The sequence below is a fragment of the Leeuwenhoekiella polynyae genome (genome assembly GCF_004104075.1).
Classification (GTDB): Bacteria; Bacteroidota; Bacteroidia; order Flavobacteriales; family Flavobacteriaceae; genus Leeuwenhoekiella; species Leeuwenhoekiella polynyae.
This window is the reverse complement of the sequence record NZ_QOVK01000015.1, coordinates 1-101,921: the sequence shown is the minus strand read 5'-3', so window position 1 is coordinate 101,921 and position 101,921 is coordinate 1. Positions and strand designations below refer to the sequence as shown.

The 101,921-nt window shown below is 37.6% G+C and carries 93 protein-coding genes, 2 pseudogenes and 1 riboswitch; of the genes and pseudogenes, 36 read left to right on the top strand and 59 right to left on the bottom strand.

From position 1 onward, the window contains the following. Positions 1-635: 635 nt before the first annotated feature. Entirely contained in the window at positions 636-788 is a 153-nt protein-coding gene (locus DSM02_RS14555; protein ID WP_128766297.1) for an SsrA-binding protein, read from the top strand. Here the strand turns inward: DSM02_RS14555 and DSM02_RS14550 are convergent. Further along, positions 785-1,297: an adenine phosphoribosyltransferase gene (locus tag DSM02_RS14550; protein WP_128766296.1), complete on the bottom strand. Its 513-nt coding sequence runs from the start codon at positions 1,295-1,297 to the stop codon at positions 785-787. The genes DSM02_RS14555 and DSM02_RS14550 overlap by 4 nt on opposite strands. A gap of 155 nt (positions 1,298-1,452) precedes the next feature. Here DSM02_RS14550 and DSM02_RS14545 point away from each other — a divergent pair, with 155 nt between their 5' ends. Beyond that, positions 1,453-1,845, top strand: coding sequence for a DUF423 domain-containing protein (locus DSM02_RS14545; protein ID WP_128766295.1), 393 nt, complete (start codon positions 1,453-1,455; stop codon positions 1,843-1,845). Positions 1,846-1,893: 48 nt separating this feature from the next. On the opposite strand, the gene DSM02_RS14540 is transcribed toward DSM02_RS14545, so the two are convergent. From DSM02_RS14540 to DSM02_RS14515, 6 genes are all read right to left on the bottom strand, one after another. Continuing rightward, entirely contained in the window at positions 1,894-3,894 is a 2,001-nt protein-coding gene (locus DSM02_RS14540; RefSeq protein ID WP_128766294.1) for an autotransporter outer membrane beta-barrel domain-containing protein, read from the bottom strand. A 337-nt stretch (positions 3,895-4,231) separates the two neighbouring features. Beyond that, positions 4,232-4,885: a thiaminase II gene (tenA, locus tag DSM02_RS14535; RefSeq protein ID WP_128766293.1), complete on the bottom strand. Its 654-nt coding sequence runs from the start codon at positions 4,883-4,885 to the stop codon at positions 4,232-4,234. Beyond that, the gene (gene thiD, locus DSM02_RS14530) at positions 4,872-5,705 is read right to left on the bottom strand and encodes a bifunctional hydroxymethylpyrimidine kinase/phosphomethylpyrimidine kinase (RefSeq protein WP_128766292.1); all 834 of its coding nucleotides are present in this window, start codon (positions 5,703-5,705) and stop codon (positions 4,872-4,874) included. Before thiD ends, tenA begins: the two co-directional genes overlap by 14 nt. A 3-nt stretch (positions 5,706-5,708) precedes the next feature. Continuing rightward, the gene (gene thiE / locus DSM02_RS14525; protein WP_128766291.1) at positions 5,709-6,374 is read right to left on the bottom strand and encodes a thiamine phosphate synthase; all 666 of its coding nucleotides are present in this window, start codon (positions 6,372-6,374) and stop codon (positions 5,709-5,711) included. Next, positions 6,375-7,169, bottom strand: coding sequence for a hydroxyethylthiazole kinase (gene thiM / locus DSM02_RS14520; protein WP_128766290.1), 795 nt, complete (start codon positions 7,167-7,169; stop codon positions 6,375-6,377). 51 nt (positions 7,170-7,220) lie between these two features. Next, positions 7,221-7,316, bottom strand: a riboswitch (TPP riboswitch). 50 nt (positions 7,317-7,366) lie between these two features. Next, a complete protein-coding gene (locus DSM02_RS14515) occupies positions 7,367-7,825 on the bottom strand; it encodes a Na(+)-translocating NADH-quinone reductase subunit F (protein ID WP_128766289.1) in 459 nt (152 codons plus the stop codon). Between the two features lie 132 nt (positions 7,826-7,957). Here DSM02_RS14515 and DSM02_RS14510 point away from each other — a divergent pair, with 132 nt between their 5' ends. Next, the gene (locus DSM02_RS14510) at positions 7,958-9,841 is read left to right on the top strand and encodes a tetratricopeptide repeat-containing sensor histidine kinase (RefSeq protein ID WP_128766288.1); all 1,884 of its coding nucleotides are present in this window, start codon (positions 7,958-7,960) and stop codon (positions 9,839-9,841) included. A 141-nt stretch (positions 9,842-9,982) separates the two neighbouring features. On the opposite strand, the gene DSM02_RS14505 is transcribed toward DSM02_RS14510, so the two are convergent. After that, positions 9,983-10,210, bottom strand: a complete 228-nt coding sequence (locus tag DSM02_RS14505; RefSeq protein ID WP_128766287.1) for a hypothetical protein — start codon at positions 10,208-10,210, stop codon at positions 9,983-9,985. 158 nt (positions 10,211-10,368) lie between these two features. Here DSM02_RS14505 and DSM02_RS14500 point away from each other — a divergent pair, with 158 nt between their 5' ends. After that, positions 10,369-11,361 (top strand): family 43 glycosylhydrolase, encoded by a 993-nt coding sequence (locus tag DSM02_RS14500; RefSeq protein WP_128766286.1) that lies wholly within the window; start codon positions 10,369-10,371, stop codon positions 11,359-11,361. Here the strand turns inward: DSM02_RS14500 and DSM02_RS14495 are convergent. From DSM02_RS14495 to DSM02_RS14450, 10 genes are all read right to left on the bottom strand, one after another. Continuing rightward, positions 11,358-12,206, bottom strand: a complete 849-nt coding sequence (locus DSM02_RS14495) for a BadF/BadG/BcrA/BcrD ATPase family protein (protein WP_128766285.1) — start codon at positions 12,204-12,206, stop codon at positions 11,358-11,360. The two genes, DSM02_RS14500 and DSM02_RS14495, sit on opposite strands and share 4 nt — an antisense overlap. 80 nt (positions 12,207-12,286) lie before the next feature. Continuing rightward, entirely contained in the window at positions 12,287-14,107 is a 1,821-nt protein-coding gene (locus tag DSM02_RS14490; protein WP_128766284.1) for a sodium:solute symporter family protein, read from the bottom strand. A gap of 70 nt (positions 14,108-14,177) precedes the next feature. Further along, positions 14,178-16,109, bottom strand: a complete 1,932-nt coding sequence (gene nagB, locus DSM02_RS14485; RefSeq protein ID WP_128766283.1) for a glucosamine-6-phosphate deaminase — start codon at positions 16,107-16,109, stop codon at positions 14,178-14,180. Between the two features lie 190 nt (positions 16,110-16,299). Next, positions 16,300-18,534 carry a GH92 family glycosyl hydrolase gene (locus DSM02_RS14480; RefSeq protein WP_128766282.1) on the bottom strand — a complete coding sequence of 745 codons (2,235 nt, stop codon included), beginning with the start codon at positions 18,532-18,534 and terminating at the stop codon, positions 16,300-16,302. A gap of 15 nt (positions 18,535-18,549) precedes the next feature. Next, positions 18,550-20,874, bottom strand: coding sequence for a glycoside hydrolase family 20 protein (locus DSM02_RS14475; protein WP_128766281.1), 2,325 nt, complete (start codon positions 20,872-20,874; stop codon positions 18,550-18,552). Positions 20,875-20,984: 110 nt separating this feature from the next. After that, on the bottom strand, positions 20,985-22,094 hold the full coding sequence (locus tag DSM02_RS14470) for a glycoside hydrolase family 10 protein (protein WP_128766280.1): 1,110 nt from the start codon (positions 22,092-22,094) through the stop codon (positions 20,985-20,987). 4 nt (positions 22,095-22,098) lie between these two features. Further along, the gene (locus DSM02_RS14465) at positions 22,099-23,160 is read right to left on the bottom strand and encodes a carbohydrate-binding family 9-like protein (RefSeq protein WP_128766279.1); all 1,062 of its coding nucleotides are present in this window, start codon (positions 23,158-23,160) and stop codon (positions 22,099-22,101) included. Next, the gene (locus DSM02_RS14460; protein ID WP_128766278.1) at positions 23,161-24,132 is read right to left on the bottom strand and encodes a glycoside hydrolase family 130 protein; all 972 of its coding nucleotides are present in this window, start codon (positions 24,130-24,132) and stop codon (positions 23,161-23,163) included. A 48-nt stretch (positions 24,133-24,180) separates the two neighbouring features. Next, complete coding sequence (locus tag DSM02_RS14455; RefSeq protein ID WP_128766277.1) at positions 24,181-26,055, bottom strand: sodium:solute symporter family protein; 1,875 nt, start codon at positions 26,053-26,055, stop codon at positions 24,181-24,183. Position 26,056: 1 nt separating this feature from the next. Continuing rightward, on the bottom strand, positions 26,057-28,312 hold the full coding sequence (locus tag DSM02_RS14450; RefSeq protein ID WP_128766276.1) for a GH92 family glycosyl hydrolase: 2,256 nt from the start codon (positions 28,310-28,312) through the stop codon (positions 26,057-26,059). Between the two features lie 141 nt (positions 28,313-28,453). On the opposite strand from DSM02_RS14450, the gene DSM02_RS14445 reads away from it, so the two are divergent. The 7 genes and pseudogenes from DSM02_RS14445 to DSM02_RS20810 form a co-directional block, all read left to right on the top strand. Then, positions 28,454-29,539, top strand: coding sequence for a sensor histidine kinase (locus tag DSM02_RS14445; protein ID WP_128766275.1), 1,086 nt, complete (start codon positions 28,454-28,456; stop codon positions 29,537-29,539). Next, positions 29,536-30,243: a LytR/AlgR family response regulator transcription factor gene (locus DSM02_RS14440; RefSeq protein WP_128766274.1), complete on the top strand. Its 708-nt coding sequence runs from the start codon at positions 29,536-29,538 to the stop codon at positions 30,241-30,243. Before DSM02_RS14445 ends, DSM02_RS14440 begins: the two co-directional genes overlap by 4 nt. Positions 30,244-30,357: 114 nt before the next feature. Beyond that, complete coding sequence (locus DSM02_RS14435; RefSeq protein WP_128766273.1) at positions 30,358-31,539, top strand: protein kinase family protein; 1,182 nt, start codon at positions 30,358-30,360, stop codon at positions 31,537-31,539. A gap of 17 nt (positions 31,540-31,556) precedes the next feature. After that, positions 31,557-32,441, top strand: a complete 885-nt coding sequence (locus tag DSM02_RS14430) for a dienelactone hydrolase family protein (RefSeq protein WP_128766272.1) — start codon at positions 31,557-31,559, stop codon at positions 32,439-32,441. A 159-nt stretch (positions 32,442-32,600) separates the two neighbouring features. Then, positions 32,601-35,237 carry a glycoside hydrolase family 2 protein gene (locus DSM02_RS14425; RefSeq protein WP_128766271.1) on the top strand — a complete coding sequence of 879 codons (2,637 nt, stop codon included), beginning with the start codon at positions 32,601-32,603 and terminating at the stop codon, positions 35,235-35,237. Between the two features lie 123 nt (positions 35,238-35,360). Then, the gene (locus DSM02_RS14420; protein WP_128766270.1) at positions 35,361-36,383 is read left to right on the top strand and encodes an aldo/keto reductase; all 1,023 of its coding nucleotides are present in this window, start codon (positions 35,361-35,363) and stop codon (positions 36,381-36,383) included. Positions 36,384-37,435: 1,052 nt separating this feature from the next. Next, positions 37,436-37,588: pseudogene (locus DSM02_RS20810) on the top strand (hypothetical protein); the annotation flags it as partial. A gap of 3 nt (positions 37,589-37,591) precedes the next feature. Here DSM02_RS20810 and DSM02_RS20805 read toward each other — a convergent pair. Beyond that, a pseudogene (locus DSM02_RS20805) lies at positions 37,592-37,657 on the bottom strand (transcriptional regulator); the annotation flags it as partial. A 157-nt stretch (positions 37,658-37,814) separates the two neighbouring features. On the opposite strand from DSM02_RS20805, the gene DSM02_RS20415 reads away from it, so the two are divergent. After that, a complete protein-coding gene (locus DSM02_RS20415) occupies positions 37,815-37,967 on the top strand; it encodes a hypothetical protein (protein WP_164918322.1) in 153 nt (50 codons plus the stop codon). Positions 37,968-38,419: 452 nt separating this feature from the next. After that, positions 38,420-39,634 carry a site-specific integrase gene (locus DSM02_RS14405; protein WP_031427482.1) on the top strand — a complete coding sequence of 405 codons (1,215 nt, stop codon included), beginning with the start codon at positions 38,420-38,422 and terminating at the stop codon, positions 39,632-39,634. A gap of 112 nt (positions 39,635-39,746) precedes the next feature. Here DSM02_RS14405 and DSM02_RS14400 read toward each other — a convergent pair whose 3' ends face one another. The 31 genes from DSM02_RS14400 to DSM02_RS14260 form a co-directional block, all read right to left on the bottom strand. Beyond that, a complete protein-coding gene (locus DSM02_RS14400) occupies positions 39,747-40,532 on the bottom strand; it encodes a M90 family metallopeptidase (RefSeq protein WP_031427481.1) in 786 nt (261 codons plus the stop codon). Between the two features lie 14 nt (positions 40,533-40,546). Next, positions 40,547-40,759, bottom strand: coding sequence for a heavy-metal-associated domain-containing protein (locus DSM02_RS14395; RefSeq protein WP_028376586.1), 213 nt, complete (start codon positions 40,757-40,759; stop codon positions 40,547-40,549). 23 nt (positions 40,760-40,782) lie between these two features. Continuing rightward, positions 40,783-43,041 (bottom strand): heavy metal translocating P-type ATPase, encoded by a 2,259-nt coding sequence (locus tag DSM02_RS14390; protein ID WP_031427480.1) that lies wholly within the window; start codon positions 43,039-43,041, stop codon positions 40,783-40,785. A gap of 246 nt (positions 43,042-43,287) precedes the next feature. Further along, a complete protein-coding gene (locus DSM02_RS14385; protein ID WP_028376588.1) occupies positions 43,288-43,608 on the bottom strand; it encodes a four-helix bundle copper-binding protein in 321 nt (106 codons plus the stop codon). Between the two features lie 143 nt (positions 43,609-43,751). Next, entirely contained in the window at positions 43,752-44,318 is a 567-nt protein-coding gene (locus tag DSM02_RS14380; protein ID WP_013073615.1) for a helix-turn-helix domain-containing protein, read from the bottom strand. A gap of 12 nt (positions 44,319-44,330) precedes the next feature. Further along, on the bottom strand, positions 44,331-44,507 hold the full coding sequence (locus tag DSM02_RS20410) for a hypothetical protein (protein ID WP_013073616.1): 177 nt from the start codon (positions 44,505-44,507) through the stop codon (positions 44,331-44,333). Between the two features lie 64 nt (positions 44,508-44,571). Next, positions 44,572-46,356 carry an efflux RND transporter periplasmic adaptor subunit gene (locus tag DSM02_RS14375; RefSeq protein WP_013073617.1) on the bottom strand — a complete coding sequence of 595 codons (1,785 nt, stop codon included), beginning with the start codon at positions 46,354-46,356 and terminating at the stop codon, positions 44,572-44,574. 68 nt (positions 46,357-46,424) lie between these two features. After that, positions 46,425-46,904 carry a DUF305 domain-containing protein gene (locus DSM02_RS14370; protein ID WP_013073618.1) on the bottom strand — a complete coding sequence of 160 codons (480 nt, stop codon included), beginning with the start codon at positions 46,902-46,904 and terminating at the stop codon, positions 46,425-46,427. 17 nt (positions 46,905-46,921) lie between these two features. Further along, complete coding sequence (locus DSM02_RS14365) at positions 46,922-47,635, bottom strand: PepSY domain-containing protein (protein WP_028376590.1); 714 nt, start codon at positions 47,633-47,635, stop codon at positions 46,922-46,924. Between the two features lie 2 nt (positions 47,636-47,637). Next, positions 47,638-50,175, bottom strand: coding sequence for a heavy metal translocating P-type ATPase (locus DSM02_RS14360; protein ID WP_028376591.1), 2,538 nt, complete (start codon positions 50,173-50,175; stop codon positions 47,638-47,640). A gap of 14 nt (positions 50,176-50,189) precedes the next feature. Further along, positions 50,190-51,545: an APC family permease gene (locus tag DSM02_RS14355; protein ID WP_013073621.1), complete on the bottom strand. Its 1,356-nt coding sequence runs from the start codon at positions 51,543-51,545 to the stop codon at positions 50,190-50,192. Between the two features lie 74 nt (positions 51,546-51,619). Further along, the gene (locus DSM02_RS14350; protein WP_013073622.1) at positions 51,620-51,913 is read right to left on the bottom strand and encodes a hypothetical protein; all 294 of its coding nucleotides are present in this window, start codon (positions 51,911-51,913) and stop codon (positions 51,620-51,622) included. 157 nt (positions 51,914-52,070) lie between these two features. Further along, positions 52,071-52,613, bottom strand: a complete 543-nt coding sequence (locus DSM02_RS14345; protein ID WP_013073623.1) for a hypothetical protein — start codon at positions 52,611-52,613, stop codon at positions 52,071-52,073. A 71-nt stretch (positions 52,614-52,684) separates the two neighbouring features. After that, entirely contained in the window at positions 52,685-53,983 is a 1,299-nt protein-coding gene (locus DSM02_RS14340; RefSeq protein ID WP_231556137.1) for a hypothetical protein, read from the bottom strand. Further along, positions 53,938-54,420, bottom strand: a complete 483-nt coding sequence (locus tag DSM02_RS14335) for a YybH family protein (protein WP_013073625.1) — start codon at positions 54,418-54,420, stop codon at positions 53,938-53,940. The genes DSM02_RS14340 and DSM02_RS14335 overlap by 46 nt, the downstream gene beginning before the upstream one ends. 18 nt (positions 54,421-54,438) lie before the next feature. Then, positions 54,439-54,996 (bottom strand): potassium channel family protein, encoded by a 558-nt coding sequence (locus DSM02_RS14330; RefSeq protein WP_013073626.1) that lies wholly within the window; start codon positions 54,994-54,996, stop codon positions 54,439-54,441. Positions 54,997-55,253: 257 nt separating this feature from the next. After that, on the bottom strand, positions 55,254-55,850 hold the full coding sequence (locus tag DSM02_RS14325) for a DUF4136 domain-containing protein (RefSeq protein WP_013073627.1): 597 nt from the start codon (positions 55,848-55,850) through the stop codon (positions 55,254-55,256). Positions 55,851-55,879: 29 nt separating this feature from the next. Then, complete coding sequence (locus tag DSM02_RS14320) at positions 55,880-56,428, bottom strand: YceI family protein (RefSeq protein WP_013073628.1); 549 nt, start codon at positions 56,426-56,428, stop codon at positions 55,880-55,882. Next, the gene (locus DSM02_RS14315; protein ID WP_028376592.1) at positions 56,421-57,947 is read right to left on the bottom strand and encodes an FMN-binding glutamate synthase family protein; all 1,527 of its coding nucleotides are present in this window, start codon (positions 57,945-57,947) and stop codon (positions 56,421-56,423) included. The genes DSM02_RS14320 and DSM02_RS14315 overlap by 8 nt, the downstream gene beginning before the upstream one ends. Before the next feature lie 9 nt (positions 57,948-57,956). Continuing rightward, positions 57,957-58,631 (bottom strand): DUF2231 domain-containing protein, encoded by a 675-nt coding sequence (locus DSM02_RS14310; protein WP_013073630.1) that lies wholly within the window; start codon positions 58,629-58,631, stop codon positions 57,957-57,959. 16 nt (positions 58,632-58,647) lie between these two features. Beyond that, positions 58,648-58,785: a hypothetical protein gene (locus tag DSM02_RS20405; RefSeq protein ID WP_008610782.1), complete on the bottom strand. Its 138-nt coding sequence runs from the start codon at positions 58,783-58,785 to the stop codon at positions 58,648-58,650. Positions 58,786-59,195: 410 nt separating this feature from the next. Continuing rightward, on the bottom strand, positions 59,196-59,627 hold the full coding sequence (locus DSM02_RS14305) for a hypothetical protein (RefSeq protein WP_008610780.1): 432 nt from the start codon (positions 59,625-59,627) through the stop codon (positions 59,196-59,198). 56 nt (positions 59,628-59,683) lie between these two features. Continuing rightward, positions 59,684-60,244, bottom strand: a complete 561-nt coding sequence (locus tag DSM02_RS14300; protein WP_008610779.1) for a DUF3347 domain-containing protein — start codon at positions 60,242-60,244, stop codon at positions 59,684-59,686. 23 nt (positions 60,245-60,267) lie between these two features. Continuing rightward, the gene (locus tag DSM02_RS14295; protein WP_013073632.1) at positions 60,268-60,720 is read right to left on the bottom strand and encodes a heme-binding domain-containing protein; all 453 of its coding nucleotides are present in this window, start codon (positions 60,718-60,720) and stop codon (positions 60,268-60,270) included. Beyond that, positions 60,721-61,308 (bottom strand): DUF3347 domain-containing protein, encoded by a 588-nt coding sequence (locus DSM02_RS14290; RefSeq protein ID WP_013073633.1) that lies wholly within the window; start codon positions 61,306-61,308, stop codon positions 60,721-60,723. A gap of 119 nt (positions 61,309-61,427) precedes the next feature. Beyond that, positions 61,428-61,622 (bottom strand): SHOCT domain-containing protein, encoded by a 195-nt coding sequence (locus DSM02_RS14285; RefSeq protein ID WP_013073634.1) that lies wholly within the window; start codon positions 61,620-61,622, stop codon positions 61,428-61,430. An 18-nt stretch (positions 61,623-61,640) separates the two neighbouring features. Then, positions 61,641-64,028 (bottom strand): multicopper oxidase domain-containing protein, encoded by a 2,388-nt coding sequence (locus DSM02_RS14280; RefSeq protein WP_031427478.1) that lies wholly within the window; start codon positions 64,026-64,028, stop codon positions 61,641-61,643. Positions 64,029-64,092: 64 nt separating this feature from the next. Beyond that, positions 64,093-64,659, bottom strand: coding sequence for a helix-turn-helix domain-containing protein (locus DSM02_RS14275; RefSeq protein WP_008610774.1), 567 nt, complete (start codon positions 64,657-64,659; stop codon positions 64,093-64,095). A gap of 4 nt (positions 64,660-64,663) precedes the next feature. Then, positions 64,664-65,881 carry a TolC family protein gene (locus tag DSM02_RS14270; protein WP_013073636.1) on the bottom strand — a complete coding sequence of 406 codons (1,218 nt, stop codon included), beginning with the start codon at positions 65,879-65,881 and terminating at the stop codon, positions 64,664-64,666. Continuing rightward, complete coding sequence (locus tag DSM02_RS14265) at positions 65,878-69,630, bottom strand: efflux RND transporter permease subunit (RefSeq protein ID WP_013073637.1); 3,753 nt, start codon at positions 69,628-69,630, stop codon at positions 65,878-65,880. Before DSM02_RS14265 ends, DSM02_RS14270 begins: the two co-directional genes overlap by 4 nt. Positions 69,631-69,733: 103 nt before the next feature. Then, positions 69,734-70,150: an HYC_CC_PP family protein gene (locus DSM02_RS14260; protein WP_013073638.1), complete on the bottom strand. Its 417-nt coding sequence runs from the start codon at positions 70,148-70,150 to the stop codon at positions 69,734-69,736. Between the two features lie 248 nt (positions 70,151-70,398). Here DSM02_RS14260 and DSM02_RS14255 point away from each other — a divergent pair, with 248 nt between their 5' ends. The 12 genes from DSM02_RS14255 (at position 70,399) to DSM02_RS14200 (ending at position 84,278) form a co-directional block, all read left to right on the top strand. Next, a complete protein-coding gene (locus DSM02_RS14255) occupies positions 70,399-71,619 on the top strand; it encodes a DUF4856 domain-containing protein (RefSeq protein WP_031427476.1) in 1,221 nt (406 codons plus the stop codon). Between the two features lie 72 nt (positions 71,620-71,691). Next, positions 71,692-72,816, top strand: coding sequence for an imelysin family protein (locus tag DSM02_RS14250; RefSeq protein WP_031427475.1), 1,125 nt, complete (start codon positions 71,692-71,694; stop codon positions 72,814-72,816). 3 nt (positions 72,817-72,819) lie between these two features. Beyond that, positions 72,820-74,184 (top strand): HTTM domain-containing protein, encoded by a 1,365-nt coding sequence (locus tag DSM02_RS14245; protein ID WP_031427474.1) that lies wholly within the window; start codon positions 72,820-72,822, stop codon positions 74,182-74,184. A gap of 8 nt (positions 74,185-74,192) precedes the next feature. Then, positions 74,193-76,640, top strand: coding sequence for a TonB-dependent receptor (locus tag DSM02_RS14240; RefSeq protein ID WP_031427473.1), 2,448 nt, complete (start codon positions 74,193-74,195; stop codon positions 76,638-76,640). Positions 76,641-76,805: 165 nt separating this feature from the next. Beyond that, complete coding sequence (locus tag DSM02_RS14235; RefSeq protein ID WP_128766269.1) at positions 76,806-77,228, top strand: HYC_CC_PP family protein; 423 nt, start codon at positions 76,806-76,808, stop codon at positions 77,226-77,228. A gap of 515 nt (positions 77,229-77,743) precedes the next feature. Further along, a complete protein-coding gene (locus tag DSM02_RS14230; protein ID WP_031427471.1) occupies positions 77,744-78,037 on the top strand; it encodes a hypothetical protein in 294 nt (97 codons plus the stop codon). An 18-nt stretch (positions 78,038-78,055) separates the two neighbouring features. After that, positions 78,056-80,173: a copper-translocating P-type ATPase gene (locus DSM02_RS14225; RefSeq protein ID WP_031427470.1), complete on the top strand. Its 2,118-nt coding sequence runs from the start codon at positions 78,056-78,058 to the stop codon at positions 80,171-80,173. Between the two features lie 164 nt (positions 80,174-80,337). Further along, positions 80,338-81,390, top strand: a complete 1,053-nt coding sequence (locus DSM02_RS14220) for an MFS transporter (protein WP_240674067.1) — start codon at positions 80,338-80,340, stop codon at positions 81,388-81,390. Between the two features lie 56 nt (positions 81,391-81,446). After that, entirely contained in the window at positions 81,447-82,298 is an 852-nt protein-coding gene (locus DSM02_RS14215) for an RteC domain-containing protein (RefSeq protein ID WP_031427469.1), read from the top strand. Between the two features lie 293 nt (positions 82,299-82,591). Continuing rightward, positions 82,592-82,876 carry a helix-turn-helix domain-containing protein gene (locus DSM02_RS14210; protein ID WP_031427468.1) on the top strand — a complete coding sequence of 95 codons (285 nt, stop codon included), beginning with the start codon at positions 82,592-82,594 and terminating at the stop codon, positions 82,874-82,876. A 3-nt stretch (positions 82,877-82,879) separates the two neighbouring features. After that, positions 82,880-83,632 (top strand): hypothetical protein, encoded by a 753-nt coding sequence (locus tag DSM02_RS14205; RefSeq protein WP_031427467.1) that lies wholly within the window; start codon positions 82,880-82,882, stop codon positions 83,630-83,632. Further along, positions 83,616-84,278: a P-loop NTPase family protein gene (locus DSM02_RS14200; RefSeq protein ID WP_034886801.1), complete on the top strand. Its 663-nt coding sequence runs from the start codon at positions 83,616-83,618 to the stop codon at positions 84,276-84,278. The genes DSM02_RS14205 and DSM02_RS14200 overlap by 17 nt, the downstream gene beginning before the upstream one ends. Positions 84,279-84,499: 221 nt before the next feature. Here DSM02_RS14200 and DSM02_RS14195 read toward each other — a convergent pair whose 3' ends face one another. Then, the gene (locus DSM02_RS14195) at positions 84,500-85,132 is read right to left on the bottom strand and encodes an N-acetylmuramoyl-L-alanine amidase family protein (RefSeq protein ID WP_034886799.1); all 633 of its coding nucleotides are present in this window, start codon (positions 85,130-85,132) and stop codon (positions 84,500-84,502) included. Positions 85,133-85,321: 189 nt separating this feature from the next. Between DSM02_RS14195 and DSM02_RS14190 the strand changes: the two genes are divergently transcribed. From DSM02_RS14190 to DSM02_RS14140, 11 genes are all read left to right on the top strand, one after another. Beyond that, positions 85,322-85,609 carry a hypothetical protein gene (locus tag DSM02_RS14190; RefSeq protein WP_034886797.1) on the top strand — a complete coding sequence of 96 codons (288 nt, stop codon included), beginning with the start codon at positions 85,322-85,324 and terminating at the stop codon, positions 85,607-85,609. A gap of 2 nt (positions 85,610-85,611) precedes the next feature. Continuing rightward, positions 85,612-85,896 carry a hypothetical protein gene (locus DSM02_RS14185; protein ID WP_073100513.1) on the top strand — a complete coding sequence of 95 codons (285 nt, stop codon included), beginning with the start codon at positions 85,612-85,614 and terminating at the stop codon, positions 85,894-85,896. Next, positions 85,883-88,285, top strand: coding sequence for a TraG family conjugative transposon ATPase (locus tag DSM02_RS14180; protein ID WP_128766268.1), 2,403 nt, complete (start codon positions 85,883-85,885; stop codon positions 88,283-88,285). The genes DSM02_RS14185 and DSM02_RS14180 overlap by 14 nt, the downstream gene beginning before the upstream one ends. Positions 88,286-88,289: 4 nt before the next feature. Continuing rightward, positions 88,290-88,871, top strand: a complete 582-nt coding sequence (locus DSM02_RS14175) for a conjugal transfer protein (protein ID WP_128766267.1) — start codon at positions 88,290-88,292, stop codon at positions 88,869-88,871. A 1-nt stretch (position 88,872) separates the two neighbouring features. Further along, the gene (locus DSM02_RS14170) at positions 88,873-89,715 is read left to right on the top strand and encodes a hypothetical protein (protein WP_031427459.1); all 843 of its coding nucleotides are present in this window, start codon (positions 88,873-88,875) and stop codon (positions 89,713-89,715) included. Positions 89,716-89,725: 10 nt separating this feature from the next. Continuing rightward, entirely contained in the window at positions 89,726-90,340 is a 615-nt protein-coding gene (locus DSM02_RS14165; protein WP_031427458.1) for a conjugal transfer protein TraK, read from the top strand. A 119-nt stretch (positions 90,341-90,459) separates the two neighbouring features. Beyond that, positions 90,460-91,389 carry a conjugative transposon protein TraM gene (gene traM, locus DSM02_RS14160; protein WP_031427457.1) on the top strand — a complete coding sequence of 310 codons (930 nt, stop codon included), beginning with the start codon at positions 90,460-90,462 and terminating at the stop codon, positions 91,387-91,389. A 31-nt stretch (positions 91,390-91,420) separates the two neighbouring features. Continuing rightward, positions 91,421-92,254 (top strand): DUF4138 domain-containing protein, encoded by an 834-nt coding sequence (locus DSM02_RS14155; protein ID WP_034886790.1) that lies wholly within the window; start codon positions 91,421-91,423, stop codon positions 92,252-92,254. A gap of 7 nt (positions 92,255-92,261) precedes the next feature. Further along, positions 92,262-92,627, top strand: a complete 366-nt coding sequence (locus DSM02_RS14150; RefSeq protein ID WP_031427455.1) for a hypothetical protein — start codon at positions 92,262-92,264, stop codon at positions 92,625-92,627. A gap of 200 nt (positions 92,628-92,827) precedes the next feature. Further along, positions 92,828-95,848, top strand: a complete 3,021-nt coding sequence (locus DSM02_RS14145) for an Eco57I restriction-modification methylase domain-containing protein (protein WP_081868416.1) — start codon at positions 92,828-92,830, stop codon at positions 95,846-95,848. Beyond that, entirely contained in the window at positions 95,838-96,584 is a 747-nt protein-coding gene (locus DSM02_RS14140) for a hypothetical protein (RefSeq protein WP_008610926.1), read from the top strand. Before DSM02_RS14145 ends, DSM02_RS14140 begins: the two co-directional genes overlap by 11 nt. Positions 96,585-96,716: 132 nt before the next feature. Here the strand turns inward: DSM02_RS14140 and DSM02_RS14135 are convergent, their stop codons facing one another. The 8 genes from DSM02_RS14135 to DSM02_RS14100 form a co-directional block, all read right to left on the bottom strand. Next, positions 96,717-98,297, bottom strand: coding sequence for a type IV secretory system conjugative DNA transfer family protein (locus DSM02_RS14135; RefSeq protein WP_034886787.1), 1,581 nt, complete (start codon positions 98,295-98,297; stop codon positions 96,717-96,719). A gap of 9 nt (positions 98,298-98,306) precedes the next feature. After that, complete coding sequence (mobB, locus tag DSM02_RS14130) at positions 98,307-99,338, bottom strand: MobB family relaxase (RefSeq protein ID WP_128766266.1); 1,032 nt, start codon at positions 99,336-99,338, stop codon at positions 98,307-98,309. An 11-nt stretch (positions 99,339-99,349) separates the two neighbouring features. Beyond that, entirely contained in the window at positions 99,350-99,730 is a 381-nt protein-coding gene (locus tag DSM02_RS14125; RefSeq protein ID WP_034886781.1) for a BfmA/BtgA family mobilization protein, read from the bottom strand. 443 nt (positions 99,731-100,173) lie between these two features. Further along, a complete protein-coding gene (locus tag DSM02_RS14120; RefSeq protein WP_031427449.1) occupies positions 100,174-100,371 on the bottom strand; it encodes a hypothetical protein in 198 nt (65 codons plus the stop codon). 11 nt (positions 100,372-100,382) lie between these two features. Next, positions 100,383-100,763, bottom strand: coding sequence for a DUF6876 family protein (locus DSM02_RS14115; RefSeq protein WP_031427448.1), 381 nt, complete (start codon positions 100,761-100,763; stop codon positions 100,383-100,385). 83 nt (positions 100,764-100,846) lie between these two features. Further along, positions 100,847-101,191, bottom strand: a complete 345-nt coding sequence (locus tag DSM02_RS14110; RefSeq protein ID WP_031427447.1) for a single-stranded DNA-binding protein — start codon at positions 101,189-101,191, stop codon at positions 100,847-100,849. Between the two features lie 74 nt (positions 101,192-101,265). Then, a complete protein-coding gene (locus tag DSM02_RS14105) occupies positions 101,266-101,610 on the bottom strand; it encodes a single-stranded DNA-binding protein (RefSeq protein ID WP_031427446.1) in 345 nt (114 codons plus the stop codon). A 10-nt stretch (positions 101,611-101,620) separates the two neighbouring features. Next, positions 101,621-101,921: hypothetical protein (locus tag DSM02_RS14100; protein ID WP_128766265.1), on the bottom strand; the 301-nt coding region annotated here is incomplete at its 5' end.

The following is a 101,921-nucleotide window of genomic DNA, read 5'->3' as shown; positions in this document are numbered from 1 at the left end:
AAATAATTCCTCTTTCTTCATAATGGTGTAAAATTTAAAGTTAAAAAAATAGCGGGGGCATGCCCCCGCTATTTTTAGTTACACATTTTATGAGATAGTGCTAAAATCCGCTATAATCTTTTTTACAGCGGATTTTTTGTATTGGATAATCTTTATCAAAATACTCAAAAGCTTCCATCAGACCTGGTCTAAAAAAGATGAAAATTGAAATTTGGTTCTATTTTCATTCAAAATTCCTCTACGATTTTATAAAAGTATCTAAAATCCATCTATAAAAGTTACAGTTATAAGGTTTTTAGTGATAAATTAGTTTTATTTATAAACAAGGCTTAAGAGTTTGAGGTTTCAGTATTTGTGATAAATCATTTTTTTACTTACAATACTGTATTCAATTGCATTAATAACTAACTAAAACCTTGTAGAACTAATTTTTACTCCCGTAATTGTGATCAAATCAATTATTAACAATCAAAAATCACAGTTATGGTCACATTAATTTTAACAATCATCGAGACAATTTTTGGATAATCACAAATTAGTCTTAACACCTTCTGTAAGCGCGCGCAGAATCGTGTTAAAACATTAAATTTGAGAGAATACCAGAATTAATGTAGAAATTAAAAGACTCTTAAATTATGAAGAAAAGTTTTTTTAAGGCATTAGCTAAAGTCAATAAAAAGATACTTCCCAGCTTGACTAAAAAAGAAGTTGATCTGGCAAAAGCCAGCAAATTACAATTGGCACTTTTTGGCTATAAACTTTGGGTTACTAAAAATGCTTTAGACTAGTAATGAAGAAGACTGTGTAATGCATAGTTTTCAAGTTTTTTACGTCCTTCTAGAAATCCCAATTCCATTAAAAAATTACACTGAACGACAGTTCCTCCACACTTTTCAATCAATTCACAAGCAGCAGCAGCAGTACCACCGGTAGCTAATACATCATCATGTACAATTACCAGATCACCTTCAGAAATACTGTTCTGTTGAATTTCTATTGAATCATCACCGTATTCTAGGGCATAGGTTTGTTTTTCAATTTTTCCCGGTAGTTTTCCCGGTTTCCTAATAGGAACAAATCCCAAACCCATTTTTTGAGCCAATAGGATACCCAGTAAAAAACCACGACTTTCTATTCCTACAATTTTTGTAGCATTAAAACCGTACAGACCTTTAGCTAATAGATTTATCGCTTGGGCAGTTGCCTCGGGATTAGCAAGTAGCGGATTGATATCTTTAAAGATTACTCCAGGTTTTGGGAAGTCTGGAATGTCTTGAATATATTTTTTTAAATTCATTTTTTGAAGATATAGTATTTAAGCTGAAAATAAATATAAATACGCAGTATTAGAAAAATTATAACTTCTCTTTAGGTTAGAAATGCTAATAAACTTAGTAAAGGTTTTAGCATTTCGAGTTGTAGTTTTGTGTCACATTATAATTAAGAAAATTTATGCAGGTTATATTACTAAGTCAAATATTCGCGGCATTTTATGGTTTTTTAGGAATCGTTTTGGGTGCTTTTGGAGCTCACGCGCTAAAGAAAAAATTTACACCTGAGCAGATGGCCAGCTTTGAAACCGGAGTAAAATACCAGATGTATCACGCAATTGTACTTTTGGTTCTAAGTTTCAATTTAGGCTTTAGTAGCACATTAGATCAGACTATTATTATTTGTTTTATAGTCGGCACTTTTTTGTTTTCATTCTCTATTTATGGGTTGTGTTTAACCGGAGCGTTTGGTAATAAGTTGAGGTTGCTTGGGCCTGTAACCCCTTTGGGCGGTTTGTTTTTGGCTACCGGCTGGTTATTACTGCTTTATTCATTTCTAGAAAATTTTATATAAAAAAAGACCTCACGAGGAGGTCTTTTTAAAATGATTTGGGATCAAGGCTTAATTATTATAAAGATATAATGAAGATGCATTCACTAGTATATTATTCACACTTGGAGCAACATTACCACTTGTAGTAAGCGCATTGTTAAAACCTAAAACAGCTCCTGTTGCAATATCTGCAACAAATACTGTTTTTGTTTTATGATCATAAGCTACATCAATTGGGTTGTTCATTAGAGTGCTTATCCCTTCAATGATATTCTGATCAGCAAGACCTATAGTTCCACCATCTGTTGTAGCTGTAATTACAGTACTAAAATCTTGAATTACATTAATACCACCATCTATAGCTCCACCGGCTGCAAGACCTATATCTGTCATTACTAAAACATCATCAGACGCACTATATGTGATACCGTGAGTTCTGGTTATACCTGCTATGCTCACTCGTTTAGTTGGAGTAAGGCTTCCATCCATAGTATTTGTAAAGAAGTCTTCAAATATTGCTAAATCACTTGTTGTATCAACAACGGCTAAAAGATCATCACCTTTAAATGTGATTCCCCAAACCGGGAAACCAGGGTCAAAAGTGTTCTCTAATGTGAATGAACTTCCTGTATAAGAGTATACATAGAACATATTTGCAGGATTATCTGCGACAACTACTTTGTTTCCGTATACAGCAATTTCTCGAGGACTAGAAGTTGCTAAATCGCCTGTAAAAGCTGAAGTAGCACTTGCTCCACTCATTATAGACATAAAGTCGCTGTAATATTGAATTTCACCTTCAGATCTTGAACCTTGTAATAACGCATCATTTAATGCATTATAATAAATCCCCTCTGTAGAGGATGAAGCAGTAGTTACTGTTTTAAGCATTGAACCAGTACCGTCATAAACAGTTACATCACCATTTAAAGTTGATGTAGTATACAATCTTGTAGTTTGATTCATAGAAGCCATACCCGTATTACCGTCAGTTTCTTCACTAGAGAAATAAATAGAAGAAGCAGTAGGAAGATCCATGTTAAAAGACGGTGTTAAATCTCCACCGTCGCCTATATCAGTAAAACCAAGAACTTTCCCGTTTCCTACTTCAGCGATATAAATTGCACCAGTTTCTGAATCGTAAGCTACGTCAATAGGATTCCCCATCAATGTGGAAGAACCTGCCACGCGAGTTTGCATATCCACTGGCAAAACACCACCATCAGAAAGCGCATCAAATTTTGTTGAAAAGTCATTGATCACGTGAAAACCACCATCATCTGTTGCATTAGATGCAGCACCTATATCTGTCATTATCATAACGTCATCAGAGCCGTTGTATGTTAAACCGTGAGTTCTCACGATACCTTCAATGGTAACACGTTTAGAAGGTCTCATAGTTCCGTCCATAGCATTAGCTATAAAGTTAGAGAATACCGCTAGATCACTAGATTCATCAACCACTGCATAAAGATCATTTCCTTTAAAAGTGATTCCCCATACTGGAAATGGTATATCGATTGTGTAGTAAAGAGAAAAACTGTTTCCTGCTTTGTAATAAACAAAGAACTTGTTTTCACCATTATCAGAAACCACATAATAATCTCCACTTACGGCTAATTCACGAGGACTATTTAAGTCTGTAAATGTGCTGAAAGAACTATTAATAGTGGCGTTTCCTAGTGTACTTGTGCCTGCGTATGCGTCTAGCATTAAACCCGAGCGTGAAGCTTGTACCAAAAGATCAGACTCCGCGTCATAATGAATACCTTCTGCAGCAGTTGATGCCGTAGTGTAATTAACTAAAGAATCTCCAGAAATACTATATTTAAAAATATTGCCATCTGTATTATTAGTCACATATAGATCTGCCCTTCTGCCAGGGTTAGAGATTACCTCGCAAGGACCACAAAAGCCACCGCAATCAACACCAGTTTCATCTCCGTTCATAATACCGTCATTACATGTAGGTTCTATAACTACCACGGTGTTGTCATCATCATTGTTACAAGCTGTAAAAGCCACAAGTAACATTGTGAGAATACTAAATTTTGTAAAAATTGTTTTCATAAATGGTTAATTTGGATTTTAATGAGACAGTTTATCTGTCAGATTTATAAGTATTTACGAAAAGAGTAAGGAGGATGGTTTTTATGATTTTGCCAAATATTCGTTAAAGTAATTTTTAACGTTTGACACAGAAGATTTTTTAATCAAAAAAAAAGTCCTAAACAATTTGCTTAGGACTTTAGTATATAATTAACGTTGAATTTTTCACTATTGAAGGCGGCTAATCCAAATAAATAAATGAAAACATTTTTTCAAACGCTACTATTATAATAGACGATAGTATTTTTGAAGTGTTACAAGTATTTTTGAATTAATGTAAAATTAACGTTTAAAAAGTTTAGAAAGGCCATTTCCTTAAGTTTGTAGCACTATCCCAAAACATAAATTCAAGTTTAGTTGCTTCTAAAAAAGCTTCGTGCATGCGTTCTTGTTGCGCAGTGGTACAGGTTGCAGCTACACGGTCACAAGTGTTGATTGCTTGATTGACTAGGATTTCAAATTCTTCTCCAGAATATGTTTCAATCCATTTTTTATACGGGTTTTCTAGGTCATTCTGATTGTTAAAAATCACGTCGCCAACAGCTTTATAGATCCAAAAGCAGGGGAGGACGGCTGCCATTGCTACTTCTACCTGATCAAGAGCAGCGGTACTTTTTAAGTAATGCGTGTAATGATGCGTTACCGGACTTGTTTCAGTATTCTTCTCAATATTATATGCTTTAAAAAACGATTCGTGCAATGCATTTTCTACCACAATTGCGCCTTCTGCAAAACGGCTAAAGCTCAGTATGTCTTCGACTTCGTGAGCTCTTGCAGCGATAAGAGATAAAGCTCTTCCGAAGTTTTCGAGATAGGCAGAATCTTGTCTGATATAATATTGAAATTGCTCCAAAGGGAGACTGCCGTCAGTCAATTGTTTGATAAACGGCATTTCTAAAATTTTAGAATATATGGGTTGAATGCGGTGCCAGGTGGTTTCACTCCATTTCATTTTTAATAAGCTTTTGAGGATTAAAAAAGTGATTTAACGGTCCGTTGCCTTTACCTATTTTCACATCTTTTGAATGAAAAATAGCCTGATGCACATAATCTTGACCAAGCGTTACGGCTTCTAATAAAGATTTTCCTTGAGCAATATAAGAAGCAATTGCTGAAGAAAGTGTACATCCTGAACCATGCATATTTTGGGTTTCAAATTTTTCAAACTCAAACTCGTGAATGTTTCCGGAAGTGTCAAAATACAGAGAAGTGAGAACATTAGTTTTTAAATGCCCACCTTTTAATAGAACAGATTTACAACCTAACTCCATGATCTTTTGGCCGGCCTCGCGCATATCCTTTAGATTTTCAACATTCATTTCAGCCAGAATAGCAGCTTCATCCATATTAGGAGTAATGATCGATGCTAAAGGAAATAAATCGTCAACCAACTTTTTAATAGTAGGGTTTTCAATAAGTTTATGACCACTTGTAGCCACCATTACCGGGTCAAAAACAACCGGAATATTTTGATGTTTCTTTAATTTTTCGGCAATAGTAGTTGCCAATTGTGGAGTATGAACCATTCCTATTTTTACTGCGGAAGGGATAATATCGTCAAAAATAGAATCCAGCTGTTCTTTAACGACATCATTAGGAATTGAGAAAATAGATTGTACGCCTTGTGTATTTTGAATCGGAAGAGCTGTGAGTACCGTAGTTGCATAGCAACCTAATGCGGATATGGTTTTAAGATCTGCCTGTATACCAGCACCACCGCTTCCATCAAAACCTGCAATACTTAAAACAGATGGATATTTATAAATACTCATAAACTAAATTTTATGAGCTGTAGCTCTATTATTAATTCCTTGATCAATTTCCTGCTTGAGTAGTTGTGCAGCTTTAAGCGGATTTGAATTGCTACAAATAGCCGAAACCACCGCGATACAATCTGCGCCAGCTTCAACTACTTTTTTAGCATTTGAAGCTTTCATATTTCCTATTGCTACCAGCGGTTTTTCTGTTTTTGAACGTATACTTTGAACTCCATCGATACCCCAAGTTGTTACGGTGTCGGTTTTAGTATCAGTATTGTAAACAGGACTAATTCCTAAATAATCTGAAGAATAGGTTTGCTCATTATATAGTTGTTCCAGATATTCAATAGAATATCCTAAAATTTCACATTGAGGCCATTGCTTTCTAATTTCGGTAGGAGGTAGGTCTGTATTTCCTACGTGAATTCCTGCTGCACCACTTTTTATAGCAACCTCAAGATTATCATTAATTATTAATGGAACCTGATAGCGATCTAAAACCTTTTTAAGCGCTACCGCTTTCTTTAGAAACTGAGGTGTAGCGTCCTTTTTTTCGCGGAGCTGAATAATATCAACACCACCTTTTATAGCTTCTTCAGCTACTTTTATAAAGTCATAATGGTTACAAGCTTCTTCAGAAATCACAAGATATAACCGGTAAGGAAAAGACTTTGCTTTCATTTAAATTGAAATTTTTAAGGTTTCCTCAAATTCTTGTTCTTTTATAGAATGCAATTTATCTAGAATATTCACTTGAAGACTACCTGGCCCGTTACTGTATCTAGCAGCTAATTCTCCAGAAATACTCATCAAAGCTGTAGCAGCAACAGCAGCTTCAGTTTTGTTAGGTATAACCGCTATAAAAGCTGCAAGGATTGCGGTTGCTGAGCAACCCATTCCTGTAATTTTTGTCATTAAGGCATTTCCATTATGAATTTTAACCTGTTGATCCCCATCAATAATGATATCAGTTTCTCCAGAAATCACAATAATGGCTCCGTAAGTTTTATTTAGAATTTGCCCTGCCTGCACAGCTTCAGTACTGACCGATGTACTGTCTACACCTTTTGTTTGAGTTTTATTCAGCTTAGCTAAAGCCTGTATTTCAGAGGCATTTCCGCGAATTGCAGTCGGTTTTAGTTCAATAAGTCTGCTTAAAACTTCATCGCGGTAAGGAGTTGCTCCTGCACCTACAGGATCCAGAATCCAAGGTTTGTTATTATGGTTTGCTTCAGTAGCAGCGATGAGCATAGATTCTACCCAGTATTCATCTAGTGTACCGATATTGATAACCAGTGCATTGCATATTTTTTGCATTGCAGCCATTTCAGGATGCGCGTGCGCCATAATGGGTGATGCGCCAATAGCTAATAAAGCATTAGCAGTATTATTCATCACTACATAATTAGTAATGTTTTGTACTAATGGTGCTTGTTTTCTAACTGTTGATATGTGGGAATAGAGTGACTCTTTCATTAAGTATAATTTTTAAAATGATACGGCTAAAGAGTTCCTCTAAAAAAGGAAGTGAAATAAAATACTTTTCCCTACGCCGGTGTTAACCATACAGGTTCAAAGGGACTGTCTCAATTCTAAAAATTTAGAATACCCCTAAAGCCAAATCAAAGATAAAAGTTCTTTGCAGAACTTAAGTAAATGAATTCTTGTTATTTTTAATATGTGTAAGCTAATTCATTGACGGGTTGGTTGTCTTCAAAATCAAATAATCTAGAATAATCCATCACATTAGATATTCCGTCTAACTTGCACAATACAGCAACCGCTTCGCACATTCCATTAAACATAACTTCTTTAGAATTGCGGTCAACAAGCTTATTTGTTTTGTGAGATAAGGGGAGTTTATAGCCACAGCCTTTTAAAAATGCAGATTCAATTTGAAGCAACTCAAATGGAGTGTAGCCATTTAATTTTTTGCCAAGCGCTTCGTTTACTTTCCCTACGTAGGAGAGTTTTAAAGAGCCATGACCATCTGTGAGATGCTTCCAGATATCTGTGTTATTTAGAATGTTACCAACAGCACAAGTCTTGCAGCATTCAGGATTGAGTGAATCGCTGTGAAAAGCTGAGTAAAGCTTACTTATAGCCTGTTCCAGGCGCGGGGGAGTTTTCATAACAAACATTTTATTTAAAATTACAAAATAAGCGGCTAGTGGTTTAATATAAAATCAATAGAATTTTTTGTAAAGTAATTTATTTTTCTAGCTTTAACATAAATATAACAAATACAGTTTAGAGTGACTAAAATGAAGTACACCTTAGTTTTTTTCTTTCTTACATTCAGTATTTCTACTTCTCTTTCCGCAAACATTTTTCGGCAAAATATTGATAGAGATCTTGTTTATAAACAAATAGAAGAATCAAAAGAACTTGTATACAAAGACTATTCTGGTGCTCTGGGATTATTAAGTAAAGCTTATAAGGAATCTCTTGAACTAAAAGACTCTTCGCTAACTGCGGAAGTTTTATACGCTGCTGGATGGATTTATTATATCAAAGGTGAGTACGATGATTCTCTTACACATTTTTTAGATGCTTTAGACTTATACAGAAAGTCAAAAAATGGTGAAGGAATTGCTAAATCATTGAAGGGGCAGGGATTAGTAATTCAAGCGATAGATAGACATACTGAGGCGCTAAAGATATTCGAGCAAGTTTTACGCATTTATGAAAAAATAGAGAAACCTCAATTGACAGGCTCTGCGTATATAAATCAGGGAATTTCTTATTTGGAATTGAATGATTATGCGAATGCAGAGAAAGTACTCAATAAGGCTTTTGTAGTCGCAGAGCGTTATGATCTAACCGGGATTAAACATCACTATTACAATAAATCAGGAGAAGTTGCATTTCAGCAAAAAAAATATTCTAAAGCTTTAAACTATCATCAGGAGGTTATAAAAGATAGTATGAATGCTAATGATTGGGAGAAATCTTATGCTTATGCCGGGGTAGCTCAAGCTTATCTAGAACTTGGTGAAATAAATCTTGCAGAAAAATATGCTCTGCGAGCTGTAGCCTTTGCTAAAGGATCAGAATCAATATGGGATTTAGAAAGAAATACCGCAATATTATCAAATATCTACAAAGCTCAAAATAATCTGGAAGCGGCATTTGAATCGCTCAGTATAAACCAAAAATACCGGGATTCGCTATATAGCATAAAAACTGCACAGCAGGTTAATATTATGCATCTTGAAGAAAAAGAGTTAGAAAATAAGCGACTAAACGATGAGGTCATTTTAAAAGAAAAAGAACTTGCACTTACACGATTACAGCTTTTTGGAGTTATACTATTGGCGATTCTACTTGTGGTAATCCTTTTTCTAATTTGGAAAAATTCAAGGCAAAAGGAAGTTTTTTCAGAAGAATTACGTCAAAAGAATGAAGTTATTGAACGAAATCACGAGATCATTCTCAAGCGCAACATAGCTTTAGATAGTCTTAACGCAAATAAGGATAAACTTTTTGCGATAATATCTCACGATTTAAGATCGCCCATACTCTCCATTCAGCAATTACTAGCTATGAATGAATCTGAGATGATAAGTCCGGAGGATTTTAAAATTCTTAACAGTAAGTTGAAAGAACAGGTCAATGCGACTTTAGTGATGATAGACAATTTATTACAGTGGTCTCATTCGCAATTAGACGGAGTTTTGGTAAATCCCGTTGTGGTAGATTTACCCTCTAACGTGTTGACCGTTATAGAAATTTATAAAGCAGGAGCAAACTTTAAAGACATAAAGATTAAGGTTGAAGAACCAGAGTTTATACCTAAAATAAAAGTTGATAAGGGACATTTATCTGTGATTTTACACAATTTGATCTCAAATGCCCTGAAATTCTCTTACAGCGGTAAGGATATTTTTATAAAATATCTGGTAGATGAAAATTTTGTTACCCTTATCATTATAGATCAAGGTACCGGTATCTCAAAAGAAAAGATCGAAGAATTAAAGTTGTCGCAAGAGCAGATTCTATCTAATTTAGGTACAGGTATGGAAACTGGAACTGGGCTGGGGCTTATGATGGTTAAGCAATTTTTAGAGCTGAATGAAGCTAAATTAGATATCAAGAGTAATCCGGGAAAAGGAACAGAATTTAGAATATCATTCAAAAAAGATTGAGTTTTAGCTTGCTTGAGTTTGTTATTGAATAGCTCGCGGTTGTTCATCGTTTTGAACCAAAATTACTAAGCGAAAGGAAGAGTATAGTTCGAGTAGATTTATTAGGGCTTTAGCGTAAAAAATAAGTTTTAACTGTCTTCCTTATGGAAACATATCGCAACGACAGGCGTACCATTGTTTTGTGAATTTCTCGAGCTCGTCAAGATATTTATTAATAGCTTCTAAGCCTTCCGTGATATGTTTATCGTCCTGTAATTTAGGGTATAGTAGTGTTGAAACAACGCTGATTTCAGAAGGAATGAGCATGCTTTTGACACGCTCTTCTAAAATATTAAACTCATTATGATTGGGTAATTGTAGCTGAAGCATTTTTTTAATTCTGAGTGAAGCTTAAAGGTAATTAATCAAAAGCGTTTCAAGAAAGGATACATATCGTGATTAAAAATCTTAACAAGATCATTTTTAAATTATGTACTACATATTAATTTCTTTTATTTATTTTTATAGAAAATATCATTTCAATTCTTATGAAGCAGATTATTACCGCTTTACTGATCACAAATATATTAGCTGGTTGTAAAACTGAAAAAAAGGAAGCACAAGAGTCACAAGTTGTCACTGACACAATAATTGCGAACCCCATCCTTGATGGCTATTATGCAGATCCTTCAATAGTTCAGGAAGATGGCAAATTTTACATATACGCTACTAAAGATCCTTGGGGAAAAGATGATTTAGCTTTTTTAGAATCTTCAGATTTTAAGAGTTGGGAATTAAAAGAATTAAACTGGCCTACTAAAGAAGCTTGTACCAGTCCTACTTCAAACGGGTCTATGGTCTGGGCTCCTTCGGTTGTTAAAGCTAAAAATGGGAATTACTATATGTATGTTTCTGTAGGTAGTGAAGTCTGGGCAGGAGTGGCTAAAAGCCCTGAAGGACCTTGGCAAAATGCAAAGGAAGATAATACACCTTTGATTACACGAGATCTATTTCCGGAGTATCATATGATAGATGCGGAAGCATTTATTGATGATGACGGGCAAGCTTATTTATACTGGGGCTCTGGGCTGAATTGGGTGAACGGTCATTGTTTTGTGGTTAAGCTCAAAGAAGATATGATCACATTTGATGGAGAAATTAAGGATGTTACACCAGAAAATTATTTTGAAGCTCCAGTAATGATAAAAAGAAATGGTATCTACTATTTAATGTATTCTGACGGAAAAGTTATCGAAGACACCTACAAAGTGCGTTATGCAATGGGGGATAATCCGTTTGGCCCATTTAAGGAGGCTGAAACAAGCCCTATCTTAAGTACTGCTTCAGATTCTATAACCTATAGTCCTGGGCATCATACGGTATTTTCAAAAGAAGGACAGGATTATATCCTTTACCACAGGCATTCTGCAAACTCACCAGAATCTACAGATTTGCTTCGCGAATTGTGTGTTGATAGTTTGAACTTTACTAAAGACGGACTTATTGAAAAAGTAAAACCATCAGGGATAGCACCGTTTTAATCCTGAATAATGGACTGGGTTAATTGGTCTATAGGACTTTTAATAAATGTACCTATCTGATAATCCCTATTTTTAAACTCCTCGATAATAAGATCTTGAGTGTAATACGCTATAGATCCTATAAAGTGTGTAGGGTATTTTTTAAGCTCTTCCTGATAGGCATACAATTGCTTATCTATAAATTTTTTAAGTTCTTGGTTTAACATCAAGTTTATAAAAGGCTTATTCCTGTTTTCTATAGCAAATCTCGCAAATCCTGCCAGATATTTATTAGGAAACGGTCTCTGATATAATTGTATCAAAACCTCTTCCAATTGCGGAGTAAAAGTGGTTTCAAATTTAGCTTGAAGTGTTACAGGCATCAACTGGTTAAAATAGGCTTTAAGTAAAGCTTTACCGATTGCGTTCCCGCTACCTTCGTCTCCTAGCATATATCCTAAAGAAGGGTTTTTCTGAATTATTTTGGTTCCATCAAAAAAGCAGCAGTTAGATCCCGTTCCTAAAATACAAACGATACCGGATTGGGTAGTAGCTGCTTCTACAGCAGCATCGAGATCACCTTTTATCTGAATTTGGATATCAGGACTGAAAAAATCTTGAAGAATCTTTTTTAGTTTTTCGTCGGTCTCCGGCGTTCCGCAACCGGCACCAAAAAAATAGATTTTTTCAATTTGCTCCTTATTATTAGCTAATGCTTTTTCGTTTTCTAAGACCTTTTTAAGTTCTCTAGAACCCAATACCATAGGGTTAATGCCCAAAGTCTGAAATTGATGCAGGACTGATTTAGTTTTATCAATTATCCGCCAGTCACATTTGGTAGATCCACTTTCGGCAATTAAAATCATTAAAGAAAAATTAGATTAATAATAAAAGGGCGCCATTTTTTGCAGACGCCCTCTTTTCACCAGAAACAATTTAAAAAAACTCAAAAAACTCTCGTTTTAATGCGCTGCCATAGTTTCACCAGAACTACAGTTGCAATCAGCGTGAGTAGCGTTAGGATGCTGGCCTTGGTATAATAACCATAGATCCAGTATCCGGTGCTGAACAGTGCACCATATATTGTAACACAACCTACAAGGGTAGCCAATATTCCTGCCGGTACAGACCATTTTTGATTGGTCGTTACTAAAGCAGCTCCCGCACTACGCGCTTTTGTAAGAATGCGCGCCCAACCGGGACCACCGGGCTGTGTCTGTTTGTAAAAATCAAATAGAGTCTTGTCTTTCTCAGGTTTGGTCAAAAAGGTAACCGAAAGCCAAACAACAGAAGTAAGCAATACAATAACAGGATAGGTAGACCAATTAGGCAACACACCATCTGCTTCTGCTGTACCGAAAAGAACGACACCTAGAGAAGTAAAGTTGAACAGGATGGAGATAATCCCTGAAGAGAACATCGCTGAAATCTCACTCCAGGCATTGATGCGCCACCAGAACCAGCGTAAAATAAAAATGAGACCGGTACCTGCCCCGAACATCAAAATTATATTGAACAACTGATAAGCATTAGTAAGCACCAGTGCCAAGGCAGAACTTACTACCATCAACAGTACCGTTGAAATTCGTCCTACATTAACCAGTTCTTTTTGGGAAGCTTTAGGCTTTACATAACGGGCATAAAAATCATTGACCACATACGATGACCCCCAGTTTAAATGGGTGGATATTGTAGACATATAAGCCGCAATAAGCGAGGCCATAACCAGACCTAAAAGTCCGGTTGGTAGCTTCGTCAGCATTGCTGAATAGGCTAAATCATCTCCCAGTTTACTTTCTACAATATTGGGAAAAGCTTCGTGAATACTGGCTATATCCGGATAAACCACCAGCGAAGCCAGAGCTACCAGAATCCACGGCCATGGGCGCAAAGCGTAATGCAATGCGTTAAAGAAAAAGGTGGCGCCTATGGCGTGATTCTCATCCTTTGCAGCCAGCATACGCTGGGCGATATACCCACCGCCACCGGGCTCAGCTCCCGGATACCAGGCGCTCCACCATTGTACGGCAAGCGGAATAATCAGCAGGGTTATCAACGTACTGGTATCATCAAAATCAGGCAAAATATTGATCTTATCTATCACCTGCGGACTATTCATCAGTCCGGTCATACCGCCTACTTCCGGCAGGTTGACACAATAATACGCTGCACCGATACCCCCGGCCATCGCTGCAAAAAACAGTATGAAATCGGTATACACCACGCCTTTAAATCCACCAATGGTACTGAATATCACGGTTACCAATCCGGCATAACCTATGGTTTCCAGGGGTGTTAATCCCAGCATAATCTGCCCGATCTTGATCGCAGCTAAAGTCACGGCACTCATCGCAAGCACGTTAAAAATCACACCTAAATACACAGCCCGAAAACCACGTAAAAACTTCGCAGGTTTTCCGCCGTAACGCAATTCGTAAAATTCAATATCGGTATTGACTTCAGACTTCCTCCAGAGTTTAGCGTATACAAAAACGGTAAGTAAACCGGTGATCAAAAACGCCCACCACACCCAGTTACCGCTTACGCCCTGATTCCGTACAATATCGGTTACCAGGTTTGGAGTATCGGTTGAAAAGGTGGTAGCTACCATAGAAATACCTAAAAGCCACCACGGCATATTTCTACCCGAAAGAAAATATTCTGAGGAGCTCTTACCCGATTTTTTTGCAACCAAAAGCCCAATAATCAAGGTTATTGCAAAAAAGCCAATGATAATGGCATAATCAAGTGTTTCTAGAGCTACCATACTTTACTTATTATTTCTATTATTATTGTTATTACTATTACTATCTGGGGCAGTAAGGTACTTTTAATTTTTAGAAATGATAGCGCATAAAGGCTTCCATCGCGGCATACTCTGCAAGACCTAACGCCCGATACTTCTGTGCGGTTTCTTTATTTCTATCTTCAGCACGTACCCAGAATTCTCGTAAATCTTCCCCCTGAAACATCACCCCGTCTTTTTGGGACTGGTGGTAAAAAATGGCCTGACGTTTTTTAAGTACCTGATCCGGACTCATCGGCACAGCCATTTCGATCTCGTGCATCTCAAACTCATGCCACGCGCCGCGGTATAACCACACCCAGCAATCGTTCATATACTTTTCCTGTTTGAGTTGCTCCAGCGATTCAAAAATGATATTGAGGCATACTTTATGCGTCCCGTGTGGATCAGCGAGGTCGCCGGCAGCATAAATCTGATGGGGTTTTACCGTTGAAATAAGTTCGTTTACAATATTTACATCTTCCTGAGACATCGGGTTCTTCTTGATTCCACCGGTTTCGTAAAACGGAAGGTCTAAAAAGTGTACCTGCTCATCAGGAACGCCTTCAAAACGCGTGGCACCCAGTGATTCGCAACGTCTGATCAGGCCTTTTAACTGACGTACTTCAACCGGATCGATCTCGTTACGTTGTTTGTTCTTAATCTGTTCTGCAATTTTACTGAAACGCTCGCAGTCGTTATTACCCATTAGCGCGGAAACTTCAGCAAATTTTAGGGCCTCAGTATCGCTTACGGCTATATTTCCTGAAGTCTGGTAGGCGATATGTACTTCGTGGCCCTGCTCTACCAGGCGGTCAAAGGTACCTCCCATAGAGATCACATCATCATCAGGGTGCGGACTGAAGATAATCACCCGTTTCTTTGCCGGTTCGGCACGCTCCGGTCTATTGGTGTCATCAGCCCCGGGTTTACCGCCGGGCCATCCGGTGATGGTATGCTGCAGCTTATTGAACATCTCAATGTTCAGGTTGTATGCAGAACCTTGCAAGGCAAGCAGATCAGACATTCCGTGGTCGTTATAATCTTTGTCGGTAAGGCTTAAAATTGTTTTGTTGGTCTTTTGACACAACCAGAAAACAGCCTTTGCTGTCAATTCTTTGGTCCAGTCACAAGTACCTACCAACCACGGGGTTTTAACACGGGTCAATTCTGAAGCAGCTGCATCATCGAGTACAAAAGTGGTATTCTCGTGTTCCTGCAAATAGGTTGCCGGAACAATTGAAGATATCTCACCTTCTATAGTTTCTTTTAAAATTTCGGCTTTATTCTGACCCCATCCCAATAGCACAATGCGTTTGGCATTCAATACGGTATTGATCCCCATTGTAATCGCCTTTTTAGGAACGTTGGAAATTCCTCTAAACGATCCCGCCGCATCGGCACGGGTTAAGTAATCCAAAGTAATCATTCGGGTACCCGAGTTGAAATGCGAACCCGGTTCATTAAAACCAATATGCCCCGTACGACCAATTCCCAAAAGTTGAAAATCCAGTCCGCCGGCTGCTTTTATTTTAGCTTCGTAAGCAATGCAAAACGGCTTAACCTCTTCCTGAGCGATAGTTCCGTCCGGAATGTTTACCTGATCGGCAGGAATATCCACGTGGTTGAATAAATGCTCGTGCATAAAATACTGGTAACTCTGCACATCAGACTTATCCATCGGCCAGTATTCATCCAGATTGAAGGTGATCACATTCTTAAAACTCAACCCTTCTTCTTTATGCATACGCACCAGTTCGGCATACACATTTATTGGGGACGATCCCGTAGCAAGACCCAATACGCATTTCTCACCGGCAGCTTCTTTGCTGCGGATCAAATCAGCGATCTCCTGAGCTACAATAGCCGAAGCCTGTGTTGATTGTTCAAAACTGATGTTGTGTATCTTCTCAAAACGAGTCTCCTCAAACTTACCAGCGGGTTCATATTTAATCAACGTCGAATCTTTAACCTTTAGTTCCATATCTATTGAATAACTTTTCAATCTTTAACTACCCAGAAAACCCACTATTTTTCAAAATTTTACATCTTCTAACGACACTATCAGGCTTTCTGAAGATGAAATTCCCAATTTTATTAACTATTTCAAAAAAGATTCGATAGACAACGGCTTTAAGAAGCTAAATAACACCTTAAAGTTGTACTAGTAGGAGTTACTCAAAAATAATCTCCCCGGCTTCTACCCAGTTTTTATGCATCACCTGACTATTGTTCAGCGCTTTACCGTTTACTTTAAAAGTCGCTGTTTTATAGTTATTTCTTGTAGATTGGTTTTTAATAGTTAGCGTTTTGTTACTGTAAAAATCAGGGTTTAAATGAATTCTCACCGTATCAAATTGCGGTTCAGACAAAGTATAAGTCGCTTCTCCCGGAGTCATTGGATAAAAGCCCATCATCGCATAAACAAGCCAAGCACTCATAGTCCCCGTATCATCATTACCAGGAAGACCTGCAGGTTTATTGGTGAAATACGTATCGATTAGTTCTGCTACTTTCTCACGAGTCTTATAACTTTTACCCGGTAGATAATTATACAAAAACGGGTATGAAATATCAGGTTCGTTTGCCATATCAAACTGATCTTCGGCGAAAAGAGCGTCTAGTTTTTCTTCAAACTTCTTTTCACCACTCATTAACTTAATCATCCCCTTAATATCGTGAGGTTGCATAAATAAATATTGCCACGCATTCCCTTCTATAAAACCAGGATTTTCTGTAAAGTTTGCACCGGCTAATGGGTCAAAAGGTTCGTACCAACTGCCATCACTCATTTTAGGCTGTAAAAAGCGGGAGTCCTTATTGTACATTTTCTTATAAGAAAGTGCGCGTTTTGTAAACCGCTTTGCATCCTGTTTCTTGCCTAATATTTCCGCTAATTGAGCTATCGCATAATCTGCAATATTGTATTCCTGCGTCGTAGAAACGGGGCCTGCAACATCAGAATCAACACTTACATATCCATTATCAATGTATTCTCCCAATCCCGGTCTCAACGGATTTCCTTCGCGAGTATCGGCACTTTTCAGCATTGCTTTATAGGCTTTATCAACATCAAAATCTGTGATTCCGCGTGCATAGGTATCTGCTAAAACCACTGCAGCCGGGTCACCCACCATTGTGAACGTTTCGGTGGCATTAAGTTCCCACTTGGGCAACCAAGCATTCTGATCGTAAATATCCAACATTGAATTTACCATATCTAATTGCTCCTGTGGATACAATAAACTCATCAACTGATGATAATTGCGGTACGTGTCCCAAAGAGAAAAAACGGTGTAGCGCGTTCCTTCAGTATGTTTTACTGCGCGGGTTTTCATCGCGGGGTATTCGCCATTGCTATCATTTAAGATACTAGGAGCAATCTGAGTGTGATACAAACCCGTGTAGAAAATAGTTTTATCATCTACACTTCCGCCTTCAACTTCAACAACGCTTAATTTATCATTCCAGGCCTGTTTTGTTTGCTTATAAACCGCATCAAAAGAAGCGTCACCCACTTCTTCATCCAGGTTTTCACGTGCATTAGCAACACTCACATACGAGATACCAATCTTCATAACAACCTGTGTAGGCTTATCAAAATCATACTTAAAATAAGCTCCTATACTATCACCTACCACCTCGCGCATAAATTGCTCTTTAAGACGTGTTTTGCCGTTGTAGCCCATCCATTGTGCTTCTACCCCGTCGTATTTTGCAGGTTTATCCCAAATCCCGTAATTAGCCGGTGTTTCAGAAATGCGGGCTACAAAATAAATAGGATATGCACTCTCGACATTGTTGTAACAAAATGAACCTACCATGCGATAACCTTCTACTTCCGTAGGTGAATTAAATTTAAGCACAGCGCCTTGCTCGTTAGTTAAACCCAGCCCAAGATTGAGTAGTAGATTTGCTTTCCCGGCAGGAAAACTATAACGACTTACACCTACGCGGGTGCTGGCCGTTAATTCGGTTTTTACGTTGTACTTATCCAATTCAACCGAATAATAACCGGGCTTTGCAACTTCATTGGTATAAGTGGTTCCGTATTCTAAATGATCTGTTTGAAGTTCTCCGGTAGTAGGTATACTTAGGATCACCCCAAGATCTGGGCAACCAACTCCACTCATATTTACGTGACTAAAACCGGTTAAAAAGGTATTTTCATTCACATAGGGGTTAGACAACCAGCGACTGTCTTTTTCTAAAACATTTTGCCTTCCTGCCACATTAAATGGCGAAACACTCGCCATACCTCGTGGAGCAATCGCTCCAGGATTAGTCGCTCCAAAATTTGAAGTCCCGATAAATGGATTCACGTAGTGTGTAAAATCTTGTGTTTGCGCTTTCGCGAAAAAGCCAATCAACAATCCTATAAAAAGAGTTGCTTTTTTATGTAAAATCATACTGTTGTATTTCTCTTAGTTAACTAGAATTTCATCTAAAAATAACCAGGCTCCACCTCCATTTGGGGTCTTTGCCAGGGGCTCTACAGTCACCCGAATAAATTGAATGCCTTTTCTGGTCTCAAATTTCAGTTTAAAATTCTCAATCTTTGCTTCTGAATTGGATTCAAAAGCGCGTTCCATTTTCGCTACATCTTCAAAGGTTTTACCATCCTGAGAAACTTCAACCTGTATTTGTTGTGGAAAATAAATTCCCGTTCCTTGTTCCTCAAGGCTTCCTATAGTTATCTCGCGTACTTTTTTTGCTTTCTCAAGATCTATGGTAATTACCGCAGGATCACCAATCCACCCCTGCCAGCGACCGTCTTTAAAATATTTGCTTCCGCGCAGCACATCTACAAGTGCGGTTTTACCAGTTGACGGATAACTCGCATTGTATTCAAATTTATAGGTAACTGGCTTTGCAACCGCTTCATGAAAGTCAAAATATTTTTGCATTTTAGCACCCATAAGCTTCCCGTCTTCAAAAACTGCTGCACTAACCGAAGTCGTACTATCAAAAGATATAGGGTTGCTGTAAACTTCTGAGTCAGCATTCAACTCTGAATCTCCCAAAGCGAATCTAATTTGAGTATTCGGAAATTCAGATTGCAACGCGATTGTAATTTTACCGGTCTCTAAATTAATCTCTGATTCTGGCTGAACCGCAAAGGCACTTTTTGCATAATTGATCCCCATCACATCAAACCGTTGCATCAGTTTACGAACGCGTTGAGAAAAAGCATTCCAATCCAATTTTTCTTCAGGACTCCACAAGGTTTCAGACAAAGCAAATAGCCGAGGAAACAACATATATTCTGAATGCGATTCTGTAGTAACATATTCTGACCAAAGATTGGCCTGACCGCCTAAAACGTGCTTCTTCTGCTCCACGCTCATAGAATCTATCGTCGGGCGAAATTCATACACTTTTTCTAACGGAAGAAAGGCATTAAACGCCACCGGCTCGTTATCAGGATTACCCTGATAATAATCAAAATACATATAACTCACCGGTGTCATGATCACATCGTGCCCAGCTTTTGTAGCTTCCCATCCGCCTTGAAACCCCCTCCAACTCATCACGGTTGCTTTTTCAGGTAAACCACCTTCTAAGATCTCGTCCCAACCAATTAAGGTTTTGTTGTGCTCGCTTAGAAAGCCCTCCATACGTTTCATAAAATAGCTTTGCAACTCGCCGGTATCAGCAAGATCTTCTTCTCGCATACGCTGCTGACAATGCGGACAAGTTTCCCAATTTGTTTTTGTCGCTTCGTCACCTCCCACATGAATATATTCATCAGGAAAAAGTTCCATTACTTCAGTCAAAACATCTTCTAGAAATTCAAAAGTAGATTCTTTTCCTGCGCAATAAATATCGGTTATAGGCCACACGCCGCCAGACGGAACCGCAATAGGCTCGTCTTTACAAGACAACCACGGGTAAGCAGCAATCGCGCTCATCACGTGGGCAGGCATTTCAATCTCCGGGATCACGCGAATACCTTTATCGCTGGCATAAGAAACAATCTCTTTAATATCTTCTTGGGTATAAAATCCCCCGTAAGTCGCTTCGTTTTCCGGATCATTTTGAGTACGCGCGTTCCAAGGTTTATTTTCCTGATCTACCCGAAAACCGCCAACTTCAGTAAGCTTTGGGTATTTTTTAATTTCGATTCTCCAACCTTGATCATCTACCAGATGAAAATGGAAGGTATTCAGTTTTAAAAAAGCCATTCGATCTAAATGCTTTTTGATGTATTCTTTCCCAAAGAAATGACGGGAAACATCTAAGTGACTTCCACGATAGGGGTATAGCGGAGTATCGGCAATACTCACATTAGGAATATAAAGTTTAAGATCTGAAACTTTAGAACTGCTTTCAATCGCTGCAGGAAGCAACTGACGAATGGTCTCTAGCCCATAAACAAAACCCAGTCTAGAATTGGCTTCCAGAATTACTTTTTCACGCGTAACATCAAGTTTGTAAGCTTCTTCTTCAAGCTCAGTATTTTGCAACAATTGAATGGTATTTTCATCACCGGTGTTTGATATATCTAATTTGAAACCTGCAGACTTCTCAAACAAATCATTTAAAATCCCGGTTACCACCTGCAAACTATCATCAGCAATTACAAATTGTGTGTGAGCATCTATTTTAAAACTACCGGAATTTAACGTTAAAGATTTAGGCTGCGGAATCAAAACCAGATCATTTTGTGTAAACGACGGATTCTCTTTTTCGGCACAGCTAATTAAGACTGAAGCTACAACGACAACTACTAGTTTAATCCATTTCATATATTTTGAATTCTATTTTTACCCTTCAATTTTTAAGAACTCGGCTCTCTCAATTAAGATAAAAAGCCCGGACATTTGCCCAGGCTTAAAAGCAAAGCCAATCGGCTTTTTTAGTTTGCTGCTTTGATCACTGCAAGTTGCGCATCTGTAAGCGCGTTTCCGTCAAAGAATGCCGCTCCTTTTGCACCGTTATCTTTTGCGAGTTGAATTGCTTTCTCCAAATCTTCCGGACTCATTTCCGGAACATAAATACCGGTGTGTAACTCGGTATCGGTTCCTTCAAGGTCCTTTACACCTTGACCGGTTGCAAACCCAATCCAGTCTATTTCTTCATTATAAAAGTTGTGGTAGATCATAGGTAAAACCACATCTATATTCCATTTATCCCAACGCTGACGCACCATATGGTCTGCCATTTCTGGATACGGAAAAACCGCTCCTGTTAACAACTTTCCGTTTTTATGCGCCACTTCATAAGCCTCATCAACCACCGCTTTGATCTGATTTAAACGGAATTGCTTCCACTCCATATCAATCGCTGTATTGTGTGACTCTAATGGGTTTTTGTGATGCTCTTCTTCAAATTTAGCAATACACGCATCGCAATAACAGAAATCAAATTCAGGAAGCTCAGTATCTTGTACCAAATCATATTTAGGCAATAAACCTATGGGCAAATAAACATCAGGATAGCGAATGTAATCCAGGTGAAAACTAGTAATCCCTTCTACCTTACTCATTTTGTCGACCAGGCTCAAGACGTGCTCACGTGATTCTTTACGTGTAGGACATAAAAACTGATAATAGTCTACATAAGGGCGCTTTTCAAAACTCGATTCACCGTTGCGATTAACCACATACCATTCGGGATGCTTCATAGCGATACTATCTCCCGGGCGGTTCATCGTAAACATCCAGGCGTGTACTTCGAGACCTTCGGCAGTTGCTAAAGGTGTCATACGCGCCAGCAAATCTGCATCTGCATTGGTGTTGATCAACACCGCATCAAGACCGTTAGCTGCATATTTTTTAAACTCTTCAGTATACGATTCATCAGTTCTTGAAGCATCGGCGGTCATCCACGTCCACAATTTAAAATCCTCAGAGACTTCAGCTGTTTTTTCGTTCTCTTTTTTGCTACCTGCAGGATGTATATTATCTATGCAAGAAGTTGTAGCCACTACTGCTACAAGTATTAAAAATAAGTGTTTAAATTTCATAGTATTATTGATTTATTTCTGAATATTTCCCGTCTTCTCTAATGCTATACAGCTTACCCGAAAATGGACTTTTTACGGTTATCACCCAACCTTGACTGTAGTTTTCTAGAGATGGGATAAGTTCTTTTCCTTCAAGGTCAAAACGGGTTGTACCAATTGCTTTTAAATCTGTTGCCCAAGATTTATGAGTTGACCAATACGCTTTTTGAGCGCGGTAGGATTCGTATAATTTCCAACGGATTTGCTCATCCTGCGGAATACTAAAGCTTACTTTTTCTGAAACTGGTTTTGATGAGAAATACACATACCCCCAATGCTCAGGCTCATGCATATTGATGACTCCTTGTGGAGACCAAACCCAGTTGTATTCTGGTAAAAAATTACTCGATTCATCTTTTTTACGGCTGTAAACTCCGTTATCCAACTCATGATCCCAGTTAACCCGAGAGAAGTTAATACGCCAAAACTTCTCTACCGGCAATTCATTACTACCACTAGCTTCTTTTAAAACTTCCCACGGCATCGCGATCTCTACACTCCAGCTTTTATCTATATCAGAAGCATCATTCAACGTTCCATTTATAGAAACCGCTGTTTTTAACCCCTGTATATCCCAGCTGTCTAGAACCGGAGCTGATTCCCGATAGGGTTTCACCAACAGTAAATCCCATACCGTGTTGAGCGCATTCATCTCAAACTCATAGTAATTATGGGTATCGCCATCAGGATCTATAAAGATCTCAAAGTCATTATTGTAAAAAATAACGGTGTCGCGTTGCTTTAAAGTCGCCCAGATATGCGGCTCTTTCAGCTCTGCATAGAAATACAGATTCTCATCATCCCAAAGTATTTTTACTTGCGTTTGATACTTTGGGATTTTGACGCCTTCTATGTCTATAAATGATTCTGAAAAAGGTGCCTCTTTCCAAACTTCCTCATTAGCCTTACCATCTATCTGAAGCGGCATATCTATGTGATGCGCTACATAAGAACGTGGTGGCGTTTGCTGGGCAAAGCCAAAAAATCCTATCAAAAGAAGCAGAAGAGCAATCCTGTTTTCCATCATTTATAAACTATTATTTTTTACGAAATCTAATATTTCGCTCAATTTACCAAAAGCCACCGAAGTTACCGTATCTGCAGCCCCATAGTATAAAGCAACTTTATCTTCTTCTACTGAATGTAAGGTCGCACAAGGAAACAAAACATTAGGTACATCTCCCACCAACTCATAGGGTGCTGCCGGTCCCAATAAATAAGGTTGACTTCGGTATAATACGTTGTCCGGACTGTCTTTATCTAAAATTGCAGCTCCTACTGAATATCTGAAACCGTTACAGGTATTGATCACCCCGTGATAAAATAACAACCAACCTTCGTCAGTCAAAATAGGTACCGGCCCTGCGCCGATCTTTGTACACTGCCAGGCACTTTCTGTAAACGGAGCTACCTTCATCACACAACGGTGCTCGCCCCAATATTTCATATCTGGACTGTAGCTGATGTAAATATCTCCAAAAGGTGTATGCCCATTATCACTTGGGCGGCTCAACATGGCGTATTTTCCGTCTATTTTCTGCGGAAGCAAAACACCATTACGGTTAAAGGGAAGAAAGGCGTTCTCACACTGAAAGAATTCTTTAAAATCAAACGTGTAACCAATTCCTATAGTTGGCCCGTGATAGCCATTACACCAGGTAATCCAGTACCGGTCTTCAATAAAACAAACCCGGGGATCGTATTTGTAATCAGACTCGAGCATTTCTGTATTTCCGGCTCCAAACTCAATAGGATCGTGATTGATATCCCAGTTGATTCCGTCTTTACTAAAACCGGCAAAGATATTCATCTGCACCGCCTTGTTATCGCATCTAAAGACTCCGGCAAATCCATCTTCAAAAGGAACTACAGCAGAGTTAAAAATACTGTTAGAACTCGGGATCGCGTAACGATCTATAATAGGATTTGCATCATAACGCCACATCACATCTGTGCTGTTTGCAGGTCTCTCTTGCCAAGGAATTTGCGTTGTACTCATAAAAAAGGATTCTATTTTTTAGCCTAAAAAGGCGTCTATTTGTTTTATTTAATTTTCTAGTTTTTTGACTCTATCAAGCCATGTAAATTTTAGAATAAGGCTGGTTAATCCAAAAGCCAATAAACTAATTGCTGTTTTTTCATAATCACGAACTATCAGGAAAATAGGCAGTAAGATCATACTAGATTGCCAGACGATTCCCACCAGACAGTTAAACATATCCAGCCCAAAATCTTTGTTCTTCCCTACTTGCTCTTCTGCTGTTAATTGCTCACGCACCGGTTTCCACCACCCCCACGGATGCACCGAAGTGTAAAAACTCTTCAAAGTCGCTAAAGCTGTAGGCGGAGTTAACCAAGTTCCTAAAAACGAACCTACAAGTGAGAATATTAAGATCACCGGAAATAAATAAATTGCCGGAATATGTGAATACCAGTACAAGAAACTCCCTTCTGCATAACTCGATGCGCCCTGATCTATCAAAAACTGAAGCGTGGCAATGATCAACCCGCTCAACATTCCCCAGAAATATCCCCAGCCGTTAAAACGCCACCAGATCCATTTTAAAAAGTTAGCAGCCACATAACCCCCGTAAAGCGAACTTGTGATCCATAAGGTAATCGAGTTGATTGAATCTGCAAAAAAGCCCATTATCACACCTAAAATAACCACGGCAAAAGAAGCGACGTGGCTTGCTTTAACATAGTGCTTATCAGTTGCTGCCGGTTTGAAATATTTTTTATAAATATCGTTAACAATATATGCAGGTCCTGCATTTACAAAGGCCGAGAAGGTAGACATAAAGGCTGCAAGAAGCCCCGCTAACAAAAGTCCTTTTATTCCTACGGGTACGTGATTATTAATAACCTGCGGAAGAATCACCTCTAAGTCGTTACTGCTAATTCCTCCTGCTTTTACTAGTTCTGGAGCGATATAGACCAACCCTAAAATCACGATTGCCGCAATCATTAAATATCTTGGAATGAACAAAACCAAATTTGTAAAACCACTCATATAAGCAGCATCTTTTGCCGTTTTGGTCGATAAAATACGTTGCATATCATAACTAGGTGTAGGACCGGCGATACTTGCAAAAAACCCTTTAAAAAGGCTCATCCCCACAAAAGCGCCAAACATCTTATAGCCTTGGGTATCTATCAGTTTATTAAAGCTTTCAAAGTCACCCTTCCAGAAGGCAGGAAGTTCTGCACCAAAACCTATATTAGTCCATTCATTAGGAATCAATGCCGTGATCTCTGCATCGGTAAACTTAAAAAAGGTATAGCCTGCAACGAGTATTCCCGCGAGCACCATAATACCAAACTGTAAGACTTCGGTAGAAACCACAGAGAACATCCCACCCTTAATGGTATAAATCGTAGTTAATACGATAATTATAAGCGCATATACCTGTTCAGAATTTAACAACATAAAATCATTGATGACAAGGCTCACATCCCAAGGAAGAATAACCGTCATAAATTTACCTACTCCTTCAAAGAAATACGCTATAAATCCTACCGAGGCAACAACTGCAAAAATGGCAACAATCAGGTGAGAAGCACGCCCGGCTTTATCATCTCCAAAACGAGATAAAATCCACTCAGAACCAGTCATTACATTAGATCTTCTGATCCAGACGGCAAGAAACATCATCACAAAGACCTGATTAAAAATGGGCCACATCCACATAAACATAAAACTCTTTACGCCGTAGAGAAAGAGAATCCCCACCATCCAGGCAGTCCCAGACACATCAAACATCCCAGAACCATTACTCAGCCCCAAGTAATACCACTTGATACTTTTACCACCTAAAAAGTAAGAATCTAAACCCTTTGAAGCTTTTTTAGCCACATATACACCAATCGCAATGGTAAGCAGCAGATAAAGCGCAATAATTATAACATCAATACTATCCATATTATTCTGCCTGCGTGACTACACCCCAACTTTTGTTAGGCCTCGCTCCCATTACTAATTTAAGTTCACCACCGGCGATAATTTGCTTGTGGGTGATACTGGTTTGGTTAAAATCTTTCCCGTTAAGAGTTGCTGATTGTATGTAAAAATTCTCTTGAGAAACCCCCTCAGCAACTATGGTAAAGGTTTTTCCGGAAGGAAGGTTAATTGTTGATTTCTCATAAACCGGACTCCCTATTTCATATGCCGCACTTGCCGGATTAAACGGGTAAAGCCCCATAGAACTCCATACATACCAGGCAGACATCTGTCCCGCATCTTCATTACCACTCAAGCCATTAGGCGTTGTGTTGTATTGTGTTTTTAAAATCTGATTTATCCAGTACTGTGTTCTCCAGGGCTTGCCTGCACGGTTAAATAAATAAGCGATATGATGACTAGGCTCATTGCCATGAGCATATTGACCAATTAAGCCAGAAATATCATTAGAAATATGATCCCCGGTGATCTCAGAACTCTCTGTAAACAATTGCTCAAGCATTGCTGTAAATGGTTCTGAACCGCCGTGAAGCTTTATAAAATTATCAGTATCGTGAAGTACAAACCAACTGTGTTGCCACGCATTCCCTTCGGTATAATCTGTATTCTCGCGGTGTCTTGAAAACTTAGGATCAAAAGGCTCATGCCAGGCTCCTGCAGAAGATTTACCACGCATAAAACCGGTCTCAGGATCGTATAATTTTTCATAAGATCTGGAGCGCTCAGCGAAATACTCATAATCTTTATCGTGACCCAGTGCTTTAGCCATTTGTGCCACACACCAGTCGTTGTAAGCGTATTCCAGGTTAAAAGTGACGCTTTCGTCAATTTTATCATAAGGAATATAACCGTACTCTTTTAAGAATTTAAGCCCGCGCTCATCACGCATTTGCGTGTTTTTCATCGCTTCAAATGCTTGCTCCGCATCAAAACCTTTTATTCCCTTAAAATAGGCTTCAGCAATCACAGGTATTGCGTGATTACCCGTCATGGTGTTGGTTTCATTTCCGTAGAGTGTCCATACCGGTAAACTCTTATGTACTTGGTAATACATCAACATCGAATTTACAATGTCACTTACTTTTTCGGGCTCTAAAAGAGTTAGTAGCGGATTTTCGGCACGGAAAGTATCCCAAAGAGAAAGTGTGGAGTATGCTGTAAAATCTGCTTTTATAATACTGTCATTCTCCTGACGAAACTCTCCATTCACATCACTAAACGTTACCGGAGCAATCTGTGTGTGATACAATGCCGAATAAAAAATGGTTTTTAAAGAATCTGTAGGTGTCTCTACAACAACATGCTCTAATTGATCTTCCCAAAGTTTCTTTGCATCCGTTTTTGCAGTTTCAAAATCTGTAGTTTCAGAAACCGCAAAATTTTCTTTAGCATTTGCTAAACTTACCGAAGAAACCGAAACTTTCACGATCACATCGCGGCTTCCGTCAATATTGAAAAAGAATTGCGCTGCGGTAGTTTTTCCGGCAACGCTATCTGCAGCAACAACTTTTTTATCTTGAATCAAATTGTGACGAGCAATAGGTTTAGAGAACTCTGCAACAAAAAACACTTTTTGATTTTTTGCCCAGCCGGTACTGTGGCGGTATCCGCTTATTGTGGTTTCATTTTCTATTTTGATAGCGGTTTCTGTAGGCGCATCCCAATTAATCGCAAAGCCCAGATCAAGTACTACTGATGCTTCACCTGCACCCTCATAATTGTATTGCTGATAACCGGTTCTCTTTGTAGCGGTAAGTCCTACTTTAATCTGTGGATCTTCTAAATAAACCGAATAATAACCGGGTTCTGCGCGCTCGCGCTTATGGGAATATGTTGATGCGTAGGGACGATCCTGAGGATTTTCATAGGTTCCGGTAAGGTCTAATTCTTCTGCTACCGGCATAAATAAGATATCAGCAAGATCACCAATACCTGTGCCGCTCAAATGTAAATTGCTAAAACCGGACACTATAGAATCCGAGTAGTGATAACCTGAGCACCAGTCCCACCCGTTTCTCCCATTATCAGGACTTACCTGTACCATCCCAAAAGGTACTGTTGCACCAGGATAAGTATGCCCGTGACCACCGGTACCGATAAAAGGATCTACAAAAGCTGTAAGATTTAAGTCTTCTTTTTCGTTAGAAGAAGGTTCCTGATTTTCTTTACACGAAAAAAGTGTAATTAAACCCAGTAAAAAAATTGTTTTAGTTAACATTTGTACGCTTATTTTAGCCCCTAACGGCATAATATGTTAAGATTTTTAATAAATATGTGATATATTATCGCGGTCTTTGTCTTTTATTAGACAAACAACAGTTCTGAAAAGCTAAACGGCTCAAAACCCATCTTTAGATCTATGCCTATAAGTGCTTCATTTAAAAATAATTTTCTGCTTAATGCTAATACCGGCTACAAAGTAAACGTGACGCATCACGCTATTTTCTGGTTGGTTTATTTCCTGTTCAACTTTTTACGTTGGGGCAGTTATTACAACGACTACCTCTACTCGTTTAAAGCAAACCTACTGGGTTTTCCCATACACATGTCTCTCACCTATTTTACGGTGTATGTGCTCATTCCCACTTTTATTTATAAGCGGAAATACATCCTTTTTTCACTGAGCCTTATCGCTACTATTTTTGTTATGGTGATCATAAAATATGAGCTCACCTATTTTTTAATAAGCAATAATGTGTGGCCCGAAGGACCCGAGGAAACCACTAGCTTAAACACCAATTATGTGATCGTTATGATGCTTGGGGAATTGTATGTAATCTCATTTGGAGCAGCCATTAAGATCACGATAGACTGGCTTAGAGAACGACAACTTGCCGCAAATTTGGCTAAGTCAAATCTGGAGACTGAATTACGCTTTTTACGCTCTCAGATCTCTCCTCATTTTTTCTTTAACACCTTAAATAACATTTATTCTCTAAGCTTAGAAAAGTCTGAAAACACACCGGAAACGATCTTAAAGCTTTCTGACCTGATGCGGTATTTACTTTATGAAACTAAAGAAAAACGACAATCACTCAATAAGGAAATTAAGTTCATCAAGAACTATCTGGACCTGGAACGCATCAGATATAACAAAAAGCTGGATCTTAATTTTGATGTAGAAGGAAACACGAAAGGAAAGAAAATCGCTCCCATGCTCCTGATTCATTTTATTGAAAACGGGTTTAAACACGGAGCAAGTAAAAATATTGGTGATGTAAACATCTCTATACATCTTAAGATTGATGAAGATTTTCTCTATTTTAAAATGAGTAACACCCTGCCTCAAAAGGACTTAAAAAACAACCTAAATGAAGCCGGAGGGATAGGTCTTGAGAATGTTGAAAAACGACTTAAATTGGGCTATAAACCCGAAGAATATGACCTCAGGATTTTTGAAGCCGACGGCGCATATAATGTACATTTAAAATTAAAATTATTATGAACCTAAGATGTGTAATCATAGACGATGAACCCCTAGCCATCAATGTGATTAAAAATCATATTGCACAGCTAAAAGGTCTCGAAATCATTCAAACTTTTGATAATGCCATAGACAGTCTTGAATTCATCAGAACTACTGAAGTAGACTTACTTTTTTTGGATATCAACATGCCTGTTTTAGACGGATTGAGCTTTTTAAAAAGCCTTGATCAAAAACCTATGGTTATTCTCACCACTGCCCATGAGGAATATGCCGTACAAGGTTTTGACCTTGAAGTATTAGATTATTTGGTTAAGCCCATCCCACTGCCTCGTTTCTTAAAAGCAACAAACAAGGCCCTGGCTAAAATACAGGAAGCTCCTAAACCAATTGTTGAAAATAACAGCATATTTGTAAAAGTTGATAAGAAAAAAATGAAGAAAATATATCTGGATGACATTCTTCTTGTGGAAAGCCTCAAAGATTATATCAAAATCATCACCACGACCGTCAACTATGTTGTGCACCAGACTTTAGGTAGTTTCACAGATGAATTACCAAGCTCTCAGTTTGTGCGTATTCACCGCTCTTACACTGCAAACATAAAACGGGTTGATGCTGTTGAAGGCAATAGTGTTGAGATTGCAAACAAGCGATATACCATAGGGCGTAACTATCTCGAAGATGCTAAAAACGCAATTCTTAAAAACCAATCCAATAATTAAAATGATTAATTACACGCACATTTAAAAAGACTCATTTTAAGAAATAGAGTAGACCTAAAGAGTTAACAGTTTTCCAAAACTTATTTTGCTATTTTTGGTTAAAACTATAATTGTATGAATTACATTCAACGCATATACTTGTTTATATGCTGCTCGCTACTAGCACTTAGTGTACAAGCTCAGGATCAGGTTTCAGCACAAATCATAAAGGAGCGGGACTCTCTTTTACTCAACCTCAACAAACAACTTGAGGATAATGCTGTAAAACTAAAATCACTTCAGGGAGAGTTCTCAGATCTCAACCCCAACCGCACAAGTCAGCGACTGGGAAGTTTAGACAGTATCATTTCTAAACAAGAAAACCGAATCACACTACTTGAGAATTCCAGAAAAATTCAGCTTAAATTAAACGGTCAACTTGCTTTTACCGAGTTGATGAGTATTCACCGCGATATCAAACCCAGCAACCTGCTTCTTTCATCTCAAGAGTTCTTCAGCAAAATTGCTGCGATTAATAATCCTATGAATTACCCGGCTTACGAAAGTTGGTTTAAAGAATATCAAGACTGGTACGAACGCAAAAAAGGTAAAGACAACTGGATGGACCTCATCAATAAAAGCATCACATTATTGAATGAGCCCGCAAGCAACGTACCGCTTTACGGTTCGTTATATCAAACCTTTTCTACCGGAATTACTTCGGCATTAGAGATCGTAGGTGGGGCTGGCAGAGACTTACGAGATAAAACGCCTCAAATGCTCAATGTTCTAAACACAGCGAGTCAATTTAGTCAACAACAGAGCATTATAGATAATGAATGGAAAAGCATCAACGAAGAACTCAATAAGCTAGAAAACGAATATAACAGACTACTTGAAGAGCAAGCTAATTATTACGGACTTTCCCTGAGTGCTGTAAAGCAATATCAAAATGCCACCTTAGACAGTGAGCGAGAGCTCATAAAAAACAAGTTTAGAAAAGCAATTAATGATAAAATTGCCGCCTGGGAGGCGCAGCATAACAAAAACTGGCTTACCGAAGTAGAACGTTTTATGGTAAAAACGCAATCGTTACGTCAACGTTTTGGACAGCTCACCTTACGTATGAAAAGTAATATTGCCAAATACAAAGAGTTGATTACTCAGTTTTCTAAAAATGACAATTTTGCTGATGAATTCCGAACCAAACTTAAAGAATTACAAAGCAGCATAGATCAGGTTGACGCCAATTTTGATGCGGTTTTTAACCCTTCGAAGTATATAGAAGACTCTGCTGTGATGTATATTACACAATAATTTAAAAAACTTCAGTTATGAGAACGCTTAAAAAAGAAGATATCAAGCAGGAAGTTTTTGATTTATATGACGCTTATGCTCACAACAAGCTGGAGCGCCGGGAGTTTGTAGAAAAGCTGTCTCTATTTGCCGCAGGAAGTGTGACCGTACCAGCCTTAATGAGTTTTCTGATGCCCGATTATAAAAACACGATGCTGGTAGATCCTCAGGATCCCAATCTGGATTCTAAGTTCATCACCTACGATTCTCCAAAAGGAGGCGGTGAGATCAAAGCCTTACTTTCAAAACCCAAAGACGCCACCCGAAAACTGGGAGGTATTGTGGTGGTTCACGAAAACCGCGGACTCAACCCATACATAGAAGACACTGCACGAAGAGCAGCACTTGATGGTTTTATTACCCTTGCGCCAGACGCTTTGAGTCCGTTAGGAGGTTATCCCGGCAATGATGATGAAGGTCGTGCGATGCAACGCAAACGGGATGGTGCAGAAATGCTGGAAGATTTTATTGCAGGATACGAATTACTTAAAAGCCATCCTGAGTGTAACGGAAAAGTAGGTGTGGTTGGTTTTTGCTTTGGCGGTTCCATCTCCAATATGATGGCAGTCAAAGTTCCTGACCTTTCGGCTTCAGTACCTTTTTATGGTGGGCAACCCACTGAAGATATTGATCAGATTCAAGCTCCGCTTTTATTACAATATGCCGGTCTTGACGAGCGCATTAACAGCGGCTGGCCGGCTTATGAAGCCAAGCTAAAAGAATTCAACAAAGAGTATGGGATGTTTATGTATCCCGGCATAAACCATGGGTTTCACAATACCACGACTCCTCGTTACGACGCAGAAGCCGCAGAACTTGCCTGGGAACGTACCATAGCGTTTTTCAAGGAGCACTTGGGGTAATTTACTTAGCATATCTCATACTTAACATTCAATTTAAAAATCGCAATACACCGAGCGATTCACTTTCATTTATTAGTCAGAAAGCGCTATTAGTCGAATTAGTTCTCATGTTTTAAGATGCTTTATCATATTTATAGAACGCTATAAAACAACCATCTCATGAGTCTAAAATTTCTAGTTGTAAAAACCTGTGTCTTTCTGCTTTTTAGTATTCACATTGCACAAGCTCAAAACCGGTATGAATTGAATTCAGATTGGTTTTGTAACCCTATAAAAGAAACCAAAGCAAACGGCTATCAACTTTCTAAAACTTCCTATAAACTAAAAAAGTGGATGCCGGCTACCGTACCCGGAACAGTGCTAACAACACTTTTAAATAACGAAGAGATACCCGATCCTTTTTATGGGATGAATAATGAGAAAATCAAAGATATCTATGATACCGGTCGGGAATATTACACCTACTGGTTTGTTAAGGACTTTAAAGAAAGTGCTAAATCTGGAGAACAGGTTTGGCTGAATTTTAGAGGAATTAATTATAGCGTTGATGTTTTTATAAACGGAGAAAAAGTAAACAAAGAGCTTTTTAAAGGAATGTACCTACGGAAGCAGTTCAACATCACAAAATTATTGGCTGCTAATGGGGAGAACCGTTTAGCTGTTTTGGTACATCCGGCGGACGCCGTGGGTAATCCTAACGGCGGTCAGGGTGGTGACGGCACTATCGCCAAGGGTGTAGCCTTACAATATACCGCAGGCTGGGATTGGATACAGCCTGTACGCGATCGCAATACTGGTATTTGGGATAAAGTTTTTATTGAAAAAACACAGGCTGTTAATTTAAAAAATCCACATATAGTGACATTGGTCCCTGGAAAACGTACTCCCGGAACAGAACAAAAACCCGCTACTATTCAAGTGTCAGCAGAATTGCAAAACACACAGGCAACCCCCATTAGCGGAACTCTTCAATATGAATTAGACGGAAAAACTATAAGCAGCCCGGTTACACTTTCCGCAAATGAGATCAAAGAAATTTCCTTACCTGATTTTACTTTAGAGAATCCTAAATTATGGTGGCCAAATGGCTATGGAGAACAAAACCTGTATGACCTTGACCTGAAATTTTCTATAAACGGAACGGTTTCCGATAGTGAAAAATTGAGCATTGGTGTGCGTGAAATACAAACCAGTTGGAACGAACATACCCGAAGCAAGCAAATAGCTGTAAACGGTCAAAAATTATTTATAAAAGGCGGAAACTGGATTATTTCTGACGCTATGCTTCGATTCTCTCAAGCACGTTACGATGCAGAGATTCGTTTTCATAGAGATATGAACCTGAATCTAATCCGTATTTGGGGCGGTGCCTTACCCGAGCGACCTGAGTTTTATGAATCTTGCGACAAATACGGGTTGCTCGTTATTCAGGATTTCTGGATGTCTGGTGATTGCAACGGGCGCTGGGTAGACCCGATGAAAAAAGAAGATCAGTGGACGCGCAGGCAATATCCTGATGATCATGAGCTCTTTATACAATCTGCAACAGACGCCGTTAAAATGTTACGCAACTATGCATCTCTTGCCATCTGGTGCGGTGGTAACGAGATCACTCCACCGGCAGATATTCTAAGCGCTTTAAAAGATTCTATTCTGCCTAAATACGACAATACCCGCTGGTTTATAGACTATTCTAATTCAGACGAAATGTCATATAATTTTAAAGGCGGAAACGGTGACGGCCCTTACGGAATACAAAACATACACAACTTTTGGGAAGAGCGTACTTGGCCTTTTAATTCTGAAATTGGCTCGATAGGAACCGGTGATGCAGTTTCTTTAAAACGCTTTTTACCGAAAGAAAATCAGGTAATCCCGCAAGAATTAGAAGGCACTGAAAAAGTAGAAGACAAGGTATGGAGCTACCATAAATATATTGACTACGCCAATTTTTTAGAACCCTATGGCACTCCTACAGATATGGAAGATTTCGCGACCAAAGCACAATTAGTAAACTACAACCAATACCGCGGTTTGATAGAAGGTTTTTCTTCACACATGTGGGACTGGTACACCGGTGTGATCATCTGGAAAACACAAAATCCTTGGACTGCATTACGCGGGCAGATGTATGATTATTATCTAGATCCTAATGCGTGTTTATACGGTTTACGCAGTGGCAGCGAACCGATACATGCAATGTACGACCCTGTAAAACACAACATTATGATCGCCAACAACTCGTTTGAACAACAACACGATCTGATGTTACGCCTTACCGCTTATGATATGGAAGGTAATAGTAAACTGATCACTCAGGTTTTTAATTATATCGAACCTTCAAGTGTGCGCCAGATTATGTCTGTTGAAAGATATATTGAAGAATTAGGCACAGAAAACGGGATATTTTTATCGGTACAATTACTCGATGTTAATCAGGAATTAGTGAGTGATAATTTTTACTGGTTACCCGATGCTACCGGAAACTATTCGGGTTTGCAGAGCCTAAAAAAAACAAGCCTCACGGCTGAGGCAAAAAAGACTTCTGCTACGCAAATTGAACTTATACTTACTGTTCCTGAAGAAAATACAGTTGCCTTTTTTAACAGAATATCATTGATTGACACTAAAACCGGTGAGCGGTTGTTGCCTACATTTTTCAGTGACAATTATGTTTCAGTAACACCGGGTGGTAAAAAGAAAATCACGCTGAGTTATGATAAACTAAAAACTACAAGCGCACAAATAGAGATTGAAGGTTGGAATGTGCCGAAGCAGATGCTAGACATAAACTGATTTTAAAAACAATACTAACTTTTAAAAGCCGGCAGAACGTCGGTTTTTTTTACACCCAAATTTTAACCTCAATTTAAAACAGAAAAAACCCACGCTGCCTAACTTTAAGAAAAAACAAACATCATGAAATTTAATTATGTAGGCGATACCGGACTCATGGTATCTGAGTTGTGTTTTGGCACCATGACCTTTGGCGGTGAAGATGCCGGAATGTGGGGCAAGATCGCATCTGTAGATCAGAAAGGAGTTAATGAAATGTTGAAAGCCGTGCTGGATAGCGGAATCAATTTTATAGATACCGCAAACGTGTATTCTTTCGGGCAGTCTGAACAACTTTTGGGTCAGGGACTCAAAGATTTAGGAACCAAAAGAGACGATGTCGTCATTGCGACTAAAGTGTTGGGACCCATGAGTGAAAAACCAAATGATGTAGGTCTTTCACGCTATCATATCTTCAATTCGGTAGATGCCAGTTTAAAGCGTTTGCAAGTAGATCATATTGATATTTTATACGTCCACGGGGTAGACCCTAAAGTTCCGGTAGAAGAAATTTTACGCAGCTTAAATGACATTGTTGCAACCGGTAAAGTACGTTACATTGCGATTTGCAACTGGCCGGCCTGGATGGTTGCAAAAGCACAGGCCATCGCAAAGCACAACAACTGGCAAAAGTTTATAGGTCTGCAATATTTTTATTCTGCGGTCACCCGCGATATAGAAACCGAATTGGTGCCTATGGCAGCAGATCATAACCTGAGCATTTTCCCGTGGAGTCCGCTTGCGGGTGGTTTCCTTACCGGAAAGTATTCCCGAGAAGGAAGTAGTGAAAAAGGATCGCGCCGGGCAGATTTTGACTTTCCGCCCATAGACAAGGGCAAGGCTTTTGACCTGGTCGATGTGATGCAGGATTTAGCTAAAAAACATAATGTTTCTGTAGCAGAAATCGCGCTGGCGTGGGTGCGTCACCAAAAAGGAGTGACCAGCACCATTATAGGAGCAAAAACGCTCAAACAATTGCATTCGAATATAAAATCGACGGAGATTGATTTAAGTAAAGAAGATCTTGATAAGATAGATGCTGTTAGCAGCAAACCACATTTTTACCCGGGCTGGATGGTAGAACGTCAATCTGAATATCGAAAGTAAAAAAGGATCACAAACACAAAACCTCTGATGTGAGTCAGAGGTTTTTCGTTGTATAAAATGAAAGCGCAAAGTATCCGGACTTCCTTTTGAAAATGAAAATTTAAAATAAGGAAGATCTGTTTTTTCTAAAATGACAGGTTATTTTTTTACACTGTAAATTTATATACCATATTGGGTGTTCTATAGTCTAAAAGATAAGTATAATCGCAATATATTATGTAGATTACTGCATTGTTGTAGCTCTCTTAGCGTATTGCAGGCTATTAAAGGTCCTCTAGAGATAGAACTCGTCTTTTGCATGCCATTTTCGCGTTTTTGTAGCAATGGCTCTTCTGTGTGATACTGCTTTTTATGTTATTTCAAACTTTATCATATTCGTTTCTATCTTCTTTTAGTTGTAACAAAATATTCTGCAAATCTGACCCCCTTATTTCTTCTTTTCAATCTGATTTAAATATTTTTTTTATTGACTACTGTATCAGGATTTTCATTAATTAGTATGTAATTATATTTTGGTTCATTATTAAAAGAAGCTAATAAAATCAAAAAGAGGAATTGGATTATTTTTTTCATTGGTGTTTGTTTTGGTTCTGACTGTTCCCAAATTACTGGCAACTCGTTATATCAACACTTTAAAGTTTCGCTTTGAAAATCTTAGAAGCAGCCTACAGAATATAGTAATCCATTAAAAATACAGCTACTTCAGTATTTAGATTTTAAAGGGTAGAACTATACCCGGATTAAGACCTTCACAATAGAGCAAAAGACGGCAAAACTGGGGCTCAGGCAGGGCAACTCCCAGGCAAAGCCTAGGCATCCCCTAGGATAGTGTATGAAGAGTGTATGAAAACGGTATTTCAAAAGAGTAAATTTAAGATTTCCTTAACAGGATGATGAATGCTCTCTTTTGTGGCAAATGTCTTTCAAACTCGTGACTAAAAAAACTGATTCTTTTTAAGTCATTCTTTTAAATATACCACTTTATCTTTCTCCGCCTGAACCAAACGCTCGTAAAGCTCTACAGCTTTACCTAATGGATTCAAGTTATAGGTATGTTATGCTCCTATAAGACCTTGATTAACACTATTATCACTAAAACTATTGAAATAATTAAATACAGCTTCATCAGAAAAATTAACAATAGCCTCCTTCGTTACGTCAAGTACTTTTGCCACTTCTTCCAACTTCGCATCGTTCAGGGTTTCACTTTGTTCAATATGCAAAACGCTCTGCTCACTGTTACCCAATTCGTGAGCCAGAGCTTCCTGCTTCATCCCGCACAGTTCGCGTATTCGGAGATTTTCACTGCCATAGTTGTAATATTTTCATGCTCATAATCCGTTGTAAAACACTAGGCCAAATGGGTCTTGTACTATACAGTCAGTCTAGTCCGGAACTGCCGGTAACTTTCTAAAAATCAAAACTTAAACAATGACAACCTATTTAAATATTCCGTGTGATTTTGACCATAAAGAACGCTTAGCACAGCTTTCGCACACAATTTCAAATGCAGGAGATTTAAGTTATTATTTTCTTACAAGTTTTATCGATCTGAATATAGATCCAATCCTAATGAAATCTTAGCTCTTCCGAGGACAAAAAATTTATAATTAACCGGGTCTCTGTAGATATCTTATTCATAACAATCTAAAATAAAGAGTGGTCTTAATTCAAATGAATAAAAAGATGAAAAAAAGTTTAAAACAAAAAAACCTCTGATTTTCATCAGAGGTTTCTTGTTGTACAGGCGGAGAGACTCGAACTCTCACACCTTGCGGCACTAGATCCTAAGTCTAGCGTACATTTGCCCAAACAGCACCAAAGCCACTCATTTTCAATTGATTATATAATATGTCATTTTCTTTGATATCATCTAATATCAATTGATTTCAACATTTGTTGTACCTATGTTGTACCCAGAGAAACTAATAAATTTGTATCTTTAGGGAAACTTTTTGGTAAACTAAACATTCAAAATTGAATGTTGTACCTATGTTGTACCTGATTTGGCTTTCGTACGCAAAACTAGGTCAATTATGTCATCAAACGCTAAAATAGTTCTTCGCAAAAAGCCTAATAAAGAAGGCTTGTATCCTCTTGCCATACGTATTACAAAAAATCGTCGCTCAACATACCAATATATAGGTCACTACATTGAATTGGAAGATTGGGATGAAAAGAATATTCGGGTTAAGAAATCACACATAAATTTCAAAACCTTGAACAATTTGTTATCCTTGAAACTTTCTGAATTAAACAATGCTCTTATTACGCTTCAATCCGAACAAAAAGATGCTTCTGCCAATCAAATTAAGAAGGAAATATATTCCTCCGGTATCAATGCTTCATTCTTTGAATTAGCACAAGAACATCTTGACGATTTAGAAAGTACAGAAAAGCTAAATCGTTTATCTACTGATAAAGCGTGGTTGAGCTTTATTATAAAATATCACAATTCGAAACAATTGTCTTTTCAAGAAATTGATGAACGTTTTCTTAAAAAACTGATGTTAACTTTAAAAGTTAAGTACTCCCTGTCTGAAACCTCAATAATGAACATTTTGGTATTTGTAAGGCTATTATTTAACAGAGCAATTAAATACAAAATTGTAAGCAGAGAATTATATCCCTTCGGTGGCGATAAAATAAAAATCAAATTTCCTGAAACTACCAAAGTCGGACTAAATATTTTAGAGATTCAACAAATTGAAAATTTGATAAATCTCAAACCTTCTGAAATACATACTAGAAATGTTTGGCTTTTTAGTTTCAATTTTGCTGGTATGAGGGTTTCTGATGTTCTACGAACCAAATGGTCAGATATTTATGATAACAGGCTGCATTATAGAATGCATAAAAACGCAAAACTTCTATCATTAAAAATTCCTGAAAAAGTACTAAAGATTTTAGACCAATATAAAGATGATAAAAGAAGTGATGATGATTTTGTTTTCCCTGAATTGAAAAAGGCAGACCCTGAAAATGCGAAAGATTTATATAACAAGAGAAAAACTGCTACAAAGAGGTTTAATGACAATCTAAAATCAATCTCTAAAAAGGCTAAAATAAATAAGAAAATAACGATGCACATAGCACGGCATAGTTTTGGAAATATTGCTGGGGATGCCATTCATCCGTTGATGCTACAGAAATTATATCGCCATAGTGATTTGAAAACCACCTTGAACTATCAAGCCAATTTCATCCATAAAGAGGCAGATGATGCATTGGATAGTGTTATAAACTTTTGAGGAAATAAATAATTGAAGAGCGGATATTTTATTGCTATAAGTAGTTTAGCATATTCAAAATATCCGCTCTTTACGATTTTCAATTACAGATTTAATCTCTCCTAAATAGAAACTAATTTTTAATTGGATTTGCTAATTTTTGATTGAAGCATTTAACTAACATTTTATAAAGTTCTGGATGTTTCTTTTTGAGCAAATCTGGGCGCTCGAAGAAATATTCTGAAGCTACTGCAAAGAATTCTGCTTGGTTTGTACCACCATATTTTCTGATATCAGAATGGTTGTCGTTTATGGCTTCTATTTCCTTATGAATTAAATTCAGCCAAGGTATTGCATATTGATGTTCTAATAATCGCTCTGGAACGCCATCTGTTCTATCATCCAGCTTATCAATAAGGTGTACAAATTCGTGTATGCCTGTATTGCTTTTATCTGTTGTGTTTCTAAAACCGTGATACAATGCTTTTTTAGATAAAATCATTTGTTTCTCAAAACGTCCGTTCCCGACTATCCCACCAATATTGCGCGAGTTATCCTTACTGCTAAATTGCATATCTTCATTAAAATTATCTGGGTATAAGAGGATTCCACTTAAATTAGTGTAATGCCATTCTTTAAAGCCGAAAACAGGAATTACCGCACTTGCTGCAATTAAAATTTTGTCTAATTCTTCCAATTCAAACTGCACGCCATCTATATAAACCTCACTTAAAAACTGCATCATTTTTTGTTGAAAAACAAGTTGCCTGCCTTTTGAAAGATTTTTATAATAAAGAACATTCTCCATTAATAATTTGTGCCAATGCTCTGGAAATGGCTTTACGCTATGCCGTTTCTCTTTTCGATAAAAATGAATAGCAAACAGAAGAATCACAACCAAAATTAAAATATAAACCATATTATAGCGAGGTATTAATCTACAGGTTCCGCTTTAAAGCCTACCTTTTGCAAGGTAGCCTTTACATCTTCTTCTGAAGCACCATCGCTTTCTATGGTTAAAATTTTATCAGGATTAGCGGTATCCACTTCCCAACTTTCGACACCTTCTTGCTTGTTTAAAAAAGGGGTCACTTTTGATACACAACCACCACAATTGATATTTGTTTTAAATTTTAAAGTTTTCATTGTATTTGAATTTATAATTAATATTAAAGTTTTACTCCTTTAAGCCTTAAACTATTTAGAACTACAGATACGCTACTGAAAGCCATTGCCATTCCCGCAATCATTGGGTCCAATAAAAATCCATTTACGGGATACAAAACGCCTGCTGCAATTGGAATACCAATAAGATTATAAATGAATGCCCAAAATAGATTCTGACGTATGCCCAACACGGTTCTTTTCGATAGTTCCAAAGCTTTGGGAATAGATTGCAAATCTGACGTTATCAATGTCATTTTCGCGACGTCCATTGCTATATCAGACCCTTTACCCATTGCTATACTTACATTGGCCTGTGCCAAAGCGTGCGAATCGTTGATACCATCGCCCACCATTGCGACTATCTTTCCATCAGCTTGCAATTTTTCAACAAAAGCTGCTTTCTGTGAAGGCATCACTTCTCCTTGGTAATTTGTTATTCCTACTTGTTTTGCGACAGCAGATGCGGTTTTATTGTTATCTCCAGTAAGCATATAGACTTCGATGCCTCTGTCTTGAAGTGTTTCTATAGCTTTTTTTGAAGTTTCTTTAATCTTGTCAGCAATGGCGAGTATCGCCAGCACTTGTTTTTCATTGCCAAAGAAAATGACCGTTTTAGCCTGCTCTTCGAGACTTTCTGCCGTTTGCATTAAGGAAGCGTCGATTTGAATATTCTTTTCAACCATTAGCTTATGGTTTCCAACATAGTATTTTGAACCATTTTCTGTTTGAGCTTTTACCCCCTTTCCTGTGATACTTTCGAAGGAAGCCATTTCAGTTTGTTCAACATTTTCATCTTTTAAGTGGTTGACTACAGCCCCTGCCAAGGGATGTTCTGACTGTGCTTCGATAGCCAAAAGAATTTCCTTGTAATCGTTCTGATTTTCAAGCTTGTCCTTCCAAAGTATGTCGGTTACCAAAGGTTTTCCTTCAGTAATCGTACCCGTTTTATCAAGGATTACTGCATTCACTTTATGGCCAAGCTCTAAACTTTCGGCATCCTTTATCAAAATATTATTTTCAGCGCCTTTACCGATACCCACCATAATGGCAGTAGGTGTGGCCAATCCCAATGCGCAAGGACAAGCGATAACCAACACGGCTACAGAAGTTAATAAGGCTTGTGAAAAACCATTATCGCCTCCAATTGATATCCATACAATAAAGGTAATAATGGAAATAGCCAACACAACGGGAACAAATATTCCAGCAATTTTATCGACCAGTTTCTGAACAGGCGCCTTGCTTCCTTGAGCTTCCTGAACCATTTTAATGATTTGTGATAGTAAGGTTTCTCCACCTACTTTTTCGGCAGTAAATTGAAAGCTCCCTTTTTGATTTACCGTGCCTGCAAATACTTTTTCATCAGTTGATTTTTCTACTGGAACAGGTTCTCCCGTAATCATACTTTCATCTACATACGAGCTTCCCTTGGAAACTTCTCCATCCACAGGAATCTTTTCTCCGGGACGCACCAAAATGGTCTGGCCAACTTGCACGGATGAAATAGGAATTTCCTTTTCTTCTCCATTCTCAATGATTTTAAGGGTTTTAGGCTGAAGACCCATTAATTTTTTGATGGCTGAAGACGTATTGGATTTTGCCTTTTCTTCCAATAGTTTCCCCAAGGAAATAAAGGTTATAATTACCGTAGCCGCTTCATAATAAACGTGAGGTTCAATACCACGACTCAACCAAGATTCTGGAAAAAAGGTATTGAATACACTAAAGATAAAAGCGATTCCTGTGCTCAAAGCTACCAAGGTATCCATATTTGCTTTACCGTGTTTGGCTTGCTTGAAAGCATTGATGAAAAAGCTACGACCGAACCAAAAAAGAATTGGAAAAGTTAACACCAAAGAAATCCACTTACCTGGTTCCCATTGCATAAAAAACATTCCTAATACAAAAATGGGTAGCGTAAGTATAGCCGACCAGATAGTACGGCTTTTTATGTCCTGATAATGTTTTTGCTGAAGTTCTTGTTGTACTTCCGAAGGATTTTCTGTATCTATAATAATATCATAGCCTACCTCGCGAAGTGCATTTTGAAGTTGATTAGGACTCAACGCTTTGTCGTATTCCACAAGAACAGAACTATTAGCGAAATTGACGCTGGCATCAAACACTCCTTCTGTGTGTTTTAAAACAGATTCAACGCTCGCTGCACACGATGCGCAGGTCATTCCCGTAACAGGAAATGATTCTTTTATTCCCTGTTTTTGCTTCTTTTCTTTGGTTTCAAATATGTTGATTGTCTCCATAATCGTATTCATCTTAATACATCACAAATTTTAGGATTTAAAGTTTTTAATATATTACGTTATATGCTGAATGAATTGTAGAATTTGCTTGTTAAGGGTCACCAATATGTAATTTTCCCAAGTTTCCGATACAAACAAGATAACTTATACCCGATTTTTTATAAAACAAAAGACTACAATGTGAGTTGTAGCCTTTCGGAATTTGAGGTTGTTGCACCTCACTATAATGAATTGAGATAAGTTGTATTATTTTAAATATTCGTTACAAGCTTCCTCACATTTTCTACAGGCATCTGCACATTCTTGACAGTGTTTGTGGTCGTGCTTGGCACATACATCAGCGCATTTTTTACAGATATCACGGCATTGTTCTACCATACCTCTAACATCTTTATAATTTGACGCAAGCAAATTTGCTGTTGCACTACAGATTGCAGCACAAGCCCTATCAGTTCTTATACAATCTACCATCATCTTGACGTTTTCTTCGCCAAGACAAGCATCTGCACAGTAATTACAATGTGCTACACAATTGTTTAAAGCTTCGATTAATTTTGAATTTTTCATAAATATATTAGAATTTAAATTGTTAAAAATAGTCCACTACTATAGCGGATATTACTAAAGACAATTTAATGTATGTAATATCGTTTTTTGTTATAAAATATGCCGAATGATTTGTAAAATTTTCGGATTAACAGAATTTAACATCATATTTTATCCAAATATTTACGATTCTGATTTGTGCTTTTTTTAAACTGTGTAGGTGTCATTCCTGTAACCTTTTTAAATTGATTGCTTAAGTATGCAACACTACTATAATGAAGTTTAAATGCTATTTCACTCAAGGTTAATTCATCGTAAACTATAAGTTCTTTAACACGTTCAATTTTCTGGTTTATGATGTACTGCTCGAACGTAATATTTTCTACCGACGAAAAAAGTGAACTTAAATATTTGTAGTCCAAGTGAAGTTCGCCTGTAACAATATCTGCCCATTTGAAATCGAGCTCCTCGGAAGAATGATGGATTTTATCTACAACCAATGTTTTCATTTGTTCAATAAGTTGACTTTTACGGTCGTCAATCAAACTAAAACCTGAATTTTGAAGCGCTTTGGAAAGACTATTTTTTGTGTTGGGACTTAACGATGAAACTAATTTAACCTCCCCCAATTTTATAGAAACATACAGTATTTTAAGTTGTTCCAAAATATTGGAAACTGCTGAGATACATCTTGGGCAGACCATATTTTTAATATGGATAGTCTCATTCATATAGTACTTGTTTCAAAATAATTTTAATCCAGATTTGTATAGAGAATAATAAACGGCAGCTGTTGCAGCAACTACAAAAATCAATACTATCACAACTAAAGCTATAATTTTATCTTTTTTTGGAATATCACTTTTAGGCTGATGTTTCTTTCTGTCATTTTTTCTTCTATTTCTTCTACTCTCACTCATCCTCGTTCTCCTTCAAAAAATCAAGATGACTAATTTAAACTACCCAATTAAGTATAGTTTTAAACTATTGTACGGTTTCTGTTACTTCACCACAGTTTAGCATTGCTTGTCCGTAGTAGGGATTTTGTATTTCTTTTTCCGTGCTCAACCAATATGCGCCTTCATTATTATTTGCCATTGGACAAAAATCTATGTAAATTTCTTGGTTGATGCCAAACGCTTTCATTGCATTTATGAGGTGTGCTGAAAGACTGATAAAATGATTTCTCTGGGTTTTAATATCGGATGTCTGGGCAATTTCATTTGAGGAAGCCTTCAATTCTTTTTCAAGTTGCGCCCAGTGGTTATTCGCATTTTTATCCTTTAGCAAAGCAAGGTCAACTTGTGTTAAACTTTTCTGTAAGGTCTGTGCGGCCGTTTTTGCTTTTTCACTTTGGTCGTTTGTCAATGCTGTTTTAAGCATAATATAATCATCAAAAACTGTTTTGAGCTGCTCTTGGAATTTGGAAGCTACATCCATACGTTTGGCGGCATCAACTGTGTTGTTTAAATTTTCCATTCCCAAATGCCCTTCGTGACCTGTCATTGTTTTACCACCTGATGCATTCATCATAGATTTTTTTCCTTGTAACTGTGCAGCGGCATCTACGGTAAATGTTCCGTTGGTTACCACTTCATCGCCGTTAGAAAGCCCTTCGATAATGGTATAGTTCTCACCATTTTTCGTTCCCAAAGTCACTTCTTGCATTTCAAAAACGGGTTCATTGGGATTGGTCTTTACGTACACCAATGAGCGCTCGCCTGTCCACATTACTGCCGTTGCAGGTATGCTTATCGCAATTTCCATAGTATTGCCTTTTGTCATTGCCACTTTTGCGGTTACGAACATTCCTGGTTTTAATAGATTTTCCTTATTGTTCAATGTGGCGCGCACTGAAACAGTTCTGGACTTTGTATTCAAAGTAGGGTCGATAAATGAAACTGATGCTTCAAATTCTTTATTGGGATAAGCGTTACTAGTGATTGTTACCTTTTGACCTTCCTTTAGTTGCGAGATTTGTCTTTCGTAGGCGTCAAACATTGCCCAAACAGTACCCAAATCACTTACTTTAACAATGGGCTGGCCTTGTTTTACATAGTCGCCTTCTTCTGCCATTTTTTGGGAAACGGTGCCTGAAACAGTTGCATAAATCGGAAAATTTTCCCGCACCTTGCCAGAACTTTCTATTTGGTCTATTTGGCTTTCAGAAAGTTTCCACAATTTTAATTTGTTTCGAACTGCTTTGTATAAACCTGGTTGTGATTCTTTCAGGTCAGAAGCAGTTAAAAGTTCTTGTTGGGCAGCAACGAGCGTTGGTGCATAAATCGTTGCCAACAACTGTCCTTTTCGTACTTCTTCGCCCGTGAAATTGACATTCAACTTTTCAATACGTCCTTCAAAATAGCTTGCCTGTACCGCATTGGCTTCTTCGTTGGCCATTATTTTTCCGGAAAGTGTTATTTTGTTATCGTCGGTTCCTGAAATATTTCCTACAATTGTAGTTTGGATATTCGCCAGTGCCATTGCATTGTCGCTCATTTTTATTTCGTTCATTGCAAGCCCTTCCGCACCAGTTTCGGCGGGAATTAAATCCATACCGCATATTGGGCAGTCGCCAGGTTCTGGTTGCATAATCTGTGGGTGCATTGAACAGGTCCACATTTGATGTTCTTCGGAGTGGTTAACGTCTTCGCTCAAATCTGTTACTTTCTTGCTGTTTACGGAACCTTCCGCAGAAGGGCCAAAAAAGACATAGCCCAAGACCAATCCTATGGCTAAAATTGCGGTATAAATGATGTATTTTTTCATAGTATATTTTTTTATTTCTTTATAAAACCCAACAGATTTTAAGACCAGTTAGGTTTTGGTAATTATTATTATTCTGCTTGCAAACGCTTTATCATTGCTTTCATTTCTCCAATTTCTTTACGTTGTGCTTTGATAATATCATCAGCCAGTTTGCGCACTTCAGGGTCTTTGATATCGGCTCTTTCACTTGTTAAAATTGCAATTGAGTGATGGGGAATCATTGCTTTCATCCACAGAATATCGCCAATGATTGGGCTTTGTGCCCTAACCAAACCAAGTGCGCCTAAAAATAGCACCAAGCTACCTAATAAAATAGCGATGTTCTTTTTCTTGTTTTGATACATTTTCCGCATAAAAAACCACATTATTACTGCCATTGCTGCAATACCCAAACAACTCATATAGAATCTGGTTAAACTAAAATATACGTGGTCTAACGCATAACTATTTAGATACATCGTGATGTACATTGCAATAAAAGATGCGACAAGCATCAAAATAAATTTTGTGTAATTGCCTTTGTTTGTGTGTTGATTTGAATTTTTCATTGTTTTAGAGTTTTTGGTTATGATTTAATTATTTTCTTTTTTAATTTTCTAATGGTTGGCGAGGAGGTGTACCACAGCAGGAATCCGCTTAACACCGTAATCAATCCCAAGAGCGAAAACGCCCTTAATACAATGGTATTGAAATTGTCGCGCGTGTCATAATCCATTGTGTGGGTCATCCATAAAAAGTCGAACCAACGCCACGCTCGATGCCTTACAGTCTGGAATTTTCCGTCTGTTACCGAAACATAAGCATTAAGAGCTTCATCGGTATCATATGAAATAACATAGGCTGGCAATAGCTTTTCCCGATATTCGTGATAGTCGTCCACTTCGGTTATTTTTTCGATGTTGGCGACTTTCAAACCATCTTTCATATAGTTTTTGGCAACAGACAAGGCCTCTTCTTCCGTAATATTTTTTTTTGCTTTCCCAGTTTTTGCACTGTACAATTTTTGATTGTTTATCCAGTAATAAGGCTCGTTGTTGATGTCCCTAATTTCGATACTTCCAATGCCTTCAGGATTGTTTATTTGTGAAGGACTTATTAAATCATCAAAGGCTTTGGGCACGTAATCTAAATTACAGAATTGGTCACCGTGAATGTCGTCTATGTTTGTCCAACTGAAATACATTCCGCTAATGGTCCAAAACAGGAACTGTACCCCCAAAAAGAGCCCCAAATATCTGTGGGTCTTTCGTATTTTTAGTGCGGTTTTCCTTTTCACCATCTTTAAAGTTTTAACGAACGTAACCGCAAAGCGTTCATAATAACGGAAACTGAACTAAAGCTCATTGCCAAAGCCGCTATCATTGGTGATAATAACAACCCGAAAATAGGGAACAAAACACCTGCTGCGATTGGGATTCCTAAAATGTTATATCCTAAAGCCCAAAATAGGTTTTGCTTGATGTTACGCATTACACCGTCGCTCAATTCCCGTGCCTTGACAATACCGTGCAAATCGCCTTTTACCAAGGTTATCATTGCACTTTCAATGGCAACATCTGTTCCTGTTCCCATTGCGATACCAACATCACTTTTTGCCAAGGCTGGCGCATCATTGATGCCGTCGCCTGCCATTGCTACAACTTTTCCGCTGTTCTGTAATTTTTCTACTTCCTGAAGTTTGTTTTCGGGCAACATTCCTGCTTTAAAATCAGCAAGATTTAATTCTTTTGCGACCGCTTGGGCAGTATCGTGATTGTCGCCAGTAAGCATTATTACTGCGATACCTTTGTCTTGAAGTGCTTTGATCGCTTTGGCGCTGGTCGCCTTTATTTTGTCGCCAATGACAACATATCCCACAACTTTTGAATCGATGGATAGGTATGAAACTGTTTTTCCTTGCTTTTGAAAACTTTGTGCTTCGGTTTCCATTTCCGAAGTTAATTCAGCCTTGGCGTATGCCATCATTTTGGAATTCCCTAAATCCACTTTTTTCCCGTTGATGTTTCCTTCAACACCTTTTCCGGTAACTGCGCTAAACTTTTCAGCGCTCAAAAACTCAACATTCTTTTCTTTACCATATTTTACAGTTGCTTCGGCAAGCGGATGCTCGCTTTTGCTGTTTAGGGAAACGATGTATTGAAGCACTTCTTTTTCTGAAAAATTAGTTCCGAAGGCTCCGACTTTTTCAACCGTTGGTTTGCCTTCTGTTATGGTTCCTGTTTTATCGATAATAAGTGTATCCACCTTGTCCATTTTTTCCAAAGCTTCGGCATTTTTTATGAGCACACCATTTTGTGCGCCCTTACCAACACCGACCATAATGGACATTGGTGTTGCCAAGCCCAAGGCACAGGGACAGGCGATAATCAATACTGCAATTGCATTTACAAAGGCATAAACATAGACGGGTTCCGGACCAAAAATAGCCCAAACCACAAATGTGATAATGGAAATAAGGACAACTATGGGTACAAAATATCCCGAGACGGTATCCGCCAATTTTTGGATTGGTGCACGACTGCGACTGGCATTATTGACCATTTGGATAATTTGGGACAGTAGGGTATCTGCACCCACCTTTTCGGCTTTCATCAAAAAAGATTGGTTGCCGTTGATGGTGCCACTGGTAACTTTGTCATTTGCCGCTTTGTTTACGGGAATAGGTTCGCCTGTAATCATAGATTCATCGACCGTTGTACTACCTTCGGAAATCACGCCATCAACTGGAATTTTTTCGCCTGGTTTCACCCGTAGGATATCGCCCAATTTAATGCTATCAATCGTAACCTCTTCTTCCTTGCCATCTTTGACTAGTATGGCCTTGTTTGGCGCGAGCTTTAGCAATTCCTTTATTGCTGAATTGGTTTTGCCGTGGGCACGTGCTTCCAAAACCTGACCCAAGAGCACCAAGGTCAAAATAATAGTGGATACTTCATAATATACGTGAACGGCACCAGATTCTGTTTTGAACTGTGCCGGGAAAAAATCGGGAAAAAGCATACCGAATACGCTGAATAACCACGCTGCGCCAGCACCAATGCCGATTAGGGTAAACATATTGAGGTTCCAGGTTTTGATGCTTTTATAGGCACGTTCAAAGAACATCCACGTAGCATAAAACACCACAGGAATTGAAAGTGCAAGCTGAATCCAGTTCCAGTTTTTTTGCTTCATTACCGTATATAACGGATTATTCGGAATCATATCGCTCATTGCGATTAAGAAAATAGGTAAGGTAAAGGCGACTGCAATCCAGAATTTCTTGAGTAATTTGTTATAGGTCTTTTCTTCGGCTGAACTATCTGCTTCCATTGGGACTAAGTCCATCCCACAGATTGGGCAGGCTCCAGGTTCATCTTTTACAATTTCCGGGTGCATTGGGCAAGTCCATTGTTCAGAAGTTTTTGCAGATAAATTTTGCTCTTCAACTAAATCCATTCCGCAGACAGGACAGTCTCCAGTTTTTTCATATGTTTTGTCTCCCTCACAATGCATCGGACAGTAAAAAGTGCCAGTTCCTTTACCTTTAGGTTTTTCATTTTTTGCTTTCGTACTTCGACTACGCTCAGCATCAACTCCGGCGGTATCGTTTTGATGATGTCGCTCTCCAGATTTGTGGATAGAATAAGTACCACCTTCTTTTTTAAGGGCATCTTGGAATTTCTCAATAGGAATATGTGATTCCATTTCAATGGTAGCTTCAGCTTTTGCTAAATTCACAGTAGCCTTTGAGACACCTTTCACTTTGGAAAGTGTTCCTTCTACGTGATTTCGACAACCATTGCAGGTCATTCCGTGTATTTTATAGGTGTGTTTCATAGTATCTGTTATTTTTACATTTTCATTTGTTCTTTTTCACTGTTTTCCATTCCCATATTCATATTTCCGTCTTTATCTGTATGCGATTTCATAAAAATAAATTGAGAAAGAAAAATGAGGGCAATACCAATTGCAGCAACTATTAGTACAAATGGGTCGTTTACATATTTTAAATAGATAAATGCTGCCAAAATAACAACATCCAACAGTATGGCAATTATTGGAATAATCGGGTTGAATTTTACTTCCTTTTTCAAATATTTAAAAAGTCCCCAATGAATAGCAATGTCCATTATCAAATAGAAAATAGCACCAATGGAAGCTATGCGAGTTAAATCGAACAAAACAGTCAAAAGTATCGCTAAAGAAACAGTAAAAATCAGCGAAGGATTTTTAAGTTGCTTCATTCTGTTCATATCAGGAACTTGTTTCATATTGCTTAACATACCCAACATTCGCGAGGCAGAATATACGCTGGCAATTACACCGGAAACTGTTGCAACAATGGCTAGTAAAATAGTTAGCGTTGAACCCCATTCGCCAAATAGAGGTTTTGCTGCTGCTGCGAGAGCATAATCTTTTGCTATTATAATTTCTTCAATACTCAATCCGCCAGCAACCGATAATGCCAAAACAACATAGATAACCGTACAAACGATTATTGATATAATTATGGAACGCCCTACATTTTTATGAGGATTTTTTATATCGCCACCTTGATTGGTAATGGTCGTAAATCCTTTGTATGCAAGGATAGACAAGGCCAATGCGGCAATAAATCCAAAACCTTCAGGCAGGGATTGGCCATTGGCAGCACTATAAGTACCTGTGATTGTGGGTAAACCAGAAATAACCAATCCTGATATAGCAAGAACTGCAATACCCACTACTTTAATAATTGCAGTAATGGTAGCGGTAGTCTCAATAATCTTGTTACCCGAAATATTGATGATATATGCAGCAACAATAAGCAATACACCCAATGCAGATGCATAACCTTCATATCCTTGCGGAAACAGTCGTAACGCATACGCCCCAAAAGTACCTGCCACTAAACTTTCTGAGACAACCATTGATACATACATCAGCAAAGAAAATGAACCAGCAAGTGTACCTGGTAAATAGGCCTTTGTCAAAAATTTAGCAACACCTCCAGAAGAAGGATAGGCGTTTGAAAATTTAACATACGAATAGGAGCTAAAGCCTACTACAACTGCGCCTGCGATAAAAGCAATAGGAAATAAATCGCCGACTAATTCGGCTATCTGCCCCATTAAAACAAAAATACCTGCACCAATCATTACGCCTGTACCTAAAGATACAGAGCCTAATAATGAGAGCTTTTGGGTATTTATTTTTAATGGTTTCATCTCGAAATTTCTATTTAATCTGATTACAATATTGGTTGCGGGTCACTTTTTATATGTTATATATATGTTTCAAATTACCTTAATTTTTTTCGGATTGCCTCAGAAATATTTTCAGAGTAAACCCCATAAGCATCCACCAATAAGCCTTTTATTCCATTTTTGGAAGAAATGGCATATAGTACACTATTGTCATCTGTGCTACTCATTCCTTCAAAACGATGCATCTCGTCCACCTCAAAATCTTCTGGATGGAATTTCAACTTTAGAGCATTACATTCCAGATGTTTCTCTTTCAAATTGAAATCAACAGTGTAGCCTTTAGCCTGTAAATGAGCCATAGTTTCAGAAAGTGTATCGTAGCTTTTCATATTATAATAGTGCCCGACTTGGGAAGGAGTTTTAACTAATCAACAATGAAAAATTTTCCATTCCCTTCCCACATCAGGACTTATTTTATGTTCTCTTGGCCTGTTTTAAATATCATAAATACTCTTATCATTCTTTTTGAATATAGAAAACACATAGTTATTCCAATTTCAGCACCAATTGTGCAAATTGCACATTTATTGTTTTATCCAAACCTTGCATTAAAGAATCTAACCCCGTATCTGAAACCAAAACCTGTCCCGTTGCACTTATCAGACAAGACATATTTATGCCCTGTTCTATATGGGTAATGGTTGCTTTAAACTGTGATTTATAGGTTTCCCCTTGATATAAAACATCAACCAGCCAATTAAAATTGATAGGGTCGTGCCGTTTTGATAAAAAATCAACGGATGGAATAGTACCTGTAAACCGAAGAATTGCAGGTGCTTCCCCTTCTTGTATAATGGCATTTAATTCAGGAAGGTCTGTTACTAAAGTTTTAAGGTCTAGAACACCATTTACTACTTTAGAATTGTAATCAAGATATAGTGCCAGACTATGGCTTTCTGCCTTGATAGTCTTACCGTCCACCAAAGTCATCATCTCAATATGGCCATCATCGGTTCTATATATTTTTTGAGCCGAAACCTCGAAATATGTTATTAAAAGAACTGCGAACATCAATAGTTTAGTTTTCATAATGTTTATTGTTGCTAATTGTTTTCTATATAAAGTAAGTATAACCATAATCCGCAATTGCCAATTTCAAATCAAACTGATTTTGCTATTTTTTCCATAATTGTAAGGTCTGTACCAAATTTGCAAATCGCATCGCAATGCATCCTCAATTCAGAAAACAAAATATACTTTATATGCATCTTGGAATTTTTGATTACAGGTCGATTCAATTGATGTATGACGTCTTTTTCACGATGGTTTGGAATGATGATATAAAAAACCTCATCGCCATCGGAAATGCTGAAATATAAATCGGACAGTCTTAAAATTCCTGAATAGATACTGGTGCTTTTTTCAACCTCAAAAGCGGCTACTATATTATTGGTTCCCTTTTCAAACCAAAGCACATCAATGAGTTTAATGGTGGTTTGGGTTTCCTTATCGCAAGGAAGCGCTGGAAATGTTTTCATTGAAATGAACGAAAAACTTTGACCGCCAAAAGATTTACTTTTATCGTTGCTGGCAGGTGTAACGTCAAAACCAAGTGAAATGCCGATTTTCAATAAATGGTATTGCATTTCGTCGTGAAGTTTCTCTTCCTGCTTTTCTTCCTGAATTTCCCTTTGCCGTTTTACGATGTTTTTTTCAAATTTGACCCGTTCGGCCTCACTTAAATATTCGTCGTTACCTATGAGCATTTTTTGGGTGCCAATCTCGAAACACAATCCTGCAATTGCGCCTAAATCGTTTGACAGTTCCGTTTTGTTTTTAGTATTGGTTTCTATCAAGATTTCCCTGATTTTCAGATACTCCGTCCAACTTCCCAATTTCTTTTTATCCTTGAACAGAAAATTAAACCCATTTAGTATGGCCGTATTAAATGGTGGAAACCAAGTGGGATGCAAAAAATATAAAATACTTGCTACCGCTGGGCCGAGGCCTTTTACTTTGAGTGCATCCAACTTTACGATTTCCCTTACGACCTGTTCTTCCGTTTTGGCATTAATACAGTTTTCCAAAAATTGACCAAAAGCTATTTTATTGTCCTGATTTTCATAGATATCAGGAATGCGCAGTTTCGGCTTCCAATAAAAAGGATGCGCCACACCCGCAAAAACTTGCTTTTGCTCTGCAATGCTGCCCAACACAAATTCCAGACTGCTTTCCTTAAAATCGTTTGGGAAGGTTTTGTTTTTAATGTCCTCAATCACCTGCAAAACGCCTCTACGGATGGTTCTAAACGCCTTCAATCTCTGGTCATTGTCAACAAACCAAGTATTGTAAACACTTTCCGAGTCGGTTTTATATTGATGGATTATTTGAGGAAAATTGCTCATTGTTGCTGTTATTTCGTGTTTCTTGAAGAGGTATGTGTTTTGATGATTTTCCATTCGCCACCCATCTTTTTTAGGATAGACGTTGCCACGCCTTTTTTGCGAATCGTTCGTGTTTCACCTTTTTCATTTGGGTTAAGCACTATGGTATAAATGTAGGTTTCAGTAGTAAAAGCATAGGGCGCATCTACTTTGGCATCGATTTCATAATCAGAAAAGGTAAAACTTTTAAATTCGCCTAATTCTGGTCCAAGATGATGCTCAATGTAATGTGCATACGTGCCTTCGACTCCACCGGATTCAAATACTTCAGAATCTTCTGCAAATAAATTGAACGTGCCTTCAGTTGTCAAATTTTGAATGGCATCCTTGTAGGTTTTCATCACAGCAATAACCGCTTCCGTATCCGTCTTTGCTTTTGTTTCCTGTGCGTTGGATAAGCTGAAAGTAGCAATGAGAATTGTTACGAGTGCAATTGTTTTAATTGTTTTCATAATTTTAGTTTTTAAAGGTTATTTATTATCAACGTGTATTCTATTAATATTTGCAATGCCAAAGACAAGTACCAAAAAGCTCAAGAAAATTTCCATCATTACCAGCGTTTTTCCCGCAATTGAAATTGGTACAATATCGCCATATCCAACCGAGGAAAAAGTTATCAAGCTGAAATAGATAAATTCAAAAAATTGCAAGAAGAATGAACCATTGAGCGAAGTACTCTCTTTGAAATTTTCAGAATTCAAAATATATAACGCGTGATAATCAGTCGTGAATGAAAAAACAATCAAAACAATCAACACCGCAAATAAAGTTAGGACGTGCGCAAGCTGATGGCTTTCGCCTATTATTTTAGCCAATTGTATGAACGTAAGCCGAACGATAAAAATGGTCTTGATTAGAGCCAAAGCCACAATTAAAATAGGTCGCCATAGGCCATTATCATCTGCTTGTGCCCAAAATATATAACTCAGTGATATAGCGATAACCGCCGTTGCGGTAAGCAATACTTTTTTAAAGAGCTGTCCATAAAACCCATTGCCGTTTGATATATCATTTATAGTTTCTTTCACTATTGATTTTTTTAATACATTAATATTAGTTATATCATTGCAACACCAATAAATAAGTATTGATGCCTTGAAAGGATAGATGAAACTCTAGTGGCCACTCCATAAAAATATACATCCTGAAAATCCAGTATTTACAATAAGATTTTCTTTCACAAAATTTCTAGTGCCTAACAAGGGGGGACTAAAACCAACCATCAACATTGACCCTTCCCTAATTAGGGCTTTTTTTCTTGATATCTTTTTATATCATTTTAAGCTCAGTTTTTTACAGTATTCCCATATTGATATTTTGCAAATATTTTTGCCACCGCCTCCTTAATTTCCTTTTGCTTGTCGGTGGTATTTGCGTGCAGCACATCTGGCGCAAATCCTTGCCAGACTAATTGACGGCGTTTCATATCTATAAGTTCTATGACAACGCCACCTTCTTTGTGTTCTTGAGATGATTGGTAACCGCCATAATATCCATAACCGTAAGACCCGAAATGACCATAACCGTGACCATAAGAAGGAAAATAAGGGTAGCCACCACCTGTGTTTATATCTCTTGTCTGTACAACGATACGGGAATCTACCAATAAATCAGGATTGCTCTTATTCAAGACGTAGCCTTTATTTTCCATTTGTTCCTGAATGGCGCCTTTTAACCGTTTCTTTATCAATGTGTTGAAAAATAACGGTTCGTTTTCCTTGTCGCTGTCCATTTGAAAATCATCGGACCAGTAAAAGGTTTTGTAGGTTCCAAACTGTGCTTCTTGGTCATAATCGGTAACGATGGCCGAAGAAGTGACCGAACAACTTACTGCGGTAATGCTTATTAAAAGGCAGACTGCCAATTTTATTAATGTTCTCATAATCCATTTATTTAATTCAACAATCTATTTTATTTCTTCGTAAGTATTGCATCCACACTCAAGTCGTGCTTGTCATTAACTTTTATAAATACCAAACTTGGGCGTTCCAAATTATAATCGGTAATCAATAAAGACCAAGAAGCTGTTAATTGAATTGTATCTTCTGAAACAAGTTTCAACTCAATAGGAATGGTTATTTCCCGAGTAACTCCGGCAAGGGTGAAATCTCCCTTTGCGTTGAGCGTTTGTGTCGCTTTTTCTTCAAAATTAAAATCGTCCATAAATTTTCCTTCAAAAACAACATTGGGTTTTTTTTCCGCTTTTACCAGATCATACATATGTCCATCCCGTTTTTCATTATCTGTCTTTATGGATTTTACAGGAACCGAAAAGGTCAACGTGCCGTCCTTAAAACCTATGGTGCCCTGTAAATCATCAGATTTGCCGATATAGGAATTAAGTGGCATTTTTGCCTTAAAGGATGCGGTTCCTTCCTTTACTATATAATTTTGGGCCTTTATAGATACATTGCTTGAAAACAACAGTATTATTAACAAATAAATTAAGTTTTTACCCATTACTTTTTATTTTTCGACCATTCAATCCATTTGAGTATAACTCTTGATATGTCTTGGTCTCATTCTCATTGATTCGGCGGACAATATACTTTTTGTCGATACCCTTTCTATTTTCAATACCCATTGATTTTAGCAGTTCCTTAAAACCTTCGATGGTATTTTTATGATAGTTGGCAACTTTGGTTTTTTTATCTTTTACAACAATGGATGCAACTCGGGAAGGCACCATTGTGGTAATTCCCGTAGGGCAGGTATCCAAATTGCATTTTAGCGATTGCACACAGCCCAAGGCAAACATCATCCCTCTTGCGCTATAACAGGCATCTGCGCCGAGCGCCATCATTCTATAGATATCAAAAGCGGATATAATTTTACCAGCTGCCATTACTTTAATTTCATCTCGCAACCCATACTTTTTAAGAATGCCGTTTGCGAAATGGATGGCTTCAATTATTGGCATACCGGCCCAATGTAAGGATTCCATATGGGCAGCACCAGAGCCACCTTCGGCACCGTCAATGGCTATAAAGTCTGGGCAATTTTGCTTTTCGGCAAAGGTTTGAACCATTCTTTCAAACTCATCTTGTTGACCAATGCACAGCTTTATTCCCACAGGTTTTCCTTTAGAGAGTTTTCTCAATTTTCTAATGAAGCGTAGCATTTCAACGTCATTGTCGAATGCCGAATGAAAGGCTGGGGAATGAATTTCCGTTCCCTGCTCCACATCCCTGAATTTGGCAATTTCCTTTGTGTTCTTCTTTGCCGGCAAAATTGCCCCAAAGCCAGGTTTGGCACCTTGCGATATTTTTATTTCAATCATTTTCACTACATCGTTGGTTGCGATATCGGCGAATTTTTTGGCGTCAAAATTTCCTTCTGCATCACGACATCCAAAATAGCCTGTTCCAAACTGAAAGATAATATCTGCACCGTATTCTTGATGATAGGGTGTAAAGCCACCTTCGCCGGTGTTTTGAGCAAAACCTGCTATTTTCGCACCACCGTTAAAAGCAAGGGTAGCATTTTTGCTTATGGAACCAAAACTCATTCCCGCAAGGTTGAGAATGCTGGCAGAGTAAGGTTTTAAGCAGTGGGAACTTCCTATAAGAACTCTAAAGTCGTCATTGATTTGTTTTGCAGGATATGTGGAATGGGTAAACCACTCGCGCCCCACTTTGTCATACGGAATCTGTGTTCCAAAAGGTTGATTTATAAGCGCATCGGCAGCTCTTTTATAGACAATTTCCTTTTGAATTAAAGTAAAGGGTTGCCCTTCGGTACGGTTGAGCAATAATGTTTCCTGAATAACGTGGCGTTGCTCCTCAAGAAGATTTGTGATTCTACCAAGCAAAGGGTAGGTTCTCCTAATATTATTTGATTCTTGAAAATAGTCCACAAGACCGAGAACGAGTAAAGGAAGGATAATCAATCCAATCCACCACAAATGGGGATGCCAAAATACCATAACGATATATGCAGCAACTAAAAATATAGCGGTTATAATAAATCCTTTTCTCATTTTTCAGTATTAATGTGAATGTTCATCACTTTCTCCGTGACCTTCTTCGTTTTCGTTACCAAGATATTTCCCCTGTGGGCCAACTCCTTCAATATGCACGAGCTGTGAACCATAGTGTCCTGCCTGTGCTACTGAATATCCTGCAAAAGCCATAACTACAAATACCCCAATTTCAAAACCTCGCTTTAATTTGTACCAGAAGAGGCTTACTATTTTTAATAGGGCTGCCAAAGCACTTGCCCATAAAGTCCAATCTGCATATTTGTCGTGCAGTTCCAAGACCTTTTTTGCGGTTTCTGTAAGTCCTTCGGTATGTGGGTGCACCAGTGTACCTGCTACGTAAGCTCCGATAAATCCGAATCCTACTGTTAGTAAAATGACCCAATCCAGTGTGCGATTTAAAACGAACAGCTGGATGAGCTGTAACAAAACTGCCAATAAAAGCAGTACAATCGGGAAGTGTACAACTAATGGATGCAGATTAGGGAAATCGTCCAAACCGGCTTCAGTATGGTCTTGTGAGACAGAAATTGGACTGCTTGTTTCAAAAATAGAAAGTGATTTCTCATCCTTGATGTCGGTTTTAGTTTCAGAAACAATAAAATTACTATCAGCAAATACCGTCGAAAAACCTCCAAACAAGGCTAACATCAATACGGTGAAAATTATTTTTTTAGATTTCATTTTATATAGTTTTAAATTAATCACCTGTTAATTGCAAGATCAATACACCTATCACAATAATGGCTATAATGGCATAAATGGTATAATTGAACCATTTTTTGAAGCCACTTCTCTTTTGTTTGGTTTCGCTACCGGTTTTACAACAATCTTTCATCTGTTGATATTTATTTATTTTTAATTATCAGATGTAATTGGCCAATCAACATTTCGCTTGTTATCAACTTTTTTGTATGGCTCATTTCATACTATTTTATTTGTGCCTAATTAAGAGAAAGGGCTTCACTAACCAACCAAAAGTATGTGCCCTCTCTCTTATTAGGACTTAAATTTTTGCCTGACCTGGGAAGGAATTAACACTAACCATCAACATTGTTTTCCTTCCCACGACAGGACTTAATGACTACCCAAGATATCCCAGACATCTTATTTACTTCTGTTAACTAATAAACCAGAGCAACAAAAGATGCTTAGGGAAGGGATTACCTATTGAATAGTCTTTTGTATTTTGCCATATTTAAACTTCCTACTACCATATTATCGGTTTCTTACTTTGTTTATTTACACTCAATTATTTCCTTTTGCAATTAGGCTGTCCAATTCCATATACTTTTCTTTCATTAGGCTTAACGCAAAAGCTCCAGCAGAAGCTGTAAAGACTGAAAAGTCTAATGCTCCTTTTATTCCAGTGGAAAATGTCATTGAAAGCGCAAATAGTAGCAGTAAAAATCCACTCCATTTTGCGAACAATTCTGTTTTAAATCCAATTATCAAGAAGAATGCAAAAATAATTTCAGCTGCGGTTGCAATAATTCCGATTGTTGAAATTAATGAGTCCGGAATCCAAGGATTTATCTGTTGTGTGTAGTTAAGAAAATTATCCCAATTCCCCCACACAGAAACATCTTTGTTCCACAATCCAAATCTATCAGCTACTGCCGATAAAAATCCGATTGATATTGCAAGTCGCAAAAAGAGTTTGATTATTTTAGTCCTCATCTTTGATTATTGTTGGTTGCTTAATTCTCTTGATTTTGGTCAAAAGGATTACAACTTTACTGAATTGTCTTTTGAACTTTCCCACATTTAAGCATTTTGCTGCCATAGTAGGGGTTTTTTACTTCATTACTTGTACTTAACCAAGCACTTCCTTTATCGTACATTGGGCAAAATTGTTCATATAACGTGCTTTTTGTACCCGTAATAGCTACCATATCAGTAATATCCTTACTTAACGTTTTAAAGTGCTCGCGTTGGTGGTCTATCGCACTTTCAGAAATATGTTCTGCGTGCTCGGTAGCATCTTCTATGATATCGGCCAGCTCTTTTTGTTGTTCTTTTGAGTAACTACTCTTATCGAATTTTTTAAGAGAGGCTACCAATTTAGAACCTGATTGTGCCGCTTTCTTGGTGTCATCGCCTACCAAAGCATCTTTCAACATAAAATAATCGGCAAGAACCGTTTCTGCCGCTGGATTCATTTTGTCCATTTTCATTTTACTATGATCCATTTCCATTTCACCGTGCTTGTGGTTCATTTTTTCTTTTTCCTGGGCGTTGGTAAAAGAAACTGCTAACAATAGCATTACTGCTATACTCATTTTTAAATTTTTCATTTTTATTATTTTTAAATTATTGTTTATAAACTATCTTTTAATTGTGTGATAAAATTGATTAATTCTTCTGCCTCCGCTTCAGAAAACTTAGCATCTTTATGTATCAAAGTGTAAGAATCCAAAGGCATTTCTCCGCTTTCTATCTGTTTGATAATTGATCGAAGTTTACTTGATTTTCTTCGGCTTGAAAGCGAATCCCATTCGTTAAAATTAAGTTCGGCCTTGCCTTCTTTAATGTGGTCTTCCAAAAACCAAGCAGCGGGTTGAATCTTATTATACCAAGGATATTGCGTATTGTTACTGTGACAATCATAGCAGGATACCTGTAATTTTTTCTGAATAGTTTCAGGAACATTATGTACCAACATAAAATCAGTTTCGGGAACCGTATAACTTTGATTGCGTTCCGTGGGAATAAATTGAATCCCCACAAACCCTACCAGTGCTATTATTGCTATGATTTTTAAAATTTTCATTTAATTGATTTCCTTTTGCATTTCACCACAGGTCAACATTTTACTTCCATAATAAGGATTCTTAACGTCCTTGCTCATACTTAACCAATTACTACCTCCATCATACATTGGGCAGAATAGTTGATACAAGGTGTTTTCTGTACCGGTTATAGCAACCATATCTGTTACATCCTTACTTATGATTTTAAAATGTTCTCGCTGGTGTGCTATATCACTTTCTGAAATATGTTCTGCGTGTTCTGTGGCATCTTCCATAATATCCTTGAGTTCCTGTTGCTCACTATCTGAATAGCTGGATGCATCAAAATTTCCAAAAGTACTTGCAAGCGTTGCTCCCAATTCTTTTGCCTTATCATTGTCATCGCCTACAAGTGCATCTTTCAAGTTGAAATAATCTTTCAGGATTGCTTCTGCTTTTGCGTCTTGGTTGTCACTCATTGCCATATCATCTTTGTCATCCATAGACTCTTGGTACATCTCATTGCTCATAGGTGCAGCTGGTTCATCTTTTTTTCCGTCCTTACAGGATATAGCCGTAAGGGTTAAGGTCATTACTAAAATACCGACGGTCATTTTTAATTTTTTCATTTTAATTTCGATTTTAATAGTTAATATTTGATTTTAATTTATTGTTATACCTGTTTACACAGCTTAATTTTTTTTTACATAGTGCTATGTCTAACAGATTTTTGGATTGCTTCTTTTTTTTATTTCTTTGAGCCTATAGCCTGCTTAATTTCTTCATACTCCTCTTTGGTTATCTCTCCTTTAGCGTACCTTTCATCAAGGACATCCATAGCCTTTGAACTTTTAGTCCGCTTTATTTTCTTTCCTCCTGCATAGATGAAAACACCTAGAATAATAACACCGAAAATGGTTAAGAAATCCCAATTGTAGTCCATCGTTTTATTTTTTAGTCATTAAAATCTTAGTGATAATCCTCCACCTGCACCAAAACGGTTATCATAACTTCCCATCAATGAGAAATTTTTGGATAAAAGATATTCAACACCCGTACTCCAAGTAATCTCTTTTTTGAAATTATCTCCTTGAGGCAGGTCATCTACCCACCCAAAATCTGCTTGGTACTCGTACATCCCAAAAACAATAGTTCTAGGGAAAATGGTAATAGCACGGCTTAAGCTAATCTGCGGGCGTAGCTTACTATCCATCCTCACATCCAACGTAAATAAGTAGGGCGTAAGGTATCGTATCCCTGCTATAGCTGTTGTTGTTATTTCTTCAAGGCTATCCTCCATTTCGTTCTCGACATTTACACCGCCAAAAACGGTTAGATAATCATAGAGGTATCTATCGTAGGCAGCTTCAACCTCCATATTCCTGTTCCAACCATATTCGCCCCTCAAACTGAATTGGTTTCGGATATTTGAAGATATAAGGTTCAAAGTGGTCATATGTGATGCGGCATCTATCATTCCGTAGGAATAGAACTGGTCGGTCTCGTCAATAAGTTTAGATACGGGATATTCCTTCAACCTTGGATCCCTAGGGGTATCATAACTTACAATACGCGCCATACCTCCCATCATATGGTATAGAATATGACAATGGAAAAACCAATCGCCATATTCATCACCATAAAATTCAATGGTAACTTGTTTCATTGGTGGAACATTGACTGTGTGTTTTAAGGGTGAGTATTCCCCATTTTCGTTAATGACCCTAAAAAAATGACCGTGTAGGTGCATTGGGTGGTGCATCATAGTCAGGTTATTGAAGGTAATCCTAGTTACTTCGTCTCCCTTGATTTTTATTTTATCTGCTTCAGATAGAGGAACCCCATTCAAACTCCAGATATAGCGCTGCATATTCCCGGTAAGGTTTAATAGGATATCCGTTACAGGAACATCTGGGTCATAATTGGTCTTCTCCGGCGATTTCAAGTAGTCATAGTTATACTCTGAAAACATATTCATTCCCTGCATTCCATCTGCTTCGTCCATTTTCATATCATCCATTTGAGAGGCCTTTTTCATTTTGGTATCCATTTTTGTGTCCATCCCTGCCATTTTGGAATGGTCCATCTGCATTGAATCCTTTTTCATATCCATTTGCATTTCGTCCATTTTATGCTTCTTCATTTCCATACCCTTCATATTGGACTTGTCCATATTCATTGTACCCATATCCATATCTTTCATTCCTTCCATCTGCATTCCCCATTTTTCTTTCATCTCGTAACGCTCATCTTTGCCTGGTCGGAACTTTAAAGCGGGTGCACCCATTTTCATTTTCATTTTGGCCATTTGTTGCATCATCCCTATTTTATCAGGTTTGGATACATCGGGTGCAGCAACAATAGGTCCTTGGCCTAGGTATGCCGTTGCGGTACCAGAGCCGTCTTGGGCCATAATTTTATATTCCAGTTTGCCGTTCTCCGGTATGGTTACGATAAAATCATAGGTTTCAGCGACCCCTATAAATGTCTTGTTATGCTTAACCGGTACTACATCTTTACCGTCTGCCGAGACAAGCAAAGGGTCAGGGCCGCCAAAGGCCATCCAGAACGAAGTAGAAGCAGAGCCGTCTATAATGCGAAGGCGCACTTTTTCGCCAGGTTTAAACTCGGGGTACTCCACTTTTTCTTCTCCATTAATTAAGAACGCTGGGTAATACACATCTGCCACATCTGCACTTTCCATACGCTGTCTCCAAAAATTTAATTGCGCCCCAAATGCGCCCCTTGCAATTACTTGGTTAAGCGGCGTAGCTGTTCCTTTTCTTATATTGTACCATTCTGTACCTCGCTTTAAAAACCGAAGTACATCCCGCGGTTTTTCGTTGGTCCAGTCAGATAGTACCAAAACCTGCTCTTTATCATACTCCAAGGTTTTTTCTTTGGGCTGTATTACAATTGAGCCGTAAACACCGCTCTGTTCCTGCAACATTGTATGGGAATGGTACCAATAGGTGCCGTTTTGCTTTATTGCGAATTCATATTTTAGTGTTTTACCGGGTTCTATGGGCGGTGTAGAAAGGTAGGGTACCCCATCATAAAAATTGGGCAACAACAAGCCGTGCCAATGGATGGATGTCTCCACGCTCATTTCATTTTTTACATAGATTACTGCGTACTCCCCTTCGGTAAATTCGAGCGTTGGCCCTGGAATACCTCCGTTGACGGTCATCCCTTTTACTTCTTTACCGGCTTTATTAACCATTTCTTCCTTTAGGGTCAACGTGTATTCGTGAACGGGTAGATTATCGACATTACCTTCCACGGACTGTGCAGATGCTGTATAGGTACACAGTAACAAAAGAATAAATGCATAGCTTATTTTTTTCATAAGATTACTTTTTTTAAAATTAATATTGATTATGAGAAGTTTGTGTCATAATTATGGTTGTTATCTACCTTATTTGATCTAAAGGGTTTCTAATACTTTTTTGATTATTCTTATAATTAGTCAGACTCATACCAGTTTCACTTTTAAACAGCCTACTTAAATGATTTACATTACTGTAATCAAGCAGCTGACTTATCTCCGTAAAATTACCCTCTTGTAATTGAATCAGCTCTTTCACTCTTTCTATCTTGAGTTTTATAAAGTATTTTTCTATGGTAATATGCTCCGTAACAGAAAATATTTTACTGATTTTTGAGTACTCAAGGTTTAATTTACTTTCCAAATGCTTGGACAGCGTTTTATTTAATTGAAGTGGTAATTTTTGTAATAATTTAATAAGTTCAATTTTAACTTGCTCTACTAATTGCTGGTCTTGCGCCAGTAAAATTTCGAAACCATTGTTTTCTAAAACATTTTTTATATTTTCAAAATCATCTATAGATTTCTCTTCGTAAATAATAGAACCCAATTCAATATGCTTTAAGTGAATCCCTAATGTTTCAACATCACTCTGGATTGTTTTAATACAGCGATTACACACCATATTTTTTATAAATAATTTCTTTTCCATCCGGTTAGTTGATTAGGTAATTAACAATTGCAGATTGTGTGTAATACTTCTGTATCGATTCCACTTGATTTAACTGAAATTTGAGCTGTAACTCTTGGATATCCAGCACATCATTAAAATCAATGGTGCCCGTTTCATAGTTTTTAATGAGAATTTCTTCAGCATCTTCTGCTTGTTTCAGATTGTTCTCTTGTGTATTATATGCTATTCGTGCTTGGTTGCGTTGCGATATTGCTTTTGCGAAAGCGGATTCCAAAACATTCAATCGTTGTGCTTTTTGAGTCTCGATTTCTTGTTGGCGCAAGTCATTTTGCCTTGAAATAGATTTATACCGATTATTAAAAATGGGAATGGAAACTGAAACCATAGGCATTAGTATATCCTTTCCATTGTCTATTGGATTCATATCCGCTCGCTCGCTCACTGGTAGATAATCAACCCCAAAACCAAACATAGGTAATGCCTCACGCTGGTTGAGCAATTCAGATTGTGCTATAGATTCGTAGAGTTTATCATATTTAAGCAGTTCAGGATTAAGTGATAGTGCATCTCTACCAGATACGGCGTTTTCACTTGGAATTTCCATTAATGTGACCACATCAACCATCATAGTTCCATCACGATTGAGTAGCTTATTGAAGGTGATTTGTTCTGACCCAAATTCCTCTTCGAGCACCTCTTTTTGCTGTTGCAATTCATTTTGACGAATCTGTAATCTCAAAACGTCAACAGAAGATGCCTTGCCTACTTCAACCGATGTAAGGGCAAGACGCTCATAGGTTTCTAATAATTTAATGTTCTTATCGAGCACCCTTTGCTTTGCTTGTATTTCATACAAACGATAATAGGATTGAGCTACAGAAAGTGCCAGTTTTCTTTTGGCAATTATGATTTCCACATATTCAGCTTCAGCCATTGAGGCTGCATAATTTTCTCTTGCCGTTATGGTCCCGAACCAAGGCAACATTTGCTTAAAGCCAATACGTGCTCTCTGCGCCCCAACACGGGTCTCGGGCTCACTGACAAAGTACCCAGCACTCACTTCAGTATTAGGCAGCCAGTTTGCTTCGTTCACTTTTTCTTCGGCGATGTTATAGCGCAGTTCAAAGGCTTGAATCTCGGGGTTGTTAGATTGTGCCTCTTCAATGTATGATTGTAGTTGTTGCGCTTTCGCGAAAGCGGAAACAAACAAAAGACAGGTAATAATTTTTATATTTTTCATTTGTTTGCTCGTTTAAGTTGGTACTCTTTTTTCCAGCTATATAATACTGGTACTAAAAAGTAGGATGTAATATCTATAATCATCCCACCGAAAATGGGGATTGCCATAGGTATCATAATATCGCTTCCTTTTCCCGTAGAAGTAAGTACAGGTAAGAGTGCAAGCACGGTGGTAACAGTAGTCATCAAACACGGACGAATTCGCTTTCCAGCAGCTTCTAATGTGGCAAGTCGGATTCCTTTTTTATCATTGGGATTCTCTCTGTCAAAAGTTTGTGTGAGGTAGGTAGCCATAACTACACCATCATCTGTTGCGATACCAAAAAGCGCAATAAAGCCAACCCAGACAGCAACACTTAGATTGATGGTTTTCATATTGAACAAATCCCGCATATTCTCACCAAAAAAGCTGAAATTGAAGAACCAATCCTGACCGTAAAGCCAAATCATTATAAAGCCACCTGCAAAGGCAACTGCGATTCCTGTAAATACCATCAACGAGGTGGAAACAGAACGGAACTGGAAATACAGAATCAAGAAAATAATAAGCAATGCCAAAGGCACAACTACGGAAAGTGTTTTTTCTGCGCGCAGCTGATTTTCATACGTACCCGTAAAACGGTAATTAATACCTTGTGGCACAATCAAATCACCATTGTCTATTTTTTGTTGAATGAGCGCTTGGGCATTTTCGACCACATCAACTTCGGCAAAACCATCGAGTTTATCAAACAGTACATACCCTATCAAGAAGGTGTCCTCACTTTTTATGACCTGTGGACCTTGTTCATAACGTATGTCTACCAATTCGCTCAGTGGAACCGGACTTCCTTTCTCAACCGGAACATAAATATCTTTTAAATCTTCTGGGTTTGCACGCAACTCACGCGGATAGCGCACTCTTACTCCATACCGCTCACGACCTTCTACCGTTTGAGTAAGCGGCATACCGCCCACAGCTACCTGAAGTACTTCCTGAACATCCATTATGGAAATTCCATAGCGTGCCAATTGGTCTCGTTTTATATCAATTAGTAAATAGGGCTTGCCCACAATACGGTCTGCAAAGACAGCTTGTTCTTTTACACCTTCAGCTTGTTTTAAAATGTCTTCGAGCTGTAGACCAAAAGCTTCTATTGTTTTCAAGTCTGGCCCTTTAACTTTTATACCCATAGGCGCACGCATACCTGTTTGAAGCATTACGAGCCTTGTCTCGATAGGTTGTAGTTTTGGTGCAGAAGTCACCCCTGGAAATTTGGTCACTTTCACAATCTCATTCCAGATATCGTCTGGGCTGTCGATTTCTGGCCGCCAGTTTCGGTAATATTCACCGCTGCCGTCTTCAATTAAATCGTTATGGGTTGCATTTGTTTTTAGTTGCGAGGCCTCATAATTAGCGTCATCATCGATTTCATTATTTGGATTAATAATGAATTTATCATTTTTCAGAACAAATAAACCATCATCGTTTACGCGGTAGCGTTGTCTCTCGCCATTCTTGTTTCGCATATATTCAGACTTATACTGAATCACATTTTCATACATCGAGAGCGGCGCAGGGTCAAGAGCAGATTCTGTTCTACCCGATTTACCTACTACCGTTTCGATTTCAGGAATACTGGCTACGGCCATATCAAGCTGCTGTAACACACGCTTGTTTTCTTCAACACCTGCGTGTGGCAAGGATGTTGGCATTAACAGGAATGAGCCTTCGTTGAGCGATGGCATAAATTCTTTACCCGTGTTGCGCATTATTATGGCCCCTAAAATCAACACTGTGGTCGGAATTATTAAAAACAGTAATCGGTTTTGAAGTGCCCAACGTAATATAGTGTCGTAATATTTTTGGAAAATTGAAAACGCCCCCAGTAATCCGAAACAGATAATCGCAACAAAAATCAAGTTCATTATAATACCGCGGTCAAAACCTAGTGGTCGCCAGTATTCGGCTAGAAGGAAAACAATAGCAATACAAGAAATAACGATATGTATTAGATTGGCTCTTTTTGCCGTGATAATATCGCGTACACTCAAAATTGCAACGATTCCATAGGCAATTAATATAATACCCAACCAATAACCATAGAAGATGGCTGTGATACCAAGGACGATGAGAACAGCATTAATAATATATTTAGCGTGCTCCCTAATAGTACTCTTTTTGAAAAGGAATGCGGCAAATGGTGGTATCAAGAAAAGGGCGATAACCAAAGACGCCGTGAGCGCCATTGTCTTTGTAAATGCGAGTGGACGAAACAACTTTCCTTCAGCACCTATCATAGTGAATACAGGAATAAAACTGATAATGGTTGTTAATACTGCCGTTAAAATTGCACCAGAAACTTCAGCAGTTGCATTGTAGATGATTTCATTTGTGGTGTACTCGATTCCGCTTTCGCGAAAGCGTAATTTTTCATCTTCCAAATGCCGAATCATATTTTCGGCCAGTATAACGCCCACATCCACCATTGTACCTATAGCAATGGCAATCCCTGACAATGCTACAATATTTGCATCTACATCAAAAAGTTTCATTGCAATGAAAACCATTAATACTGCAACGGGTAACAAACCTGAAATTAAGATGGATGCGCGTAGGTTGAACACCATTACGATAATGACCAGAATGGTTATTAAGATTTCAAGCGTGAGTGCTTCATTAAGCGTGTGTAGGGTCTCTTGAATAAGCTGGGTACGGTCGTAAAAGGGGACAATGGTCACTTGTGAGGTGCGGCCATCTGCCAGAACTTTTGTTGGAAGCCCAGATGACAGTTCAGCGATTTGCTCTTTTACATTATTGATAACTTCCATAGGGTTGGCGCCATATCGCGCTACCACAACACCACCAACAACTTCGGCACCTTCTTTATCTAAAATACCACGACGAGTTTGCGGTCCCAAATGAACAGTTGCGATGTCTTTTATTCGGATAGACGTAAAATTCTCTGAAGTGACCACGGCATTTTCAATATCTGCAACGGATTTTACATAGCCCAAACCACGAACCAGATATTCGGCCTGATTGATTTCCAATGTTTGTGCACCAATATCTTGGTTGCTCTGCTTAACGGCTTTGACAATGGCACTTAATCCAATATTGTATTGGCGCATTTTCTCCGGGTCCACATCTACTTGATATTCCTGAACATAACCGCCGATAGACGCTACTTCGGAAACACCACTTGCCGATGACAATCCGTATTTCACATAATAATCCTGTATACTACGCAGTTCCTGTAAATCCCAACCACCGGTTACATTACCATCCTTGTCACGACCTTCTAGGGTGTACCAGAATATTTGTCCTAAACCTGTGGCATCAGGGCCCAAAGCTGGGTTAACGCCATCTGGCAGCAAGTTGGAAGGAAGCGAATTGAGTTTTTCGAGAATGCGACTACGTGACCAGTAAAACTCCACATCTTCTTCAAAAATGATATAGATACTGGAAAACCCAAACATAGAGGAACTACGAATAGTTTTCACGCCTGGAATACCTAGAAGCGAAGTTGTAAGTGGATACGTAATTTGGTCTTCAATATCCTGTGGCGAGCGCCCTTGCCATTTGGTAAAAACAATTTGTTGGTTTTCACCAATATCGGGAATGGCATCCACAGCTACAGGGTCAGTAGGCAAAATACCGGTCTCCCAATTAAAAGGTGCGTTTACAACGCCCCAACCGACGAACAAAGCTAATAGTAAAACAGCTACTAATTTATTTTCTATTAGAAATTTGATGCTTTTATTCAGCATAGAAATGATTATTAAGTAATTATAAATCTTGTTTAAAAGTGACAAACAAGCAGAAATGTCCAAAACAAATTAATGCAGGACTACAGTTCTAATTACTTAAAAATCAAATAAGGAAAGTCTGGTCTAAAACTTGAATATCCCTGACCAAGGGAGGAGGCGTATAATCTCTGTATGAATTTAAATCTTCTTGAGATTCGAAAAATAAGTGTATATAGGTATGGATAAAAGCAGCAACAAATAGTTGTTGGTCTTTATCTAATTTGTCGAACGATGTTTTTAAAGTATCTTGCCCTTCAACAATCACTTGTTCATCACTACAGCAATCTTTTTTAGAAATATCACACTCTGATGACTGCGATTGCTGTTGAACATCCATACCGCAAGTTTGAGCGTGACCAAATAATGAAGAGTCCACAAAAATATCTCCACAATAATGACTATCTACCGTAAATGATACGGTTGACAACAACACTAACAGTGCCATAGAGAATGTTGATATTTTAAAAAAGATTTTCTTCATTAATTTTACAAAAATACAAAATTTCAAGTAAATTTTCTTTATTTAACAAATAATTTTGATTTCATATGCAACATATTCTCCTAAATCTATATGAAAGATTATCTAATTTCTAGAAAAATGCCGAATACAAACCTGTTTTAAATTTATTATTAAGAATTGTTCTAAATAAGTTTGTTTTTTTAAATTTCATTTCTATTTTTGTCGCTGAAATAATCACTTACTTATATTAAGTCTAAATAAATTTAATGATGAAAAAAATGTTTTTTACCGCAATTATAGGAAGCCTTATTTTTGCTTCGTGTTCTTCTGATGATGAGCCGATTACTGAAACCTCAAACATTGAGGTGCCTTCAAACTACACCTTCGAAAGAGATGGACAATCCACAGTGGATTTTAGTGGCCAGACCACCCGAATTTTAATGGCTGAAGAAATCCTTAATTCCTTTACAGATTTCGAAAACACGACTGTGATATCCTTGCAGGCAATGTATGCACATCAGGAAGGGGACCTAGATTTTTCAGACGCTGCCTTAAATGCGTCAGATAAAAACGTACGCAGTAAAACGGCTGCGTCCCAAGATTATTTTAGCGCAAACACCACAGAAGCGGCAGCTATAAGAAACCTATTCGATAGCTATATTTCCGGTCAGGTCAATGAGGTATTCCCTAACAAGGATGTCCTAGCAGTCGCTGGCAGTGCCGGTCAACTTGCCGATGGGACAAAAACCCGGTATGTTAACGCTAAAGGACTTGTGTACAACCAAATGTTTGCAAAAAGCCTTATTGGGGCGCTGATGGCAGATCAGATGCTTAACAACTATCTCAGCATAGCTGTTCTTGATGCTGATAATAAAGTTGCGGACAACGACAATGGGATTACAGAGGATGGAGAGACCTTTACCACGATGGAACATAATTGGGACGAGGCCTATGGATACCTCTACGGAACATCCGTTGATGCAGCCAACCCGAATGTAACCATTGGGGGCGATGATAGTTTTTTGAATGATTATTTGGGCACAGTAAACGCAGACCCGGATTTTTCTACCATTGCTGCCGATATTTTTGATGCATTCAAATTGGGTCGTGCCGCGATAGTGGCAAAAGATTATACAGTACGGGATACCCAGGCTGCCATTATACGTCAAAAAATATCCGAGGTAATTGCCATACGTGCGGTATACTATTTACAACAAGGAAAAAATTTGCTTGCAAACGGTGATTTTGGCGCCGCATTCCAAAACCTTTCTGAGGGTTATGGGTTTGTTTTTAGCTTGCGTTTTACTAGAAACCAGAGTACAGATACTTCCTTCTTTAGCACAAGCGAAGTTGATGGTTTTACATCTGCTCTCTTGGCGGATGGACTCAATGGTTTTTGGGACCTTGAACCTTCAACACTGGACAGTATTACTGAAGCTATTGCCGCTAAATTTGACTTCACGGTCGAGCAAGCTGCCAGCGCAAATTAAATAAAAATTGAATTAGCCACATCAACCGATTTACCGCCGATGGAAAAATCGGTTGATTTAAAAAAAATAGTTATGAAACACTGGAAACTTTGGAGTTTTATTAGTATCGGACTGCTGATTGTAGCGTGTTCAAAAGATAATGGGAACGAAAACTTGCCACCGGCTAACAATAATTTTGATCGTGGCGCAATGCTTTTAAATTGGGCAGATAATATCATTGTCCCTGCATATACTTCTTTTAAAACAGAGGCCGAAAACCTGAACAATGCCGCAACGGTCTATTCAAATGAGCCTACAGAGGCAAGCCTACAGAGTTTGCGCGCCTCGTGGACAGCGGCCTACATTTCCTTTCAAAAGGTCTCTATGTTCGAAATAGGCAAGGCCGAAGAGTTACGGTACAGAAACCGACTGAATATTTATCCATCAAACACCCAAAAAATTGAAGATTTTGTAGCCACCGGTTCTTACGATCTGGCCTTGCCATCTACAATGGATGTACAGGGTTTCCCTGCTATAGATTATCTGATCAACGGTCTTGGAGCAACAGATACCGAAATTGTAAGTTTCTATACTACCAACGGCAATGCCCTGGGATATAAAAATTATCTCGGCACCCTTACGGAAACTATCCTGCAATTGACCACAACAGTACTCGATGATTGGAATGCCAACTTTAGGGATGTTTTTGTTGCAAATACTAGTTCTTCGGCTACTGGATCTGTTGACAAACTAACGAACGACTATATATTCTATTTTGAAAAATCGTTGCGGGCGGGTAAAGTAGGGATACCCGCAGGTGTTTTCTCCCAACAACCATTACCCGAAAATGTAGAGGCGCGCTATAAAAAAGATTTTTCCAAACAATTGATGCTAACAGCAGTTAAGGCAAGCCAGGATTTTTTCAACGGAAAATACTTTAACAACAATACTACCGGGGAAAGCTTCAAGACCTATCTTGATTTTTTGAACAGTATTAAAAATGGGGAGGATCTAGGTGGCCTTATCAATGCGCAGTTCAATGCTGCAGAAACCCAGGCAAATGAACTGAACAATAATTTTGCTCTACAGATTGAAACTGACAATACCAAAATGCTAAGTACTTATGATGAGCTACAACGCAACGTTATCCTCTTAAAAGTGGATATGTTGCAGGCACTGAGCATAAATGTGGATTATGTAGATGCCGATGGCGATTAGTCAATGGCCTCACGTTTAAATGCATACCGAAATATAACTACAGAGGCTGCCCCGTTGGCGGTCTTTCGTATTTTTTTTGGACTGATGATGTTTTTTGGCATCGTCCGTTTTTGGAGCTATGGCTGGATCGATAAACTTTATATTCAACCCAAATTCTTTTTTTCATATTATGGGTTTGAATGGGTACGGCCTTTGGGTGTTTACACCTATTTATTGTTCTTTATCTGCGGTATCTCCGCAATCTGCATTGCGTTGGGGTATCGATACAGAATGGCGATCATCCTTTTCTTTTTAAGCTTTACCTACATCGAGTTGATGGATAAGACGACCTATCTTAACCATTACTATTTTATTAGTTGTCTTAGTTTTTTAATGATCTTCCTTCCCGCAAATGCCTATTATTCAATGGATGCACAAAGGAATAAGGATAAGGCCTATAAACAGATTCCCAAATGGACCGTTGATGCCATAAAATTATTGATTGCACTAGTCTATTTCTACGCCGGTCTGGCAAAACTGAACAGCGACTGGCTCGTTGGGGCAATGCCGCTTAAGATATGGTTGCCGGCCCAATATGACCTGCCATTGTTGGGAAATTTAATGCAGCAACAATGGCTTCACTATGCCTTTAGCTGGGGCGGTGCCGCCTATGATCTGGCGATACCGTTTTTGTTGTTTTATAGACCCACCCGTTGGGCAGCTTTCGGTCTGGTGGTAATTTTTCATTTGATGACCCGCATCCTCTTTCCCATAGGTATGTTCCCTTATGTGATGATAGTGAGCGCACTCGTTTTTTTCGATGCGGGAGTCCACCATAAAATATTGAAAACGCTTTCGACTATTTTTAGGATTAAAAAGGAAAAGGCAGATGCAGGGATACGCAATAAAACCTATCGCAATAAAACCATGGCCCCAATGCTTATCGTGGGTTTGTTTATTGCCTTTCAGTTACTTTTTCCTTGGCGTTATCTGCTCTACAAAAACGAGCTTTTTTGGACCGAGGAGGGATACCGTTTTTCTTGGCGGGTAATGCTAATGGAAAAAGCTGGATATGCACAATTTAAGATTGTGGATAAAAAAAAGGGAACAGCTTTCCTTGTTGACAATACCGATTTTCTGTCAACATTTCAGGAAAAACAGATGAGCACCCAACCCGACTTTATCCTTCAGTACGCCCAGTTCCTCGGAAAACATTTTACAGCACAAGGCCATAAAAATGTAGCGGTCTATGTAGAGAGCTATGTAGCACTGAATGGCAGGCTTAGCCAACCTTATATTGACCCAAAAGTAAATTTACTGGAGCAAGAAGAGTCGTTTGGGCCTAAGGACTGGATATTGGAATTTAAGGATGAAATCAAAGGTTTTTAAACAAAAAAATGTATTTAAAAAAAGAACATATAATCGCAACCCTATTTTTTGCCTTCACAAGTTCTGCAATGTTTGCACAATATGTGGTTCAGGGAAAAGTAGTTTCTGCAGCTTCCAACGAACCTGTCCCAAATGCCGAAGTGTTTCTCACTACTCTAAGAAAATCAACCATCACGAATGATTTTGGGGATTTCAAATTTCAGGACATTCCAAAAGGGACCTATAATTTTACCGTATTTGCCTACGAGTATGCTATACTGGATCACGAGGTTAGCATTTCCGATGATACGTCACTGAACTTAGAACTTGAATCTTTGGGCATAGAACTTTCTGAAGTAGTGGTCACCCAAAGAAAAGAACGCCTTTTCGCCCTAAAACGATTAAGGGACGTTGAGGGAACTGCCATTTATGCGGGCAAGAAGAGCGAAGTGGTATTGGTAAGCAACCTTACCGCTAACCTTGCCGGCGGTAATGCCAGGCAGATATACTCCCAAGTGGTCGGGCTCAATATCTACGAAAACAACGATGCGGGACTGCAATTGAATATTGGTGGGCGTGGCCTCAATCCCAACCGCAGTGCAAACTTCAATACAAGACAAAATGGTTATGACATCTCTGCAGATGTACTGGGATATCCCGAAAGTTACTATACACCGCCGGCTGAATCCATTTCAGAGATCGAAGTGGTACGCGGTGCGGCATCTTTGCAGTATGGGACACAATTTGGAGGCCTTATCAATTTTAAACTGAAACAACCCGATCCCAACAAGAAAATAGAGTGGATATCCCGGCAATCCTTGGGTTCTTACAACTTGTTCACCAGTTTTAACAGTTTAGGCGGGACCTTGGGCAAGGTAGGTTATTATACTTTTTTCAACTATAAAAAAGGAAATAGTTTTCGTCCCAACTCCCAGTTTGAATCCTTCAATGGCTACGTACATTTGGATTATTCGCCTACAGAAAGGACCAAAATTTCCTTTGAGGTAAGCTATTTAAACTATTTGGCACAGCAACCGGGCGGTCTTACCGATGAACAGTTTGAGGAAGACCCCACGTTTAGCAACCGAACCCGAAACTGGTTTAATGTGGATTGGAAATTATATGCTATGCGATTGGAACACGCTTTGAGCAATAAAACCGATTTTAGCCTCAACCTCTTTGCCTTGGACGCCTATAGGAAATCGGTTGGTTTTCGCGAAAACAGGGTTTCACAGGAGGATGATGTGGAGGCTCCAAGGGAATTGATAGTAGGTAATTTTAACAATTGGGGGGCAGAGGCCCGTTTGTTGACGCGGTATAATTTCTTCGGAAAAGAGAATACGGTGCTTTTTGGTGGAAAGTACTATCAATCCAATAATACAGAGCGGCAGGGGCCCGGCAGCAACGGCAGCAACGCCAATTTTAATTTTGAAGAACAGACCTACCCCAACTACCCAAGGCAAAGCGATTTTAGGTTTCCGAACTTGAACCTTGCCCTGTTTTCCGAAAATGTCTTTAAGTTCTCCGAAAAAATTTCGGTAACTCCTGGGCTACGGTTTGAATATATAAAGACTAGAAGTAGGGGCGAATTTAAACGGATCAACTTTGATATTGCAGGTAACCCCATCTTAAACGAAGATGTGGCGGATAACCGTGATCTTGAACGTTCTTTTATTTTATTGGGTGTTGGGCTAAGTTATAAACCCCATAAAACGGTTGAACTATATGGGAATATAAGCCAGAATTACCGCTCGGTTACTTTTAATGATATTAGAATTACCAATCCGTCATTGACCGTAGATCCCAACATCAAAGATGAGCAAGGATATACTTTTGATATAGGGGCTCGCGGGCGAATAAAGAAATACCTTTCCTATGATGTGGGAGCATTTTTTTTAAATTACAAAGATCGTTTGGGTGTGATATTACGGGAAGTAAGTGATATCCAACAGGAGCGGTTTAGAGGGAACATAGGGGATGCCATTACCTATGGCATTGAAAGTTTTGTGGACTGGAATATATGGGAAACCCTGTCCACAGAAAAAAACGATATCAAACTCGGTACTTTTGTCAACCTGGCCCTTACAGATTCAAAATACACCTCTTCCCAAGAAAACAATGTGAAGGGCAAAAAAGTGGAGTTCATTCCCGGTATTAACCTAAAAACAGGATTAAATTTTGGGTATAAAGACTTTTTGGGTAGTTTGCAATATACTTATTTGGGCCAACAGTTTACCGATGCCACCAATTCGCCCAGGGATTTTCAAAGCCAGAGTGGTATTGTAGGTGAAATACCTGCCTATAATATTATGGATCTTTCTTTTTCCTATACCTATAATCGGTTTAAACTGGAAGCGGGGGTCAACAATGTTTTGAACGAAAGTTATTTTACACGCCGTGCGACGGGCTATCCGGGCCCAGGGATCATACCAAGTTTACCACGAACCATATATGTGCTCTTACAACTTAAATTTTGAGTTAATCTGCATTAATGACAAAAATCATATTTCTGTTGAACCTTTAAAATTATCTTCGCATTAATTAATTTTGCTGTTAATTCATAAAAATTTGATAACAAGCTTGTTAAACAGCAGCATTTAATTTACGAAAACATTTAATGTTAGACAAAATTTATTAATACTGTGAAATCTTTTTTTACCAAAATACTATCTTTTTTTTTAGCAGTTTTTATACTGTTTTCTACTTCTTCTTTCACGGTGGATATGCACTTTTGCTGTAATAAATTGGTGGATATGGCTTTTTTTAGTAAGGCAGAATCCTGTATGGAGATTGTACAAAAAAAAGATAATAATTCCAAGCAATGTACTTCCATACAAGAGAAAAGTTGTTGCGATAATCAAACCATTGTAAAAGAAGGAGATGACACCTTTAAGAAGTCCAATACAATTTTAGAGATTGATACTTTAGTTTTCATAAATACTTTTTTTAATACTTATATTAATCTGTTCGAGGGGCTAGAAGAAAACGTCATTTCTTTTAAAACCTACAGGCCGCCTTTATTATCTACAGATATTATAATTCTCAACGAGACCTTCTTAATTTGATTTTCTACATCGCAGATTGACTTTAATCTGCATTCCCTCTATAGCCAAAGTTTCACTTCTGGCTAACATTTGTTGTACTCTATTTTCAGCATCACAAAATATTATTAACCCTGTAAGATATAGACTTTTCAAACCATTAACTTAAAACTCAATGATAATTTTATTTACTATAAGCAATTAAAAAGCATTTTGGATTATGAGTATGGTACGTAATCGCTGCCTAAAAGTAATTAAGCAGAAGTCACAGGAGCATCAAAGTGACTGTTCTTCCTTAATATTAGGAAGATCATTGGTTGAGCACTTATAAAACCCGTGAATAAAATTGTAGGTATCTTGAAAAAAGTACCTGACCTACGGTAGCAAAAATCAACATTAAGGCCTATGCCTTGGGAATTCGCATTAAGCAACTCAATTATACTGTTAACGAGAAATTAAATGCACAAGGTCTATTGACCTTTCAAAAATTTACCGAAGAAGACAACAGTTATTTTACAATGACTTATAAATAAAAATAAATGAAAAATTATGACACCCTTTCAGAAGCTATTAACGATTTACAGGCAAACGAATACCCTTATGATTTCAACTTAAAACCTGAATGTCTGGAATGTGCTTCCCTGAAAATTGAGATTCGACCAGAAGATTTTAATGTGGATAAAATATATCGCTTTGAAGGAATGAGCAGTACCGATGATAACAGCATTTTATATGCAATATCTTCCAAAAAAGGGCTTAAAGGTCTTTTAGTTGATGCTTATGGCGTCTATGCCGAAAACATATCGGAAGCAATGAGAAAAAAATTACGATAACACTTAAACAATACTATAATGGAAAATCACGAGCAGCACAAAAACAACGAAATGGACCATTCGAAAATGGATCATTCTAAAATGAACCACGAAAAAGAAGATCATTCCAAAATGGATCATTCCAAAATGAAAAATGGAGATGGAGACCATTCGGGTCATAATCCGGGTCACGGACAAATGGGTCACGACCATCATAAAATGATGATTGCAGACTTTAGAAAACGGTTTTGGGTAACGCTAGTACTTACTATTCCAATATTGTTCTTCTCGCCAATGATTCAAGATTTTTTTGGGTATGAATTTTTACTTCCCGGAAATTCTTATATTCTTTTTGCGCTTTCTACCATTGTATATTTCTATGGCGGATGGCCTTTTCTTAAAGGATTTGTTTCCGAAATAAAGAATGGTGCACCTGGGATGATGACACTTATATCTATGGCAATAAGTGTCGCCTATTTCTACAGTTCTGCAACTGTCTTTGGTTTACGAGGAGTTGACTTTTTCTGGGAGCTGTCAACCCTAATTGCTATTATGCTTGTTGGTCATTGGATAGAAATGAAAAGTGTATTAGGCGCTTCAAAAGCATTACAACTTTTAGTTAGTATGATGCCTGCCGAAGCTCACAGGGTAAAAGGCGACACTATTGAAGATATACCACTTGAAGATTTGTTAAAAAATGACGTGATTTTGGTAAAGCCTGGAGAGAAAGTTCCAGCTGATGGTATCATAGTAGAAGGTTCAAGTTATTTAAACGAATCAATGCTTACAGGGGAGTCCAAGCCTGTGAAAAAAGAAGAAAAGGATAAGGTAATAGGTGGTTCAGTAAATGGCAATAGCACTTTGAAGGTAAAGGTGGAACATACAGGAAAAGACAGCTATCTCAATAAGGTTATTACGATGGTTGAGGAAGCACAAAAGACCAAATCTAAAATGCAAAACCTTTCCGATAGGGCAGCAAAATGGTTGACTTATATAGCTTTGGCTATTGGTTTTGGTACGTTGGCAGTTTGGCTGATTTTAGGCTTTCCGTTTGTGTATGCATTAGAAAGAATGGTTACCGTTATGGTCATCGCTTGTCCACACGCATTGGGTCTTGCAATTCCTCTTGTAGTTGCCATTTCTACTGCTGTATCTGCACAAAATGGATTATTAATCCGTAATAGAACTGCCTTTGAAGAATCACGTAAGATATCCGCCTTACTATTTGACAAAACAGGGACTTTGACCAAAGGGGACTTTGGCGTTACTCGAATCAAATCTGTAAATGCGTCCTATTCAAACGATGAAATCTTAAGACTGTCAAGTGCGTTGGAACAAAGTTCAGAACATCCAATTGCTGTTGGGATTATTAAAAAAGTTAAAGAAGACAATATTACAATCCCAAAGCCTGAAAACTTTAATGCGATCACTGGTAAAGGTGTAGAGGCAAATGTAGAAGGAAAGCAAGTAAAAGTGGTTAGTCCTGGTTATTTAAGGGATGAAAAAATAACTATTCCTGAAGATGCTTATAGTGACGCTGCTGAAACTGTTGTATTTGTATTAATTGAAGGACAACTAGCAGGATACATTGCGCTTGCTGATGAAATAAGACCTGAATCTGCGGAAGCTATAAAAATATTTAAAAAGAATAATATCAAAGTTTTGATGGCAACTGGGGATAACGAAAAAACAGCCAAAGCTGTGAGTGAAAAATTAGGGTTGGATGGCTATTATGCCGAAGTGCTACCACACCAAAAAGTAGAAATTGTAGAAGAGTTGCAAAACAAAGGAGAGTTTGTGGCTATGACTGGAGATGGCGTAAACGATGCGCCCGCACTTGCCAAAGCTGATGTAGGAATCGCTGTTGGTTCTGGTACTGATGTAGCCGCCGAAACAGCCGATATTATATTGGTAAATAGCAATCCACAAGATATTGCAAACCTAATTTTGTTCGGAAAGGCTACATACAATAAAATGATTCAGAACCTAATATGGGCAACTGGGTATAATGTGGTGGCCATTCCATTAGCTGCAGGTGTTCTATACTCTTCCGGCTTTGTTTTGGGACCAGCTGTAGGAGCGGTATTTATGAGTTTGAGTACAATTATAGTGGCTATTAATGCGCAATTATTGAAGCGAAAAATCGGTAAAAAATAAATGGATAGAAAAGAAAAACTCAACAGGATATTTTTAATTCTATTGAGTTTGTTTGTAGTGATGTTGGGCTATGGCATTTTATTACCTACCCTTCCCTATTATACCGAACGATTAGCGTTAAAGGACAATCTTGATACTGTGACCTTATCAATTTCCATATTGGATTGCTTACGAGCATTTATCCATTTTTTCAGTTATTATTTGTGGTGGTTTGGGGAAAGCTTTCAGACAAATACGGTCGTAAACCCATTATTATTTGTGGACTAATCGGTTTTGTAATTATGCAATTACTTACTGGTCTGGCCACATCCTTGACAATGCTCTATATCGCTCGAATCTTTGGTGGTATTTTCACGTCTTCAGTTATTCCAGTTAACAACGCATATTTAAGCGATATTACTTCTGAAAAACGGAGAACAAAAATAATGGCTTGGTCTGGCGTTGCCATTAGCTCTGGGGTTATTTTCGGCCCTGTCATTGGTGGCTTTTTATCCCAAACTGACATTCATATAAGATATTCTATAGGTCTGCTGCATTTAGACCGATTTTCAGTCCCCTTTTTATTCGTTGCCATACTAGGATTAATTGTCCTTTTCGTTGTGATGAAATGGCTAAAGAACACCGCTCGTGTAGATAAGTTCACTACAAAAAAAGTAAGCTTGCGTTTCACATTTACTAAATATTTTATCGTATTACTGGTATTATCCTTTGTCATTCAATTTGTAGTGACTTTGTTTGAAACTGCTTTTTCAATCTATGGTAAAGATGAATTAGGGTTTAACAGTAATCAAGTCGGTATTGGTTTTATGCTATGTGGTTCAATAATGGCTGTTTTACAACCCGTGTTCGCTACTTACGGAGAGAGGTTTTTATCCACAAAGAAACAAATTGCTCTAGGGCTATTTATATCTGGATTATCCTTAATAGCCTTTCCATTTTTTAATAATGAAATTTTGGTATATGCATTAATCATTGTATTTGCTGCTGGAGGTGCTATGGTAACACCAAATTTGCTATCGGCCGTATCACTGATATCAAACAAAGATACTGGCAGGAACATATCTATCCAGAGCTCGACCAATAGCATTGGTCAGATTCTAGGCCCCGTTTTAGGAACGTGGCTGATTACAGGTGGTTTTTACTATCCTTTCATTATTGCCGGAATCATTGTTTTGGTTGCTATTAGCACTCTATTTTTTCTTAAAAATCCGCCATAAAATACATACGTATTACTTATAGATGTTTAACCCAAATCCAAAGCCCCAATAATACTATGCACAAGCTAATTCATATAATACTAGACAATTATAAAGAGGAAATAAAAATAGTTGAGGAATCTAACCTTGGCGATTTCAATAATGTTGAAAAAGGTATTTCCATTTCAAGACGATATTTACAAAAGTTACGAATATGTGTTAGGGAAAATGAATTCGTGGATCAACAGAACGAAATAATATTCTTTAAAAAACATAAGCCTTACATCTACAGCAGATTAAAATTTTATGCCCAACTCTATAATTTTTTAATAAATAGGCCTGCGGGAACAATAAAATCCCAAGAAGAATTTATAGATTCAGAAATAAATAGGCTTCAAGAAAGCAATAGACGAAATATAGACTTTATCAAATATTACAGAGAGGATTCTGAACTTTTAGATGAATTTTATTTTTTACGCGGACACGACAAAATTAGCTTGGTTTCTGACACATCACACTTTTATACTGATGCAGAATTTTCTACAAGCCACGATAGCGCTATTGCAAAAATTATGGCATATGACCTTCTAATTAGCCACTACGTTGGGGAATTAAGTTATTTAAGAGACCTCTCCTACAGTAAACCCAATAAATTGAACACTTTATCAAATGGTGAGCGACTTGGTTGGACAGCCTCAAAAACAGACCTCATTGAATTGATTTATGCCTTACAGGCATCTGGGGCAATAAAAAGTGGTACCGCTGGCATTAAAGAAATGGCTTCAGCTTGTGAGGATATATTTGAACTCAAACTCGGAAATGTATATAGAACTTTTCTAGAAATTAGAGAACGAAAAATTGACCAAACCAAGTTTATCGATAGACTAAAATCAACACTTTTAAGGCGAATGGAAGAAACGGACGGATAATTTTTTTAAAATTCAAAACGTTAAAATTTTTCCCAAGTTGGGTTGAACTTGGGAAAAAGTAAAATTAATTTTATTTATCGTCATTTGGTATAGATGATTTAAAGAACAAACCCCAAATAGAACTAATCTAAACCATTGAAAATGAACAAATAAAAACACCCTACTTGGGTGCAACTTGGGATTAAAATCCAATAAACCATCCCAAATTTGTAGAACGAAAGTCAAATCAGATCAGGGGCTATCAAATTAGTTGAAATCGAAACGATAGTCCCTTTCTTTAAAATCGTTCTATTATGCCAGCAAATATTATTACCACCGACGACCTTCGAGAATTCAAAATGGAATTGCTTGATGACATTAAGAATCTTCTATCTAAACAAGCAACTGGAAAACTTAAGAAATATCTAAAATCTTCCGAAGTAATGGATTTGCTTCAAGTCAGTCCAGGGACATTACAGAATCTTCGCATAAACGGAACATTGCCATACACAAAAGTTGGGGGTATTATCTACTACGATGCCGAGGAAATTCAAGGCGTGATGACATCAAATCGTGTACAGCACGGTTTAAATTCTTAAGCGATGAACTACATAAAGCTACTTAATGCGGCATTTGAAAAATTCTATTTCGATGACCGCCTAAATCCCACGCACATAACCCTTTATATGGCGCTATTTCAGGAATGGAATAGTAGTCGGTTTGCAGATGAATTTTATGTGAATCGAAGGGATTTGATGCGAGCTGCCAAAATAGGCTCAAAATCTACGTATCATCGATGCGTTACAAATTTAGACTCGTGGCTTTACCTATGCTATTTCCCATCCAACAATCCATACAAGGGCAGTAAAATCAAGATGTCCATAATTGGGACTAGTGATGAACCTGTTTCGGGACAGTACAATCCCATATTAGAACAACTTGCGGAACAGTACCATCCCAGAGTTGTACCGCTTGAGGGACACCACCATCCCAAAAATGGACAAGTTGTGGACTTGCACCATCCCACCAGTGGACAAGCATTGGTATCTACTATAAACAATACCAAACAAATAAACAATATAAAACAACCAAAGGGCTGGCAGGTCGTTATTGATTTTTTTATTGAAAAAGGTTTTATTGCCGATGAAGGAAAAAAATTCTTCGAGCATTACGAAACTCGGAACTGGAAAACGAGTGATGGAAATGAAATTAGAGATTGGCGTGCTTTGGCCACGAACTGGATGGACAGAACAGAGCTATATACCGAGGAAAACAAACCAAACAAAAAACAACCGTCCCAAATCAAGGACAACTTGCGAACCACTAAAAACAAAGATTATGGACAACCCCTCTAAAATTACCGAAGGTGGCGTGGAATACTCGCTCGGAAAGTTTGATGGTAAAAGCGTTCTCTACGATTTTGACAAAATCTTGATTTACTTGGATGCAAAGGGAAAGTTGCTCTTTGGCAAACAATTTAGAATCTATGATGAGGACACGGTTATCATCCGCAAACTATGCCATTATTTCATCAATGATGAAGAAAATTGTCTGAAAGATGATATCGATCCTGACAAGGGCATACTTCTTTCAGGGCCTGTAGGGTGTGGAAAGACCACTTTGATGAAACTACTGCGATACATTGTGCCAATGCAACGACCATATGAAATGATTCCCTGCCGAAATGTAGCGTTTAGTTTTAATCACTTGGGATTTAAGACTATCGAGGAATATGGTAATACAAAATTTTTCTGCTTTGATGATTTAGGCGTCGAGCCTGCTGGAAGGTTTTATGGCAAGGATCTGAACGTAATGGGCGAAGTGCTCTTGTCTCGTTACGAATTATATCTGCAAACCAAAAAGAAAATTAAAACCCACGCCACCACTAATCTGAACGCTGAAGAACTGGAAGAACGCTACGGAAATCGTGTTCGAAGCAGAATGCGTGAGCTGTTTAATTTGATTGCTTTTGATAAGCGGGCTAGGGATAAAAGGAAATAATCGCAGTAATAGTTAAACATTGGCAAATATTTGGTATTCTGCCAAAACTTAATTTAAATAATTAGAAGCAACACTTATCATCCAGACTAGATTTACGAGTTTAATAATAGGGAATAACTCAACCTCTGAAAGATTTATATAATAAAATCACTTCTGAAATAAACTGCTCTATTATAGCTTTCAAGCTTTTGGTCAACTCTAAAAAAATATCTTTCATAATTCTAATGATTTTGAATGGATAACAGAATGGATAATGCGATGCGCTGAATATTTATGAAATCTGAAATATAGCTGCCTTCATCTATATTACTCAAAAACCCCAATTCAAAAAGGACAGAGGGACAATATCCAACCGTTTCCCGTAGAACTTGAAAATTTGCAAACTTCACACCCCTACTTTCAAAACCCAATTCTTTATTAAGCACAGCTTGCAATTGAAAAGCTAACCAAGTGGCATCTTTTGTATATTGTGAATTAGCTTTTGCTACATATACTTCCACTCCTCTAGCGTTCGGATTATCGGAATGATTGGAATGCAACGAAATAAATACATCTGCTTCCAAAACTTTGGACAATTTGCTTCTATCGGTTAAAGAAATAAGCGTATCGCTATATCTCGTCAAGTAAATATCCATTGGATTTTTAGACTGTTCATTGAGCTTCAAAAGTTCCAATGCAATATCCAGTACAACATCCTTTTCTTTGACGCCATTTATTCCAATAGCACCAGAATCTTTTCCACCGTGTCCAACATCAATTACAATTTGTTTTTGAGTAGAAATTTCCTGCCCAAAAATGATGCGCATTTTTGAGAGCAAAAACACAAAACTGACGTTTTTGAGCACTTTTTTCATTTTCAATTTTCAGGTTATCAACAACCTCCTTGCAAAAATCCATAGAATTTGATGCTAAATAATAACAACGGAATTCAAACTAAATCAAATAATATTTTATTCACAAATATTTGATTATCAGTTATTTATGTTCAAATATATGTAAATTTCCAATAACGAAAATGAACTAAAAATTTAAACTTTTCCGTTATGAAAAAATCACACTATTTAGCATCCATTCTTTCGCTCTTATCCACTTCGCTTTTTGCTCAAATTGGTGGCATAGAAGATTCAGTTAACGATGTGGGCGACACTATCCGAATTATTTTTCCAATACTACTCGGTGTAATCTTCCTTGTAGGTTTCCTGTTCAACGCAGGACATTTTTTTGGGGAAAATGCAGATTTAAAAAAGGGGATTACCCGAGTTTTAGTATTTGTATTGATTGCAGGTGCCGTCGTAGGCATATTTACTTACCTCATAGGAATTGTTGTATAACGATGAAGAAGTTTGAGGTCTATAAAAACATCAGGAAAAGGGCGGTCATTTTTGGGCTGCCCATTTCCCTGTTTGCCTTAATGATGGTTTCCGTTTTGGCTTCCTTGCTCATCATCATCTTCTCTTTCAGCTTTGGGATAATAATAGGTGTACTGGTATTCAATGCTGCATTATATGTCGCCTTGACTCGAATAAACCACAATCCGCAGCTTTTCCAAATGGCAAAAGCATTTCCACAAATCATCAGTAACAAAAGAAATTCAGGCTTCGATTATGAACAAGATTAATCTTTCGGCATATCAACCCATTACGGATATTCAAGATAATATCGTATTTGCCAATAATGGCAACGTAGTCTTGTGCTATAAAGGGAATCTACCGGAAATCTATTCGCTTTCCGAAAAAGATTTTGAGGATATGCACGGTGCTTGGTTTCAGGCATTAAAGTCATTGCCAGTTGGTACTGTAGTTCATAAACAGGATATCTACCTGAAGAAATCATATACTTCGGAACAACTTCCGAATTCCACCTTTTTGGAAAAAGCAACCCACGAGCATTTTAAAGGTCGTGGCCATATCGAGCACAACTGTTATTTGTTCTTCATTTTGACAAAGAATAAGGCGCTCAACAATCCTAAATATGTCAATCCGTTCAGAAAGGTTTCAAAGGGAATCGTACAAGAACTGGATGACAATATTAAGAGTTTCGCAAACTCGGTTAGTGATTCTGTTTCCTTCATCAACAATAGCCGAAAGATGGATTTTGTTTCGCTTAGAGCGGAAGACATTCAGCAATTAACAAGTGCCTATTTCAATGGTTTTAATGAAGGCTACGATACCGATATTTTATTGGACAAAAAAAGCGTCAATATTGGCGAAAACCATTTTGATGCCCTTGCCATCAACAGCGAACTGTGCTTTGGCGAAAGTGTACAGAGTAGCAAAACCAATGAGAAATTCACTTCTGACGATTTTGTATTTCATCAAGGGTTTATTGATGGTATAGGGCTTACGCTTAACGAGAACCACATTGTCAACCAGATTTTGTATTTGGACGACAAACAAAAGTGGCGCAAGCTACTCGATAAGAAGATTGAGGAACTAAATAAAAGCTCAAATTTCGGTTCGCAGAATAAAGTAGTTCTGGGGAAAATCCAGCACATCCTTGACCAAATCAATGCCGATGATAATGCCAGAATTATTCGTGGTCATTTGAACATAGTGTACTGGTCTAAAGATGCCAAAGAGCTCGACAAAATAACTTCAAAAATAAAGACTGAATTTAAGGAATTGGACATCATCCCGTATTATCCAAGAGGCGAAGAACGTAAGAATTACATCCTAAATAGCTACTGCTGTTTCTCTTCTAATTTCTCGAATAATGATTTATACGTAACCGATTTAAAACACGCGCTTTGCCTTTTCATCAATAACACCAATTACAAAAGTGATAACACCGGAATCATCTTCAATGACCGAGAGCATAACATTCCTGTCCTGAAGGATGTTTGGGATGAAAAGAAGAAAAGAATTAAGGCAAGGAACTTTGCCATTTTTGCGCCAACGGGTGAAGGTAAATCCTTTTTGGCCAATAACATTCTGCGTCAGTATTTTGAAAGTGGCGTTCGGTTGGTTATCATAGATTTGGGTGGTTCATATACCAAGTTTGCCAAACTCTATCCTGAAAAATATACGGTGCTTCGCTATGAAAGTGGAAAGAACCTTGGTATCAATCCATTTTATATAAGTGATACAAATGACCTCACACCAGAACGCTTGGAAGATTTATCGGTGTTCCTGTTCGAACTGTTTGCTTCTGATTTAAAGGTTACAAAAGCGCAATCAGTTTCGGTAAAAAAGATACTTCGCCATTATTATGATAGCATTTCAGAAAATCACTCTTTAGATGGTTTTTACAGCTTTATAGAAAGGAATCAGGAAGACCTTCTGAGCACTTTAAAAATCCATCCCGACTACTTCAATGTCACGAGCTTCTTGCACGTAATGTCCGAATACGTCGGCGATGGTCTATATAGCTTCCTCTTTGAAGTTAGCGAAGACCAGACCTATAAGATTGAGGACAAACGATTAATTGTTTTTGAACTGGATGAAGTTAAGGACAACAAAGAGATCTTATCTGTAATGCTGAAGCTCATTAAGTCCGCCATCCAAAGAACGATTTGGAAAAATAGGGCTGAAAAAGGTATCATCCTTTTCGACGAGTTTGCCAAGCAACTGAAGTTTGAAAATGTTCTGGAAAGCGTAGAATTCTACTATCAAGCTATTCGTAAACAAAACGGTGCGATTGGGATTATTCTACAGTCCATAAATCAATTGCCCAACAATTCGACTTCCGCAAGTATTCTCGAAAACACACAGGTCATTTACAGCCTTAACAATGAAAAAGGCTATGATGAACTTGTTAAAAGGCTCAACCTATCAAGCCACGATTTAAACCAATTAAAGTCCATCAAAAATAATCTTTCGGGATCTCGCAAGTACACCGAAATGTTTATCAAGATTGGTAGGGAAAGTAACATTTTCCGTCTCGAAGTTCCGAAGGAAGTATATGCAGCTTACTTGACGGACGGACAGGAAAACGAAGAAATAATGAAACTCTATAATGAGCATCACGATATGGAAAAAGCAATAATTCAATTCACATCTAAAAAATAATATTATGAAGACAAAAATCCAAATTTTAGTAATGACCGTAGCCCTGACTTTATTTATGTCGGGCAATGCCAATGCACAGGGAATGCCCACTTATGACAATACCAATTTTATCAGCTTGGTTAAACAGCTTATAGAATCAGGTAAACAGACGGCTCAAATGATAAAGTCTGTAAAGTTTCTGAAAGATGCAAAAGAGGCCATTGAGAAAGTATCAAGTGTGGTTCAACAACTGAGGGCAGTTGAAGAAATTGCAGACAACAATCAACGCCTTATCAATGTAATGCAAAATGATTTACAGGATATTTTAAACTCGCCTTACATCAAACCAGATGAAGTTTCAAGAGTTGTGGAATCATTCGATGCCATAGTTCAAAATTCATTGGACACGGTGGATTTTATTGATAAAATCCTGTCCAGCGACTATCTAAAAATGAGCGATGCCGAACGTGCCGAAATTCTTAAAGCAAAAGAGTTGGAATCAAAGCAAATGGTTTCCAGCATAACCACTAAAACAAAACGCTATCGTGATATCATTTCCTTCAGAAAAATGCAGGATAAGGTAAATAACCGCGAAACAGGATATTAAAATGACCGCAACTATACTTTTAGGGATTGGGTTGGAATACATAGATGCGGTGTTCCAGACCATACAGAGCAGCAACTTCTCGCAATATACTATTGCAGGGATGAAAACACTTGCTGTTCTGTTTTTTCTGGTCAACATTCTTAAAAAATACAATGAGGGTATTGCAGACAAAGACGGTTACACTTGGGGATTGAGTCCGGGCGAATTGGCCAAGAATTTTGCGGTCATTCTCTTGGTCATTTTCTCTACACAGGTTTTAGGTTTCTTCGATGGTATTTTGGTTGCTATCGAAGGTCAGTATCGAGGTACTGCACCAACATTATTGCCTTTACAAATGCAGGATATTCCCATTGAAGAAGATGTAAGCCTTATTGATGCTGCAAAAAACGCAATGACATTGCTTTACGAAGCATTGGTTACACCGCTCTATGGATTCAAGATATTTTCATTCATCATCGGTATCTTCCTTTGGATTCTTGACCTTTTTATTTATCCGTTGTTTTTGGCTGAACGCTTTTTCCTTTTGGGAATTATGCAGGCATTTTTTCCATTAATCATCAGTCTGGCAGTATTCGAAAAATTCCGTTCGCTCGCCTATAATTTTTTCAAATTGTATGCAGCGGTCTATATGCTCGTTCCTGCTTTTTTTCTGGTCAACGTTTTTGTAAATGCACTCTACACGGAAATAGACACAAACTTTTGGAATAATCTTTTTGGCACCGATGTGGGCGAAGGATTCTTCGCTCCTGTTGTACAGCTTGGTTCGGTTGGCTTTATCGTATTTCTGAAATTTAAACTATACAGACGTGCAACATCTTTCACATTAAGGCTATTTACCAATTAATCCAATCGAAATGAAAACACCTTATAAGAATATTTACAATGTCCTAAAGTTGAATAGGTTTATCGTTTTAGCAGTCGTGGTATGTGCCTTTTTGGCTAGCACATTTTCCGTTTGGATGGCATTTACTACTCATAAAAGTGCGATAAACAGTGCCTTTGCCATCAATACCGACGGTAGTATAATTCCGCTTAAACTCGTTACCCAAAAAGAAAATTTCAGGGTTGAAGCTTTGGCACATTTAGAACTATTCCATAACTATTTCTACAATATCGATGCGAGCAACTATGAACGTAATTTGGAAAAAGCGCTTTGGTTGGGCAATAGTTCAGTTGACAACCTTTATCGCCAAAAGAAAGCGGATGGTGTTTATAACCGATTGTTGCAATATTCCTTGGTTCAGAAAGTGTTGAGTATTGATTCAAAGATAATTGAAAATAATGGTTCATATAGTTTCACTACGACCACCATTTTTGAAATCAATAGAGGTTCCATTATTGACACCTACGAACTGGTTTCAACTGGAAACCTCATAATGGTCAATCGGAACTTCCCAAACAATCCACACGGATTATTGATAACCGATTATTTTGAAAACACCTTAAAAAAACTTAACAATGAAAATTGAGCCGATAATCGGCATTTATAAACCACGATTATGAAATGAGCCATAACTGTTTTTGATACTAATCGAAATATTGGTTGGCGAATTACATCTGACCTTTAAAAACAAATAAATATCAACAGATGAGAGTAGAAAAGAACAAAATAGTATTTGCAGCGGTTTTGGCAGTAATCTTCATTTTCCTGATATCATACTCTATAATGGTTATGGGCGATGATGAAAGTGAAAATGAAAACCTTGAACAGACCTTGATACCCGATTTGGAAGAAAATCAAAAAGAATACGATTCCAAACTGGATGCCATCAATGATTTAAAGGAAGTACGTGAAAACAATGCACCGAGCATCTATGATGAAAAACTGATTGATTCCTTGGGATTCTACGACCCAGATTTACCAGAACGCGAAAAAGAGCGTATTGTAGATAGCATCTATGAAGCTGGCAAAATTCAATATTCATCGAAACGATACCAAAACTTAGGACATAAAAGAACTGTTCGCAAAGCGGTATCAAAAATTGATTCTACTGAAGTAAAAAGAGAACAAAAAATTGAAGCCAAAGAATTAGGCTTAGAACATCAATTGTTCTTTGCCGCATCGCCAAAACCCAACGAGTTTTCAATCATCGGTAATACTGATGAAACCATATATGTAGTTGTCGATGGCGACCAAGTTGTGAAAGTAAATACCAGATTACGAATGCGCCTTACCAAACCTGCAACAATAAACGGTAAGCAGATGCCTAAAAACACACCAATTTTTGGTTTTATAAGCTTTCAGCCCAACCGTGCATTGATAGATATTGAGAACATTAAACATCATCCTACTAAACTCAAAGCATTCGATTTGTCAGATGGTAGTGAGGGCATTTATGTCGAGAACAATTTTAGAGCTGAAGCCACCACCGAAGTCTTGGACGATATTATTGGCGACATCAACATTCCAACCGTACCACAAGTTGGTGGTATATCCAAAGTACTCAGACGTAACAACCGAAACGTAAAAGTTACGGTATTGAATAATTATAAATTAATTCTAAAACCTAAATTATGAGCCCATAATGGGCATTTAAAAACACATTCTTATGAAAAAGTATATCATAATTTCCACTCTTGTTTTAAGTTTCGCTTTCGCGAAAGCGCAAACAACTACAATCCTCGATACCATATATGCTAACGACACCAAAAACGTTGCATTATTCTTCCCTGAACCTATTCGGCAAGGTATAACCGGTTCAGATAATTTTGTTTTTACCTACAATCGTGAAAAAGAACAGTATTTTGGACTTCTACAAGCAAAGCCTGGTAAAGAAAGTAATCTACTGGTAGTCAATAGAAATGGTTCAATTTTTTCGTATATTGTAAGATATAAAAAACAGCTGTCTAAGCTCAATTATTTCATTTCGTTATCCAATAGTATAGGGAATGAGAAACCGATTAAAGTCGATTCTATTCTTGCTGAATCCTCTGAAGAACGTGTAGATAATAGAACATATTACTATCAAAAATTCTGCTCGTATCTTCTTAACAGAAACCAGCGTATAGGTCGAATTAAAAAGCGAAATGAAGGTATCGTTTTGAGTGTTGAGAATATTGTTTTTGATAAGGAAGAACTCTACTTCGTTATCCAGATTGAGAATAATTCTACGTTGGATTATGATTTGAATTTCTTAAAACTCTCTGTTGAAACAAGACAGAAGGGGAAAAAGAAATCGTTACAACGACTGTATCAAGAACCGATTTTCAAACATAATATGCCTTCTAAAATCACAGAAAACGAAACGGTTCGGTTTGTTTATGTCTTGCCGAAGTTTTCGCTATCCAATGACCGCAGAGCAATTTTTGAACTGCACGAAAAAGATGGCGAACGTAATATTGAACTGAAAATATCACATAGTTATATCAATAACCCAAATTAGTAACGTTATGAAAAATTTAGTCATTTGCTCGCTCGTATTGTTGTTCTTCTCGTGTTCAGAAAAAAAGAACCTTTCCCCTTCTGAAACCGCTAAAGTTGTTGCCGAAAGTTTTTATCAAGGTGATGAAGCTACCTTGAAAAAATTTACCACTTCGGAAGGCTATGCAAACCTTTCAAGCATTCAAGCAATGTTTACTGAAGATAAAGATTCAGAAGCTAATTTTAAAGTGGTGGATGAGGCTATGGATGGCGAGGTGGCTTGGGTAAAATATGCAACAGCTTATGACCCAAAACCGGGTGTTTTTAAACTGGTTCAAAAAGATGGCCAATGGAAGGTAACCCATAATGGACCGAGGGATAAAGGGCCTTTTTAAGATAAACAGACTATTTTCGGAATTTATGTGGCTTAAATAAAACATCATTCTGTTCCGCTTGACAAAACAAATACAATTTATCTTATGGATGGTCTATTAAAACTTCTATTTTTGTGTAAATAAATTTTTGATTTCTAATCGAGCCATTAAATAACATATTAAATCAATTAGGGCTAATTGAGCACCGAGCTGTCTATTTTATGGATAGAGCAGATGGTATTTCCTATGATGGATTTGCCCCTGAAGTTAAGCAGAAATTAGAAATAATTAATCCTGATGCTTATTACGTTTTTAATCAGCAACCCTTATTGCTTTTTTTTTATCTTGATGAAAATCATCTGTCAACTCGTGAATTAGACATTCATAAACAAGTATGGTCGTTTGACAATTCGCCTGTGATTTTTATTGTTAAAAATCAAGATGTAAAAGTTTACAATGCTCTTAATTACCATAAAAAAGAAAGAACTCTGGAAGAAATTCCCTTAAATGCAGAGGAAAGACAATCAAAATTTTCTTTTTGGAATTTACAAAGCGGACTTACTTGGAAATGGTTGCAATATGAATATTTCGAAAATACAAAGAAAAATAATTTTCGGAAACGGGTAAATGATCGATTGTTTCAAAATATAAGCTCTGTTAGACAAATTTTAATAAGTAAGCCTGATGGACTTACTGAAAACGAAGCAAATTCCTTAATCCTCCGATTAATTTTTATTCGTTATTTGATTGATAGAGGGGTTAAAATTGACGATGATGAAATCACAGGAAATAGCATTGATGAGAAAAGATTTAGCTTTAGTAAAATAATTCAGGATCCTGCCAAATTGGACAGCTTGTTTATTAAGTTAAATAAAAATTTCAATGGGGTTCTATTTAAAGAATTCGATATAAAATTAACCTCAAGCCAATCTCAATTTCTAGCAGATGTTTTTAAAGGAGAAGTCCAAGAACAAGGAACCTTGTTTGATGGATATTATTTTCACATATTTGACTTTTCAATTATTCCTGTAGAAGTAATTTCTGGTATTTATGAGTCATTAATTGATGAGGAAAAAAGAAAGTTAGATGCTGCGGTATATACACCTCCTTTTTTGGTGGAATATATTTTAAATGATACCATAGATAAGTATTTAGAAAACAGTCATACATCTTCCTGCAAGATTTTTGAGGTTGCGGTGGGTTCTGGAATATTTTTAGTCCAGTCTTTAAGAAAGATGATTGAAAAAGAAATTAACTTAAATGGCAAAGAGAACAATAAGGATTTCAGTACATCTATCAGGAATATAGCTAAAAACAATCTTTTTGGTATTGATATTAATCCGGAGGCTTTAAAAGTAACTTGCTTTTCAATATATATCGCTCTCTTAGATTACCAAAATCCAAAGGATATAGAAAAATATCCTTTCCCGAATTTCTTAGGAGAAAATTTATTTGAAGCAGATTTTTTTGATCTTGACCACAAATTCAACGAGATTGTTATAGGACAAAAACCTAATTTTATTTTAGGAAATCCGCCTTGGAAAAAAGATAAATCGTATAAACACTTAGAATGGGTCAATTCCAGTAATACTTATAGCAAAAAAATTAAGGGCAAATTAGAAATTGCACAATCCTTTTTATTGCGTTCGAATGATTTTATGCAAGTTGATACTGTTACAGCCTTAATAGTAACCAGCACCGTTTTTTATAATGTTTCAACTACAACCAGAGAATTTAAGCATAAATTTTTAACTTCCTTCTGCTTAAATAAGTTTTTAGATTTATCAGCTGTCAAACAATCTCTTTTCGAGCAGCAAGAGAGCCCAACTTCGATAGTCTTTTATCGCCAAGCGAAAAGTGAAAATCATCTCGAAAATTCTGTCGAACATTTGAGTATAAAGGTGAACTCATTTTTAAAGTATTTTAAAATGTTGGTCATTGAAAAATACGACAACAAGAAAATTGCTCAAAAACATTTTGTTGAAAATGATTGGATGTTTAAAGTCGCATTATATGGAAATATTTTAGATTTTGGATTTATAAAAAGGTTAGAGTCTCAAAATACATTAAAAATATTAGATTTAATAGATGAGAAAACTACTTTCAAAGGAGCTGGTATAGAAAGGGGGCTGGATGCAAAACCATATCCAAACTTAATTGGACTGCCAATAGTTGAAAATAGTGAAATAAATGAATACTATACACAGGTAAATAAGGCCAAAACTTTAGGAGAAGCAGATGTCAAACTCTCAAGAGGGAGAAAAATAGAGATTTTTAAAGGGAGTAAAATTCTATTAAAGGAGCAGAGTAAGAATTGGAATAAACCAGTCATTTCTTATTGCGAATCGGACTCGGTATTTAGAAAGGGTACTTTTGCAATCTCTTCATTTAATAAAAATATAATCAAGCCTATTTATGGTTTATTGATTTCAGAAATGGCTACTTATTATATGTTTTTAATTGCGAGCGCTTGGGGTGTTGGTACAAGGCCCGCTATTCGATTTGTAGACGAATTTTTGAACATTCCTTTTAATAAGCCAGATAATTCATTGAATGAGGAGCTTATTAAATTGGTAGATGAATTTTTGAATTCTTTCCGAAAGCATTATTCAGATTTTAATCTAGGAGAGCCTGAATTTGATGACAAGATTTTCTTAAAAATAAATGGGTTAATTGCTGAAATTTACGAAATTAAAGACTATGAAAAAGATTTAATAGATTATGCCCTTAATGTCTCGAGATACCAATTCCAAGAAAGCAAGCAAGATTTGGTTACGGATTTCACTCACTTTAATTTTAATCATTACAGAAACCAAGATTTCGTTCTACAAAAATATGCAGAAGTTTACCTAAATGAAATTGGGAACCTTTACGAGGATGAATTTATTCAAATAGAGATTTACATTTTAGATTATTTCATTGCAATGAACTTTGTTCTTTTAAATGTAGAACCGGAAGAAAAAATTATATACCCAAAAGATAAATTTGATGAAAAAGAAGTATTGCAAAGGTTGGCAGACAATTTAAGTATATCTCAAATTACAAATACGCGTGATCCTCTAAAAAACTTGTATCTACAAAAGGACATTAAGGGATTTGAAAATAATTCATTTTATATAATTAAACCAAATGAGTATAAATGTTGGCATCGCGCCATCGCTTGGTATGACGCAGCAGAATTTAGAAACACTATTGAGCAAGCAGAGTTTAATGACTTAAGTAATGAAGTTAATGATTTCTGATGCATCCCAATTCATACAACATAGGAAAAATACTTTTTCTATAACTAATAAAAGAATACAGCAAATAATTTCTTACGTATGCGAATGTTACGGGATTTGTCTAAAGGAAAAAACAAAAAATCCATACTCTATTAATGCAGTCAAAGAGAATAGTACATTATCATTTGAGGACTATTTGAAATTTGATTTAGTAGATAATTATCTCAACGTTAAAAAACACCTATTAAAAGATAAAATCTCAAAATTAGAAGATATTCATTTTGCTGCTGAAACCCAAGAAAGATATATAGACCTTGTTGATTCTAAACAGAAACCCGATAAAATTGATATATACGTGGATAGATTAGGACTTCAAAGCGAATGGATGTCCAAAAATAATCAGGTCTATTTTGCAATAGAATGTAAACGAATCAGAATTTTATCGGACACAAAAGCTTATATAGGTGACATTAGAAAAGTAGCAAATAGAAATCACACCAATTTAAGGCTTCCTTTTGAGGGACAAATAGCCTTCATTGAGAATTTGAATATAGACCATCACAAAGTAATGACAAAAGCCAATAGTATTTTAAAAAAAGATATAGAAATCAATACTCTTCAATATTTAAAATTCCAAAGTTTTCACAGTTTTTTTCAAAATACCTACAGTTCAGTTCACACAAAAAATTTTGGGGGAAAAGAATCATTTTATGTTTACCATCTACTATTTGACTATAGTCAGATAGTAATGAATTAATCGGCGAATAAGTTTTAATGATACGGTTTTTGGAATACTATAGATGATTCATTCCATCCTTTTTCTCAATATAGATGCAGAAAAGCTCAATGATATTTAGGTTAACGAAGAAAGTGAGGTCTTTTTTCCTTACTATTCAAATATAGACCTCGCTTCCTCAAAAATCCTCTCAAAATTAGCCTCCAAATCCGCCTGAGAATATTGCTTCGATTCTTTTGGAAACTCTCTTTTTATGTTGGCCAATTTAAACTGCACCTTCTTATCTTTCCCATCAGCATACGTGATAAACTCGCCCTGTTTTAATCTGAAAAACACATCTGCTCTAATTTTCGGGATTTCCTTTTCGCCTGTAGTAATACGTGTATCAAAATCCAAGTTATGCCCACGACTTATACTTTTTGTTGGGTCTTTGATAATCTCAAAAAAGCGTTCATAGTATTTGGCTGTATCTGGGTCGTTGACCTTGCCAAAAAACTGATAGGAAAGATTGCTCAAAATTGCCTTGCTTGCCTTATCGCCATACATCATATCGTTTTGGATTTTGTCCTGCATTACGTAAATCGTAGAAATGTTATAGCTCCGCAGGGTTGCTGGGATGCGGTGCATATTCAAAAGACGAATAGTGGGGGCTTCTTCCATCATAAGAAATGAAGGGTTTGCATTGCGCACACTCATTTGTTTTGTAATGGTATGGATAATGGTGGCGATTACAGGCGAATACGAAGTTTCAAATTTGGGATTGTTCACAACCGAAATCACGGTAGGATTTTCAGGACTATTTATATTGAGTGGTACTTCATCCGCAGACAATGCCATAAAAATCCGTTGGGTGCTGATTCTTTTAAGCGCATTTGCCAAGGTGCTTTTCACACCTGCAGTTTGCCTTTCGGAATCCTTTCCGCTAATAAATGCATCCGCCATTGCCCTCGATGTGGTATTGGTTTCCAAAAACTGGATAAGGCTTTCTGTATCCAGATATTGATAAATGGCAATCAAGTGTGGAAGGGTACAGAATTGTGGATAGGTAGTTTTTAATTTCCAAATCAATCCACCAATCAAGCCTTCCGCAGCATCATTAAAAAATTTTGTAGTTCCAGTTGTTCCTGATTCCCTTTGTTCCAGAAGGTTTTCAATTAACACCCTTGAAACCTCATTTACGCTTTCCTCGTTCTCTAAATAGCGTGGCGCAATAGGATTTACCCTATGTATGATTTTATCAAAGGAAATGACCTTAAATGGGATATCGCCATCCTTAAAGAGTGGATAAGCCATTTCGGTCAGTTCAAAATCTTTGTAATCGTGAATAATTCCGCAAAATCCTTCTTTTTGAAAGTGTTTCAGGAATCCATACACAACACTCTCGGTCTTTCCACTTCCGGCAGAACCTATTATGGATGCACCTCGTTTGATGTTATCCAGTTTAAAATTTCCTTTCGTGGTGGCAAAATTGACTTGATATTTGGCATTTCCACTTTTAGGCTCGTCCGTTTTATGCAAGAATACATACATTCCTATATTAATTAATGTCAGAGGACAAACCAAATAAAGTGCTATTTGAAACAATGGTAATTGTTCATTTAAATAATACACAAAAGCACCAATCAATAGAAAATTGACGACAAATGCATATCTGCTTATCCGAAATATTCCATAAAAAACACTACTGGCCAAACCAATAATAAAAAGTACCGTTACGAGATTGTCCATTTGCATAATTTTAAATTAGATTCCTATGGAACTTGATTTAATGGCCACCTCTGCACCACGTCGTAGCCTATTAAAAATTTTCATCGCCAATTGTACCTTCGTAACAGGAATACTCGGCATCATAGGAATGCCACTTTTTTCCATTATTTTGAACGCTAATGCTTTTTCATTGGTGGGCAGTTTCATCAATGATGCAAAATAGATTTTCGGATTCTTAATGAAATCCTTTCTTGCCTTATAAGTTTCAGCGAAGTTCCTTTGATAGCCAAAAGTCTTATCAAAAGTCTTTTCTGCTTTCTCAAAAAACCCATCTCTATCAAATCCCCGTTTTACCGTTTTACCATTTAATTCAACGTCGGAAGCTTTATATTTACTTCCAGGTGACAAACTGAATCGGTTTGATGCATCCTTGCGGCTAACGATAATATGTATATGGCTTTGGTCTCCTGCTTTTGGCATTCCTTGTACTATTCGTTTTCCGTTCTGTTGGTGCGGTGCTTCTCTTTCTAGTTTCCCGATTTTTTTTTCCAATTTTTTCACATTTCCTTCTGCTCGCCCCTCTTGCACATTTCGGACTTCAGTTTTTAATTGAAGTATTTTTGTGGCAAAAGGCTGGTTTTCCTGCACCTGTTTATCTGTTCCTTTAAAGGTTCTTTGGTGTTCAATTTTTGCGTAGTATTTTATATCATCGATATTGACCGGTCGCCCATTTATTTCACGGTTGAATGAAGCCACATAATCCTTCATAATCTCCCGGGTATATTTTTGCAAATCTTTACTATGGTTTTGCAACCGTTTTAGTTCGTATTTTGAAGGGCTTACGGTAATGGAATAAAACCGTGGCTCGTGCTTTTCGAGTTTTGCCGTATTGCCATCAATTTCCCTGACCACTTCCTCTGCTGAAATCTCGTCGCCATTTTGATTAAAAAAATGCTCCATATCCTGCTGTTCCAGTCCTTGGTTTTCCTTCTCCAGATAACCCACAAAATCAGCCGAACTTTTAGAATAATTGCCACCCATTTTTTGGGGTGTAATTGTTATATACATAGCTTAAAATTTTAGAGGTCGTTATTAAGATTTTGCTTTTCTCGAAAGCGTACTTCCTTTTTTTCTTCGGCATATTTCTTTTCCACTATCAAAGGTTTTTTGCTTGGCTGTTCTGTCTCAAATAGAGATTGAATCATTGCAACTGTAGGCTTGGTTTGGGTCTTTTCAACGTCCCTCATTATAGCGATTACGGCATTGATTCTTTTTAATAGTTTGGCTTCGATGGTTCGCCCTGTCGGACCTAATTTTTCTTTTGGCGATATCTCGTTGTAGAAGAAAAAATCAAGTATAGCTTCCATCGTTTCGGTATGCGTCTTGAAGTGCTTTTTTGAAAATTCTTGAAAACGTTTGGCGGTTTTCCTTTTGAACCTGATAGTGATGAATGAATCCATTTTCTTTCGCTTTTTTGTGTGTTTGACGTAAATCCATCCCTATTTACAAGCTGTTTGGGGGCATTTGACGCAAATCGAAGAAACTTATATAATCCATTAATTTTCAATTACTTGAAATTCAATGGTTTATGCGCTAAAAGGAATATGTAACGTGGCTCTGCCCGTTACCCTCTTGCTATTCCTTTTCGTCACGCCAAAGCGTGACAAAAATTTCATACAATCTGGCTAAAAAGCCAATTGCCCTTTTAGGAATTCGGAAATTCCAATATGTAAAATATAGATGGATACAGCTACCAGCGAAAGTTAAAAATGGGATAACTATATGAATTTATGTGTGCTGAATTTCAGCGAAATAAAGATACGCTTTTTTCTCGACTTGAAATTAATTGCATACAAAAACACCTCCAAAAATTTAGAGGTGCTTGACTATAAAGTTTAGAAAATTAGATGTTGAAAATAAACGTATAGGAATATAAATTTCGCAATGCTTCTTCCTCTATCATGGTTTCAAAACAGGTATAATTTTCTCTTACGTATTTGCGAATATCATCGCCAAATTTTCGTTCCACATCCTTTTTGGAATCTTCCAAAAGACGGTTTTGAGTTTCCTCGCTCAAGTCTGTAAAATTCAGATAAACCATAGCTTTAAAATTTAGTATTCGCTTGGTAACATCAGCGTATCATTTACAAAAAATAACCGCAGTTCATCGAGTGGAAAATCGGTTGCCCGATAACCGTGTTTTTCCAAAATATTATCATTGCCATCGCTGTAAATTATCTCGGCTTCATAACCCGAATAATCCTGTTTTTCTTCGGGCAATCTTTTGAAGTCTATGGTTATAAATTCGCTTCGGTTCATCAGACTTTTTGCAATCACGGAAGTGTCCGTAATGAGCCAAAAACAATCTGCCACATTAGCAAGATATTTTAGTCCGTCCGTAAAACGTGTTCTTAATAATGGGATTTGATAGAACATTTCCGTTCCGTGAAAATGTTGCAATCCTTCTTTGATTTCGTTAACTTGTGCTTTCATTGTTCATTTATTTTAAGTGAATAATTAAAAGAGGGCACGAACTAATTGAAAACTGGTATCTGTGCCCTCTTGGATTTTTATGGTTACTTACCATTTTTAGACCCGAGCAAAAGAATTTCTCTTGCTACAACTTCGGTATAGTATCGTTTTTCGCCTTCCTTGGTTTCATAAGAGCGTTGCGCCAATTTGCCCGCAATGGCAATTTGTTTTCCTACTACTGCATATTTCTCAATGATTGAAGCAAGTTTTCCCCAAGCCACAATACTATGCCAATGGGTTTCCGATTGCTTCTGCCCTTTTGAGTCTTCGTAATTTTCATTTGTAGCCATTGAGAACTGCGCCACAATTTTTCCATTTTCAAGATTTGTAACCTGTGGGTCTTGCCCAATGTTTCCAATTAACTGAACGTGATTTTTAATAGTTTTCATAATAAAAGTTTTAAAGATTATTAATAAAAAAAGGGCGCAACGTTTGAGAGGTACGCCCTCTAAAATTTCAATGATTACTTATCATTTTTGCTTCCAAGCAAAAGGATTTCATTTGCTTCGATTTCGGTAACATATCGCTTGATACCCTCTTTATCCTCGTAGCTTCGGGATTTCAGTTTTCCCGTAACACCTACTTCCTTGCCTTTATCAACATATTTTTTAATAATTTCGGCAGTCTTGCCCCAAGCTACAACGGTATGCCAATTAGTTTCGGTTTGCTTTTCGCCTTTGGCATCCTTGTAATACTCGTTTGTTGCGATTGAAAAACGGGCTACTTTTTTTCCGCTTTCAAGGTTCGTGATTGTTGGCTCTTGTCCAACGTTTCCGATTAACTGTACGTGATTTTTTAAAGTACTCATAATAAAATATTTAAAGATTAATTAAAATGCTATCTGAACCATTCAGACAGTTTGCGTTTATATTTTTTTGAAGTGATTTACTTATTATATCTTGAGCGTTTTCCTTTTTTGTTTTTTTTGGTGTCGCTTCCCTTTGTATGTTTTTGTAAGATTTCATAAGTTTTATTTTAGATTTACTTCCCATAGCGTATCCTATGATAATTCCAAATTTCCCTTCATAATTTTTTTCTATAGTCCTCCTTTTTACCCACAAAGCCTTTTTGATCGACATACTTTTTATATCCAGAGCATTTTCCTTTTTTTGATTCTTT

Bases quoted from the DNA above. Each gene is read 5' to 3' on its own strand.
- DSM02_RS14365 (WP_028376590.1), bottom strand. From the start codon at position 47,635: ATGGTGAAAAGGAAAACCGCACTAAAAATACGAAAGACCCACAGATAT.
- DSM02_RS14545 (WP_128766295.1), top strand. From the start codon at position 1,453: ATGCAGGTTATATTACTAAGTCAAATATTCGCGGCATTTTATGGTTTT.
- DSM02_RS14455 (WP_128766277.1), bottom strand. From the start codon at position 26,055: ATGGATAGTATTGATGTTATAATTATTGCGCTTTATCTGCTGCTTACC.
- DSM02_RS14210 (WP_031427468.1), top strand. From the start codon at position 82,592: ATGCCAGCAAATATTATTACCACCGACGACCTTCGAGAATTCAAAATG.
- DSM02_RS14150 (WP_031427455.1), top strand. From the start codon at position 92,262: ATGAAAAATTTAGTCATTTGCTCGCTCGTATTGTTGTTCTTCTCGTGT.
- DSM02_RS14555 (WP_128766297.1), top strand. From the start codon at position 636: ATGAAGAAAAGTTTTTTTAAGGCATTAGCTAAAGTCAATAAAAAGATA.
- DSM02_RS14550 (WP_128766296.1), bottom strand. From the start codon at position 1,297: ATGAATTTAAAAAAATATATTCAAGACATTCCAGACTTCCCAAAACCT.
- thiE (WP_128766291.1), bottom strand. From the start codon at position 6,374: ATGAAAGCAAAGTCTTTTCCTTACCGGTTATATCTTGTGATTTCTGAA.
- DSM02_RS14340 (WP_231556137.1), bottom strand. From the start codon at position 53,983: ATGGAAAATCATCAAAACACATACCTCTTCAAGAAACACGAAATAACA.
- DSM02_RS14225 (WP_031427470.1), top strand. From the start codon at position 78,056: ATGGAAAATCACGAGCAGCACAAAAACAACGAAATGGACCATTCGAAA.
- DSM02_RS14305 (WP_008610780.1), bottom strand. From the start codon at position 59,627: ATGAGGACTAAAATAATCAAACTCTTTTTGCGACTTGCAATATCAATC.
- DSM02_RS14265 (WP_013073637.1), bottom strand. From the start codon at position 69,630: ATGCTGAATAAAAGCATCAAATTTCTAATAGAAAATAAATTAGTAGCT.
- DSM02_RS14115 (WP_031427448.1), bottom strand. From the start codon at position 100,763: ATGAAAGCACAAGTTAACGAAATCAAAGAAGGATTGCAACATTTTCAC.
- DSM02_RS14475 (WP_128766281.1), bottom strand. From the start codon at position 20,874: ATGAAATGGATTAAACTAGTAGTTGTCGTTGTAGCTTCAGTCTTAATT.
- DSM02_RS14490 (WP_128766284.1), bottom strand. From the start codon at position 14,107: ATGGTAGCTCTAGAAACACTTGATTATGCCATTATCATTGGCTTTTTT.
- DSM02_RS14175 (WP_128766267.1), top strand. From the start codon at position 88,290: ATGAAGACAAAAATCCAAATTTTAGTAATGACCGTAGCCCTGACTTTA.
- DSM02_RS14510 (WP_128766288.1), top strand. From the start codon at position 7,958: ATGAAGTACACCTTAGTTTTTTTCTTTCTTACATTCAGTATTTCTACT.
- DSM02_RS14470 (WP_128766280.1), bottom strand. From the start codon at position 22,094: ATGAAATTTAAACACTTATTTTTAATACTTGTAGCAGTAGTGGCTACA.
- DSM02_RS14540 (WP_128766294.1), bottom strand. From the start codon at position 3,894: ATGAAAACAATTTTTACAAAATTTAGTATTCTCACAATGTTACTTGTG.
- tenA (WP_128766293.1), bottom strand. From the start codon at position 4,885: ATGAAATGGAGTGAAACCACCTGGCACCGCATTCAACCCATATATTCT.
- DSM02_RS14295 (WP_013073632.1), bottom strand. From the start codon at position 60,720: ATGAAAATTTTAAAAATCATAGCAATAATAGCACTGGTAGGGTTTGTG.
- mobB (WP_128766266.1), bottom strand. From the start codon at position 99,338: ATGTATATAACAATTACACCCCAAAAAATGGGTGGCAATTATTCTAAA.
- DSM02_RS20405 (WP_008610782.1), bottom strand. From the start codon at position 58,785: ATGAAAGATTGTTGTAAAACCGGTAGCGAAACCAAACAAAAGAGAAGT.
- DSM02_RS14185 (WP_073100513.1), top strand. From the start codon at position 85,612: ATGAAGAAGTTTGAGGTCTATAAAAACATCAGGAAAAGGGCGGTCATT.
- DSM02_RS14460 (WP_128766278.1), bottom strand. From the start codon at position 24,132: ATGAGTACAACGCAAATTCCTTGGCAAGAGAGACCTGCAAACAGCACA.
- DSM02_RS14110 (WP_031427447.1), bottom strand. From the start codon at position 101,191: ATGAAAACTATTAAAAATCACGTTCAGTTAATTGGAAACATTGGGCAA.
- DSM02_RS14280 (WP_031427478.1), bottom strand. From the start codon at position 64,028: ATGAAAAAAATAAGCTATGCATTTATTCTTTTGTTACTGTGTACCTAT.
- DSM02_RS14145 (WP_081868416.1), top strand. From the start codon at position 92,828: ATGGATAGAGCAGATGGTATTTCCTATGATGGATTTGCCCCTGAAGTT.
- DSM02_RS14190 (WP_034886797.1), top strand. From the start codon at position 85,322: ATGAAAAAATCACACTATTTAGCATCCATTCTTTCGCTCTTATCCACT.
- DSM02_RS14300 (WP_008610779.1), bottom strand. From the start codon at position 60,244: ATGAAAAATTTAAAAATGAGTATAGCAGTAATGCTATTGTTAGCAGTT.
- thiM (WP_128766290.1), bottom strand. From the start codon at position 7,169: ATGAAAGAGTCACTCTATTCCCACATATCAACAGTTAGAAAACAAGCA.
- DSM02_RS14255 (WP_031427476.1), top strand. From the start codon at position 70,399: ATGAAAAAAATGTTTTTTACCGCAATTATAGGAAGCCTTATTTTTGCT.
- DSM02_RS14515 (WP_128766289.1), bottom strand. From the start codon at position 7,825: ATGAAAACTCCCCCGCGCCTGGAACAGGCTATAAGTAAGCTTTACTCA.
- DSM02_RS14320 (WP_013073628.1), bottom strand. From the start codon at position 56,428: ATGGGTAAAAACTTAATTTATTTGTTAATAATACTGTTGTTTTCAAGC.
- DSM02_RS14135 (WP_034886787.1), bottom strand. From the start codon at position 98,297: ATGCAAATGGACAATCTCGTAACGGTACTTTTTATTATTGGTTTGGCC.
- DSM02_RS14195 (WP_034886799.1), bottom strand. From the start codon at position 85,132: ATGAAAAAAGTGCTCAAAAACGTCAGTTTTGTGTTTTTGCTCTCAAAA.
- DSM02_RS14360 (WP_028376591.1), bottom strand. From the start codon at position 50,175: ATGAAACACACCTATAAAATACACGGAATGACCTGCAATGGTTGTCGA.
- DSM02_RS14500 (WP_128766286.1), top strand. From the start codon at position 10,369: ATGAAGCAGATTATTACCGCTTTACTGATCACAAATATATTAGCTGGT.
- DSM02_RS14395 (WP_028376586.1), bottom strand. From the start codon at position 40,759: ATGAAAACTTTAAAATTTAAAACAAATATCAATTGTGGTGGTTGTGTA.
- DSM02_RS14465 (WP_128766279.1), bottom strand. From the start codon at position 23,160: ATGATGGAAAACAGGATTGCTCTTCTGCTTCTTTTGATAGGATTTTTT.
- DSM02_RS14435 (WP_128766273.1), top strand. From the start codon at position 30,358: ATGAATTACATTCAACGCATATACTTGTTTATATGCTGCTCGCTACTA.
- DSM02_RS14335 (WP_013073625.1), bottom strand. From the start codon at position 54,420: ATGAAAACAATTAAAACAATTGCACTCGTAACAATTCTCATTGCTACT.
- nagB (WP_128766283.1), bottom strand. From the start codon at position 16,109: ATGGAACTAAAGGTTAAAGATTCGACGTTGATTAAATATGAACCCGCT.
- DSM02_RS14105 (WP_031427446.1), bottom strand. From the start codon at position 101,610: ATGAGTACTTTAAAAAATCACGTACAGTTAATCGGAAACGTTGGACAA.
- DSM02_RS14245 (WP_031427474.1), top strand. From the start codon at position 72,820: ATGGCCTCACGTTTAAATGCATACCGAAATATAACTACAGAGGCTGCC.
- DSM02_RS14505 (WP_128766287.1), bottom strand. From the start codon at position 10,210: ATGCTTCAGCTACAATTACCCAATCATAATGAGTTTAATATTTTAGAA.
- DSM02_RS14380 (WP_013073615.1), bottom strand. From the start codon at position 44,318: ATGAATGAGACTATCCATATTAAAAATATGGTCTGCCCAAGATGTATC.
- DSM02_RS14120 (WP_031427449.1), bottom strand. From the start codon at position 100,371: ATGGTTTATCTGAATTTTACAGACTTGAGCGAGGAAACTCAAAACCGT.
- DSM02_RS14480 (WP_128766282.1), bottom strand. From the start codon at position 18,534: ATGATTTTACATAAAAAAGCAACTCTTTTTATAGGATTGTTGATTGGC.
- DSM02_RS14290 (WP_013073633.1), bottom strand. From the start codon at position 61,308: ATGAAAAAATTAAAAATGACCGTCGGTATTTTAGTAATGACCTTAACC.
- DSM02_RS14400 (WP_031427481.1), bottom strand. From the start codon at position 40,532: ATGGTTTATATTTTAATTTTGGTTGTGATTCTTCTGTTTGCTATTCAT.
- DSM02_RS14140 (WP_008610926.1), top strand. From the start codon at position 95,838: ATGATTTCTGATGCATCCCAATTCATACAACATAGGAAAAATACTTTT.
- traM (WP_031427457.1), top strand. From the start codon at position 90,460: ATGAGAGTAGAAAAGAACAAAATAGTATTTGCAGCGGTTTTGGCAGTA.
- DSM02_RS14240 (WP_031427473.1), top strand. From the start codon at position 74,193: ATGTATTTAAAAAAAGAACATATAATCGCAACCCTATTTTTTGCCTTC.
- DSM02_RS14375 (WP_013073617.1), bottom strand. From the start codon at position 46,356: ATGAAAAAATACATCATTTATACCGCAATTTTAGCCATAGGATTGGTC.
- DSM02_RS14370 (WP_013073618.1), bottom strand. From the start codon at position 46,904: ATGAAAAATTCAAATCAACACACAAACAAAGGCAATTACACAAAATTT.
- DSM02_RS20415 (WP_164918322.1), top strand. From the start codon at position 37,815: ATGACAACCTATTTAAATATTCCGTGTGATTTTGACCATAAAGAACGC.
- DSM02_RS14420 (WP_128766270.1), top strand. From the start codon at position 35,361: ATGAAATTTAATTATGTAGGCGATACCGGACTCATGGTATCTGAGTTG.
- DSM02_RS14350 (WP_013073622.1), bottom strand. From the start codon at position 51,913: ATGAAAAGCTACGATACACTTTCTGAAACTATGGCTCATTTACAGGCT.
- DSM02_RS14250 (WP_031427475.1), top strand. From the start codon at position 71,692: ATGAAACACTGGAAACTTTGGAGTTTTATTAGTATCGGACTGCTGATT.
- DSM02_RS14405 (WP_031427482.1), top strand. From the start codon at position 38,420: ATGTCATCAAACGCTAAAATAGTTCTTCGCAAAAAGCCTAATAAAGAA.
- DSM02_RS14275 (WP_008610774.1), bottom strand. From the start codon at position 64,659: ATGGAAAAGAAATTATTTATAAAAAATATGGTGTGTAATCGCTGTATT.
- DSM02_RS14285 (WP_013073634.1), bottom strand. From the start codon at position 61,622: ATGGACTACAATTGGGATTTCTTAACCATTTTCGGTGTTATTATTCTA.
- DSM02_RS14310 (WP_013073630.1), bottom strand. From the start codon at position 58,631: ATGAAATCTAAAAAAATAATTTTCACCGTATTGATGTTAGCCTTGTTT.
- DSM02_RS14440 (WP_128766274.1), top strand. From the start codon at position 29,536: ATGAACCTAAGATGTGTAATCATAGACGATGAACCCCTAGCCATCAAT.
- DSM02_RS14180 (WP_128766268.1), top strand. From the start codon at position 85,883: ATGAACAAGATTAATCTTTCGGCATATCAACCCATTACGGATATTCAA.
- DSM02_RS14125 (WP_034886781.1), bottom strand. From the start codon at position 99,730: ATGGATTCATTCATCACTATCAGGTTCAAAAGGAAAACCGCCAAACGT.
- DSM02_RS20410 (WP_013073616.1), bottom strand. From the start codon at position 44,507: ATGAGTGAGAGTAGAAGAAATAGAAGAAAAAATGACAGAAAGAAACAT.
- DSM02_RS14270 (WP_013073636.1), bottom strand. From the start codon at position 65,881: ATGAAAAATATAAAAATTATTACCTGTCTTTTGTTTGTTTCCGCTTTC.
- DSM02_RS14450 (WP_128766276.1), bottom strand. From the start codon at position 28,312: ATGTTAACTAAAACAATTTTTTTACTGGGTTTAATTACACTTTTTTCG.
- DSM02_RS14430 (WP_128766272.1), top strand. From the start codon at position 31,557: ATGAGAACGCTTAAAAAAGAAGATATCAAGCAGGAAGTTTTTGATTTA.
- DSM02_RS14315 (WP_028376592.1), bottom strand. From the start codon at position 57,947: ATGAGAAAAGGATTTATTATAACCGCTATATTTTTAGTTGCTGCATAT.
- DSM02_RS14200 (WP_034886801.1), top strand. From the start codon at position 83,616: ATGGACAACCCCTCTAAAATTACCGAAGGTGGCGTGGAATACTCGCTC.
- DSM02_RS14205 (WP_031427467.1), top strand. From the start codon at position 82,880: ATGAACTACATAAAGCTACTTAATGCGGCATTTGAAAAATTCTATTTC.
- DSM02_RS14495 (WP_128766285.1), bottom strand. From the start codon at position 12,206: ATGATTTTAATTGCCGAAAGTGGATCTACCAAATGTGACTGGCGGATA.
- DSM02_RS14390 (WP_031427480.1), bottom strand. From the start codon at position 43,041: ATGGAGACAATCAACATATTTGAAACCAAAGAAAAGAAGCAAAAACAG.
- DSM02_RS14155 (WP_034886790.1), top strand. From the start codon at position 91,421: ATGAAAAAGTATATCATAATTTCCACTCTTGTTTTAAGTTTCGCTTTC.
- DSM02_RS14230 (WP_031427471.1), top strand. From the start codon at position 77,744: ATGAAAAATTATGACACCCTTTCAGAAGCTATTAACGATTTACAGGCA.
- thiD (WP_128766292.1), bottom strand. From the start codon at position 5,705: ATGAGTATTTATAAATATCCATCTGTTTTAAGTATTGCAGGTTTTGAT.
- DSM02_RS14345 (WP_013073623.1), bottom strand. From the start codon at position 52,613: ATGAAAACTAAACTATTGATGTTCGCAGTTCTTTTAATAACATATTTC.
- DSM02_RS14425 (WP_128766271.1), top strand. From the start codon at position 32,601: ATGAGTCTAAAATTTCTAGTTGTAAAAACCTGTGTCTTTCTGCTTTTT.
- DSM02_RS14260 (WP_013073638.1), bottom strand. From the start codon at position 70,150: ATGAAGAAAATCTTTTTTAAAATATCAACATTCTCTATGGCACTGTTA.
- DSM02_RS14165 (WP_031427458.1), top strand. From the start codon at position 89,726: ATGAAAACACCTTATAAGAATATTTACAATGTCCTAAAGTTGAATAGG.
- DSM02_RS14325 (WP_013073627.1), bottom strand. From the start codon at position 55,850: ATGAGAACATTAATAAAATTGGCAGTCTGCCTTTTAATAAGCATTACC.
- DSM02_RS14170 (WP_031427459.1), top strand. From the start codon at position 88,873: ATGACCGCAACTATACTTTTAGGGATTGGGTTGGAATACATAGATGCG.
- DSM02_RS14385 (WP_028376588.1), bottom strand. From the start codon at position 43,608: ATGAAAAATTCAAAATTAATCGAAGCTTTAAACAATTGTGTAGCACAT.
- DSM02_RS14445 (WP_128766275.1), top strand. From the start codon at position 28,454: ATGCCTATAAGTGCTTCATTTAAAAATAATTTTCTGCTTAATGCTAAT.
- DSM02_RS14355 (WP_013073621.1), bottom strand. From the start codon at position 51,545: ATGAAACCATTAAAAATAAATACCCAAAAGCTCTCATTATTAGGCTCT.
- DSM02_RS14215 (WP_031427469.1), top strand. From the start codon at position 81,447: ATGCACAAGCTAATTCATATAATACTAGACAATTATAAAGAGGAAATA.